The sequence below is a fragment of the Pseudonocardia hydrocarbonoxydans genome (assembly GCF_006539565.1).
Taxonomy (GTDB): Bacteria; Actinomycetota; Actinomycetes; order Mycobacteriales; family Pseudonocardiaceae; genus Pseudonocardia; species Pseudonocardia hydrocarbonoxydans.
This window is the reverse complement of record NZ_BJNG01000014.1, coordinates 170,769-282,675: the sequence shown is the minus strand read 5'-3', so window position 1 is coordinate 282,675 and position 111,907 is coordinate 170,769. Positions and strand designations below refer to the sequence as shown.

Sequence of the window (111,907 nt, the reverse complement as noted above, 5' to 3'; positions counted from 1 at the left end):
TCACCTACTGCAGCCACTCCTTCACCTGCGACAACACCTTCTGCGGGTCGGAGCTGATCGGGTTGACGTGCAGGTGCGTCACACCCGCCTCACGCAACGCAGCGATCCGCTCCTTGACGAACGACGGCGGCCCGATCAGCGAGGTGTGGGCGAGGAAGTCCTCGGGCAGTGCCGCCGCGGCCTCCTCCTTCTTCCCGTCGAGGTAGAGGTCCTGCACGGTCTTCGCGTCGTCGGCGTAGCCCTGGCGCTGGAAGACGGTGTTGTAGAAGTTCTTGCCGCGGGCGCCCATGCCGCCGATGTAGAGCGCGCTCATGTGCCGGTGCATCTGGCGGGCGCCGTCCATCATGTCGTCCTCGATGGCCAGGACGCCGCCGCCGGTGACCTGCAACGGGCCCAGCTCGGGGGCGCGCTTGGCGGTGCCGGCGTCCAGGGCGGCGCCGAACGTCTCGCGCATCCGCTCCGGCATCACGACGTGCGGCAGCCAGCCCTGCGCGATCTCCGCGGTCAGCTCGACGTTCTTGTCCCCGAGCGCGGCGATCCAGATCGGGATGTCGGCGCGCTTCGGGTGGTTGATCAGCTTGAGCGGCTTGCCCAGCCCGGTGCCCTGCCCCTCGGGCAGCGGGATGGTGTAGATCCCCTCGTGCTGGATCCTCTCCCGGCGCCACACCTGGCGGCAGATCTCGACGACCTCGCGCGTGCGGGCCAGCGGCTTGTCGTAGGGCACGCCGTGGAAGCCCTCGATGACCTGCGGGCCGGAGGCGCCGAGCCCGAGGATCATGCGGCCGCCGGACAGCGCGTCGATGCCGGCCGCGCTCATGGCCGTCAGCGTGGGCGTGCGGCTGTAGATCGGCAGGATCCCGGCCCCGATCTGGACGCGCTCGGTGCGCGCGGCGAGATAGCCCATCAGGGAGACGGCGTCGAAGCTGTAGGCCTCGGCGACCCAGACGACGTCGAGCCCCGCCTTCTCCAGGCCGACCACCGCCTCGGCGTTGTTGATGGGGTCGTCGCCGTACTGGAGTTGAGTCGACAGCAGCATGCGACGATGTTACCGACGGGTCACGTCACGTCCAGGGGGAGATCGGGCGCGTCACGTCGACACCGTCGAGGGTGACGTCGACGTGCTCGGTGAAGAACGAGACGAGTCCGGCCAGCGCCTCCATCCCCGGCAGCGGGTCCGGGTAGTACCAGGCGACGTCGCGCCCGCCCACCGCGAGATAGCGGGCGACGCCCTTGTAGGCGCACTCGGTGACGGTGTCACTGCCGGTGAGCCCGGTGACGTCGTCCTGCGGCAGGTACCAGCGCACCGGCAGCCAGGTCTCGGTGACCAGCAGCGGGCGGCGGCTCTCGGCGAGGGTCCGCCCGTCGAGGGAGATCCGGACGTGCCGGTGCGAGGGCCGGGCGTCGACGCGGTGGAAGGGGTCGCGCGGGTGCCCGACGACCGGCGCGTCCTCCTCGGTCCACTCCAGCGCCGGGAAGTCGACGACGACGTAGCCCGCCAGGTCCGGGTCGGCGGGCCGGAACGCGGCACCCGCGCGCTCGCGCCCGTCGAGGCGGATCGTCAGCGGCTCGCCGTCGGTGGTGTGCACGCCGAAGCCGGTGTCGGGCGTCAGCACGGTGCGCCCGCCCGGGCCGAGCGGCTGGGCGCCGGGGCCGTGGCGGTCCCCGTCGCCACCGGGGACCAGCTCGGCCCGCACGTCGGCGACGGGGACGGCGTATTGGGGGACCACCCGGCCCGGCTCCCAGACGAGCAGCGCCTCCCGCGTGTCGAGGGCCGGGGTGCCGTCCAGGGTGGCGCGCAGGTGCACCGGGGTGGGCTCCACGCGCAGGGCGTCGAAGGAGGTCGCGACGTGCTCCGCCATCCGTAGTGCCATGCCTGTGACTGTCCTCCGGGACGCAAGTGTCCCGACGCGGCCGCCCGGTCGTCATGATCGCCAGGAGTGGGACATCCGCGCCACCGGTGACGCCCATGTCCCACTCCTGGTGATCATGGCGCGGGTAGGGTCGCCCGACGTGGGGTTTCGTGTGGTGCCTGCCGCCTACGTGCTGCTGATCGACGACGGGCGCGTGCTGTTGCAGCTGCGGGCGGGCACCGGGTACCGCGACGGGTTCTGGGCCGCGGCGGCCGCCGGACACGTCGAGGCGGGGGAGTCGGTGCACGCCGCCGCCGTCCGCGAGGCCGCGGAGGAGCTGGGGATCGTCGTGGACGCCGCCGACCTCGTCCCGCTCACCACGATGCACCGCACCAACCGGACGGGCCTGGAGATCGACGAGCGCGTCGACTTCTTCTTCACCTGCCGCCGCTGGACGGGCGAGCCGCGGACCATGGAGCCCGAGCGCAGCGCGGGGCTGGGCTGGTTCGCCCTCGACGACCTGCCCGACCCGGTCGTGCCGCACGAGCGCCACGTCCTGGACGGCGTGGCGGGCGGTGGCCTGCCGGCGATCACCGCGTTCGGGTTCCGGTAGGCCGGGTGCGGTTGCGGGAGGAGCCGGGGTTCCGCCGGTTCTGGCTCGCCTCCACCGTCTCCTACCTCGGCACCGCGGTCGGGTCGGTCGCCCTGGTCGTGCTCGTCGAGCGCGACCTGGACGGGTCGGCGGCCGACCTCGGCGCGGTCAGCGCCGCCCGTTGGGCCCCGTACCTGCTCGTGGGGTTGTTCGCGGGGGTGCTGGCCGACCGGGTGCGCCGCCGCCCGCTGCTCGTCGCCACCGACGCCGGGCGGGCGCTCGTGCTGGCCGTGGTGGTCGCGACGGCGCTGGCCGGGGTGCTGACGATCCCCGTGCTGGCCGGGCTGATGCTGGTGTTCGGGACGCTCTCGATCGGCAACGACGCCGCCCACCAGTCGTTCCTGCCCCGGCTGCTCCCGCGCGCGGCGCTGCCCCGGGCCAACGCCCGGATCGAGCAGAGCGAGGCCGTCGCGCAGACCGGCGGGCAGGCGGTCGGGGGCGGTCTCGTCGGGTGGCTGGGCGCGCCGCTGGGCACCGGCGTCGACGCGCTGAGCCACGCCGTCTCCGCGGTCCTGCTCGCGCGCACCGCCCCGGAGGACCCGGTGCCGCGTGAGCCCCCGGGACTGCGCCGGGTCCTCGCCCAGGCCGGGGAGGGGCTCGCCTGGGTCTACCGGCACCCGACGTTGCGCCCGCTCGCGCTGGGCACGCACTGGTGGTTCGTCTGCCACTCCCTGCTCACCACGGTCTACGCCTTCTTCGCCCTGCGCGAGCTCGGGATCGGGGCGGTCGGGCTCGGCGTCACCTACGCGGTGGCCGGGGTCGGTGCCCTGGCCGGGACGACGCAGGCGCAGGCGCTGGCCGACCGCGTCGGCATCGGGACGGCGATCGCCGGATCGCGCGTGCTGGAGGCGGGCGGCTTCGCCGTCGTCATCACGGCCTCGGTGGCCCCGTCCCCGGTCGCGGCGACGGCGGTGGCGGCCGCCGGGCAGTTCGTCGTGGGGCTGGGGATGGGGCTGGAGGGCCCGACCGAGATGTCCTACCGCCAGGGTGTCACCGCCGACGGGCTGCAGGGCCGGACCGGCGCGACGATGCGCTCGTTCAACCGGGCCGCGATCACGATCGGCGCGCCGACGGGCGGGGTGTTGGCCGACGTCGTCGGGTTCCGCCCCGCCCTGTGGGTCGGCGTGGTGGGCATGGCCGCGGGTGGCGTCGCGCTGGCCCGCTCCGGGCTGCGCCACGCCGTCCGCGGCTGAGGCGGCTCAGACGACCTGGCGGTCCTTGCCCTCCCAGTACGGCTTGCGCAGGTCCTTCTTCAGGACCTTGCCGGTGGGGTTGCGCGGCAGCTCGTCGAGCACGTCGACGGACTTGGGGCACTTGAACGACGCCAGCTGCTCGCGGCACCACGCCAGCAGCGCGGCCTCGTCGATCTCGGCCCCGGGTGCGGGGACGACGACGGCCTTGGGCACCTCGCCCCAGCGCTCGTCCGGGACGCCGATCACCGCGACGTCACCGACGCTGGGGTGCTCGGCGAGCACCCGCTCGATCTCGGCGGAGTAGATGTTCTCCCCGCCCGAGATGATCATGTCCTTGATCCGGTCGGTGACGTAGACGTAGCCCTCGGCGTCGATGTGCCCGCCGTCGCCGGAGCGCAGCCAGCCGTCGGAGGTGATGGCGGCGGCGGTGGCCTCGGGCTTGCCCCAGTAGCCGCCCATCACCTGCGCCGAGCGCACCCAGATCTCGCCGGGCTCACCGGTCGGGACCGGCTCGCCGGTGGCCGGGTCGCGCACCTCGATCTCGACGCCGTGGATCGCCGTGCCCGCGGAGACCATCAGGTGCTCGCGGGCCGGGTCGGCGTGGTCCTCGGGGCCCAGCGAGCTGACGACCCCGCACTGCTCGGTCATGCCGTACACCTGGTGCATGACGCCGGGGAACAGCTTCAGGCAGCCGCGCATCACCGGCAGCGGCATGGGCGAGGCGCCGTAGGACAGCGCCTTCACCGAGGAGAAGTCGCGCTCGGCCACGCCCGGGACCTGCAGCATCGCGGCCATCAACGCGGGCACGTAGAAGGTGTGGGTGATCCGCTCGCGCTCCACCATCTCCAGCGCCGCGGCCGGGTCGGGCAGGCGCATGAGGTGGATCTGGGCGCCCGCGGTGATGGCGAGCAGCGAGTAGCTGGTGCCGCCGACGTGGAACAGCGGCATCGCCACCTGGACGCGCGAGTCGGCGTCGACCGCGAAGTCGGCCATCACGTTCGTCGAGTGCGCGAGCATCCCGCTGTGGGTGAGCATCGCGCCCTTGGGGAAGCCGGTGGTGCCCGAGGTGTAGAGCTGCACGAAGCAGTCGCCGGGCACCGAGGGGTGGACCTCGTGGTCGGGCTCCTGCGCGGCCAGCCAGGCCTCGTACTCGTCGCCGTCGCCGCCGACGTGGATCACCTGCTCGACGGCGGGCAGCTTGTCGCGCACCTGCTCCACCGCCCCGGCGAACTCCGGGCCCACGAACAGGATCCGGGCCTTCGAGTCGTTGACGACGTACACGATCTCCGGCGGCGCCAGCCGGAAGTTGACCACCGCGTTGGCCGTGCCGACCTGCGCGCAGGCCAGCGTCAGCTCCAGGCAGGACGGGTGGTTGAGGTCGAGCACGGCGACGCGGTCGCCCGGGCGCAGGCCCGCGGCGCGCTGCGCGGCCGCGTTCTGCCGGATGCGGCGGGCGAACTCGGCCCAGGTGCGCGTGGTCCCCGCGAAGGTGACGGCGGGTGCGTCGGGACGCACGGTCTCCCAGTGGCCCACGATGGCGGTGAAGTCGGCGGCCTCGGCGGGGAGATCGAGCGTCGTCATGCGGTCCTCCTGTGTCCCGCGGCACACCCGCGGCGGCGCGATGGTAGCCAATTCCGGCAGGATCGGGACCGTGACTTCGCCACGGGGGGACGACGGGAGCGGCCGGATCACGGTGCACGGGCTGACGAAGCGCTTCGGCCCGGTGTCCGCCGTCGAGGATCTGACGTTCGCGGTGGAGCGCGGCACCGTCACCGGGTTCCTGGGGCCCAACGGGTCCGGCAAGACCACGACGCTGCGGATGCTGCTCGGGCTCGTGGCGCCCACCGCGGGGGAGGCCCGGATCAACGGGCTGCGGTTCGGCGAGCTGCCGCACCCGGCCCGGGTCGTGGGCGCGGTGCTGGAGGCCCAGGGCTTCCACCCGGCGCGCAGCGCGCGGGCGCACCTCGCGGCGTGCGCGGCGGCGATCCGGGTGCCCGACGCCGCGGTCGGGCACGTGCTCACCGCCGTCGGGCTCGACACGGCGGCCGGCCGTCCCGTCGGCGGCTTCTCCCTGGGCATGGCGCAGCGCCTCGCACTGGCCACCGCGCTGCTCGGGGACCCGCAGGTCCTCGTGCTCGACGAGCCGGCCAACGGGCTCGACCCCGAGGGCATCGCCTGGCTGCGGGCGTTCGTGCGCGGGTTCGCCGCGCAGGGGCGCACGGTGCTGGTGTCGAGCCACGCTCTCGCCGAGGTGGAGCAGACCGTCGACCACGTCGTCGTCATCAACCGGGGGCGCTGCGTCCACCAGGGCCCGCTGGCCCGGCTGCGCGGGCGGCCGCGGGTGCTCGTCGCCTGCCCCGACCCCGCCCGCCTGGCCGAGGCGCTGACGAAGGCCGGCCTGGGGGAGATCGAGTCCCGACGCGACGGCCGGCTCGCCGTCACCGGGGCCGACCCGGCCCGCGTCGGTGACGTCGCGCTGGCCGCGGGCGTGGCGGTGCACGGCCTGGAGGCCGAGCGCGTCGATCTCGAACAGCTCTACTTCGGCCTGACGGCGGGTGCCCGGTGATCGCCGCGCTGCTGCGCTCGGAGCTGCGCAAGACCCGCTCGACGAAGCTGTGGTGGGGGCTGCTGGTCCCCGTCGCGCTGCTGACGCTGCTGGTCAACCTGTTCGGCGGGGTGTTCACGCTCGCCCTCGGTGCGGGCCCCGACGCCGAGGACCGGCTCCCGCTGCTGCTGGCCTCGCTGGCCTACTCCCTGGCGCTGGCGGCCACCTTCTCCGGGGTGTACGGCGCGATCTCCGCCGCGGGGGAGTTCCGGCACCGGACGATCACCACCACCTACCTCACCGCGCCCGGCCGGGGACCGGTGCTCGTCGCGAAGCTGCTGGTGGCAGCCGGGGTCGGGGCGGTGTACGCGCTGGTGACGGCCGTGGTCGGCGCTTTCGGCGGCCTGGTCGGGCAGGAGAGCACGCAGTTCCCCGAGACCGGCGCGCTGCTCGGCGTCGTCGCGATCGGGGCGGGGGTGTGCGCGCTGTGGGGCGCGCTCGGCGCGGCACTGGGCACGGCGCTGGGCAACCAGGTCACCGTGCTGGTGCTGCTGCTGGTCTACGTGCTGCTCGGCGAGCCGCTCCTGTCGCTGCTGCTCACCGCGAACGACTCGCCCGCCGTCGCCGGGATCAGCGCGTACCTGCCCGTCAACGCGGGGGAGGTGGCGCTCTACGACGTGCCGGCCCGGGTGCTGGTCGGCCCGGCCGACGGGGCGGAGCTGCTGGGCCTGGCCGCGGGGGTGTCCGGGCCGCCGTCGTGGTGGGGCGGGCTGCTGGTGCTGGCCGGCTGGGCGGCGGTGACGGGGGCGCTGGCCGGTGTGGTCGGTGGGCGGCGCGACATCACCTGAGCGCTCAGGTCGACGTAGCGTGGGTGGGTGCCCGACTCCCCTGCACCCGGCTGGATCCGCCGGCTCACCGGCGCCTGCCTGCGCCACCGTCGCGTGGCGATCGGGGCGCTGGTCGCGTCCGCGCTCGGAGTCAGCCTGGAGGCGGTCGGGCCGCTGCTGACGCGCGTCGCCGTCGACGACGCCGTGGCCGGCTCGACGGCCGTGCTCGGCACCGTGGTCGCGGCGATCGCGGGCCTGGCGGTCGTGCGGTTCGCGGCGTCGTTCCTGCGGCGCTTCCTCGCCGGGCGCCTGGCCCTCGACGTCCAGCACGACCTGCGCCGCCAGGTGTTCGCCGCCGTCCAGCGCCTCGACGGGCAGCGCCAGGACGCCCTGCGCACCGGGCAGGTCGTCTCGCGCTCGATCACCGACCTGCAGCTGGTGCAGTCGCTGCTGTCGATGGTGCCGCTCGCGCTCGGATCGGTGGTGCTCGTCGTCGCGTCGGTGGCGGCGATGCTGTGGCTGTCCCCGCTGCTCACGCTCGTTGCGCTGGTGCTGCTGCCGCTCGCCGGGTTCGTCACGGCCAAGGCGCGGGCCACCCTGTTCCCGGCCACCTGGTCGGCGCAGCAGCGCGCGGCCGACGTCGCGCAGCAGGTGGAGGAGACCGTCACCGGCGTCCGCGTCGTCAAGGGCTTCGGGCAGGAGGCCCGGGAGGTCGGCGCCCTGGAGGCCCGCGCCCGCACCCTCTACGCCGAGCGGCTGCGCGCCGCCCGCCTCACCGCGCGGCTCAACCCGACGCTGCTCGCCCTGCCCACGCTCGGGCAGGTCGGTGTCATCGGGCTGGGCGGGTACCTGGCGCTGACCGGGTCGATCACCCTCGGCACGTTCCTGGCCTTCACCACCTACGTCGCCGGGCTGGTCGGCCCGGCCCGGCTGCTCGGGTCGCTCGTCGTGAGTGCGCAGCTGGCGCGGGCGGGCGTCGAGCGGGTGTACGACCTGGTCGACTCCCAGCCCGACGTCACCGACCCCGCGTCCCCCGCGCACCTCCCGGACGGGCCGCTGTCGGTCGAGCTCGACGGCGTGCGGTTCGGCTACTCCCGCCGGGAACCCGTGCTCGACGGCGTGACGCTGACCGTCGCGCCGGGCGAGACGCTCGCGCTCGTGGGCACCGCCGGGTCCGGCAAGTCGACGGTGGCGCTGCTGCTGCCGCGCTTCTACGACCCGCAGGAGGGGGAGCTGCGCCTGGGCGGGGTGCCGCTGCCCGACCTGCGCCTGGCCGACCTGCGGCGCGAGCTGGGCGTGGTGTTCGAGGAGGCGTTCCTGTTCTCCGACACCGTGCGCGCCAACATCGCCTACGGCTGCCCCGACGCCTCCGACGACGAGGTCCGCGCGGCGGCACGGGCGGCGCAGGTGCACGAGTTCGTCGACCGCCTGCCCGACGGCTACGACACGATGGTCGGCGAGCGCGGCCTGACGCTGTCGGGCGGGCAGCGCCAGCGGATCGCGCTGGCCCGCGCCGTGCTCACCGACCCCCGCGTGCTGCTGCTCGACGACGCCACCTCGGCCGTCGACAGCGCCACCGAGGCCGCCATCCACGACACCCTGCGCACGCTCACCGCCGGTCGCACGACGCTGCTCGTCGCGCACCGCCGCTCCACCCTCGCCCTCGCCGACCGCATCGCCGTGCTCGACGCCGGGCGGGTCGTCGACGTCGGCACCGAGGCCGAGCTGACGGCCCGCTGCGCGCTGTTCCGCGAGCTGCTCGCCGTCGACGACGCCCCGCCGGCCGCGCCGGCGCCCGCCGCGGGCGGGGTCACCCCCGAGCTGTGGCCCGTCGCCACCGCCGCCCCCGCCGCGGAGATGCGGACCGCGGCGCCCGCCGTCCCCCGGATGGGCGGGGGCCCGGGGATCGGCGGGCCGTCGGCCCTGGCCGGGGCGATGCCCGTCACCCCGGCGCTGGCCGCCGCCGTCGACGCCCTGCCGCCCGCCACCGAGTCCCCGCGCCTGGGCGACGAGGAACCCACCGCGCCCGACCCCGGGTTCCGGCTCGCGAAGCTGCTGCGCCCGGTGCGCGGGCTGCTCGCGCTGACGATCGGGCTGGTCTCGCTCGATGCCCTCACCACGCTCGCGTTCCCCACCGTCGCCCGCCTGGCCGTCGACGGGGGGATCACGGCGGGTTCCACGGCGACCCTGCTGACCGCGACGCTGCTCGGCGTCGGCGTGGTCGCGCTGGGCTGGCTGGTGGTCGCGGCCCAGACGGTGACGACCGCGCGGGCCGGGGAGAGCCTGCTCTACCTGCTGCGCGTGCGCAGCTACGCCCACCTGCAGCGGCTGGGCCTCGACTTCTACGAGCGCGAGGTCTCCGGCCGGATCATGACCCGGATGACCACCGACGTCGACGCGCTGTCGGTGTTCCTGCAGACGGGGCTGGCCCAGGCGGTGGTCAGCCTGCTCACCGTCGTCGGGGTGGCGGTGGCGCTGCTGGTCACCGACGCCGCGCTCGCCGTCGTCGCGCTGGCCGTGCTGCCGGTGCTGGTCCTCGCGACGGTGGTCTTCCGGCGGCTGTCCTCCCGGGCGTACGCGGAGGCGCGGGAACGGGTCGGCGCGGTGAACGCCGACATGCAGGAGAACGTCTCCGGCGTGCGGGTCGCGCAGGCCTACGTCCGGGAGGAGCGCAGCGCCGCCACCTTCGCCGACCGCAGCGACGCCTACCGCCGCTCCCGGATGCGGGCCCAGCGCTACATCGCGACCTACTTCCCGTTCGTCGCGCTGCTGTCGGACGTCTCGCAGGTGGCGGTGCTCGGCGTCGGGGCCGCGCGGGTGGCCGCGGGCGACCTCACCCCGGGCGTGCTCACCGCGTTCCTGCTCTACCTCGGGCTGTTCTTCGCCCCGGTGCAGCAGCTCTCGCAGGTCTTCGACGCCTACCAGCAGGCACGCGTCGGCCTCACCCGGATCGCGGGCCTGCTGCGCACCCCCACGTCGGCGGTGACCGCCGCCGACCCGGTGCCGGTGCCCGACCGGCTGCGCGGCGAGGTCGAGCTGCGCGACCTGTGCTTCGCCTACCCCGGTGCGCCCTCCCCGGCCCTGGACCACGTGTCGCTGCGCGTCGCGCCGGGGGAGACGGTGGCGCTGGTCGGGGCCACGGGGGCGGGCAAGTCGACGCTGGTCAAGCTGCTCGCGCGGTTCTACGAGGCGGGGTCGGGCGCGGTGCTGGTCGACGGCGTCGACGTGCGCCGGTTCGCCCTCGCCGACTACCGGCACCGGCTGGGGATCGTGCCGCAGGAGCCGCACCTGTTCACCGGGGACGTCGCCGCCAACATCGCCTACGGCCGCCCGTCCGCGACCCCGGCGGAGATCGAGGCGGCGGCCCGCGCGGTGGGCGCGCTGGACCTGGTGCGGGCGCTGCCCGGCGGGTTTCGGCACCCGGTCGGGGAGCGCGGCCAGGGCCTGTCCGCGGGCCAGCGACAGCTCATCGCGCTCGCCCGCGCCGAGCTCGTCGACCCCGACCTGCTGCTGTTCGACGAGGCCACCGCCGCCCTGGATCCCGCCACCGAGGCCGCCGTCCTCGCCGCCGGGGACCGGGTGGTGTCGCGGCGCACCGCGTTCGTCGTCGCCCACCGCCTGGCCACCGCCGCCCGCGCCGACCGCGTCGTGGTGCTCGACGGCGGCCGCATCGTCGAGGAGGGCACCCACGCCGAGCTGGTGACGGCGGGCGGCCCGTACGCCCGGTTGTGGCGGGCGGGAGAACTGGAACCCGCCGCCTGACCGCCCCGCCCCGGGCCGTGATCGGCGTGGGTTCTCCGGCTGCAGGGCCGCGATCGGACGAATCGCTGGGAGCCTGCCCGATTTCGGGCACGGGTTTGGCGTTCACTCTCCGATCCGGCACCATCTGACGGGTGCCCGGCCCGTACGACGACCTCGTCGACCATCTCGTGCGCAGCTCCCCGCTGAGCGCGAACGAGGCGACCCGGGTCGTGGACGAGGTCGTGGCCTACTTCGCCGAGCCGGTGCCGGACTACGTCCGCCGCCGGCACACCGAGCTGCGCCACCGCGGCTGGCACAACGACCGGATCTTCACGGCGATCGCGGCCGAGCTGCCGACGCGGCGGGTGTCCCCGCCCGCGCTGTCGGCCCGGCAGCTGCGCCGGATCGTCTACGGCTGAACCCGCCCACCCAGGGAGAAGAACATGTGCGGCATCGTCGGCTACGTCGGCCCGCAGGACGCGGCCCCGATCCTCATCGAGGGTCTGGGACGCCTGGAGTACCGCGGCTACGACTCCGCGGGGCTCGCGGTGATGACGAAGGCCGGGCTGAAGGTACGCAAGGTCAGCGGCCGGGTGTCGGCGCTGGCGGCGGACCTGCCCGCCCGCTTCAAGGGCGCCCCCGGCATCGGCCACACCCGCTGGGCCACCCACGGCGGCCCCACCCCGGAGAACGCGCACCCGCACACCGACGGCAGCGGCCGGATCGCGGTGGTGCACAACGGCATCATCGAGAACGCCGAGGAGCTGCGCGCGAAGCTGACCGCCGACGGCGTGGAGTTCGTCAGCCAGACCGACACCGAGTGCGTCGCGCACCTCGTCGCCGCCGCCTTCACCGCGGGCGCCACCGACCTCGAGCACGCCGTGCGCTGGGCGCTGCGCCAGGTCGTCGGGGCCTACGGCCTCGCGGTCGTCGACGCCGAGCACCCCGACCGCGTGGTCGTGGCCCGCAACGGCAGCCCGGTGCTGCTCGGCGTCGGGGAGAAGGAGATGTTCGTCGCCTCCGACGTCGCCGCGCTCGTCGGCTACACCCGCCAGGTCGTCTACCTCGACGACGGCGAGCTGGCCACGCTGACCGCGGGCGGATACCGCACCTTCACCCTCGACGACACCTCCACGGCCAAGAGCCCGTCCACGATCGACTGGGACGTCGTCGGCGCCGAGATCGGCGACCACGCGCACTTCCTGATCAAGGAGATCGAGGAGCAGCCGACGACGATCACGCGCGCGCTGGCCGGGCGCCTGGACGAGCGCTTCTCCACCGCGCACCTGGGCGGGCTCAACCTGAGCGTCCGCGAGGCCCGCGAGTTCCGCCGCGTCAAGATCCTCGGCTGCGGCAGCGCCTGCTACGCGGGCGACCTGGGCGCGCAGCTCATCGAGGACCTCGCCCGGCTGCCCGCGACGTCCGAGGCGGCCAGCGAGTTCCGCTACCGCAACCCGGTCGTCGAGCCCGACACGCTCTACGTCGCGGTCAGCCAGTCCGGCGAGACCGTCGACACCCTCGCCGCGGTGCAGGAGCTGCAGCGCAAGGGCGGGCGCGTCATCGGGATCATCAACGTCGTCGGCTCGACGATCGCGCGCCAGGTCGACGGCGGCATCTACCTGCACGCGGGTGCGGAGATGTCGGTGGCGGCGACGAAGTCGTTCACCTCGACGGTGACCGCGTTCGCGCTGCTCGCCCTGCACCTGGGCCGCATCCGCGACCTCTCGCCCACCGACGGCACCCGCATCATCGCCGGCCTCGCCGCCCTGCCCGAGCAGGTCCGCGAGATCCTGAAGCTGTCCGAGGAGATCGCCGAGGTGGCGCGGGAGATCGCGCCCAGCCCGAGCATGATGTTCGTCGGGCGCCGCCGCGGCTGGCCGGTCGCGCGCGAGGGGGCGCAGAAGCTCAAGGAGATCTCCTACATCCACGCCGAGGCGTACCCCTCGGCGGAGCTCAAGCACGGCCCGCTGGCGCTGATCAGCCCGGAGCTGCCGACGGTCGCGATCGTCCCCGACGACGACCTGCTCGACAAGAACACCTCGACGCTCTCGGAGATCAAGGCCCGCAGCGGCCCGGTCATCGCGCTCGCGCACCGGCAGCTGTCGACGGAGCTGGCCGACCGCACCATCGTCATCCCGCGCAACGAGCCCGAGCTCGACCCGATCCTGCTCTCGATCCCGTTGCAGCTGCTGGCCTACCACGCCGCGGTGGCGCTGGAGCGCGACGTCGACAAGCCGCGCAACCTGGCCAAGAGCGTGACGGTGGAGTAGTCCAGGATCGGGCCCGTGCTCGACTCCACCGCCGCCGTCCTGCTCGCCCGCACCGCCCGCGCCCAGCGCGACGGCCGGGTCCCCTCGCTGGTCGCCGGGGTGGTGCGCGACGGCGGGCTGGCCTGGTCGACCGGTCGCGGTGCGGTGCCCGAGCCGCACCGCGACGTCCAGTACCGGCTGGGGTCGATCAGCAAGACCGTCACCGCGATCACGGTCCTGCGCCTGCGCGACGAGGGGCTGCTCGGCCTCGACGACCCGCTGGACAGGCACCTGCCCGGCACCCCGCTGGGCGACCGGACGCTCGGGCAGCTGCTCGGCCACCTCGCCGGGGCCGGGTCGGAGAGCCCGGGACAGTGGTGGGAGCGCACACCGGGCACGACGCTGGACGGGCTCGCCCTCTCCGCCGCCGACGTGGTGCTGCCCGCCGCGCGCCGCTTCCACTACTCCAACCTGGGGTTCGGACTGCTCGGCGAGGTGGTGGCGCGGACCAGGGGCCGCCGCTGGTCCGACGTCGCGCGGGAGGAGGTGCTGCTCCCGCTGGGGATGACCCGCACCACCGACCGTCCCGACGGCCGCGCCGCGCAGGGCTACGCGGTGCACCCGTGGGCCGAGGTCACCCAGCGCGAGCCCGAGCACCACGCGGAGGTCATGGCGCCCGCCGGGCAGCTCTGGTCCACGGCCGGGGACCTCGCGCGCCTCGGGGTGTTCCTGCTCGGCGACACCGGCGACGTGCTGGCGCCCGGCACCGTCGAGGAGATGACGCTCCCGGCCGGGGTGGACGCCTCGGCGGCGGGCTGGTCGGCCTACGGCATGGGCGTGTACGTGCTCCGCGGCGCGGACGGGACCGTGCTCGTCGGACACGGCGGCTCGATGCCCGGCTTCCTCGCCGGGCTGTGGGTCGACCGGGAGGAGCGCACGGGTGCGCTGGTGCTGGCCAACACCACCTCCGGCCTCGACGGCGGGCTGCCCGCCGCCCTGCTCGCCGACGTCCGCGCGGCCGAGCCCCGGGTCGTCGACGCCTGGGTGCCCGAGCCGTCGCCGGTGCCGCTGGAGCTGCTCGGCCCCTGGTACTGGGGCCCGTCGCCGTACGTGCTGCGCGCGGTGCCGGGCGGGCTGCTGCACCTGGGCGGGCTGGGCGGGCCGGGCGGCACCAGCCGCTTCCGCCCCGGCCCGGACGGCACGTGGATCGGGCTCGACGGCTACTTCGCGGGCGAGACGCTGCGCCTGGACCGCCACGCGCTCACCCTCGCGACGTTCGTGTTCACCCGCACCCCCTACGACCCCGCGGCCCCGGTGCCGGGCGGCACGGAAGGCTGGACGTGATCACGGGCTCCGGGGTCGTCAGAGGGCCCGGCAGCCGGGACCGGCGAGCCGGGGCAGCGCGGCGGCCGTGCGGCCGGTGAGCAGGAGCAGCAGCGCCCCGGTGGTGCCGTGCACCTCGGGCCCGTCCCCGGCCGTCCAGTCGGAGTCGGTGGCGACCAGCCGCATCCCGCCGAGGCGGCGCCGGGCGTGGAAGGGCCAGCCCATCGACCACACCCGCTGCACCCCCTCCCGCGCGGCCGCCACCGGCATCGGCTGCTCCACGCCGAGCGGGATCGCGACGTCCTGGACGTGCACCAGGACGTCGAACAGCAGGTTGCGGTAGGTGGTGACGACCGGCAGCCGGCGGTTCGCGGCGTGCGCGCGCAGCTCGGCGACGAGCCGGTCCGGGCCGCGTTCGGCGTGGGCGAGCGCGAGGTCGCGGTTGAGCCGGTCGAAGTCGCCGCGGGCCCGCACCGCGCCGACGAGCATCGCGCCGGGCCCGGGATGCTGCGGGGTCAGCGCGACGTGCGCCGCGACGTCGCGGACCCGCCAGCCCTCGCACAGCGACGGCGCCTCCCACTGCTCCGGCGCCAGCCCGTCGAGCAGGTCGGCCAGTGCCGTGCGCTGGCCCGCGATCACCTCCCAGCTCGCGTCCCGGTCCACGGCTCCTCCTAGTAGTCAGATATCCTGACCAATATGACAGAGGAGCCCGCCGTGCACCAGGACGGGCCGAACACCGGCCTGCTGCTCTTCCTGCCCTACCGGGCGATGGAACGCCGCGTGCTGGACGCCGTGCACGCGGCCGGGTTCGCCGACGTCACCCCGGCCCAGGCCCGGGTGTTCCAGCGGATCGGGCCCGGCGGCACGCGCCTGACCGACCTGGCCGAGCAGGCGCTGATCACCAAGCAGTCGGCGGGCTCCCTGGTCGACCAGCTGGAGCGGGCGGGCTACGTCGAGCGGGTGCCCGACCCCACCGACGCCCGGGCGCGCCTGGTGCGGCTGGCCCCGCGCGGCGAGCGCGTCCTGCCGGTGGCGACGGCCGCGGTGGCGGAGGTGGAGCGGGAGTGGGTCGCCCACCTGGGGGCGCGCCGCACCGGCGCGCTGCGCGAAGCCCTGCTCCGGCTCCGCGAGATCACCGACCCCTGGGCGTAGCTCAGTCGTCGGCGAGCAGCCGCGCGCGCCGGGCCAGCACGCCGGGCAGGCGCCGGTCGCCCGGGGGCAGCCGGTCGGCCAGCAGGTCGTGCACCTCGAGGTCGTCGCGCCCCAGCGGGTGCGCGGCCAGTTCGGCGAGCAGCTCGACGTCGTCGGCGGCGACGACCGCGCGGTGCAGCCCGACCTCCAGCTGGTCGCGCAGCTCCCGGATCTCCGGGGCGTCCGAGCGGGGCAGCAGCGGGCCGGCGCAGGCCCGCAGCGCGTCGGCGGCCAGGCCCTTGTGCAGCGCCGTGCGGACGGCGTCGAAGTCGGTGTCGACGACCGCGTCGAGCCGGTAGGGGCGGGTGCGCAGCACGTCGGCCCCGATCAGCCCGCGCAGCCGCAGGATCTCCCCGCGCACCGTGGTGGGGTTGCCGTCGTCGCCGTAGAGCAGCAGGGCGAGGCGCTCGGCGGTGAGGCCCTCGGGGTGCAGGGCGAGCGCGGTGAGGATCTCCGCGGGCCGCAGCGTGACCGGCACCGTCCGGCCGTTGAGCACCACCCGCGGGCCGGCCTCGCCCATGAAGCGCAGCGACAGCGCGCTGCGCCGGGCCGCCCGGGCGGCGCGCGGGGTGCGCAGCAGGAAGCCCTCGGCCAGCGGCTCGACGACCATCTCCCGGCCGTCCTCGAGCCGTACGCGGTCGGCTCCCTCGCGCAGCGCGACCCGCTCGGGCCACGTGCCGTACGGCTCGCCCGCGATGATCCGGCCCGTCGGGGTGACCAGTGCGCCCTGCCCGCGCAGGCTCGTCAGGTGCGGCATGTTGCGCACGCGCAGCCGCTCGTCGGCGATGGCCAGGCGTACGCGCAGCTGGTTCTCCGCCAGCTGCGCGGTGGCCGAGACCAGCTGCACCATCGCCGGGTGCACGGTGTGCAGCGGGCCGGAGATGTCGATGGCGCCGAGGATCGCGCCGGTGTCGGGGTCGTGCACCGGTGCCGCCGCGCAGGTCCAGGCGTGGAACGCGCGGACGAGGTGCTCGGCGGAGTGGATCTGCACCGGCGCGTCGATGGCCAGCGTGGTGCCCATCGCGTTGGTGCCGATCGCGTCCTCGGACATGCGGTACCCCGGGGACAGGCCCGTGTCGTCGGCGACGTGCAGCAGCCGCGCGGCGCCCTCCCGCCACAGGATGGTGCCGTCGGCGTCGGTGACCAGCATGACGTGCATGGCCTCGTCGGCGATGCTGACCAGCGTGCCGCGCAGCAGCGGGAGCACCTCGTTGAGCGGGTGGGTCTCGCGCAGGTCGGGCAGGTCGGTCTCGGCGAGGACCGCGGGCGGGGTGTGCCGCTCGGGGTCGATGTGTGCGGCGAGGCTGCGCTGCCAGCTCGCGGACACCAGCGACCGGGGCGCCCGGCCGCCGGTCTCGCCGGACAGGGCGTCGTCGTAGACCCCGTGCAGCACGCGGGCGTGCTCGACGGGATCGTGCACGGGTGCCCCGTGCTCTCCGCGCGTCGTCATCTGTGTGCTCCGAGCGTCATCGCCCCAGGACATTGCCCTGCGCCATCATCACCCCAGGCCCCCGGACGGGGCAACCCGACCCTGCTTGCGCGTGCAACGTCGAGGCAACGGGCGGCTGCCTAACGTTCCGCCACAGTGACGCGTGGCAGTGATGCGTGACACGCCCGACGGCCCCAAGGAGGTTGGCCCGTGACGATCGACGCCGTGCTCGAACCGGCAGTGACCGTGCTCGACCGTCCCGCCCCCGATCGCCCGGCGGCGACGCCCGGGCGGCCCGTGGCGCGGCGCACCGCCCGCCTCCTCATCGTCGACGGCGAGGCCATCGTCCGCTTCGGGCTGCGCCAGCTGGTGGCCCCGGACCCCGAGCTGGCCGTGGTCGGGGAGGCCGCCTCCCCGCGCGACGCGCTCGTCGTCGCCGACCGGTGCCCACCGGACCTGGTGATCCTCGACGTCGACCTGGGCCGCGGCGACTCGGCCGGGGTCGAGCTGGCCCGGATGCTGCTCGAGCGCCACCGCGGGGTCCGCGTGCTGGTGCTCACCGGCTGCCGCGACCGCGAGGTCATGCGCCGCACCGTGCGCCTGGGCGTGCACGGCTACCTGCGCAAGGGCGCCGAGACCGCGGAGATCCTGCGCGCGATCCACGCGCTGCTGCGCGGCGAGAGCGTGTTCGACTCCCGCGGTCCCGGCATGGTCCCCGACGTCGTGCGCGAGGAGGACCGTCCCGCGGTCCGCCAGCTCGGCGCGGCGATGCTCACCGACCGGGAGAACCAGGTCCTGCGGCTGCTCGCCGTCGGCATGTCCAACCGCGAGATCGGCGTGCGGCTGCTGATCAGCGAGGCCACCGTCAAGTTCCACGTGCGCAACCTGCGCGACAAGCTCGAGGTCCGCCGCCGCACCGAGATCGTCTACACGGCCACGCGGCAGGGGATCGTCTGATCCTGCTCTAGCCTGCTCCGATGGAGCTGGTGCCGGCGGTGCTGGCGAGCGGGTGGGCGAGCGGCGTCAACGCCTACCTCTGTGTCGTGGTGCTCGGCGTGCTGGGGCGCTTCGGCGGGGTCGAGGCGGTGCCGGAGGCGCTGACCCGCACCGACGTGCTCGTCGTCGCCGCCGTGCTCTACCTGCTGGAGTTCGTCACCGACAAGATCCCCTACGTCGACTCGCTGTGGGACGCGGTGTCCACCGCGATCCGGCCCACGGCGGGCGCGGTGATCGCCCTGCTCCTCGCGGGTGACGCGACCTCGCTGGAGCAGGCCGTGCTGGCCGCGAGCGGCGGGGCGGCGGCGCTGGTCAGCCACCTGGTCAAGGGCGGGCTGCGGCTGGTCGTCAACACCTCGCCCGAGCCCGCGTCGAACATCGGGGTCAGCCTCGGCGAGGACGTCGCGGTGGCCGGGGTGGCCACGCTCGTCGTCGTCGCGCCGTGGGTGGCGTTCGGGATCGCCGCGGTGCTGCTGGTCCTGGGGGTCGTGCTGCTGGTGCTGCTCTGGTCGCGGGTGCGGCGCGGGTACCGCCGCTACCGCGCGTGGCGGCAGCGGCGGCTCGCGGGTCAGCCGAAGAACACCTCGGCCTCGGCGTAGAGCGCCGGGTCCACCACCTTGAGCTCCTTGGTCGCCTCGCTCAGCGGGATCATGGTGATGTCGGTGCCGCGCAGCGCCGTCATCTGGCCCCAGTCCCCGCGGTGCACCGCGTCGATCGCGTGCAGGCCGAAGCGGGTGGCGAGCCAGCGGTCGCGGGCGGTGGGGGTGCCGCCGCGCTGCACGTGCCCGAGCACCGTGGTGCGGGCCTCCTTGCCGGTGCGGGCCTCGATCTCCTTGGCCAGCCAGTCGCCGATGCCGCCCAGGCGGACGTGGCCGAACGCGTCCTTCTCCGCGCCCCGCAGCACCTCGTCGCGGTCGCGCGGCTTCGCGCCCTCGGAGACGACGATGATCGGCGCGTAGTCGAGCCGGAAGCGCGACTCGACGTAGTCGCAGACCTGCTCGATGTCGAAGGGCACCTCGGGGATCAAGATGATGTTGGCGCCCCCGGCCATGCCGGCGTGCAGCGCGATCCAGCCCGCGTGCCGCCCCATCACCTCGACGATGAGCGCGCGGTGGTGCGACTCGGCGGTGGTGTGCAGCCGGTCGATGGCCTCCATCGCGATGTTCACCGCGGTGTCGAAGCCGAAGGTGTAGTCGGTGCCCGACAGGTCGTTGTCGATGGTCTTCGGCACCCCGACGACGTGCACGCCGATCTCGTGCAGCTTCGTCGCGACGCCCAGGGTGTCCTCCCCGCCGATCGCGATCAGCGCGTCGACGCCGAGGTTCTGCAGGTTGGTGCGGATCTTCTCGACGCCGTTCTCGACCGCGAACGGGTTGGTCCGCGACGAACCGAGGATGGTGCCCCCGCGCGGGAGCAGCCCGCGGACCGCGGGGATGTCGAGGGTCTTGGTCCGGGCCTCCAGCGGCCCGCGCCACCCGTCGCGGAATCCGACGAACGAGTAGCCGTACTCCGGGACGCCCTTGCGGACGATCGCCCGGATGACCGCGTTCAGTCCGGGGCAGTCGCCGCCACCGGTGAGCACGCCGACGCGCATGTGAGGGGCCTCTCCATCGATGCAGAAGTGGGCACACGCTAGCGTCGCCGGTCCGGGCGCGTGCGAGGAGGTCGACGGTGCGGGAGCTGACGGCGGACTGCACCCGCTGCACGGCGCTGTGCTGCGTCGTCCCCGCGTTCGCCGCCTCGGCCGACTTCGCGCTCGACAAGCCCGCCGCCACCCCGTGCCCGAACCTGCGGCCCGACCACCGCTGCGGCATCCACTCCACGCTGCGCGAGCGGGGCTTCCCCGGATGCACCGTCTACGACTGCTTCGGCGCCGGTCAGCAGGTCGTCCAGGTGACGTTCGGCGGGCGGCCCGACTCCCGCGTCGCGGCGGTGTTCCCGACGATGCGCGTGCTGCACGAGCTGCTGGCGTACGAGACCGCCGCTCTGGCGCTGGGCACGGCGCTCGACGACGACCTGCGCGCCGCCCGCGACGAGACGCTGCGCCTGTCCGACGGCACCCCGGACGAGCTCGCCGCGCTCGACCCGTCGCCGCACCGGGCGGCGGTGGCCGGGCTGCTGCGCGCGGTCAGCGCGCTGGTCCGCGACCCGGCGGGCCCCGACCACGCCGGGGCCGACCTGGTGGGCGCCCGGCTGCGCGACCTGCGCCGCGGGTGCCTGCGCGGCGCCGTCCTGCTGGGCGCGGACCTGCGCGGGGCCGACCTGCGCGGCGCGGACCTGCTGGGTGCCGACCTGCGCGGCGCCGACCTGTCCGGCGCCGACCTCACCGGCGTCCTGTTCTGCGTGCAGTCCCAGCTCGACGCGGCCCGCGGCGACACCGCGACCGTGCTCCCGCTCGGCCTGCGGCACCCGGGGCACTGGCCGCCCGGAGCCCGCCGACACTGAGCCGGTCGGTGGGCGCGGACCGGGGCCACGCGCACCGACCGGCCGCTCGCGCACCTTCGAGGGTGCGCGAACGACGGATCGGTGCGCGGGACCGGGTCGCGGGCTCAGCCGACGGCGTCCACCAGCCCGTACCGCACGGCCTGCGCGGCGCCGAACCACCGCTCGGCGGCGGTGTCGGCGGCCACCTCGGCGACGTCGCGCCCGCTGTGGGCCGCGATCACGGCGAGCACGTCCTGCCTCTGCTCGCGGGACAGGGTCGCCCCCACGGCCCCCGCCGACGGGGTGCGCAGGCCCAGCCGGGCGTGCGGGGTGGCGCTGCGCCGCCCGGCCGCACCCGCGGCGACGACGAGCACGCCCGTCCCCGCCACGACGCCGACCGCGCAGGTGGCGACCTCCGGGGCGACCAGATCCATCGTGTCGACGACGGCGAGCCCGGCCGCGGCGGACCCGGCGGTGCAGGACACGGTCAGCGTGATCCCGGCGCGTGGGTCGCGGGCGGCGAGCAGCCGCAGCCGCGCGCACACCCGGTCGGCGGCGTCGGCGTCCAGGACACCGCCGAGGTGCACGACCCGGACGTCGAGCAGGTGCTCGGCCACCGGGTCGGCGCCGGCGACCAGGACCGTCGAGGTCATCGACGGGGCGGGCGGCTGCGGCTGGGGGAGGGACGGGCGGTGGGGCTCGTGCACGGGTGCTCCTCGAGGTGGTGGCACCCGACGCTAGGGCCGCCCGCGGCGTCGCGGGCCCGCGTTCACCGTGGGCCCGCGTTTGCGCCGTGGGCGAACGGGCTACCTCGCCCCCGTGGAAGCCCTCGACGACGCCCACGCCCGCCCCGCGGGCGCCTCCGACGACCTCGTGGCCGCCGCCGGGAAGCTGTCCGAGGCGATGGAACGCATCGAGCGCGCCCGCGGCGCCCTCTACGAGTTCCACCAGCTCACCGGCGGCGCCGACGCCATGCTCGACGAGGTCGTCGACGGGCTGCGGGCCGAGGGCCACGCCGACCTGGCCGACCGGATCGCCGACGAGCTGATCGGCCTCAACGCCGTCGCCGGGCGGTGGACGTTCCAGATCGTCGAGGAGTTCGACGACGGCTACTACGCGACGTGGCGCGAGCTGGAGCGCGCCGTGCGCGAGCAGACGATGGGCGGACGGCGGCACGTGCTGGAGGCCGAGCTGAAGGCGCGCCGGCGCACGGCGGGCCGTCCGGGGCACGAGGCCACCCCGGAGGCCTGAACGGGGGATTCACCCTACGGCCATCCGGTGGCCACCGGCTCCTCGAACGAGGTACCTAGTGTCGGAGCGTTCCCGAACTCCCACCAGGAGGATGACCGTGGCCCAGCCCTGCCCGGACGCCGAACCCACCGCCCGGCCCGGCGTCGTCGCGCTGCCGCTGCTCACCGACCGGCCCCACCCGGACGGACACCGCGCCGACCGGCACCGCCCCGGCCGCCTCTACACCTGCCGCTACCGCTGCGGCGACGCCTGCGCGGCGCCGGTGCCCAACCGGTCGGACAACGAGTACTTCGGTGCGGTCCTGCAGCGCGCGATCTCCCGCCGCGGGGCCCTGCGGGCCGGGGCCGTGCTCACCCTGGCGGTCGGGGCGTCCGGCGCCCTGGCCGCCTGCAGCCCGGCCGCGCCGGCCGGATCGACCGGCCCGGCCGGATCGGGCCTGCCCGCCGGGCTCGACTACGAGACCGTGCCCGTCGGCAACGCCGACGCGGTCACGCTGCCCCCGGGCTACCGCAGCAACGTCGTGATCCGGTGGGGCGACCCCGTCGTGGCGGGGGCGCCGGAGTTCGACTTCGCGAACCAGACGCCCGAGGCGCAGGCGCAGCAGTTCGGCTACAACACCGACTTCTGCGGCGTGCTGCCCCTCGACGGCGACCGCCTCGTCATGTTCAACAACCACGAGTACACGATCGAGCCGCTGATGTTCGCGGGCTACGACGAGGAGAATCCCACCGAGACGCAGGTGCGCATCGGCATGGCCGCGCACGGGCTGTCGGTGCACGTCGTGCGCCGCGACCCGGCCACCGGCGAGATGACGGCGGAGGCCGACCCCCTCAACCGCCGCTACACCGCCACCTCGGAGTTCCTGCTCACCGGGCCCGCCGCGGGGTCGGCGCTGCTGCGGACCTCGGCCGACCCGACCGGTACCCGCGTGCTCGGCACGCTGAACAACTGCGCGGGCGGCGTCACCCCGTGGGGCACGTTCCTGTCCGGCGAGGAGAACTTCAACCAGTACTTCGCGAACGCCGCGGCCGTCACCGACCCCGCGGCGCTGGCCCGCGCCGAGCGCTACGGACTCACCGAGGAGGCCTCGGAGCGCAAGTGGGAGCGCGTCGACCCGCGCTTCGACGTCGTCACCGAGCCGAACGAGTCGCACCGCTTCGGCTGGATCGTCGAGGTCGACCCGCTGGACCCGGCCGCCACGCCCGTCAAGCGCACCGCGCTGGGCCGGTTCAAGCACGAGGGCGCCACGATCCACCTCGCCGCCGACGGCCGCGCGGTGGCCTACATGGGCGACGACGAGCGCTTCGACTACGTCTACAAGTTCGTCTCCGACGCCGCGATACAGGAGGGCAACACCCGCGCCGCCCGCGAGGCCAACGCCCGGCTGCTCGACGAGGGCACCCTCTACGTCGCCCGCTTCACCGGCAACAGCCCCGCCGCCGAGATCACCGGTGACGGGACGCTGCCCGCCGACGGCGCGTTCGACGGGGCGGGTGAGTGGATCCGGCTCGCGGCGGGCACCGAGTCGTTCGTGCCGGGGATGTCTGCCGAAGAGGTCTACGTCTTCACCCGGCAGGCCGCCGACCTGGTGGGCGCGACGAAGATGGACCGCCCCGAGGACGTCGAGGCGAACCCGGTCAGCGGCCGCGTCTACATCGCGCTGACCAACAACACCGACCGCGGCACCGCGGGCGAGGACGGCCCGGACGAGGCGAACCCGCGGGCCGAGAACGCCCACGGGCACGTCATCGAGCTCGAGGAGGACGGCGGCGACGCCGCCGCGGAGGGTTTCGCCTGGCGGATCCTGCTGGTCTGCGGCGACCCGGCCGACCCGGGCACCTACTTCGCCGGGTTCGACAAGGCGCAGGTCAGCCCGATCACCTCGCCCGACAACCTCGCCTTCGACGGCCACGGCAACCTGTGGATCTCCACCGACTCCGGGCGCGCGCTGGAGCTGCCGGGCACCCCCGCGGGCATCAACGACGGCCTCTACGGCGTGTCGCTGGAGGGGGAGACGCGCGGGCGCACGGCGCTGTTCGCGAGCATGCCGAACGGGGCGGAGGCGTGCGGGCCGGTCGTCACCGACGAGTTCGTCCTGATCTCCCCGCAGCACCCCGGCGACCTCGACGGTGCGAGCACCGAAAACCCGCAGTCGACGTGGCCGGACGGGCCGGGCAGCCAGCCGCGGCCGTCGGTGGTCAACATCTGGCGGGTGGGCGAGGGCGGGCGCCCCGGGCGGATCGGGATGTAGCTACGGGCAGGCCGTCACGAGCAGGCGGCGGCCAGCGGGCCGCCCGCGCCGCCGCCGCGCTCGAACGACACGTGCACGTGGTCGAAGTGGTTCTCGGTGACGCCGCCGCGGTCGGCCATCGGCTCCCAGCCGCCGCCGTAGTTGACGCGCTGGCGCCAGATCACGTAGCTCACGCCGAGCGCGTCCTGGTTGGCCAGGGCGCAGTCGGCGATGAGGTCGCCGCGCTCGCGCTCGGTCATGAAGTCGATGGCCAGGCCGCGGGGGTGGTCGGAGACCCGCGCGCGCCCCGCCACGCCGATCAGCGTGGGCGAGTCGTAGAGACAGGAGATGAAGCGGGCGGCGTCGCGCACGAAGCCCTTGACCGCGCCCAGGCCGCGCAGGGGGACGTCGCAGTTCGCCGCGGCCTCGCGGGCCAGCCGCGCCTCCTCGGCCGCGCGCGCCTCGTCGGCGAGCCCCGCGGCCTTGAGCAGCGACTCCGCGTCGGCGGCGGGCGGGAGCACGTCGGCCCGGTCGACGACGGGCAGGATGCTCGCCGCGAGCAGCCGCCCGTCGACCAGCGCTGCGTCGACCAGCGCGGCCGTGACGGCCCCGGCGGGCGGCGCGGACTCGACGAGCGGCGCGGCCTGCGGGGCGGCGGGCGCCGGGTCGGACCCCGCCGCCCCGCCCGCCGCCTCGGCGGCCAGCGAGAGCGCGGTGGCGGCGTCCGGGGCGGGCGGGAGCACCGGGGCCAGCGGCGCGGCGACCGACAGCAGCCCGGCGGTGGCGGCGGCGGCCATCAGGCCGTTGCGGACGGCCGGGGCGGCGTGGCGCGGGCCCGCGGAGGGGCGTCGGCCCCCCGTGGGCGGCCCGGCGTGCGGGCCGACGACCGCGCGCGGGAGCGCCGCGACCGGGGCAGGGCCCCCGTCGTCGTGCGCGCCGTCGTCGTGCGCACCGCGGCCGTACGGGCCGACGTCCCCGAGGGCGGGGTCGACCTCGCCCTCGGGGCGTTCGAGCAGCGCGACCCCGCCGCCGCCCGCGAACGGGTCGGTCGGTGCGTCGGCCCGGCGCGGCCACGCACCGGGGAGCGCGTCCGCCGGGGAAGCGGACCACGGGTGCGTGCGCCGGCCGGCGGGGGAGCGGTGCCGGGACACGTCTACCTCTTCGTCGGGCCGCCCGGTGTCCGGTTCGGGGACCGGCCGGGGCGGGGACCCCGGTGCCGTGCGGACTGTTGCGCCGCGAACAATAGCGAATCGGTCACGGATCGGAGTCGATCGTCACTCCAGGTGAGATGGGCGCGCCGTTGTGCGCGACGAACGGTGGATCAGCACCCCGAGAGGTCTCCGCTGCCCGCCGAGTCGAAGGAGATGTGGACGTGGTCCATGTGGTTGGCCGTGATGCCGCCGCGGTCCTCCATCGGCTCCCAGCCGCTGCCGGTGTTGATCCGCTGTCGCCAGATGACGTAGCTGATGCCCAGTGCGTCCATGTTGCGCACGGCACAGTCGGCCAGCCCGTCGCCGGCGGTGCGGCCGATCATGAAGTCGATGGCCTTGCCCGCCGGGTGGTCGGACGCTCCCGCGCGGCCGGCGACGCCGTACATGGTCGACACGCCGTAGCGGCAGCCGAGGACCTCGCCCGCCTCACGTACGAAGTCCCGCACCGCCCCGAGCTGGCCGGTGTCGAGGCCGCAGTCGGCGCTGACCGACACCCGGCGCTCGGCCTCGGCCGCATCCGCGGCGGCCTGCTCGGCCTCCTGGGCGGCGCGAGCCTCGGCGGCGGCCCGCTCCTCCTCGGCCCGGGCGATCTGCTCCTCGGCCAGCTGCACGGCCTTGACGAGCGGCGCGGGGTCGTCCAGCACGTCGGCGTCGGGGACGACCGGCTGCACGGCGGGGAGCATCAGCACCGCGGGCGCCTGCGTCGGGAGCGCGGAGCGGGCCGCCACGTCGGTGACGTCGGGTGCCGCCTGCGGGCTCGCGGCCGGCGCGGCCGAGCCCATCAGGGACAGGGCACCACCGGCGACGGCGACGACCGCGGCACCCCGGCGCACCGAGGTGGAGCCCAGCGCGGACGCCGGGGCGGAGGACACGAGCCGGCGCGTCGAGTGCGATCCGGCCGTCCGGCGGGATGCCGGAGGCGGAGCGCCCTCGTGCGCGCGGCCTCTGGGGGAGCGATGCCGAGCCACGTGTGAACCTCCGGGCCGACGGCGCGGCTGGACGTCCGGTTCGGGGGAGCCGGTCGGATGGGGAGTCCCGTGTCCAGTTCGTGACCGTGCCGTCACTGACCCGGGACCGAAACTAGGCAACCTCCCCGCGTTCCGCCGTCCCGGACGCGCTCCGCTACGACGACCGTCACGCAGCGTGCGACGAACGGCGCCCGGTTGGGCCACTCGGCGCACCGCGTCCGGTCACTGCACGCGCAGGCGGACCACGCGGCCGTCGAGCGGCTGGAGGTCGTGGGCGTCGCCGTCGGGGAACAGGGCGCGGAACCCGTCGACGGTGTGGTCGGCCAGCCTGCGGTGGCGGCGCAGCACCAGCCAGGACACGCCCTCGGTGTTCGGGCTGGTCGTGAGCGATCCGGGGTAGCGGAACGTCGACAGGTCCCGGGGCAGCGCGCGGGCCAGGTCCGCTCCCCGGACCGCGACCTCCTCCCCGCACTCCTGCGGCAGGTCGGCGAGGACCCGGTCCGCCACGCCGTGCCCGCGTCCGCCCCCGGTCAGGAACAGCCCGACGACGAGCGTGGCGCCGTCCGGCCCGGCGTGCACGAAGTGCTGCTCGACCGGGAAGCGGCGCCCGTCGAGGGTGTGCTCCGACGGCGTGTGGAAGTGGAACTGCCGCAGCTCGTAGCGGGTGCCGCCGAGCGAGATCGCCGCCGCCCCGGCCGGGACCTCGGCCTCGATCGTCTCCTCGCGCCCGCGGGTGGTGCAGCCCGTCGGGTCGTCGGGGTCGCGGCTGACGTAGCGGACGGACAGGTCGACCGACCGCGGGTAGTCGACGACGAGCTCGGGCAGGCCCCGGTCGCGGACGGCGTCGCGCGTGCGCAGCGCGATCGGGCTCTGCTGTCGGGGCGGGGGCTGTCGGGGCGGGGGCTGTCGGGGCGGGGGCTGCCGGGGAGGCGTCGTCGCCGACGCGGCGCCGGGTGCGGGTGCCAGGGTGCCGGGCGCGAGCAGCAGGGCGGCGGGGACGGCGGCGAGCAGCGAGCGGCGGGTGAGCACGGCGACGGACTCCAGTTCGGGAGGGGACCCACGCTTCCGGGTGATCGGAAACTACGCCCGTGCGGCAATCGTTGCCAGTGCTATGTAGTTTCTCCGATTCGCCCGTATCGCCCGGGTCCCCGCTGATGACCAGCCCGAATTCGGGGTCCCGCGGGCGCGTGTAGGGTTCGTGGTGTTCGTCCGTCGGTTTCGGTGTTCGTGTGATGCACGCCCGCAGGAACAAGTTGGCGCACGACCGTCCGGTCCACAGAGGTCCGGCGTGGTCGGCGCCAGGGACGGTCGGTCGGGTGGCCGCGCAGTGCGACCCCCACCACCATCTGCTAGGAGCTCATCGCATGGCGCAGGGAACTGTGAAGTGGTTCAACGGGGAGAAGGGCTTCGGCTTCATCTCCGTCGACGGGGGCGGCGCTGACGTCTTCGTGCACTACTCCGAGATCGACGCGGGCGGCTTCCGCACGCTCGACGAGGGGCAGCGCGTGGAGTTCGAGGTCGGCCAGGGCGCCAAGGGGCCGCAGGCCACCGGCGTGCGCGTCGTCTGACCCACCGCACTTCGCGGAAGCCCGCCACCCCCTCGGGGGTGGCGGGCTTCCGTCGTTCCGGGGCGTCACTCGTCGAGCAGGTACCAGGGCACCATGTTGATCGCGCCGTTGAGCCCGGGCATGGGCACGCCCTGGGCGGTCAGGTCGCGCTGCTCGTCGCGTGCCACCACCATCCAGCGGCCGGCGAGGTCGCGGCTGAGCTCCAGCTCGACGGTCTGGTCCTCCTCGTCGGAGCGGGAGCGGTAGACGCGGCACCGGGAGGCGATCTCCCAGAGCTGGGCGTCGACGAGGAAGGGCACCTTCTCGAGGATGGGGAGCACGTCGTCCATGTGCGGAATCTAGCGGGGCGCCGCGGCGGCGGGTGTCTCATCTCGACTGCGGGCCGTCGGTGCCCGGACGTAGGGTCGGGTCACGGCGGTCCGACCGGCCGCCGGAACCGGGGGGAAGTGCCATGACCGATGTCGCTCTCGACCGGCCGGGCGCCCCGGCCACGAGGGTGGGCCTGGCCATCGGGCTGCTCGTGGGCTCGGCGTTCGTCATGATCCTCAACGAGACGATCATGAGCGTCGCGCTGCCGGTGCTGATCGTCGACCTGGGGATCACCCCGAGCACCGCCCAGTGGCTCACCAGCGGGTTCCTGCTCACGATGGCCGTGGTCATCCCGGTCACCGGCTACCTGCTCCAGCGCTACTCGCCGCGGCAGGTGTTCGTCGCGTCGATGACGATCTTCAGCACCGGCACGCTGGTGGCCGGGCTCGCCCCCGGCTTCGAGGTCCTGCTGGCCGGGCGGGTGGTGCAGGCCGTCGGCACCGCGGTGATGGTGCCGTTGCTGTTCACCACGGTCATGACGCTCATCCCGATCGAGCGCCGCGGCTCCACGATGGGCACGATCTCGATCGTCATCGCCGTGGCGCCCGCCGTCGGCCCGACGATCTCCGGGCTGATCCTCTCCGCGCTCGACTGGCGCTGGATGTTCTGGATCGTGCTGCCGATCGCGCTGGTCGCGCTCGCGGCGGGGGCCACGCTGCTGCGGGTCCCCGCGCAGACGCGCCGGGTCCCGCTCGACGTGCCGTCGGTGCTGATCTCCGCCGTCGCGTTCAGCGGCCTGGTCTACGGCCTGAGCGCGATCGGGGAGGCCGCGCGCGGCGGGGCCGCCGTGCCGCCGTGGATCCCGCTCGTCGTCGGGGCGGCGGCGATGGTGGTCTTCGTGCGGCGCCAGCTGCGGCTGCAGCGCGCCGACCGCGCCCTGCTCGACCTGCGCCCGTTCGCGCACCGCTCGTTCGTGGTGTCGGTGCTGCTCGTGGTGATGAGCATGATGGCGCTGTTCGGCGCGCTCATCCTGCTGCCGCTCTACCTGCAGGAGGTGGTGGGCACCGACCCGTTCGTCACCGGGCTGGTGGTGCTGCCGGGCGGGCTGGTGATGGGCCTGCTCGGTCCGGTGGTGGGGCGCGCGTTCGACCGCGCCGGAGCCCGCCCGCTGGTGATCCCCGGCGCGGTGGTGCTCAGCGCGGCGCTGTGGATGCTGACGGCGCTGGTCGGCGGCCCGCTGTGGACGGTCGTCGCCGCGCACGTCGTCATCAGTGCCGGGATCGCGGTGATGCTCACCCCGCTGATGACCGACGCCCTGAGCTCCCTGCCCACGTCGCTGTACTCGCACGGCAGCGCGATCATCACCACGCTGCAGCAGGTGGCCGGGGCCGCGGGCACCGCCCTGTTCGTCACCGTGATGACGATCGCCTCGGCCTCCGACGGCGCGATCGACGCCGCGGGCGTCCGCGTCGCGTTCGGCACGGCCGCGGTGATCTCGCTCGGCGCGATCGGGGTGTCGCTGCTGGTGGCGCCGAAGAGGAAGGCCGTCGCCGCCGCATGAGCCGCACGGTCGTCCTCGACGTCGGCGACGTCCTCGTGCCCACCGGCGCCCTGCACGAGTCCGTGGGCGCCGGTCTGGGCCTCGGCGAGGACGCGTTCCGCGCCGGGTTCGGCACCGGCCGGGCCGCCTACGACCTCGGCGGGCCCGCCGCGCACTACTGGGCAGGCGTGGTGCGCGCCTGGGGCCGCGAGCCCGAGGCGGCGCTGTTCGCCGAGCTGGAGCGCCGCGACGCCGGGCGCTGGTCGGCGCTGCCTGCCGACCGCGCCGCGCTGGTGGCGGAGCTGGCCGCTGCGGGCGACCGGCTGGCGATCCTGTCCAACGCCCCCGCCCCGCTGGCCGCCGTCGCGCGGGCCGCGGCGTGGACCGACCCGTTCGACGTCGTCGTGTTCTCCGCCGAGGTCGGGCTGGTGAGGCCCGACCCGGCCGTCTACGCCCGCACCGACGCCCTGCTCGGCCCGGCCGCGGGCGAGGTGGTGTTCCTCGACGACAAGGCCGTCAACGTCGAGGCCGCGCGGGCCCACGGCTGGACCGCCCACGTCTTCGTCGACGTGGCCACGGCCCGGCGTGACCTCAGCCGTGGAGATGGAACGCGGTGAGCCGCTCCGCCTCCGCGTCGACCTCGTCGCGCACGCGCGCGGGCAGCGGCTCGAACGGCGTGGTCTCCACCCGCTCCCCGGTGAACCGCCAGGTGCCCGCCACCCGCCCGTCGACGAGGAACGTCGGCGCCGACTGCGGCTTGCGGACGTGGAACACCTCGTGCCGGTGCTCGGGCGGCACCAGGCGCGCCCGTGTGGCGTGGCCGAGCAGCAGCGCGCCGTCGAAGTTCGACAAGAACCGCACCGGCGCGGGCACGTCGGCGTCGGGGAGCGGGGCGCGGGGCAGGTCGACGAGCGCGGCGCCGTGGCGTCGGGGAGCGGGGCGCGGGGCAGGTCGACGAGCGCGGCGCCGTCGGGGTCGCGGGCGGCGCGCAGGTCGAGACGGGCGAGCACCGCCCTGGTGTGTGTCACCGTCCAGCCGGCGTAGCGGGCCACGTCGGCGGGCGTGGCCGGGCCGTAGCCGCGCAGGTAGCGGCGCACGAGCAGCTCCTGGGCCGCCGCGAGGTCGACGGGCGTGCGGGGCGGCGCGGCGAGGCCGTAGACGTGGGCGCGGGGGCGCTCCCAGGTGCCCGCGGGCGGCACGCGCACCAGGTCGACCCACAGCTGCACCCCCGCGAACGCCTCGCGGGGGAACCCGGCGTCCACGAGACCGTCGACGATCCGGGCCTGGGTGAGCGGGCCGTCGGCGAGCAGCCCCCGGACGGTGTCGGCGGCCGCCTCCATGTCGATCCCGGTGCTGCGCGGGTCGCGGGCCCACCACGACCTGCGGGGCGCGCGCACGGCCTCGGTGAGCCGGGGGTGGTCGGCCGCGGAGACCATGTGGATCGTGCAGCGCATCACCCAGCCCTGCACGATCCGGCCGCGGGTCAGCGCGTCGGTCAGGTCGGCGCGGCGGAACCCGGCCAGCCGCGACCACAGCCCGACGTACGCCGACGGGCTGTACTGCGTCTGCAGCGCACCGACCCGCTCGACGGCCGCGACGGGCGTCAGCCCGGCCCGGTCCAGCAGCAGCTGCCGCGCCAGCAGCGCGCGGTTGAGCCGCGCCCAGGACAGCTCCCGTTCCACGTCCGCTACCCGGTGAACGCGGCCAGGAAGCGGTCGCGGAAGGCCTCCATCGGCCAGACCGGCGCGGCCGGGTCCGGGCGCAGGCCCGGCGTCCAGCCCCAGGAGGCGATCCGGCCGAGCACCGCGGCGTCGCGGGTCACCACCGAGATCGGGACGTCGGCCGTCTCGCCCACGCCGGTGACGGCCGCGGACGGCTGGTGGTCGCCGAGCAGGAGCAGCACGAGATCGTCGTCGCCGTAGGCCTGCACCCAGGACACGACGCTGTCGAGCGAGTAGGCGATCGACCCGGCGTACTCCGCGGGGCCCGGCGGCACGTCGTGGTAGACCGAGCCGTCGCCGAGGGTGGCCCAGTCGAGCACCGGGGGCACGTAGGCCCAGGGCGCGTGGCTGGACACGAGCGCGATCTCGGCCATCAGCGGCGCGTGCGGGCCCGCACGCTCGGCGCGCTGGAACGCGGCGAGGGTGTACTGATCGGGCACCGTGGCCCAGCCGTGATCGGGCCCGCGGTAGGCCAGGGCGGCGTGGTCCTGGACGGTGTCGTAGCCGTAGAACGCGGCCTCCGGCCACTCCCGGGTGGTGCCGGGCATGACGCCGACGGTCCGCCAGCCCGCGTCGCCGAACGCGCTGGTCAGCGTCATCCGGTCGCTGCCGACGAGCGCGGCGTAGCGGCGCTGGTCGTGGACGCGCACCCCGGAGAGGAACGTGGCGTGGGCGAGCCAGCTGTTGCCGCCGACCACCGGGGAGGTCAGGAAGCCGCTGCGCGAGGCGTACCCGGCGGCGTCGAGGCCCGCGGTGCCGGCGGCCAGGTGCGGCCCGACCGGCTCCAGGGCGTCGCGGCCGTAGCTCTCCACGAACGCGACGACGACGTCCTTGCCCGCCAGTGCGTCGAGCAGCCCGCCGGTGTCGCGGAAGGGGTCGGCGGCCAGCTCCGCGGCGAACGCCTCGGCGTCGGCCAGGCCGTCGCCCACCTGCACGGCGTGGTCGCGCACCAGCAGCGCCGCCCCGGCCGAGGCGACGGGGGCGCCCAGCAGCGCACAGGCCAGCCAGACCGGCGTCAGCACGGCGACCGCGCGCGCGGCCCCGCGCCGGTGCGCGACGGCGAGCCGGGCCAGGTGCCGCACCGACAGCGTCACGCCGACGACGAGCGCGAGCGCGGCGACGACGACCCCCGCCACGGCGGCGACCGCGGCCGCCGTCCCCGACGACCCGGCGACGAACTCGACGCCCGCGCCGACCGACGTGGCGTCGAGCAGCGGGTCGAAGGGGCGGGCCAGCACGGCGCGGAACCCGGCGTCCAGCGCGGCGACGACGGCGACGGCGCCCAGCGCGACCCCGGCCGCCGTCGCCGCGGGCCGCACCGCCCGCGCGGGCAGCAGCAGGAGCAGCGCGACGCCGAGCAGGCCCTCCACCGGCAGGCGCAGCACCCCGAGCGGCTCGCGGGGGACGACCAGCGCGGCCAGCACGACCAGCGCGGCGACCGCGGTCCTCACCGGGCGCGCCACAGGAACACCGCGCTCTGCCCGAACGACCACACCAGCAGCGCCAGCGACACCGCGACGACCCAGCCCGGCGCCCCGGCGACGGCCGCGACCAGCACGATCCCCTGCACCGCCGCCACGACCTTCGCCGAGCGGCGCACCGGCAGCTCCCCGCGCAGCCACGGCAGCACCCGGCCCGCGGCGACCCAGGCGTAGCGCAGCAGGCCGATCGCGAGCACCCACGGCCCCAGCCACCCGGCCACGTACGCGCTGAGCACCAGCAGCAGGACCGCGTCGACCTCCATGTCGAACCGCGCCCCCAGCGCCGACACCGTGCCGGTGCGCCGCGCCACCGGCCCGTCGACGGCGTCGAGCAGCAGCGCGACCGACGCGACGGCCGCCACGGGCGCGGCGCCCGCCCCGTCGACGACCAGGGTCAGCACGCCGCCGACCAGTGCCGCGCGCGCCAGGGTGACGAGGTCGGCCGGCCCGAGCGAGGCGGTGCCCGCCCGGCGCGCGGCGGTGTCGAGCAGGGCCCACAGCGCGGCGGCGTAGAGCAGCCCGGCGGCCCACGCCACGGGGCCGAGGCCGGCCGCCGCCGTCAGCAGGGCGAGCAGGACCACCTGGGCCGCGGCCGCACAGGCCTGCTGCGAGGCCCGCTGCCGGGATACGGTCGTGGTCACAGGACGTGTGTACACGCATCGGACACGGTCGCGGGGCCCGCCGAGTTCAGAGGAGTCGCCGGTGGAGCACCGCGCGCGGGCGTTCTGGGTGACCGGTCCGGGCCGCGGGGAGGTCCGCGACGTCGCGCTGGCCGCCCCGGGACCCGACGACGTGCTGGTCCGCACGCTCACCTCCGGCGTCAGCCGCGGCACCGAGACGCTGGTGTTCCGGGGCGGGGTGCCGAAGAGCCAGCGCGCGGTGATGCGGGCGCCGTTCCAGGACGGGGAGTTCCCGTGGCCGGTCAAGTACGGCTACCTCGCCGTCGGCGTGGTCGAGCACGGCCCCCGCGAGCTGCTCGGGCGCACCGTGTTCGGCCTGCACCCGCACCAGACCCGCTGGGTCGTCCCCGCGTCCGCGGTCGTCGCGGTACCCGACGGCGTGCCGCCCGCGCGGGCGGTACTGGCCGGGGCCGTCGAGACCGCCGTCAACGCGCTGTGGGACGCGGCCCCGCTGGTCGGCGACCGGGTCGCCGTCGTCGGGGCCGGGATGGTCGGGTCCTGCGTCGCCGCGCTGCTCGCCCGGTTCCCGGGCGTGCGCGTCGAGCTGGTCGACCTCGACCCGGCCCGCGCCGCCGTCGCCGACGCGCTGGGCGTGCCCTTCGCCGCTCCCGCCGATGCGGCGGGGGAGTGCGACCTCGTGGTGCACGCCAGCGCGTCGGACGCCGGGCTCGCCCGCAGCCTGGAGCTGCTCGCCGCCGAGGGCGAGGTGATCGAGCTGAGCTGGTACGGCGACCGCGCCGTCACGGTGCCGCTGGGTGCGGGGTTCCACTCGCGGCGGCTGAGCATCCGCAGCAGCCAGGTCGGGGCGGTCGCCCCCGCCCGGCGCGGGCGCCGCAGCCACGCCGACCGCCTCGCCCTCGCCCTGCGCCTGCTGGCCGACGACCGGTTCGACGCGCTTCTCGGCGCCGCCGTGCCGTTCGAGGAGCTGCCCGATCTGATGACCCGGTTGGCCGCCGGTGAACCGTTCGCGCCCTGTGTCCGTGTCAGCTACGGCTGATCTCAGCCGTACGGAAGGGGCAACCGTTGTTCAGCATCACCGTCCGCGACCACGTGATGGTCGCGCACAGCTTCCGCGGCGAGGTCTTCGGGCCCGCGCAGCGGCTGCACGGCGCCACGTTCGTCGTCGACGCCACGTTCCGCAGGCCCGAGCTCGACGCCGACAACATCGTCGTCGACATCGGGCTCGCCACCACCGAGCTCAAGGCGGTCCTCGCCGACCTGAACTACCGCAACCTCGACGACGAACCCGCCTTCGCGGGCGTCAACACCTCCACGGAGTTCCTGGCCAAGGTGGTCGCCGACCGGCTCGCGGCACGGGTGCACGCCGGGGCCCTGGGCGACGGGGCGCGCGGCCTGGCCGGGATCACCGTGTCGCTGCACGAGTCCCACGTGGCCTGGGCGAGCTACGAGCGCGCCCTGTGAACGGCACCGTCCACGTCGTCGTCCCCGGCGACGTCGACGACACCGGCCGCCCCAGCGGCGGCAACTCCTACGACCGCCGCGTGATCGCCGGGATGCGCGCGGCCGGGGTGCGGGTCGAGCAGGTCGCCGTCGACGGGCGGTGGCCCCGGCCCTCGGTCCCCGAGCGCGGCGCGCTGCAGCGCACGCTGGCCGCCCTGCCCACCGGTTCGACGGTGCTGATCGACGGGCTGGTGGCCTGCGGGGTGCCCGACGTCGTCGTCCCGCAGGCGCGGCGCCTGGACGTCGTCGTACTGGTGCACCTGCCGCTGGGCGACGAGGTGGGCACCGCCGACCTCGCGCACCGCGAGCGCGAGGCCCTGCACGCCGCGGCGACCGTCGTCGCCACCAGCTCGTGGACGGCGCGGCGGCTGCGCGAGCAGCACGACCTCGGCCACGTCGAGGTGGTCACCCCGGGCGTCGACCCCGCGCCGGTCGCGTCCGGCACCGACGGGGCTGGCCGGCTGCTCTGCGTCGGGTCGGTGACGCCGACGAAGGGCCAGGACCTGCTCGTCGAGGCCCTCGCCGACGTCACCGAGCACCCGTGGACCTGCGACCTGGTCGGCCCGCTCGGGCGGGCGCCCGCGCACGTCGCCGACGTCCGTGCGGCGATCGCCCGCCACGGGCTCGACGGCCGCATCCGGCTGCCCGGACCGCTGGTCGGCGCCCCGCTCGCCGCCGCGTTCGGCGCCGCCGACCTGCTCGTGCTGCCCTCCCGCGTCGAGGCCTACGGGATGGTCGTCACCGAGGCGCTGGCCCGCGGGATCCCGGTGCTCGCCGCCGACGTCGGCGGCGTCCGGTCCGCGCTCGGCGGCACCGGCCTGCTCGTGCCGCCCGCCGACGCCGTCGCCCTCGCCGCGGGGCTGCGGCGCTGGCTGGGCCGGGCCGACCTGCGGGCGGAGCTGCGCGCCGGTGCGCTGGCCCGGCGCGGCGAGCTGACCGGATGGGAGGTGACGTCCCGATGCCTGGTCACGATCCTGCACCGCGTGCGGAGTGGGACGCCCGCCTGAGCGACGCGGGCTCGCCGGTGTGCACGCCGGGCTGGCTGGCCCTGCGCGAGCCCGCCGACGCCGCCGCGCGGTCGGCCGAGCTGGCCGAGCAGGTGCGCAGGCTGGCCCCCACCGTCGTCCGCGACGTCGGGTGCGGCACCGGCTCGATGGGCCGCTGGCTCGCGCCGCGGCTGCCCGGCCCGCAGCAGTGGATCCTGCACGAGCGCGACCCCGGGCTGCTGGAGCGCGCCGTCGCCGGGATGCCGGCCACGATCGTCGCGCAGGGGCGCCCGGGCGACATCACGGACCTGCGCGCCGCCGACCTCGCCGGCACGTCCCTGGTCACGGCGTCGGCGCTGCTGGACCTGCTCACCGCCGACGAGGTCGACGCCCTGGCCGCCGCGTGCGCCGCCGCCGGGTGCGCCGTGCTGCTGACGCTGTCGGTCACCGGGCACGTCGAGATCGCCCCGCCCGACCCGCTCGACGCCGTGCTGGCCGCGGCGTTCGACGACCACCAGCGCCGCACCGTCGACGGCAGGCGGCTGCTCGGCCCGGACGCCGGCCCCGTCGCCGAGCAGGCCCTCACCCGGCACGGCATGACCGTGCTGACCCGTCCCAGCCCGTGGCGGCTCGGCCCGGACAGCGCCGAGCTGGCGGAGGAGTGGCTGCGCGGCTGGATCTCCGCGGCCGTCGCGCAGCAGCCCGGGCTGTCCGCGGAGGCGGGCCGCTACCTGCGGCGACGCCTCGTCGCGAGCGCAGCCGGGGTCCTGCGCGTCACCGTCGGGCATGTCGACCTGCTGGCGGTTCCGTCGTGAGGGCGCTGCTGGGTGCCGTCGCGCTGGTCGCGGTCGCGCTGTGGGTCGGCACCGACGCGGTGCTGGCCGGGCTGGCCGCGATCGACGCCGTCGCGGTGCTCGCCGCGCTCGCAGTCGGGCTGCTCACCACGCTGTGCGCCGCCGCCCGCTGGTGCCTGGTCGCGCGCGGGCTGGGCGTGGCGCTGCCGTTCGGCACCGCCGTCGCCGACACCTACCGGGCCGTCGCGCTCAACTCGCTGCTGCCCGCGGGCGTCCTCGGTGACGTGCACCGCGCCGTCGCCCACCGCCGCGCCGACGGCCGCGGGCTGCGCGCGGTCGTGCTGGAACGCACGGCGGGGCAGACGGTCGTGGTCGTCGCCGGGCTCGGGGTGTTGCTCGTGCAGCCCGCGCTGCTCGGTGGCCTGCTGCCCGCGCTCGGCGTCGCGGCCGGGGTGCTCGTGCTGGTGGCGCTGCCGGCATGGCGGGTGCCGCGGGTGCGCTCGGCGCTGCGCACCTTCCGGTCCGACGCCGCGGTGCTGGCCCGCGGCACCGGGCTCGCGGTCGTCGCCCTGTCGCTGACGGCGCTGGCCGGGTACCTGGCGCTGTTCGTCGTCGCGGCGCGCGCGGCCGGGGTGACGGCCCCGGTCGGGGTGCTGCTGCCGCTGCTGGTGCTGGCGCTGCTGGCGATGGTGCTGCCGCTGGGCGTCGGCGGGTTCGGGCCGCGCGAGGCCGTCGGGACGGTCGCGTTCTCCGCGGCCGGGCTGGGCGCCGCGCAGGGGCTCACCGCGGCCGTCGTCTACGGGGTGCTGGGCACGATCGCCTGCCTGCCCGGGCTGGCGGTGCTGCTGCGGCCCGCGCCGCGGGCGGAGGCGGCGCCGTGCTGATCCTCGTCCGGCACGGGCAGACCGGCGCCAACGCGCGCGGCCTGCTGTGCGGCCGCGCCGACCTGCCGCTGACCGATCTGGGGCGGCACCAGGCCCGGGAGCTGGCCGCGGCGCTGCCGCGGCCGTCGCGGGTGGTGTCGAGCCCGCTGCGCCGCGCCCGGGAGACCGCCGCGGCGCTCGCCCCGGACGCGGTCGAGGTCGACGAGCGGTGGATCGAGATGGACTACGGCGACCTCGACGGCGCCGTCCCCGCCGACGTCGACGCGGGGACCTGGCGGCGCTGGCGGACCGACCCCGACTTCGTGCCCGCGGGCGGCGAGTCGCTCGCCGCGGTCGGGGTCCGGGTGCGCGAGGCCTGCCACGAGCTGGCCGACGACGCCGCGCGCGGCGACGTCGTCGTCGTCAGCCACGTCTCCCCGATCAAGGCGGCGGTGGCGTGGGCGCTGGGCGTCGACGACACGACGGCGTGGCGGATGTTCCTCGCCGACGCCGGGGTGTGCCGGATCGACACCGGCGGCCCGGTGCCGCGGCTGCTGACCTTCAGCGTGGCGGGCTGAGCTCGGCGTACACGTCCCCGGAGCGGCCCAGCGGGCGGAACCGGTCGAGCAACGCGCGCAGGCCGTCGGCGTCGAGCCAGTCGTCGGACGCCCACGTCATCGTCTCGACGGGGGAGTAGTTGTAGCGGTAGGGGCCCAGCGCGTCGACGTGGTCGAGCGCGGCCAGCGCGGCGTCGTGGGCGGGCGGCAGGTACTCGAAGCTCAGCGCGCGCACCGGCCGGCCCAGCCCGCGCAGCACGTCGAGCTCGAAGCCCTCCACGTCGATCTTGACGAACGCGGGCTCGCCGTGCTCGGCGATCAGGGCGTCCAGCGTGGTGACGGCGACCTCGACGGAGCGGTCCCAGCGCACGCGGGCGAAGCCGCGGTCGGCGCCGACCGTGCGGGTCCACTCCGGCGACATCGACGACACCGTCGGCGTGGCGCTGGACAGCCCCAGCCGCGCGGTGCCCGCCGCCGCCCCGGCTGCCACCGGCGCGATCACGACGCCGTCGTCGCGGCCGAACAGCAGGCGCAGCACGGTGAGGCAGTCGGGCTGGGGTTCGAGCGCGACGACCCGCGCCCCGAGCTTCCGCCAGGCGCGCACGCGGCTGCCGACGTGCGCGCCGACGTCGAACGCGACGTCGCCGGGGCCCAGGAACCGCCCGTAGAACGCCACCAGCCGCCGGTGCCGGCCGGGGATGCCGTGGTACATCGCCAGCGAGCGGGCGACCCCGCGCACCCGGCGCAGCCGCTCAGCCAACGACGTCGCCCCAGACCGCGGCCGCGCCGCTGTGCCCGGCCAGGACGGTGGCGACCACCGCCACGACCCCGGCGACGGCGGTGAGCACCCACAGCGCGCGCCCGCGGTCGCGCCGGGCCAGGACGTAGGCGGCGACGGCGAGCAGCGCGAACGGCCACGCCGCGATCGCGGTGAAGGTGCCGAACCGCTCGTGCTGGTCGATCACCGCCTCGAAGCCGGGGGAGATCTCGATGGCGTCCTCCAGCTGCTCGCCCGCGATCCGGGCCAGCACCGCCGTGCCGGCCCCGGCCGGTGCCAGCGCCGCGACCAGCGGGCCGTAGGGCCGCGCCCACGACGGCCGGGCCGCGACGGCGACCGCCCCGAGCGCTGCCAGCGGCAGCAGGACGACGACGGCGTGCACCAGCAGGGGATGGGCCGGGACCCCCGCGACGGAGAGCATCGCGGCATTATGCCGCGGAACACCACCCGCCCCTGCGGCGTTCCCGGTACAGGTTCTCTGACACTGGAGGTTCGCACCATGACCGACACGGCCATCCTCGCGGGCGGATGCTTCTGGGGCGCCCAGGAACTGCTCCGCCACCGGCCCGGCGTCGTCTCCACCCGCGTCGGCTACTCCGGCGGCGACACCCCGAACGCCACCTACCGCAACCACGGCGACCACGCCGAGGCCGTCGAGGTGGTGTTCGACCCCGACGTCATCTCCTACCGGGAGATCCTGGAGTTCTTCTTCCAGATCCACGACCCGTCGACGAAGGACCGGCAGGGCAACGACGTCGGCCGCAGCTACCGCTCCGCGATCTACTACATCGGCGACGAGCAGAAGCGGGTCGCGCTCGACACGATCGCCGACGTCGACGCCTCCGGCATCTGGCCCGGGCGCGTCGCCAGCGACGTCGAGCCCGCCGGCCCGTTCTGGGAGGCCGAGCCCGAGCACCAGGACTACCTGCAGCGCTCGCCCTACGGCTACACCTGCCACTACGTCCGGCCCGACTGGGTGCTGCCGCGGCGCGGGGCCACGACCCGCTGACCGGCCGTCAGGCCTGGACCACCTCGACGAGGTCGTCCAGGCCGACGAGGTCCGCGGGATTGCGGGTGTACAGGCGCGCGGAGTGGGCGTGGGCCGTCGCGGCGATCAGCAGGTCCATGGTCCGCGCCCGGGGCTGCCGTCCGGCCTCCACCACCGCCGCGGCCAGCTCGCCGTAGCTGGCCGCCACCGACTCGTCGACCGGCAGGGCGTCGAACCGGCGTTGCAGCAGCGACAGCCGGCGCAACCGTTCGGCCCGGGTCGCCCGTCCCCGCGCCACCAGTACGCCGAAGTGCAGTTCGGCGAGTGTGGCGGCGCTGATCGCCAGCTCGCCGTCGAGAGGCCCGACGTCGGTGGCGATCACGACGCTCGTGTCGAGGATGCCTCTCACGTCGCCGCCCAGGGGTCACGCATCTCCTGCTCGACCAGGTCGCGGTCGTGCGTCCACTCCTCGTCGGCCGGCCCGTCGAACAGCCCCGCCAGGTCGTTCCAGCTGCGCCAGGTGCGGGGCGCCACCGCCACGAGGCGTGCGCTCGGCCGTCCGGCCACCGTGATCGTGATCTCCTCGCCCGCCTCCACCCGACGCACCAGCTCGGACGCCTGCTGCCGGAGTTCGCGAAGTCCCACGACCGTCATGCCGCCAAAGTAGTACAAGTGCTACTCCGGATCCTGCTGACGGCCCGCCCACCACGACGAACGAACGGCACCTTCCTCCAGCAGGGCTGGAGGAAGTGCCGTTCGTGTGATTCGGGTGAGTGCCCCCGGCAGGATTCGAACCTGCGCTTTCGCCTCCGGAGGGCGACGCTCTATCCCCTGAGCTACGGGGGCTCGGGTGCGTCGAGCCTAGCGCACGCGTCGGGTCACAGCGGCAGGGGCGTCCCACCGCGGGCGAGCAGGAGCTGCCGCAGGTAGTCCATCTCCGACGCCTGCGAGCTCAGCATCTGGGTGGCCAGGCTGCGGACCTGGGGAACGGAGGCATTGGCGGCGGCGTCGCGGAGCATCTCGGCGCCGCCCTCGTGGTGGCGCAGGATCAACTGGAGGAACAGGATGTCGAGCGCGGGGCCGGTGGCGGCGCGCAATGCGGCGAGGTCGGCCGAGGACGCCATCCCCGGCATCGTGGCGACGACACCGGTGCCGGGGTCGGCGTGCCCGTGTCCGCCGGGGGTCCCGGCCATCCACCCCATGTACCCGCCGATGGGCAGGGCCGGGGCGTCCCACAGGGCAAGCCAGCCCTGCATCTGCCCGACCTGGTTGTTCTGCGTCTTCTCGATGTCGGTGGCGATCTGGGCGAGCACCGGGTCGGTGGTGTGGTCGCGTTCCCACGCCGCCATCTCCACGGCCTGCAGGTGGTGCACCGACATGTCCTGCGAGAACCCGATGTCGACGGGCCCGGGCTCCGGGGTCGACGAGCCGGGCAGGCCCAGCAGCAGGCCGCCGGCCGCGCCGAGCAGCAGCAGCCCGACCACCGCGGCGACCGCGACGAAGGGCCGCACCCACCGCGCCACGCCGTCGTTGGTCGGCAGCGGGGTGGTGGAGGGGGGCGCGATGATGCTCATGACCCGGTGTCGGGGGCGACGGTGCCGGTGGCGACGGCGGTCTCGGGCCTCGACCCGGGGGCACCCGGGGCGGGGGCAGGGGCGAAGGGGGGCGGGTCGGCGCGGACGAAGCCGCCGGGCCCGACCTCGGCGCAGCTGGCTCCGGGCTCGGGGTGGGTGTTGCGGTTGGCCCGCAGCGCCGCGACGAACTGGTCGACCCGCGGGTCGGCGGCGTCGGCGAGCTTGAGCTGGTGGCCCCAGGACTGCAGCGACAGCGCCGTGTCGAGTCCGGGGTAGGGCGACATGACCATGTACTGCTGGCCGTCGACCTTGGCGCGCAATGCGTCGAGCGCGGCGCCCGACACCTGGTCGGGGTTGTAACTGATCCACAGCGCGCCGTGCTCCAGGGAGTGCACCAGGTTCTCGCTGCGCACCGGCCGGTCGTAGACGACGCCGTTGCACGCGGCCCAGACGCCGTCGTGGGCGCCGCCGAACGGCGGGCTCTGGGTGTAGGCGACCTGCTCGGAAGGCGCGACGTGTTGCCCGCCGGAGTATTCGACGACCTGCACGCCCGCGATCTGCGTGGACGGGTCGGGGTTCTCCGCGGTGGGTGTGAACGGCGCCAGCGCGGCGAGGCGGCCGGCGTTCTCCTGCCCCTGCACGTAGGCGTAGCCGAAGACGGCCCCCGCGAACACCACGACCGCGACCACCGCCGCGATGAGGCCCCACGGCGTCGACCGCTGGGCCACGACCGCGGCCCGCGCGTTGCGGACCGCCTTGCTGTTCTTGCCGCTGACCATGAACCGTCCCACCATCGCGTCCGGGCGCCGTCACCCGGACGGCCCTTGCGGCCCCCGAGTCTAGGAGCGGTGCCTGAGATTCCCGTGAGCAGCACCTCCCGGGGGCCGGAGGGGACGACGGAGGAGGCCCCGGGGCGGGTAGATCTAGACTCGTGCGGTGACCCCCGCCCAGCTCGCCGACCTGGTCCGCGCAGTAGCGACCGAGGTCCTCACGGCGCGCGGCCTGGACGTCTCGGCACTGCCCGGCGACGTCGGCGTCGAGCGCCCCCGCAACCCCGACCACGGCGACTATTCCACCAACGTCGCCATGCGCACCGCGAAGAAGGCGGGCGTCGCGCCGCGCGAGCTGGCGACCTGGCTGGTCGACGCCCTCGGCGGCCGCGACGGCATCGCCTCGGCCGAGATCGCCGGCCCCGGCTTCATCAACCTGCGCCTCGCGGCCGACGCCCAGGGCGCGGTCGTCGGCGAGGTGCTGGCCGCGGGGGAGTCCTACGGCACCGGCGACGAGCTCGGTGCGCGGTCCATCAACCTGGAGTTCGTCTCGGCCAACCCGACGGGCCCGCTGCATCTGGGCCACACCCGCTGGGCGGCCGTGGGCGACGCGCTGGGCCGGGTGCTGGCCGCGCGGGGCGCGAAGGTCACCCGCGAGTACTACTTCAACGACGCGGGCGGCCAGATCGACCGGTTCGTCGCCTCGCTGGTGGCCGCGGCCGAGGGGAAGCCGACGCCCGAGGGCGGCTACGGCGGCGCCTACATCGCCGAGATCGCCGAGCAGGTGCTGGCCGCGGAGCCGGGCGCGCTCACCGACCCCGACCGCGACGAGGTGTTCCGGCGGATCGGCGTCGAGCTGATGTTCGACGAGATCAAGCGCGCCCTGCACGCCTTCGGCACCGACTTCGACGTCTGGTTCCACGAGAGGTCGCTGCACGACTCCGGGGCCGTCGACGCCGCGGTGGCGCGGCTCAAGGACACCGGCAACCTCTACTTCTCCGACGGCGCGTGGTGGCTGCGCTCCACCGACGAGGGCGACGACAAGGACCGCCCCGTCATCAAGAGCGACGGCAAGCCCGCCTACATCGCCGGCGACCTCGCCTACTACCTCGACAAGCGCGCCCGGGGCTTCGACCTGTGCATCTACATGCTCGGCGCCGACCACCACGGCTACATCGCCCGGCTGCGCGCCGCCGCGGCCGCGTTCGGCGACGACCCGGACACCGTCGAGGTGCTGATCGGGCAGCTGGTGCGGCTGTTCAAGGACGGCCAGATGCTCAAGATGAGCAAGCGGGCGGGCACGGCGGTGAGCATGGACGACCTGGTGGGGTTCGTCGGCGTCGACGCGGCCCGCTACTCGCTGATCCGCAGCTCGATCGACTCGGTGCTCGATCTCGACCTCGACGTCCTGTCCAGGCGCAGCAACGACAACCCCGTGTTCTACGTCCAGTACGCCCACGCGCGGCTGGCCTCGCTCGCGCGCAACGCCGCCGACGTCGGGCTGGCGCCGGGCACCGCGTTCGGCCTGCTGGAGCACCCGCGCGAGGGCGACCTGATCCGCACGATCGGCGAGTTCCCCGCGGTGGTCCGCACGGCCGCGGAGCTGCGCGAACCGCACCGCGTCGCGCGCTACCTGGAGACGCTCGCGGCGGCGTACCACAAGTTCTACGACGGCTGCCGCGTCCTGCCGATGGGCGACGAGGAGATCTCCGACCTGCACCGCGCCCGCCTCGCGCTGTGCGTCGCCGCCCGGCAGGTGCTCGCCAACGGGCTCGGCCTGCTCGGTGTGAGCGCCCCGGAGCGGATGTGAGGGCCCATCCGGCCGGGCCGCTGCACGCCGGGATCTCCGCCCCGCCCGAGACGGCCGGACCCCGGCCCGTCGACGCCGCCGCGTTCGACGCGCTCGCCCCGTCGGTGTGGCCGCGCCACGCCGCCCGCGGGCCGGCCGGGGCACTGGAGATCGCCGGGCTGGACGTCCGCGACCTCGCCGCCGAGTACGGCACCCCGCTGTTCGTCATCGACGAGGACGACTTCCGCTCCCGCGCCGCGGAGTTCGCCGCCGCGTTCGGGGCCGAGTCGGTGCACTACGCCGCGAAGGCGTTCCTGTCCGTGGAGGTCGCGCGCTGGGTGGCCCAGGAGGGCCTCTCGCTCGACGTCGCCAGCGGCGGCGAGCTGGCCGTCGCGCTGCGCGCCGGGTTCCCGGCCGGGCGGATCGCGGTGCACGGCAACAACAAGTCCACCGAGGAGCTGACGGCCGCGGTCGACGCGGGCGTCGGGCGGGTCGTGATCGACTCGTTCCACGAGATCGCCCGGCTGGACGCGATCGCCACGGCCCGCGGGGTCGTCACGCCGGTGATGATCCGGCTGACGGTCGGGGTCGAGGCGCACACCCACGAGTTCATCGCCACCGCCCACGAGGACCAGAAGTTCGGGTTCTCCATCGCGGGTGGGGAGGCCTCCGCGGCGGCCGAGGCGGCGCGGCGGGTGCTGCGCTCACCGGGCCTGTCGCTGGTGGGCCTGCACTCCCACATCGGCAGCCAGATCTTCGACACCGAGGGCTTCGAGGTGGCCGCGCACCGCGTCGTCCGCTTCCTGGCCGCGCTGCACGCCGAGCACGGCGCCGACGCGCTCACCGCGCTGACCACCCTCGACCTCGGCGGCGGCTTCGGGATCGCCTACCGCGCGGAGGAGACCCCGCTCGACGTCGCCGAGCTGGCCGACGAGCTGCGCGCGATCGTCAAGAAGGAGTGTCACGCCGAGGAGCTCGACGTGCCGGAGATCGCCGTCGAGCCCGGGCGGGCCATCGCCGGGCCGGGCACCGTCACGCTCTACGAGGTGGGCACCCTCAAGGACGTCCCGCTGGGCGGCGGCCACGCCCGCCGCTACGTCGGCGTCGACGGCGGGATGAGCGACAACATCCGCACCGCCCTCTACGACGCGGTGTACGACTGCCGGCTGGTGTCGCGGTCGGCCGAACGCGACGGCGACGGCGAGGCGGTGCTGTCGCGGGTCGTCGGCAAGCACTGCGAGAGCGGCGACATCGTGGTGCGCGACTGCTGGCTGCCCGCCGACCTCGCCCCCGGCGACCTGCTCGGCGTCGCGGCGACCGGCGCCTACTGCTACTCGATGGCCAGCTCCTACAACCGCCTGCCGCGGCCCGCCGTGGTCGCGGTGCGCGCGGGGGCGGCCCGGGTGATCCTGCGGCGCGAGACGGCGGAGGACCAGTTCCGCCTGGAGGTCGCTCCGTGAGTCGTGTCACGCGCGCGGGCGGCACCGCCGCCGGGCACCGGAGCATGACCCCCACCCCTACAGTCAGCGCCCCCACCTTCTGCGAGGAGTCCGAGTGAACGGGAACGCGGTGCGCGTCGCGCTGCTGGGCTGCGGCACCGTCGGCACCGAGATCGTGCGGCTGCTGCGCGAGCAGGCCGGGGACCTGGCGGCGCGCGCCGGTGCGCCGGTCGAGCTGGTGGGCGTGGCGGTCCGCCGCCCGCACAAGCACCCCGAGCTGGGCGACCTGCTCACCACCGACGCCACCGCCCTCGTCACCCGCGACGACGTCGACGTGGTCGTCGAGGTGATCGGCGGCATCGAACCCGCCCGCTCGCTGCTGCTGGAGGCGCTCAAGGCCGGCAAGTCCGTGGTCACCGCGAACAAGGCGCTGCTCGCCGAGGAGGGCGCCGCGCTCGCCGAGGCCGCCGACGCCTCGGGCGTCGACCTGTTCTACGAGGCGTCCGTCGCGGGGGCGATCCCGCTGCTGCGCCCGCTGCGCGAGAGCCTGGCCGGCGACCGGATCACCCGCGTCGCGGGCATCGTCAACGGCACGACGAACTTCATCCTCTCCGCGATGACGGAGTCCGGCGCGGGCTACGCCGACGCGCTGGAGGAGGCCACCCGGCTCGGGTACGCCGAGGCCGACCCGAGCGCCGACGTCGACGGCTACGACGCCGCGTCGAAGGCCGCCATCCTCGCCACGCTCGCCTTCCACACCCGGGTCACCGCGGCCGACGTGCACTGCGAGGGCATTCGGCACGTCACGGCGTCCGACATCGCCGCCGCCCGGGGCATCGGCTGCGTGATCAAGCTGCTGGCGATCTGCGAGCGCAGCCCGGCCACCGCCGACTCCCCCGAGGCGGTCTCCGCCCGCGTCTACCCGGCGATGATCCCCGCCGCGCACCCGCTGGCCACCGTCGACGGCGCGTTCAACGCGGTGTTCGTCGAGGCCGAGGCCGCGGGCCAGCTGATGTTCTACGGCCAGGGCGCCGGCGGGGCGCCCACCGCGAGCGCCGTGCTCGGCGACCTCGTCGCGGTGGCCCGCAACCGCGTCCACGGCGGGCGCGGGGCCCGCGAGTCGGCCTACGCGAGCCTGCCGGTGCTGCCGCTGGGCGCGGTGCCGACCCGCTACCACGTCAGCCTCGAGGTGGCCGACCGCGCCGGCGTGCTGGCCACCATCGCCGGGGAGTTCTCCACCCACGGGGTGAGCATCGCCGCGGTCCGGCAGACCGGTGGCGCGGCCGACGACGGTGGCGCCGCCCGGCTCGTCGTCGTCACCCACGCCGCGCCGGAGGCCGCGCTGGCCGCCACGGTCCAGGTGCTGGCCGGGCTCGACGTGGTGCTCGCCGTCGACAGCGTGTTGCGCGTCGAGGACCTCGGACGAAAGGGAGTGGCCCCGTGACGTCGTTGACGGCGCAGCGCTGGCCGGGAGTGATCGAGGCCTACCGCGACCGGATGCCGGTCGAGCCGGGCTGGACGGTGGTCACCCTCGGCGAGGGCGGCACGCCGCTGCTCCCGGCGCCGCACCTGTCGGAGCTCACCGACTGCGAGGTGTTCCTCAAGGTCGACGGCATGAACCCGACGGGGTCGTTCAAGGACCGCGGGATGACGATGGCGGTCACCGCCGCGCTCGCGCAGGGCCAGCAGGGCGTCATCTGCGCCTCCACCGGCAACACCTCGGCCTCGGCGGCCGCCTACGCCACCCGCGCCGGCATGACCTGCGCGGTGCTCGTGCCCCAGGGCAAGATCGCGCTCGGCAAGCTGGCCCAGGCCGTCGCGCACGGGGCCCGGATCCTGCAGATCGACGGCAACTTCGACGACTGCCTGGAGCTGGCCCGCAAGACCGCGGCCGACTACCCGGTGGCCGCGCTGGTCAACTCGGTCAACCCGACCCGCATCGCGGGCCAGGCCAGCGCCGCGTACGAGATCTGCGACGTGCTCGGCCGGGCCCCCGACGTGCACTGCCTGCCGGTCGGGAACGCCGGCAACATCACCGCCTACTGGGCCGGGTACCGCGCCTACCTGCACGACGGGCTGATCGCCGCGCCGCCGCGGATGTTCGGCTACCAGGCCGCCGGCGCCGCCCCGCTGGTGCACGGCGCGCCGGTGAAGAACCCCGAGACGATCGCCACGGCCATCCGGATCGGCTCCCCGGCGTCGTGGGCGGCCGCGACCACCGCCCGCGACGACTCGGACGGCAGGTTCGCCGCCGTCACCGACGACGAGATCCTCGCCGCCTACAGGCTGCTCTCCGCCCGGGAGGGGGTGTTCGTCGAGCCCGCGTCGGCCGCGAGCGTCGCCGGGCTGCTGCAGTCCACCGCCGACGGCACCCTGCCCCGCGGCTCGCTGGTCGTGTGCACCGTGACCGGGCACGGCCTGAAGGACCCCGACACCGTGCTGCTCACGGCGCCGTCGCCGACCGTCGTACCGATCGACCCGAGTGCGGTCGCGGCCGCGCTGGAGCTGGCCTGATGGGCCGGCCGAGCGAGGTGCGCGTGCGGGTGCCCGCCTCGTCGGCCAACCTGGGGCCCGGGTTCGACTCCCTGGGCCTCGCGCTGGGCCTGCACGACGAGATCGAGGTCTGCGTCGCCGACGACGGGATCACGGTCGAGGTCGTCGGCGAGGGCGCGGGGCAGGTGCCCTGTGACGATTCCCACCTCGTCGTCCGGGCCATGCGCACCGCCTGGAACATCACCGGCGACGCACCGGCGGGCCTGCGTATGCGGTGCCGCAACGCGATCCCGCACTCGCGCGGTCTGGGCAGCTCCGCAGCCGCCGCGGTCGCCGGCGCGGTCGCCGCCGTGGCGCTCACCGGACGTGACCTGGAGCTGGAACAGGACACGTTGCTGCAGGTCGCGGCCGGTATGGAGGGACACGCCGACAACGCCGCGGCCTCGCTGCTCGGCGGCTTCGTCATCGCCTGGGAGACGCCGGGGAATACCGCGGGCCGCTTCCACGCTGTGCGTCTCGACGTGCACGACGGGATCCGTCCCGTGGCGCTCGTCGCGGACACGGAGTCGTTGACCTCGACGACCCGGGGCCTGCTGCCCGACCGGGTCCCGCTCGTCGACGCCGCCTTCACCGGCAGCCGCACCGCGCTCGCGGTGCTGGCGTTCACCCGGCGCCCCGACCTGCTGCTCCCCGCCACCGAGGACCGCCTGCACCAGGGCTACCGGCGGCCGGCCTATCCGGCCTCCGCCGACCTGGTCGACGCGCTGCGGGCCCACGGTGTCCCGGCCGCCGTCTCCGGCGCCGGGCCCACGGTGCTCGCCCTCACCACCGACGGCACGCTGCCGCCGGGGCTGGACCTGCACGGCTTCTCCACCCTCCCGCTCCCCGTCGACACGACGGGGGCGCAGGTGGAGATCACCTGACACGCGGGGGTAGTAGTTGCCGTGACCAGCGCGGGAGTCTAGTGTCGGCCCCGCAACGGCGATCCACGCGTCATCCGCGTGGCCTCTCGGGCCATCTGCGCACCCCGGCACCCTGGTTCGTCCCGGACCAGCGCTGGAGCCAGACCCGCGCCCGGCCCGAGCGGCCGCCCCCGCGAACAGTCGCACCGATCGTCGCCCCTGCCCGTCGGGGCGGCCGCGAGCCGGTCAGTGCCCGCGCCCGTACACCGACATGTCGTCCGGCACACCGTCCGGACGAGTGCATCCGCTGACCAGGGCAAGAGACCCGGTCGGTCAGGAAGGACATCAGTGAGCGAGACCGATCTCGTCAGCACCTCACCCGCCCGCAAGCGGGGCGGCCTCACCGGCATGGTGCTGGCGGAGCTCCGCCAGCTGGCCGAGGAGCTGAACATCTCCGGCACCACCGGAATGCGCAAGGGCGATCTCATCGCCGCCATCAAGGAACGCCAGGGTGCGGCCCCGCAGGCCGCGGCGCCGGCCGCCGCGCCGGCCACCCCGGCGCCCGCGGCCGAGGTGCCGCCCGCCGCGGCGCCCGCCGCCAACGGCGCGGCCCCCACCACCCGGCGGCGCCGCACGGCGTCGCGCCCGGCCGGAGCGCCGGACCCGTCGGCGCCCGCCGCCAGCACCCCGCCGCCCGCCGTGGAGACCCCGGCCCCGGCCGTCGCGGAGACCCCGGCCCCGGCCGTCGCGGAGACCCCGGCCCCGACAGTCGCGGAGACGCCGGCCCCGGCCCCGGCCGCCGAGGCCGCGCCCGTCGCCGAGACGTCCGCCCCGGCCGTCGAGACCCCGGCCGAGGCGCCGTCCGCCAACGGGTCGACCCCCGCCGCCGACACCGACACCCCGCCCGAGGGTTGCGGCCGCCGCGGCCGCAACCGCCGCAGTCGCGGTGGCGAGCAGCAGCCCACCGAGTCCGCCGCCCCCGCCGCCGAGGCGGGCGAGTCCGGTGACGACCGCGGCGGGCGCACCCGCACGCGCGGCCAGAACGCCGACCAGAACGGCGGCGCGGCCAACGGGACGGCGCAGGCCGAGAGCCGCGCCGACAACCGGGGCGACCGGGACCGCACGGACAACCGGGGCGACCGGGACCGCACCGACAGCCGGGGTGACCGGGACCGGAACGACCGGGACCGCTCCGACCGCGACCGGAACGACCGCGACCGGGGCGGCAACGACAACCGCGGCCCGCGCGACAACCGCCCCGACGACGACTCCGACGACGACGGTGACGGCCGCGGTCGCCGCGGCCGCCGCTTCCGCGACCGCCGCCGGGGCCGCGACCGCGACCGTGGAGGCGCGGGCGGGGGCACGAGCGGCGGCGGCAACGTCGACACCGAGGTGCGCGAGGGCGACGTCCTGCTGCCGGTCGCCGGCATCGTCGACATCCTCGACAACTACGCCTTCGTCCGGACCACGGGCTACCTGTCCGGGCCGACCGACTGCTACGTCTCCCTCTCGCTCGTGCGCAAGCACGGCCTGCGCCGCGGTGACGCGATCACCGGGGCGGTGCGCGAGGGCCGCGAGGGCGAGCAGTCGCGGCAGAAGTTCAACCCGCTCGTCCGCGTCGACACGATCAACGGGCAGGACCCGGAGGCCGCGCGCAACCGGGCCGAGTTCACCAAGCTCACCCCGCTCTACCCGAACGAGCGGCTGCGCCTGGAGACCGAGTCGCACGTCCTGACCACCCGGATCATCGATCTGGTCATGCCGATCGGCAAGGGTCAGCGCGCGCTCATCGTCAGCCCGCCCAAGGCCGGCAAGACGATGGTGCTCCAGGCGATCGCCAACGCGATCACCACGAACAACCCGGAGTGCCACCTCATGGTCGTCCTCGTGGACGAGCGGCCCGAGGAGGTCACCGACATGACCCGGTCGGTGAAGGGTGAGGTCATCGCCTCCACCTTCGACCGCCCGGCGTCCGACCACACCACCGTGGCCGAGCTGGCCATCGAGCGGGCCAAGCGCCTGGTCGAGATGGGCCACGACGTCGTCGTGCTGCTCGACTCGATCACCCGCCTGGGCCGGGCCTACAACCTGGCCGCGCCCGCGTCGGGCCGGATCCTCTCCGGTGGCGTCGACTCCACGGCGCTCTACCCGCCCAAGCGTTTCCTCGGCGCCGCGCGCAACATCGAGAACGGTGGCTCGCTCACCATCCTCGCGACCGCGCTGGTGGAGACCGGTTCCACGATGGACACGGTGATCTTCGAGGAGTTCAAGGGCACCGGCAACGCCGAGCTCAAGCTCGACCGCCGCATCGCCGACAAGCGGGTCTTCCCCGCCGTCGACGTCGGCGACTCGGGCACCCGCAAGGAGGAGCTGCTGCTCTCGCCCGACGAGCTGGCCGTGATGGTCAAGCTGCGCCGGGTGCTCTCCGCGCTCGACGACCAGCAGGCCATCGACCTGCTGCTCACCCAGCTCAAGAAGACCCGCACCAACATCGAGTTCCTGATGCAGGTCGCCAAGGGCCTCCCCGTCGGCGAGAACGACTGACCCACGCGGAACAACGGGGCGTGGCGGGTGGTTGAATGACCCGTCACGCTCCGGCCCCGGTTCACCTCCACGGAGGACCCGGTGCCACTTCGAGAGGAACCACCGTGCGATCCGGAATCCACCCCGAGTACGTCACCACCCAGGTGCACTGCAGCTGCGGCAACTCGTTCACCACGCGCAGCACCAAGACCACCGGCTCGATCACCGCCGAGACCTGCTCCGCCTGCCACCCCTTCTACACCGGCAAGCAGCGCATCCTCGACTCCGGTGGCCGCGTGGCGCGCTTCGAGGCGCGCTACGGCAAGCGGGCCGGAAAGTAGCTCCGCCGACGGCGCCCACCCGGTCCGGGTGGGCGCCGTTCGCGTGTCACGACTCGAAGGGACGACGAGATGCCGGCACCGGCCGTCGACGCGCTGCTCGCCGAGCACGCGGAGCTGGAGCTGCGCCTCGCCGACCCGGCCGTGCACACCGACGCGGCGCTGGCCCGCAAGCTGGGCCGCCGCTACGCCGAGCTGGGCCCGATCGTCGCCGCGTCCCGCGAGCTGTCCGCCGCCCGCGAGGACCTGGCCGCCGCCCGTGAGCTGGCGGGGGAGGACCCCTCGTTCGCGGCCGAGGCCGACGAGCTCGGCGCGCGCCTGCCCGCGCTGGAGACCCGCCTCGCCGAGCTGCTCGTGCCGCGCGACCCGCACGACGGCGACGACCTGGTGATGGAGGTCAAGTCGGGGGAGGGCGGCGAGGAGTCGGCGCTGTTCGCCGGCGACCTGGTGCGGATGTACACCCGCTACGCCGAGCGGCGCGGCTGGAGCACCGAGGTCCTCGACGCCACCGTGTCCGACCTCGGCGGCTACAAGGACATCACCCTGATCGTGCGTGCCCGTACCCCCGAGCCCGACGGGGTGTGGAGCGCGCTGAAGTTCGAGGGCGGCGTGCACCGCGTGCAGCGGGTGCCCGTCACCGAGTCGCAGGGCCGTATCCACACCTCCGCCGCGGGCGTGCTCGTCTACCCCGACACCGGTGCGGACGACACCACCGCCGACCTGATCGACGAGAAGGACCTGCGCGTTGACGTGTTCCGCTCGTCGGGGCACGGCGGCCAGAGCGTCAACACCACCGACTCGGCCGTGCGGATCACCCACCTGCCCAGCGGCATCGTCGTGAGCTGCCAGAACGAGCGCTCGCAGCTGCAGAACCGCGCGCGGGCCATGGAGGTGCTGCGGTCGCGGCTGCAGGCGGTGCGCGAGGCGGAGCAGGCCGCCGAGGCGATGGCCGAGCGGAAGTCCCAGGTCCGCACCGTCGACCGCTCGGAGCGGATCCGCACCTACAACTACCCCGAGAACCGCATCGCCGACCACCGCGTCGGCTACAAGGCGCACAACCTCTCCGCGGTCCTCGACGGGGACCTCGACGACCTGCTGGGCGCCCTCACCGCGGCCGACCGGGCTGAGCAACTCCGCTCATGACGCGGCCTCCGGTGGCAGCACAGCCACTGTGCCGCCATCTCGTGGCGGCACAGTGGCTTTACTGCCAAGATCGGCGGCCGGGAAGCGGTGCGGGCCGGAGGTCGGAGATGAGCGGGAGGCCGGGGTGAGCCGCCAGCCGCTGCGCCTGGCCATCGCCGAGGCCGAGCGGATGCTCGCCGCCGCCGGGGTCGCGTCGCCGCGGGTCGACGCCGAGATCCTCGCCGCACACGTCGTCGGCGTGGAGCGTGGGAAGCTGATGATGCACCCGCTCGTCGACCCGCCCGTGGTCGAGGCGCTGCGGCAGCTGGTCGTGCGCCGGGCCGCCCGCGAGCCCCTGCAGCACCTGCTCGGCACCGCGGTGCTCGGGCCGGTCACCGTCGCCGTCGGGCCGGGGGTGTTCACCCCCCGCCCGGAGACCGAGCTGCTGCTGGAGTGGGGCCTGCGGGCGGTCGCCGACGTGGCGTCGCCGCTGGTCGTCGACCTGTGCACCGGCACCGGCGCGCTCGCGCTGGCCGTCGCCGCGAGCCGCCCCGATGCGCAGGTGCACGCCGTCGAGGCCGATCCGGGCGCGCTGAGCTGGGCGCGGCGCAACGTCGCGGCCCACGGGGGCACCGTCGTCCTGCACGCCGCCGACGTCCGCTGGCCCGACCTGCTCCTCGAGCTCGAGTCCCACGTCGACCTGGTGCTGTGCAACCCGCCCTACGTCCCCGACGCCACGGAGCTGCCGCCCGAGGTCACCGAGTGGGACCCGCCCGGCGCCGTGTTCGGCGGCCCGGACGGCCTGGAGGTCATCCGCGCGGTGATCGCCACCTCCGCCGGGCTGCTCCGCTACGGCGGCCACCTCGCCATCGAGCACGACGACTCCCACGGCGAGGCCGTCCCGGCGATGCTGCGCCGCCGCCGGGTGCTCACCGACGTCGAGGAGCACCGCGACCTGTCCGGGCGGCCCCGGTTCGCGACGGCCCGCCGCGTCGGGCCCGCGCCGCCCTCGTAGGCTCTCCGCCGTGCCTCACACCTACGACTGCGCCGACGCCGACGCCCGACGGAAAGGCCTCGCCGCCGCGGCCCGGGCGGTCCGCGGCGGGCGTCTGGTCGTGCTCCCCACCGACACCGTCTACGGCCTGGGCTGCGACGCCTTCTCCGCCGCCTCCGTCCGCGCGCTGCTCAAGGCGAAGAACCGGGGCCCGGACATGCCGGTCCCGGTGCTCGTCGGCTCCTGGTCCACGATCGACGGCCTCGTGCTCGGGGTGCCGCGGTCCGCGCGTCAGCTGATCGAGGCGTTCTGGCCCGGCGGGTTGTCGCTGGTGCTGCCGCACGCCCCGTCGCTGTCCTGGGACCTCGGCTCGACCAAGGGCACCGTGATGCTGCGGATGCCGCTGCACCCGGTGGCCCTGGAGCTGCTGCGCGACGTCGGCCCGATGGCGGTGTCGAGCGCCAACATCTCCGGATCCCCGGCTCCCGCCACGGCCGCCGGCGCGCGTCAGCAGCTGGGCGACAGCGTCGCGGTCTACCTCGACGGGGGCGACACCGGCGAGCCCGTCGCGAGCACCGTCGTCGACCTCACCGGCGACGACCCGCTGATCCTGCGGGAGGGCGCGGTCACGACGGAGGACGTGGCCGAGGTGCTGGGCCGCGAGGTCCTCACGGCCTAGCCGCCGCCGGCGGCAGGCCCAGCTGGTCGGCCAGGCGGTCGACGGCCGTGGTGAAGAACCGCTCGTGGTCGTCCACCACGTTGTGGGTGTGCCCGAACAGCTCGAAGCCGAGCATCCCGAACAGCGCCGTCCAGGCGAAGATCGCCCGGGCGGCCAGCGCGGATCCGGGCGGCAGCCCCATCCGTTCCGCGATGCCCGGGTGCAGGACCGCGGTGTCCTCGGCCAGCGCCGGGTCGACCGCGCCGGTGGCCACGCCCCGCGCCACGATCGCGCACAGCACCTCGCCCACCCGCGACGCGGGCCTGATCGTGGTCTCCGGGGCGGCGTACCCGGGCACCGGCGAGCCGTAGACCAGCGCGTACTCGTGCGGACGGGCGAGTGCCCAGCCCCGGACCGCGCCGCACGTCGCGTGCCAGCGGCCGCGCAGGTCGTCGGGGTCGCGGCCCGCGTCGGCGCGCTCGGCGGCGTCGCCGAGTGCGTCGTAGGCGTCGACGATCAGGGCGGTCAGCAGGTCGTCGCGGCTGGGGAAGTAGCGGTAGACCGCCGACGAGGCCATCCCCAGCTCGCGCGCGACGGCCCGCAGCGACAGCGCAGCCGCCCCGTCGGAGGCGAGGTGGCGGCGCGCCACGTCGGCGATCTCGCGGGTCAGCTCGGCGCGGACGCGGGCACGGGCTCCGGTCATGCGAGCACCGTAACAGAATGAGAGCACTGCTCTTGACGGCGAGTGCCGACGCATGTTCACTGTTCCGAAACGAGAGCAGTGCTCACACAAGGAGCGGGACATGGCCGAACACGTGATCGTCGGAGCCGGGACCATCGGCAGCAGGCTGGCGCTGCGCCTGGCCGGACAGGGCCACGACGTGCGGATGGTGACCCGCAGCGGGTCCGGTCCGGTGCACCCGGCGATCGAGCGGGTGGCGGCCGACGCGGCCGACGGCGCCCGGCTCGCCGACCTGACCCGCGGTGCGACGGCCCTGTACAACTGCGCCAACCCGCCGTACCACCGCTGGGCCACCGACTGGCCGCCGCTGTCGGACGCCCTGCTGCGCGCGGCCGAGCGGTCCGGCGCGGTGCTGGTGACCACGGCCAACCTCTACGGCTACGGCCCCGTCGACGGCCCGATGACCGAGGACACCCCGCTCGCCGCCGCCGAGGGGACCAAGGGCGCGGTGCGCAACCGCATGTGGCGCGACGCGCTCGCCGCCCACGCGGCCGGCCGGGTCCGGGCCACCGAGGCACGGGCGTCGGACTTCTACGGGCCGGGCGTGCGCGACACCGGCCACCTCGGCACCTACGTCGTGCCGCGGCTGCCCGCCGGGAAGCGCGGGCTGGTGATGCAGGGCGACCTCGACGTGCCGCACTCCGTCACACACGTCGACGACGTCACCGCGACGCTGGCCACCCTGGCCGCCGACGAGCGGGCGTGGGGCCGGGCGTGGCACGTGCCGACCGCCCCCGCGGTGTCGCTGCGCGAGATCGCCCGGCGGATCGCGGTGGCGGCGGGTGTGCCGGACCGCGGGCTGCGGGTGCTGCCGCGGGCGGCGGTGTCGGTCGGCGGGCTGGTCGTGCCGTTCCTGCGCGAGCTGGCCGAGGTGCGGTACCAGTTCGCGGCGCCGTTCGTCCTCGACTCGACCGCGGCGCAGCGCACCTTCGGCCTGGAGCCCGTCGACCTGGACACCGGGCTGGCGCAGACGGTGGCCTGGTGGCGCAGCCGGGCGCAGGTCGCGGCCTGACGGCGCCCCGCCGTCCGGGGCGCGTACGGTGGTGCACCGTGACGACACCGTTCTGGGGCCCCGACTTCGACGCACTGCAGCAGCAGGACCCCGAGATCGCGGGAGTGGTGCTCGACGAGCTGGAGCGGCTGCGCGGCGGCCTCCAGCTCATCGCGAGCGAGAACCTCACCAGCCCCGCGGTGCTCGCGGCCCTGGGATCCACGCTGTCGAACAAGTACGCCGAGGGCTACCCCGGCAAGCGATACTACGGCGGCTGCGAGGTCGTCGACCGGGCCGAGGAGATCGGTAACGCGCGCACCCAGGAGCTGTTCGGCGCCGAGCACGCCAACCTGCAGCCGCACTCCGGCGCGTCGGCCAACTTCGCCGTGTACGGCGCCTTCACCCAGCCCGGCGACACGGTGCTCGCGATGGACCTCAAGCAGGGCGGGCACCTCACCCACGGGTCGAAGGTCAGCTTCTCCGGCAAGTGGTTCCACAACGTCAGCTACTCGGTCCGCCAGGACACCGAGCTCATCGACTACGACCAGGTGCGCGACCTGGCCCGCGAGCACCGCCCCAAGATGATCATCGCCGGGGCCACGGCGTACCCGCGGCTGATCGACTTCGCGGCCTTCCGCGAGATCTGCGACGAGGTCGGCGCGATCCTCTGGGTCGACGCGGCGCACTTCATCGGGCTGGTCGCGGGGCAGGCGATCCCGTCGCCGGTCCCGTACGCCGACGTCGTGTCCGCCACCACGCACAAGGTCCTGCGCGGCCCGCGCGGCGGCATGATCCTGTCGAAGGCGGAGCACGCGAAGGCCCTCGACAAGGCCGTCTTCCCGTTCTCCCAGGGCGGGCCGCTGATGCACGCCGTCGCGGCCAAGGCCGTCGCGATGCGGGAGGCGGCGCAGCCCGCGTACCAGACCTACGCGCGCCAGGTCGTCGCCAACGCCCAGGCGCTGGCCAAGAGCCTGGAGGCGGAGGGGATGCGCGCCACGTCCGGCGGCACCGACACCCACCTCGCCCTGATCGACCTGCGGCCGATCGGAGTCACCGGCGCCGACGCCGAGACCCGTTGCGACGCGGCGCGCATCACGCTGAACAAGAACGCCATCCCCTACGACCCGGCGCCGCCGCTGAAGCCCTCGGGCGTGCGGGTCGGCTCGCCGAGCCTCACCACGCAGGGCATGGACGAGGCCGACATGGCGGTCGTCGGGTCGCTGCTGGCCCGGGCGGTCAAGGCCGAGCACGGCACGGCCGCGGGCGACGCCGAGCTCGCCGCGGTCGCCGAGGGCGTGGGCGCCCTCGTCGCGCGGGCCCCCGCCTACCCGCGCCCCTGACACCCGACCCACACGCCGTGCTCCTGGCCCAGGCGCTGCCGGCGCAGATCCTCCCGATCAAGGAGTACCTGCTCGCCGGCATGACGGCCGCGGTCGTCACGTTCCTGCTGGTCGGGCCGGTGCGGGTGCTGGCACTGCAGGTGGGTGCCGTCGCATGGCCGCGCGGGCGCGACGTGCACGTCACGCCGACCGCGCGCTGGGGCGGCATCGCGATGCTCGCCGGGGTGCTGTGCGGGATCGCGATGGCCAACCAGCTGCCGGCGATGCGGCTGGCGTTCGCGTACTCCGAGGAGATGGTCGGGGTCGTGCTCGCCTCGCTCATCCTGGTCACCGTCGGCGCCCTGGACGACCGCTACGAGCTCGACGCGCTCACCAAACTGGCCGGGCAGACCACCGCCGCCGGCGTCATGACGCTGTTCGGCGTGCAGTGGACGGTGCTGCCGGACGTGTTCTTCGGCGGGCAGGTCGGGCTGGGCCGCGAGCAGGGCGTCCTGCTGACCGTGCTGCTCACCGTGGCGCTGGTGAACGCCATGAACTTCGTCGACGGGCTCGACGGGCTCGCCGCCGGCATCGGCCTGATCGCCGCGGGCGCCACCGCGCTGTTCACGATGGGCCTGGTGCTGCGCAACGGCAACGACCCCTTCGTCTTCACCCCGGCGCTGATCGCGTTCGTGCTGGCGGGGGCGTGCCTGGGGTTCCTGCCGCACAACTTCAACCCCGCCCGGATCTTCATGGGCGACTCCGGGTCGATGCTGATCGGGCTGCTGCTGGCCGCGGCCACGACGATGGCCTCGGGCCGGCTCACCGACGTCACGACGGGGGGCGACCTGCTGGCGCTGTTCGCGCCGCTGATCGTGCTCGCCGCGGTGGTGTTCATCCCGGTGCTCGACCTGCTGATGGCCGTCGTGCGGCGGACCCGGGCGGGGCGCAGCCCGTTCGCACCCGACAAGATGCACCTGCACCACCGCCTGCTGGAGATCGGGCACAGCCAGCGCCGTGCGGTGCTGCTGATCTACCTGTGGGCGGGCGTGCTGGCGTTCGGCGCGGTCGCGCTGGCGCTGATCGACGACCCGTTCGTGGTGTTGTGGGCGGTGGGCGTCGGCCTGGTCGTGGCCGTGCTGGCCTCGTCCGTACCGAGAGCGAGGATGCGATGACGCGCAGGCTGCCGCAGGGGCAGGAGGAGACGGTCCTCGTGCTGGCGCGCGACATGTGGCGCAACGTCGTGGTCGTGTCCCTCGTCACGACCGTGGTCGTGGTGGCCGGGGCCGGGCTGGCCGTCGGCCTCGCCGGAGCGGTGAGTGCCCTGGTGGGAGCCGTGCTGGGGGTGCTCTCGTCGCTGTTCACGCTGGTGCTGATGCGCCGCACCGCCGACCGTCTGCCCCAGGCTGTGATGGTTGCCTCATTCGGCGGCCTGCTCACCAAGATGATCTTCCTGCTGGCCGTGCTGTTCCTTCTCGGGACGGTCGACGGCGTTCACCGGCTGTCGCTGGCGGCGGGCCTGCTCGCGGTGCTCATCACCGCGACGGCGGCCGAGGGGTGGGCCGGCTACCGGCTCCGCACGATGTACGTGGTGCCCGACGACCCCGCGACCAGCGGTTCGGTGACCGGTTTGTCGGGCTCGCCGACCGGTGCGTCCGCCGACGAGGAGGCCCCGGCCGTCGCGGCCCCGCCCCGGCCCGACCGCGAACAGTGATCGTCCGCTGAGCTGAAACGGGCTGGTGGAGCGCGGGGTGGGCCCGTCGGACCCCCCGGTACCGGCTGATAATGTGCGCAACGTAAGCGAAACCTGGCGCAGGCGGCCGAACGCCGGAAAGTGCGCGCCGGGCGCACGCGACAGCACTCAGCAGGTTTTGGCGATCTCCCGGGCCACGTGACGCGGCCCGGGAGCACCGGAGGGATCCCCCATTGGGCGAGTTCGTACTGGCGGCCGAGGAGTTCACGCCACCCGGCGTCGGCACCTTCATCTACCCGCCGATCTTCGGTGAGGTCACGAAGCCGATCGTGCAGGCGATCTTCGCCGCGATCCTCGTGGGCGCCTACTTCCTCGTGGTCACCCGGCGGATGACGATGGTGCCGAGCAAGGGGCAGTTCGTCGCCGAGTCCTTCTACGGCCTGGCCCGCAACACCATGGCCCGTGACCAGATCGGCGGGAAGGAGTTCAAGCCCTTCGTCCCGCTCATCCTGGGGCTGTTCAGCTTCGTGCTGGTGAACAACCTGTTCGGGATCATCCCGTTCTTCCAGTTCCCCACGATGTCGCGCATCGGCTTCCCGATCGCGCTGGCGCTGTTCGTGTACGTGGCCTACCACTACGCCGGCTTCAAGAAGCACGGCTTCGTCGGCTACATCAAGCATGCGGCCCTGCCGCCGGGCGTCCCGGCGTTCGTGGCGCCGCTGATCATCGTGATCGAGCTCTTCACGAAGTTCGCCTTCCAGCCGTTCTCGCTGGCCCTTCGTGTGTTCGCCGCCATGTTCGCGGGCCACCTGATCCTGGTGCTGGCGGTCGTGGGCGGGGAGTTCCTGCTCTTCTCCGGTAGCGCGCTCGTCGTCGCCGCACCCTTCGCGTTCATCGCGGCGATCGCCTTCACCTTCCTCGAGGTGCTGGTGATGAGCATCCAGGCCTACGTCTTCGCCCTGCTCGCCGGTGTGTACATCGGCGCAGCGGTCTCCACGGAACACTGATCCCCGGCCGAGCCGGCCGACTCCGCTTCGCCGATCGATCCGCTCCCCGGCGGACCCACCGAAAGGAACCAGCACGTGAACTCGACCATCGTCCTCGCCCAGGCCGCGGAGGCCGTCAACATCAACCCGGGCCTCGCGGCCATCGGGTACGGCACCAGCGCCATCGGCGCGGCCATCGGCGTGGGCATGATCTGGTCCGCCGTGATCAGCGGCACCGCCCGCCAGCCGGAGGCCCGCGGCACCCTGATGGGCATCGCCTGGACCACCTTCGTCCTCGTCGAGCTGCTCGCCCTGATCGGGCTGGTCGTCTTCTTCATCGCGTCCGCGGGCTGACCGACCTACCCACAGCGGCTCCGTGCTGCACGGAGCACCACTCCTGATGGAAGGAATGACGGTGGACATCTCGATCCTCGCCGCCGAGGAGCCGCTCCCGGTTCTCCCCCTGCCCGGTGAGCTGATCGTCGGCATCATCGCGTTCGCGATCCTGCTCTTCGTGCTGAACAAGTACGCGGTGCCGCGGTTCGAGGCCCTCTACGAGGAGCGGACCGACGCGATCGAGGGCGGCCTCAAGCGCGCCCAGGAGACGCAGGAGCAGGCCGATCGGCTCAAGGCCGAGTACGAGGAGCAGATCGCCGGGCTCCGGGCGGAGGCCGCGCGCATCCGTGACGACGCCCGCGCCGAGGGCACGCAGATCAAGGCCGAGCTGCGGGCCCAGGCCGAGGAGGAGGCCGCGCGGATCAAGCAGCGCGGCGAGGAGCAGATCGCGGCCGCCCGCGAGCAGGCCGTGCGCCAGCTCCGCGGCGAGATCGGCGGGCTGTCGATCCAGCTGGCCGGCCGGCTGATCGGCCGCGAGCTCTCCGACACCGAGGCCCGCCGCGGCACCGTCGACTCCTTCCTGGCCGAGCTCGACGGCATGGAGCCGCGTCAGGCGGCTCCGGCCCGGTCCACCGGAGCGAGCTGATGGCCGTCCTCCTGCAGGCGGCGAGCCGGGAGTCCCTGGCCGCCGCCGCCGAGCGGCTCGACGCGATCGTCGACTCCTCGTCGGCGGCGGACCTCGAGACGCTGGGCGACGAGCTGTTCGCCGTCACCCGGCTGGTGGTGACGCAGAAGCCGCTGCGCACCCACCTGTCCGACCCGTCGGTGCCGCAGGACGCCCGCATCGGGCTGATCCGGCAGGTGCTCGGCGGCCAGGTGGGGGAGAAGACCCTCGACGTGGTCTCCGGCGTCGTCGGGTCGCGCTGGTCGCGTTCCCTGGACCTGGTCGAGGCGCTGGAGACCGTGGCCCGCCGGGCCACGCTCGCGGTGGCGGAGAAGGACGGCACCCTCGACGAGGTCGAGGACCAGCTGTTCCGGTTCGGCCGCATCCTCGACCGGGAGCCCGAGCTGACGGCGCTGCTCGCCGACACCACGCAGCCCGAGGAGCGGCGCACCGCGCTGCTCGACGGCGTGCTCGGCGGCCGGGTCTCCCCGGTCACCGCCGCGCTGCTGCGCCAGACCGTCCGCATCCCCCGCGGCCGGCACCTCGACGTCGCGGCCGAGGAGCTCTCCGAGCTGGCCGCCGCCCGTCGCGACCGGTACGTCGCGCGGGTCTCCACCGCCGTCGCGCTGAGCGACGAGCAGGAGCGCAGGCTCGCCGACACGCTCACCCGGATCTACGGGCGTCCGATGTCCCTGCAGATCGAGCTGGACGAATCCCTGCTCGGCGGCCTGGTGGTCGAGGTCGGTGGCGAGGTCATCGACGGCAGCGTCGCGGGCCGGCTCGCCGCCGCCGGGCGCCACCTCCCGAGCTGACATTTCCTTCTTAGAGATAGGACAGACGACAGCCATGACAGAGCTGACGATCTCCCCGGAGGAGATCCGGAGCGCGATCTCCAGCTACGTCTCGTCGCTGGAGACCGGTACGTCCCGCGACGAGGTGGGCCACGTATCCGACACCGGTGACGGCATCGCCCACGTCGAGGGCCTGCCCTCGGCGATGACCAACGAGCTCCTCGAGTTCTCCGGCGGCGTGCTGGGTGTCGCACTGAACCTCGACCAGCGCGAGATCGGCGCGGTCATCCTCGGTGACTACAACGGGATCGAGGAGGGGCAGGCGGTCAAGCGCACCGGCAACATCCTCTCCGTGCCGGTCGGCGACAACTTCCTCGGCCGGGTCGTCGACCCGCTGGGCAACCCGATCGACGGCCTCGGCGACATCGAGGCGGAGACCCAGCGCGTGCTGGAGCTGCAGGCCGCGGGCGTGATGGACCGCCAGGGCGTCAGCGAGCCGCTGCAGACCGGGATCAAGGCGATCGACGCCATGACCCCGATCGGCCGCGGCCAGCGCCAGCTGATCATCGGCGACCGCAAGACCGGCAAGACCGCGGTCTGCGTCGACACGATCATCAACCAGAAGCAGAACTGGGCCACCGGCGACCCGAAGCAGCAGGTGCGCTGCATCTACGTCGCGATCGGGCAGAAGGGCTCCACGATCGCCGGCATCCGGACGTCGCTGGAGGAGGCGGGCGCGCTCGAGTACACGACCATCGTCGCCTCGCCCGCCAACGACCCGGCCGGCTTCAAGTGGCTCGCCCCCTACACCGGCTCGGCCATCGGCCAGCACTGGATGTACCAGGGCAAGCACGTCCTGATCATCTTCGACGACCTGTCCAAGCAGGCCGAGGCCTACCGCGCGATCTCGCTGCTGCTGCGCCGCCCGCCGGGCCGCGAGGCCTACCCCGGCGACGTCTTCTACCTGCACTCCCGCCTGCTGGAGCGCTGCGCCAAGCTGTCCGACGAGAAGGGCGCCGGCTCGATGACCGGCCTCCCGATCATCGAGACCAAGGCGGGTGACGTCTCGGCCTACATCCCGACCAACGTCATCTCGATCACCGACGGCCAGGTCTTCCTCGAGTCCGACCTGTTCAACCAGGGTGTCCGGCCCGCCATCAACGTCGGCATCTCGGTCTCCCGGGTCGGTGGCGACGCGCAGATCAAGGCGATGAAGTCGGTCGCCGGCTCGCTGCGCCTGGACCTGTCGCAGTACCGCGAGCTGGAGGCGTTCGCCGCCTTCGGTTCCGACCTCGACGCCGCCTCGGCCGCCACGCTGGGCCGCGGCAGCCGCCTGGTCGAGCTGCTCAAGCAGGGCCAGTACGCCCCGCAGCCCGTCGAGGAGCAGGTCGTCTCGATCTTCCTGGGCACCAAGGGCCACCTCGACTCGGTGCCGGTCGTCGACATCCAGCGCTTCGAGTCGGAGTTCCTCGACCACGTGCGGCGCAACGAGGAGGGCATCCTCGCCGAGATCCGCGACGAGAAGAAGGTCTCCGACGAGCTCGCCGAGCGCATCGTCAAGGTGGTGAAGAGCTTCAAGGAGAACTTCACCGCCTCCGACGGCTCCTCGGTGGTGCCGAAGGAGAAGGAGGCCGAGGCGCTCGACGAGGACGAGGTCGACCGCGAGTCGGTCAAGGTCAACAAGCCGGCTCCGGCCAAGAGCTGATCGGGTAACGCATGGCAGCGCAGATTCGCGTCCTGCGGCGGCGGATCAAGTCGACGCAGTCCATCAAGAAGATCACCCGCGCGATGGAGCTGATCGCCACCTCCCGGATCGTCAAGGCCCGGGCGCGGGTCGAGGAGTCCAAGCCCTACGCCGAGCAGATGACGGCCGTGCTCACCGAGCTGGCCAACAACTCCGCGCTCGACCACCCGCTGCTCGTCGAGCGGGAGGAGCCGAAGCGGGCCGCGGTGCTGGTCGTCACCAGCGACCGCGGCCAGTGCGGCGGCTACAACGCCGGCGTGCTCAAGGAGGCCGAGCAGCTCCAGTCGCTCCTGCGCGAGCAGGGCAAGGAGCCGGTGCTCTACGTCATCGGCCGCAAGGGCGTGAACTACTACCGGTTCCGCAGGCGCAAGGTCGAGCAGTCCTGGACCGGGTTCTCGGAGCAGCCGAACTACGAGAACGCGGCCGTGGCCGCGCGCACCCTCGTGGCGGCGTTCATGGCGGGGTCCGACGACACCGCGGAGGGCCCGGGCGAGGACGGCGTGCAGGGCGTCGACGAGCTGCACCTGGTGTACACGCAGTTCAAGAACATGGTCACCCAGACGCCGCAGGCGCGGCGGATGGCGCCCATGGAGGTCGAGTACGCGGTCGACACCGTCGCCCAGCCGGGTGGGGAGATCGAGGAGCGCCGCGAGGAGGCCGTCGCCGCCAAGGGCGAGCTCCAGTCGCTCTACGAGTTCGAGCCCGACGCCGAGACGCTGTTCGACGCGCTGCTGCCCAAGTACATCGGCGCGCGCCTGTTCGCCGCGCTGCTGGAGTCGGCGGCGTCCGAGTCGGCCAACCGGCAGCGGGCCATGAAGGCCGCGACCGACAACGCGAACGACCTGATCCGTACCCTGACGCTGGAGTCCAACCAGGCCCGTCAGGCACAGATCACCCAGGAGATCAGTGAGATCGTCGGTGGCGCCGACGCTCTCGTGAGCACAGGAAGTGAGAGCTGAGATGACCGCCACCGCTGATCACGGCACCACGACCAGGACCGGCCGGGTCGTCCGCGTCACCGGCCCGGTCGTCGACGTCGAGTTCCCCCGCAACGAGGTGCCCGAGCTCTACAGCGCCCTCACCGTCGAGGTGGCCTTCGGCGACCTCGCCAAGACGCTGACCCTGGAGATCGCCCAGCACCTGGGCGACAACCTGGTCCGCACCATCTCCATGCAGCCCACCGACGGCGTGGTCCGCGGCCAGACGGTCACCGACCTCGGCCGTCCGATCTCGGTGCCGGTCGGCGACCAGGTCAAGGGGCACGTGTTCAACGCGCTCGGCGAGTGCCTGGACAAGCCCGACCTGGAGATCACCGGCGACCTGTGGGGCATCCACCGTAAGGCGCCGAACTTCGACCAGCTCGAGGGCAAGACCGAGATGCTGGAGACCGGCATCAAGGTCCTCGACCTGATGACCCCGTACGTGGTCGGCGGCAAGATCGGCCTGTTCGGCGGCGCGGGTGTCGGCAAGACGGTGCTGATCCAGGAGATGATCCAGCGCGTCGCGCTGAACTTCGGTGGCACCTCGGTGTTCGCCGGCGTCGGCGAGCGCACCCGTGAGGGCAACGACCTCATCACGGAGATGACCGAGTCCGGCGTCATCCAGAACACCGCGCTGGTGTTCGGTCAGATGGACGAGCCGCCCGGCACGCGTATGCGCGTCGCGCTGTCCGCGCTGACGATGGCGGAGTACTTCCGCGACGAGCTCAGCCAGGACGTGCTGCTGTTCATCGACAACATCTTCCGGTTCACCCAGGCCGGGTCCGAGGTCTCCACGCTGCTCGGCCGCATGCCGTCCGCGGTGGGCTACCAGCCCACCCTGGCCGACGAGATGGGCGAGCTGCAGGAGCGCATCACCTCCACGCGCGGTCGCTCGATCACCTCGATGCAGGCGATCTACGTCCCCGCCGACGACTACACCGACCCGGCGCCGGCCACGACCTTCGCCCACCTGGACGCGACGACGGAGCTCTCCCGCCCCATCTCGCAGAAGGGCATCTACCCGGCGGTCGACCCGCTGACGTCCACCTCGCGGATCCTGGACCCGCAGTACGTCGGCAACGAGCACTTCCGGGTCGCCAACGAGGTCAAGCGGATCCTGCAGAAGTACCAGGACCTGCAGGACATCATCGCCATCCTCGGTATCGACGAGCTCTCCGAGGAGGACCGGCAGCTCGTGGGCCGGGCGCGCCGCATCGAGCGCTTCCTCTCGCAGAACCTGCTGGTCGCCGAGCAGTTCACCGGGCAGAAGGGCTCGACGGTCCCGCTCAAGGAGACCATCGAGGCCTTCGACAAGATCGCCAAGGGGGAGTTCGACGACTACCCCGAGCAGGCGTTCTTCCTCTGCGGTGGCATCGAGGACCTGGAGAAGAACAAGAAGAAGCTCGAGGGCTGATCGGCATGGCAGCGGAGATGACGGTCGACCTGGTCGCTGTCGAGCGGAAGATCTGGTCGGGACAGGCCGGTTTCCTCAAGGCGCGCACCACCGTCGGCGACATCGGCGTCCTGCCGGGCCACCAGCCCACGCTGGCGCAGCTGGAGGACGCGGGGGTCGTGCGCGTCGACGGCACCGACGGCACGACCACCACGCTGGCCGTGCGCGGCGGGTTCCTGTCGATCACCGGTGACACCGTCACGGTGCTGGCGGAGTTCGCCGAGCTCGCCGACGAGATCGACGTGGCCGGAGCACGGGCCGCCCGCGATCGGGCCGACACCTCGGATCCCGACGGTGCCGCCGAGGCGGCCTGGGCGAACGCGCGGCTCCAGGCCGCGGGCGCGGCCGAGTAGCCGGAGCGCGCTGGTGGCCACGGCGCTCGGCATCGTGCTGCTCGTCGTGTGCCTGTGTCTGGGCTACCTCGCCTTTCGGCGAGTACGTCTCATGCGGGGCGGTGGTGTGGACCTGAGTCTGCGCCGCCGCCCCGCGGCCGTTTCCCGGTTCGCCTCCCGGGACGCCTCCGCGGGGTGGCACGCCGGGGTCGCCCGCTACCGGGGCGACGAGCTGGCCTGGTTCCGGCTCACCTCGTTCCGCCCCGGCTCCTCGCTGCGGCTGGACCGCAACGAGCTGGAGATCGTCGGCCGGCGGGACCCCGCCGACGCCGAGGCCTACGTGATGCCGTCGAGGTCCTCGGTGCTGCGCTGCCGCAGCCGCGGCGTCGACGTGGAGCTGGCGATGGCCCCGGGCGTCCTCACCGGCTTCCTGGCCTGGCTGGAGGCCGCCCCGCCCGGCCGCAGCACCGGGTACCGGCAGGCCTCCTAGCTCCCCTGACCCGACGCCCGGTCCGCCGCCTGCGGGCCGCCGGGCTGCCACAGGACATCGCCGTCGGGGTTGGCGGCGCGGCCGAGGATGAACAGCAGGTCGGACAGCCGGTTGAGGTAGCGGGCGGTCAGCGGGTTGGTGCGCTCGGCGTCGGCCTCCAGCAGGGCCCACACGCTGCGCTCGGCGCGCCGGGTGACGGTGCGCGCGACGTGCAGGTACGCCGCGCCCGGGGTGCCGCCGGGGAGGATGAACGAGGCCAGCTTGGGCAGGTCGGCGTTGAACTCGTCGCACCAGCCCTCCAGGCGCGTCACGTACTCCTCGGTGACGCGCAGCGGCGGGTACCCGGGGTCGGAGACGATCGGGGCGCACAGGTCGGCGCCGACGTCGAACAGGTCGTTCTGCACCTGGGCCAACGGCACCAGCAGCGCGTCGGACAGACCCCCGACCGTGACGGCGACGCCGACGGCGGCGTTGGCCTCGTCGGTGTCGGCGTACGCGGCGAGCCGCACATGGGTCTTGGGCACGCGGCTGAAGTCGCCGAGTGCGGTGGTGCCGTCGTCGCCGGTCTTGGTGTAGATCCTCGTCAGGTGCACTGCCATGGGTCGAATCTAGCCGGGATGCCGGGGGAGATAGCGTCGTCGCCCGTGGCTGAGCATTTCGCGGTGGACGGCGGCGCGCGCCTGCAGGGCACCGTCGACGTGGTGGGCGCCAAGAACAGCGTGCTGAAACTCATGGCGGCGGCGCTGCTGGCGGAGGGCACCACCACGCTCACCAACTGTCCGGAGATCCTCGACGTCCCGCTGATGGCCGACGTCCTGCGCAGCCTGGGCTGCACGGTGACCGTCGAGCACGACACGGTGACGATCGACGTGCCGGCCGACCCGAGCGCGGAGGCCGACTACCGGTCGGTGTCGAAGCTGCGCGCCTCGGTGTGCGTGCTGGGCCCGCTGGTGGCGCGGTGCCGCCGGGCGGTGGTCCCGCTGCCCGGTGGCGACGCGATCGGCTCCCGGCCCCTGGACATGCACCAGGCGGGCCTGCGCAAGCTCGGGGCGACCACCGAGATCGCGCACGGCCGCGTCGTCGCCACCGCGGAGACGCTGCGCGGTGCCCAGATCTGGCTCGACTTCCCCAGCGTCGGCGCCACCGAGAACATCCTCATGGCGGCGGTGCTGGCCGAGGGCACCACGGTGATCGACAACGCGGCCCGCGAGCCGGAGATGGTCGACCTGTGCCTGATGCTGCAGCAGATGGGCGCGAAGATCGACGGCGTCGGCAGCTCCACGCTGACCGTGCACGGCGTCAGCGGGCTGTCCCCGACGCAGCACCGCGTCATCGGCGACCGGATCGTCGGCGCCACGTGGGCGTTCGCCGCGGTGATGACGCGCGGCGAGGTCACCGTCCGCGGGGTCGACCCGCACCACATCGACCTCGTGCTCGACAAGCTCCGCAGCGCCGGGGCCAGCACCGACGTCTCCGGCGACGGCTTCACCGTCGCGATGGACGGGCGGCGGCCGAAGGCCGTCGACTTCGTGACGCTGCCCTACCCGGGTTTCGCCACCGACCTGCAGCCGATGGCGATCGCGCTGTCCGCCGTCGCCGACGGCACGTCGATGATCACCGAGAACGTGTTCGAGGCGCGGTTCCGGTTCGTCGACGAGATGGTGCGCCTGGGCGCCGACGCGCGGACCGACGGTCACCACGCCGTCGTGCGCGGGGTCGAGCAGCTCTCCAGCGCGCCGGTGTGGGCCAGCGACATCCGGGCCGGTGCCGGGCTCGTGCTGGCCGGGCTGTGCGCGGAGGGCCGCACCGCGGTGTGGGACGTCGAGCACATCGACCGTGGCTACCCCCGGTTCGTGGAGAACCTGAGCAGCCTGGGGGCGGGTATCGCCCGGGTGGTCGGCGAACCCGACCGGTGAACCGCGTGTGAGGCGTCACCCGATCGGGTACACCGCCCGATGACCAGCGCAGCCCCCCGCAACGCCCGGCAGGCCGCCCGCAGCCGCCCGGTGAAGATCGCCGCCCGGGTCGGGATCCTCGCCTACGGCATCACGCACCTGCTGATCGGGGCGCTGGCGCTGCAGGTGGCGTTCGGACAGGGCGGGGAGCAGGCCGACCAGACCGGGGCCTTCCAGGCGCTGGCCCAGCAGCCCTACGGGCCGCCGCTGCTGTGGGTCCTCACCGTCGGGTTCGTCGCGGCCGCCCTGTGGCGTGCGGAGCTGGCGATCTGGGGCTACGGCTACGTGTCGGACCGGACGACGCAGGTGCGCAAGAAGGCCGTCAACGCCGTCAAGGCCGTGGTCTTCGTCGTGCTCGCCGTGCTGGCCGGCACGACGGCGTCGGGCGGCGGGGGCGGTGGCGGCGGGCAGCAGCAGGCCACCGCCGGGGTCTTCGGGCTGCCCGGCGGGCAGATCCTGGTGGGGCTGGCCGGGATCGTGGTGCTGGTGGTCGGCGTCGTGAAGGTCGTGGAGGGGTACCGCAAGAAGTTCCTCGACGACATGGACGTGCCCTCGGACCGCCACGCCCGCACGGTGCTGGAGCGGGTCGGGCAGGTCGGGAACGTGGCGAAGGGCGTGTCGATCGGGCTGATCGGCATCCTGCTCGGGGTGGCCGCGATCCGGCACGACCCGGCGGAGGCGACCGGTCTGGACGCCGCGCTCAAGGGTCTGGCGGCGCAGCCCTACGGGCCGTACCTGCTGGTGGCCGTCGCGGTCGGGCTCGTCGCGTACGGCGTGTTCTGCTTCTTCGACGCCCGGTACCACCGGGTGTGAGCTACTCCGCGGCCAGCACGAGCCTGGCGTTCACCAGGTCCTGCGGGAAGACCAGCAGGCGGTAGCCGCCGTCGGCACGTCCGATCGTCGCCCGGATGCCGGAGCGCGCCAGCCGCGCGCGCAGGACCTGGGCGGCGGACTCGGTGGGCACGCGCGAGACCTCCTCCAGCAGCCCGTCGCCGGTGGGGTCGTCGGGGTCGGGGATGCGCGGTCCCGGTTGGTCGCGACCGGTGCCGAAGGTCCAGCGCAGGGCCAGCCCCAGCGCGCCCATCATGATCAGCCCGCCGAAGAGGACGAGGAACCGCGTCGCCTGGTCGGCCATCGGCCCATCATCGCCTCCTGGATCGATCCGTGCATGTGACGGGTGTCCTCCGGACCGGGCCGTGGCGCTACGCGCCAGTACGATCACGCGAGTCCACGAAGGCGGAGGTGTCCGGTGCCGTACCCGACCGACCGTGAGCGTGACCGGCCGTGGGTGATCCGCACCTACGCCGGCCACTCCTCGGCGCGCAAGTCCAACGAGCTCTACCGGCGCAACCTCGCCAAGGGCCAGACCGGGCTGTCGGTGGCCTTCGACCTGCCGACGCAGACCGGTTACGACCCCGACGACGAGCTGGCCAAGGGCGAGGTCGGCAAGGTCGGCGTGCCGGTCAGCCACATCGGCGACATGCGCACGCTGTTCGAGGGCATCCCGATGGCCGAGGCCAACACCTCGATGACGATCAACGCGCCCGCGATGTACCTGCTGGCGCTCTACGTCGCCGTGGCCGACGAGCACGACGCGCCGCGCGCGACGCTGGCCGGCACCACGCAGAACGACATCGTCAAGGAGTACCTCTCGCGGGGCACCTACGTGTTCCCGCCCGCGCCGAGCATGCGCCTGATCACCGACATGGTGGCCTGGTCGGTGGCCGAGATCCCGAAGTGGAACCCGATCAACATCTGCAGCTACCACCTGCAGGAGGCCGGGGCCACGCCCGCGCAGGAGCTGGCCTACGCGCTGTCCACCGCGATCGCGGTGCTCGACTCCGTCCGCGACTCCGGGCAGGTCCCCGAGGACAAGTTCGGCGACGTCGTCGCGCGCATCTCCTTCTTCGTCAACGCCGGGCTGCGGTTCGTCGAGGAGATGTGCAAGATGCGCGCCTTCGGCCAGCTCTGGGACGAGATCACGAAGGAGCGCTACGGGATCGAGAACCCCAAGCAGCGGCGCCTGCGCTACGGCGTGCAGGTCAACTCGCTGGGGCTCACCGAGGCGCAGCCGGAGAACAACGTCCAGCGGATCGTGCTGGAGATGCTCGCCGTCACGCTCTCCAAGGACGCGCGCGCCCGGGCCGTCCAGCTCCCGGCCTGGAACGAGGCGCTGGGCCTGCCCCGGCCCTGGGACCAGCAGTGGGCGCTGCGGATGCAGCAGGTGCTGGCCTACGAGACCGACCTGCTGGAGTACGAGGACCTGTTCACCGGCTCGGTCGTCGTCGAGGCGAAGGTCAAGGAGCTGGTCGAGGGTGCGCGGGCCGAGATCGACCGCGTGCAGGAGATGGGCGGGGCCGTCGCGGCCGTCGAGTCCGGGTACATGAAGGGGCAGCTGGTCTCGTCGCTGTCGGAGCGCCGGCGGCTCATGGAGTCCGGTGAGCACGTCGTGGTGGGGGTCAACAAGTTCGACACCACCGAGCCCTCGCCGCTGCAGGCCGAGGGCGCCGCGGCGATCGAGACGGTCGACCCGGCCACCGAGGCCGCCGCGGTCGAGGCGATCCGGGAGTGGCGCGCACAGCGCGACGCCGGCGCCGTCGAGTCGGCGCTCAACGCCCTGCGCGACGCCGCGAAGACCGACGCCAACCTGATGGACGCCTCGATCACCTGCGCGAAGGCCGGTGTCACCACGGGGGAGTGGGCCGGGGTGCTGCGCGAGGTGTTCGGGGAGTACCGGGCGCCGACCGGGGTGTCGGCCGCCGTCTCCGGGGGCGAGGCCGCCGTCGAGATCGCCGAGGTGCGGGAGCGGGTCAAGCAGGCGGGTGCCGACATCGGCTCGCGGCTGCGCATGCTCGTCGGCAAGCCCGGGCTCGACGGGCACTCCAACGGCGCGGAGCAGGTGGCCGTGCGCGCCCGCGACGTCGGCTTCGAGGTGATCTACCAGGGCATCCGGCTCACCCCCGCCCAGATCGTCTCGGCCGCGGTGCAGGAGGGCGTGCACGTCGTGGGCCTGTCGGTCCTGTCGGGATCGCACCTGGAGGTCGTGCCCGCGGTCGTCGAGGGGCTGCGCGCGGCCGGCGCCGACGACGTGCCGGTGATCGTCGGCGGGATCATCCCGCCCGAGGACGCCCGCGAGCTGCGGGAGCGGGGTGTGGCGGCGGTCTTCACGCCCAAGGACTACAAGCTCACCGAGATGATGGACGAGATCGTGACCCTGGTGCGCCAGGCCCACGGGGTCTGACGGGCGAGATCGACACCATCGGGGTTCCCGGCTCCTCCGACCCCGATGGCGTCGATCTCACGCGTCGAGGGCGCGCGAGATCTGGGCGAGGATCAGGTCGCGTTCGCCCAGGATCTCGTACTTCGTGTAGCGGTAGATGCGCCAGCCCCTGTCGACGAGCCCCGTGTAGCGGCCCGCGTCGCGCAGGACGGTCTCGGGGCGCGTGTGGTGCCCGCCCTCGTACTCGATGCCGATGCGCCGGTCCGGGTAGGCGAGGTCGAGCCAGACGGCGGTGCGGGTGAGCGGGTCCTGCACCGGGTGCTGGGCCACCGGGCGGGGGAGCCCGGCCAGTACGAGCAGCAGGCGCAGGCGCGTCTCCATCGGTGACATGGCCCGTCGGTCGGCGTGGGCGAGCACCTCGCACAGCCTCCGGACGCCGCGGGCCCGTGGGTAGCGCACCGCGAAGTTCAGCAGCAGGTCCGGGTTGAACACGAACCGATGGGCGAGCGCGTCGACGGCCACGACCGCCTCGACGAGATCGCCGCTGCGGCCGAGGTCGAACGCCGTACGCAGCGGCGTCGTGGTTCGCAGGTCGTCGACGCCGATGATCTCGCCCGGGTGGAGTGCGTCGCGGCGTACCCGCAGGCCGGGGTGTGTGCGCCGGTCGCGGCCCGGGACCGTCACCTCGGCCGGGGCGTCCCGCGGGCCGCACGAGGCTCCGAGGATCTCCGCGGCCGACCAGCCCGACAGCACACCGCAGCCCTCGACCAGCCGGTAGGCGGCCCGCGACCGCAACGCCAGGTCGGGGGCCTGCGGGACGGCGGGAACGTAGACGTCGGGGAACAGCCTGCGGTACCGCGGGCCGCGCAGGCGGTCCCACGTGACGAGCCCGGCCGCGACCGCGAGCGAGCCGCGGAACGCGACGGGCCACCCCGGGACGGACATGTCGGAATGATGGCGGCCTGCCCGCCGTCCCGTGGGGTTTCCGCACAACACGTGAGATCGACACCATCGGGGTTCTGGCGCCGCGGAACCCCGATGGCGTCGATCTCACCCGGCGTCTGCCGACCTGGCACGATCCGCCCATGTTCCGCATCGCCGTCCCCGTCGACGAGCCGCGCCCCCCGCGGCGGGTGGCGACCGTCGACGTGGTGATGCTGCTGCTCGCGGTCGTGTCGGTCGGGCTGCTGGGCTACGTGGCGTTGTTCCCGCACTCCGAGCAGACCGCGCACCTGGTGTTCGTGATCGACACCGTCATCTGCGGGATCTTCCTGGTGGAGTTCCTGTTCCGGTGGCGCGACGCGGGGTGGGAGCGCTGGTTCCCGGTACGGCGCTGGTACGAGGTGCTCGGCATGATCCCGGTGGCGCACCCGGCGCTGCGCAGCCTGCGGCTCATCCGCGTCGTCGTCATCGTCATGCGGCTGGCCCGCACGGCCGACCGGGTGTTCGGCGAGCAGTTCACCCAGCGGCTGGTGGAGCGGCTGTCGCGGCCGATCGTCCTGGCGATCAAGAAGCCGATCACGGTGGCGGTGCTCGACGAGGTCGTCAAGGTCATCGGCACGGGGCACTTCCCGCGCAACATCGCGCGTTCGGTGGGGGAGAACCAGGTGCTGCTGCGCAGCATCGTCACCGAGAAGATGCGCGAGGACCAGCTCGCGGGACGGCTGTCGCGGATGCCGTTCCACGACGAGATCGTGCAGACCGTGGTGGACACGACCATGCGCGTTGTCGTCGACGTGCTGACCGACCCGCGGATGGACGAGTTCGTCGCCGAGGTGGTGCGGGACAACGCCGCGCAGATCCGGGCGGCGGTCGACGCCGGGCAGCACGAGGCCGGGGGCGCGCTGCCCGCGCGGGCCTGAGCCGGCCCCGCGCGCTCAGGCGTCGGCCCCGTCGCGCTCCTTCTCCTCGCCCCGCCGGCGCAGCAGCCGGAAGCCGGGCACGCCCTGGATGGCCAGCCGGACGTCCTGCAGGACCTCCAGCAGCTCGTGCACGTCGGGGCCGACGCGGTCCAGGGTGGCCAGGATCGGCATGATGTCGGTCTCGAGGTGGTGGGTGAGCTGGGGCAGCTGGTCGACCATCCGGATCGCCGCCTGGAGCTCCGCCTCGGTGAAGTCCTCGACGAAGCGCTGGGCCAGCGGGGCGGCGCCCCGGGCGATGGCCGGTAGAGGTCGAGGATCTCCGACGCACCCCGGCTGGTGGTCGAGGCCTCGCCGAGCAGCGTCCGTGCCTCGTCGGCCACGCCGGTGGCCTTCTCGATCACCCCGCCCGCGTCGCCTGCGACCCCGCCCGCGGTGGTGACGAGCGCCGCCGCGTCGACGGCGACGGTGTCGGCGCGGCCGATGAGTGCGGCGGCGCCTTCGGCGACGGTGTCGGCGCGGCCGATGAGTGCGGCGGCGCCTTCGGCGACGGTGTCGGCGCGGCCGATCAGCCCGGCCGCCCCGTCGGCGACGGTGCCCGCGCGGTCGATCAGCGCACCCGCGTCGCCCGCGACCCCGTCGGCACGTCCGATGAGCCCGGCGGCGTCGTCGGCCACCGTGCCCGCGCGCGAGACCAGCCGTGCGGCGTCCCCCGCGACCCCGTCGGCCCGGGTGATCAGCAGCGCGGCACCGGTGGCGACGTCGCCGGCGTCGGTGATCAGCCCGTCCGCGCGGGCGGCGACGGTGTGCACCTCGCCGAGCAGCGGGTCGACCCGACGGACCATGGTCTCCGCGTCGGCCAGCACCGTGTCGACGCGGGCCACCGCGCCGCGGGCCTGCGCGAGCACGCCCTCGACCCCGTCGACGACGCCGTCGGCGCGACGCACCATCCCGTCGACGTCGTCGGCGATGGCGGCGACCCGCCCGACCAGGGTCTCCACGTCCTCGAGGAGGTCGGCGACCCGGCCGGGGAGGGTGGCGACGACACCCACCACGTCGTCGGTCCAGCCCAGGACGGCCCGGGCAGCCGTGATCATGTCGGAGGGGCCCCAGACGGGTAGCCCGGCGATGCGCATCCCCCGATCCTGTCCTATCCCGGCGCGCACGGCGCGGCCGGTGAGGGTGGGCCGAAGGCCCGATAGTCCCTCCGCCCGACGAGGAGACCCGCCGATCGGGTGAACAGCGGACAAGCATTCGGGTACCGATTGCGGTCGGGTAACAGATGCCCCCGATCGGCCGCCACCGGTGGCGCGTCCTGCCGATTCACCTACGTTCGGACGGATCCACGACTGCCGACCGGAAGGATTTCCGGACATGTCCGAGCACACCTGGAGCCGTCGCGAGTTCTTTCGCCGCACCGCCGTCGCCGGGGCGGTCGCCCTCGGTGGGCCGGCCCTGCTGTCCGCCTGCACCGCGGTGCCGCAGGGCGGTGAGGCGGGTGCGGGCGGCACCCTGGAACGGGTGCGCCAGGCCGGCACGATCACGGTCGGCATCGCCAACGAGGCGCCCTACGGCTTCACCGACGCGGACGGCACGGTGACCGGGGAGTCGGTCGAGGTCGCCCGGGCCGTGCTGTCGAGGCTGGGCATCGGCGAGATCAACGCGGTGACCGTCGACTTCGGGGCGTTGATCAGCGGCCTGACGCTGTCACGCCAGTTCGACATGGTCACCGCCGGGATGTTCATCACGCCCGAGCGGTGCGGGCAGGCGGCGTTCTCCATCCCGGACTACACCGCGCCGACGGCGTTCCTGGTCCCGGCGGGCAATCCGAACGGCATCGCGACGTTCGACGACGTCGCATCGGGCGGCCGGACCCTCGCGGTGCTCAGCGGCGCGGTGGAGCAGGGCTACGCGACCGACAGCGGCGTGCCGGAGGGCCAGCTCACGGTGCTGGCCGACCAGAACGCGCTGCTGCAGGCGGTGACCACCGGCCGGGTCGACGCGGCCGCACTGACCAACATCTCGCTCAACGACCTGGTCTCCCGCAACCCGGACGCGGGCGTCGAGGTGACCTCCGGGTTCTTCCCGACCATCGACGGCGAGGAGATCGTCTCCGCGGGCGGGTTCGTCTTCCGGCCGGGTGAGGACGACATCCTCGACGCGTTCAACACCGAGCTGGCCGCGATCCAGCAGTCCGGCGAGTGGCTCGACATCGTCACGCCGTTCGGGTTCACCGAGGACAACCTGCCCGGCCCCGACGTCACCACGGAGAGCCTCTGCTCCGCCTGAGGGCGGGGGTGACGCGGTGTTCGACAACCTCGGCCTGATCGTCTCGCGCCTGTCGGAGGGCCTGTCGACGACGGTGATCGCCGCCGTCGGCGGGATCGCGCTGACCGTGGTCCTGTCGCTGGTCGCGGGGCTGGGCATGCTCTCCCCGGTCGCGGTGCTGCGGGGGATCAGCCGCACCTACGTGGAGTTCTTCCGGGGCACCTCCGAGATCGTCCAGCTGTTCTGGATCTTCTTCGCGTTGCCCGCGCTGACCGGGTTCCAGATCGTGCCGCTGGCCGCCGCGATCCTCGTACTGGCGCTCAACCACGGCGCCTACGGCGGGGAGATCGTGCGCGGCGCGGTGCAGTCGGTGCCCCGGGCGCAGTACGAGGGCGCGCTGGCGCTGAGCCTGTCGTCGCGCGACCGGATGCTGCGCGTCATCCTCCCGCAGGCGCTGGTCGAGATGCTGCCGCCGTTCAACAACCTGTTCATCCAGCTGCTGAAGAGCACCTCGCTGCTGTCGCTGGTCGTCGTCACCGAGATCACCTTCATCGCGAACAGCCTGCGCGCGGCCCTCCCGGTGTCCGAGCAGTTGACGGTCTACGCGGTGCTGCTGCTGATGTACCTGGTCCTGTCGTTGCTGATCACCGCGGGGATGCGGTGGCTGGAGCGGCGGGCCGCGGCCCGGCTCGGCCGGACCCGGGCCACCCCGCGGATCAACTCCCGGCTGCACAAGGAGCAGGCCGCGTGATCTGGGACTGGGATTACGCGATCGAGAGCCTGCCGGCGCTGCTGCGCGGGCTGCAGGTGACGCTGCTGGCCACCCTGCTGGGCTCGCTGCTGGCCTTCGCGCTCGGGCTGGTGTTCGCGCTCGTCCGGCGCAGCCGGGTCCCCGTGCTCTCCCAGCTCGTCTGGGCGTTCGTCGAGTTCTGGCGGAGCACGCCGCTGCTGGTACAGGCGATCCTGATCTTCTTCGTGCTGCCCGGGTTCGGGATCACGCTCAGCCCGCTCACCGCGGGCGTCGTCGCGCTGGGCCTGCACTACGCCTGCTACACCTCCGAGGTCTACCGGGCCGGCATCGACGCCGTGCCCCGCGGCCAGTGGGAGGCCGCCGCCGCGCTGCACCTGCCGCGGTCGCGCGTGTGGCTGGGGGTCGTGCTCCCACAGGCGGTCCCGCGGGTGGTCCCGGCGCTGGGCAACTACGTCATCTCCATGTTCAAGGAGGTGCCGCTGCTGCTCGCGATCGGCGTGGTGGAGGTCGTCACGGTGGCCAACCAGCTCGGTGCGCAGACCTTCCGCCTCGTCGAGCCCCTCACCCTCGCCGGGGTCCTGTTCCTGCTGATCAGCTACCCGGCGTCCCTGCTCGTCCGACGATTGGAGCGCCGTGTCGGCGTCCTCTGAGACACCTCCTGGGCCCATGATCGTCTTCGACGGCGTCGAGAAGCGGTTCGGCGACACCGTCGTGCTCTCGGACCTGAGCTTCACCGTCGCCCCCGCGGAACACGTCACGCTGATCGGGCCGTCCGGGTCGGGCAAGACCACGATCCTGCGGCTGCTGATGTGCCTGGACTCGGTGACCCGCGGCACGATCCGGGTGGCGGGCCAGGAGCTGACCGGCGACGAGAAGCGTTCCCGCCAGGTGCGCAGGCGGATCGGGATGGTGTTCCAGCAGTTCAACCTGTTCCCGAACATGACCGTGCGCGGCAACCTGATCGAGGCGCCGACCCGGGTGCTGGGGCTGAGCAAGGACGAGGCGAACGCGCGCGCCGTCGAGCTGCTGGACCTCGTCGGGCTGCGGGAGAAGATCGACGAGCACCCATCGCGCCTGTCCGGCGGGCAGCAGCAGCGGGTGGCGATCGCCCGGGCCCTGGCGATGCGGCCCGACGTGCTGCTGCTCGACGAGGTGACCTCCGCGCTGGACCCCGAGCTGGTGGCCGGGGTGCTGGCGCTGCTGCGCGACATCGGGGAGACCACGGACATCACCATCCTGTGCGTGACGCACGAGATGGGCTTCGCCCGGGACTTCTCGCACCGCGTGATGATGTTCGACGGGGGGCGGGTGATCGAGGACGCCCCGCCGGAGCGGCTGTTCACCGCACCGGAGCAGCCCCGCACGCAGGAGTTCCTCAAGGCCGTGCTCGGGCGCTGATCCGGTGCGTCACCCCGGGGAGCAGAGCGTCCCGGTCGTGAGGTCGGGGTCGGGGAGGTTGTCGGCCCCGAGGCCGAAGGGTTCGGTGATCCGGGCCCACTCGCCGGACTCCTGCAGGGCCGCCAGCTCGGCGTCGAACGCCGCGCGCAGGTCGTCGTCGCCGGTGCGCATCGCGAAGCCGGCGGCCGGGACGACCGTGCGGCCCCCCAGCGTCGGCTCGAACGGCCGGGTGATCTCGACGCCGGTCCCGGGGTTGCGGCGCAGCTCGTCACGCAGGGAGATCGCGGTGAGCGCGCCGGCCTGCGCCCGGCCGTCGACCACGGCGCGGAACAGCCCGCTCTGGGTGTCGACGACCAGCAGCCGGTCGTCGCCGATCCCGGCGGCACGGGCGTAGGCCAGCTCGGCGGAGCCGTCGAGCACCGCGAGGACGACCCCGGACCGCGCGACCCCCTGGAACGTGCCGATGCCGCGCGGGTTGCCCTCGGGGAGCAGGAACGCGGGTGGGGCGACGAAGTCCGGGCGGCTGAACGCCACCAGACCGCAGCGCTCCGGGGTGATCGTCATCCCGGCCGCGACGAGGTCGAACTGGCCGTCCCGCAGCCCGGGGACCAGGTCGGCGGACCTGCACCGCCGACAGCCCGCCCACACCCAGGCGGGCGAGCACCGCCCTGGCCACCTCCGGCTGGGCGCCGGTGATGCGGCCGGAGCCGTCGACATAGCCGTAGGGGCGCTCACCGGACAGGCCGACGCGCAGCACACCCGAGCGGCGGGCGCGTTCGAGCGTGGTGCCGGTGGGCTGCGCGCACGCGGCCCCGAGCACGGTCAGGGGCGCGAGGGTCAGGAGCCGCCTGCGGGAGAGCATCGGATGCAGGTTATGCGCGCTGGTCAGCCCCCGCCGGGTCGGGCGGAGCGACCCGACTCGTAGGCCAGGATCGCCAGCTGGGTGCGGTTGGTCAGATCCAGCTTCGTCATGGCCGACGAGAGGTGCGCCTTGACGCTGGACACCGACAGGTGCAGCCGGTCCGCGATCTCGCCGTTGCTCAACCCGTCGGCCACGGCGGCGGCGACGTCCCGCTCGCGGTCGCTGAGCAGCGCGATCCGGGCGCGGGCGGCCGGGTCCGGACCGGCGGGCGCCCGGTCGGCGGCCATCTCCATGACGCTGCGGGTCACCGACGGCGACAGGACAGGCTCGCCCGCGGCGGCGCGCCGCACGGCGTCGACGATCTCGGCGGGCGGGGTGTGCTTGAGCAGGTAGCCCGCCGCGCCGGCGCGCAGTGCGGCGAGCACGCTGTCGTCGCCGTCGAAGGTGGTGAGCACGACGACGGCCGGCCGGTCGCCGGTGCGGGCGCCCAGCGCACGGGTGGCCGCGACCCCGTCGACGCGGGGCATCCGCAGGTCCATCAGCACGACGTCCGGGGCGAGGGCGTCGACGGCCGTGGGCACGGCGCTGCCGTCGGCGGCCTCCCCGACCACCTCGACGTCGGCCGCGCCGCCCAGCATCAGCGTCAGGCCGGAGCGCACCAGCGGGTCGTCGTCGACGACCAGGACCCGGATCACGGGCCCCACGGTAGCCGCGCGACCAGCCGGAACCGCCCCTCGGTGACATCGTGGCCGAGCTCGCCGCCGTGCAGGCCGACGCGCTCCGCCAGACCCACGAGCCCGGTCCGGGCCCCCGGGATCTCGTCGGAGGTGACGCCCACCGCGACCGGGTTGACCACCCGCACCTCGACCTCGCGGCCCGGCTCGGCCGTCACGCGCACCTCGACGGCCGCGCCGGGTGCGTGCTTGCGGGCGTTGGTCAGACCCTCCTGGACCAGCCGGTAGACGGTGTGCTGCAGGCGGGGTCGCAACCCGTCGAGGTCACCGCGCAGGGTGGCGTCCACCTGCTGGCCGCTGCGCCGGGCGTCGGCCAGCAGACCGGGGAGCAGGTCGGCTGTGGGCTGTGGCGGGTCGGCGTCCGGGCCGCCGGCGCCCGGCGGTCGCAGCACGTGCAGCACCTCGCGCAGCTCCTCCAGCGCGCGGGTGGCGTTGCCGCGCATCACGCCGACCGCGTCGTGCACCTCGGCCGCCGTCAGCGGCGGGGCCGTGCCCGCCTCGGCCTGCTCGGTGCGGTACTCCAGCGCCCCGGCGTGCACCGAGAGCAGCGAGATCCGGTGGGCGAGCGTGTCGTGCATCTCGCGGGCGATGCGCGCCCGTTCGTCGCGGCGGCTGTCCTGCAACCGGTTCTCGTACTCCCTGCGGGTCTCGTCGGCCCGCGCCCGCAGCACCAGGACGAGCCGGCGCCGGGCCCGCACCGCGAGGCCCGCCGTCATCACCAGCAGGAAGAGCAGGGTGATCACGACGTAGGGCGAGTACGGGTCGGTGTCGTGGTCGACGACGTAGAGGGCGAGATAGGGGACGCCCAGCAGCGTCGCGAGGGCGGCGACCAGCGGCAGTGCGGGGGTCCAGCCGCGGTGCAGGGCGAGGGAGAACAGCAGGACGAGCACGGCGCCGGTGGCGCTGTTGGACACGGCCGCCGCGGCCGCCGCGAGCAGGCCGAGCGCCACGGGGAAGCGGCGGCGCCACCACAGCGCCAGGCACGCCACCGCCCCGGCGACCGGATCGACGACGCGCAGCCACATCGGCAGGCCGTAGACGTCGTCGAGCACGGTGGTCCGGAACATCACGATCCCGACCAGCACCGCGACGGCGAAGAACACGACGTCGACGGCCCAGTCCCGCGGCGTGCGCCCGTCCGGGACGCCGGTGCCGGCCGCGCGCACGAGTTCGCCGGGCAGCATCCAGTGGTCCACCGGGGGCCGGGCGGCCGGTGCCGCGTCCATGACCTCACGGTAGGGGACGGCCGGGTGGCCGTGGGGGCACCATGAGGTGGCCGATCGGCCCTGCGCTCTGTCCGTTCGGTCGAGGCGCGCCGGGGGCGGGTCCCGCAACGTGGGTGCCATGACCACCGCGCTGCGCCTGGACGGGCTGACGAAGGACTTCTCCGGCACCCTCGCCGCCGACCATGTCGACCTGACGGTGCCGGTCGGGTCGCTGACCGGGCTCGTCGGGCCGAACGGGGCCGGCAAGACCACCTCGATCGCGATGGCCGTCGGGTTGCTGCGACCCGACTCCGGGACCGCGGCCGTCCACGGCGTCGACGTCTGGGCCGAACCGGTACGCGCCAAGGCGATGCTCGGGGTGCTGCCCGACGGGCTGGCGCTGCCCGAGCGGCTCACCGGCGCCGAGCTGCTCACCTACTGGGGTCTGCTGCGCGGTATGGCCGCCGACGTCGTGCGCTCGCGCAGCGTCGAGCTCATGCGGATCCTGGAGCTCGACGCCGCCGAGGAGCGCGGCCTGCTGGTCCTCGAGTACTCGACCGGGATGCGCAAGAAGATCGGGCTGGCCACGGCGCTGCTGCACGCGCCACGGGTGCTGGTGCTCGACGAGCCCTTCGAGGCCGTCGACCCGGTGTCGGCCCGGGTACTGCGCGGCATCCTGCGCCGGTTCGTCGCCGCCGGGGGGTCGTTGGTGATCTCGTCGCACGTGATGAGCCTGGTGGAGGACCTGTGCGACCGGGTCGCGGTGATCGCGGGCGGGCGGGTGCTGGCCGACGGCACGCTGGCCGAGGTCCGCGGCGCGACGTCGCTGGAGGACACGTTCGTCCGGCTGGTCGGCGAGCGGGAGATCGGGACGGGGGAGCTCGCGTGGTTGGCACACTGATCCGGCTGCGGTTCGCGATCCAGCGCCACACGCCGGGCTGGAAACGCCTGCTGGGGCTGGTGCTCGGGATCGGCGCGGCCCTGCTGACCTGGGCCGCGACGCTGATCGCCCCGGCCGGTGGTGACGTCCTGCTGCTCGTGCTGGCCGGCTGGCTCGCGGGCTGGCTGGTCGGTCCGGTCCTGTCGTCGGGGGCCGCGGTGCTGCGCCCGGAGTACTTCGCGCTGCTGCCGCTGGAGCGGCGCCGGCTCGGGGCCGGTCTGCTCGCCTCGGTGTTCGTCGGGGTCGGTGCCGCGGTGACGGCGGGGGGCCTGCTCGCGCTCGTCGGCCACGCGATCGTGGTGGCCGACGGCCCGGCCGTGGTCGCGGCCGTCGCGGCGGCGCTGCTCGGGGCGACCCTGCTGCTGGTGCTGGTGGTGTCCCTGTCCCGGGCGGTCTACGCCGTGCTGGGCGCGGCGATGCGGACCCGGCTCGGGGTCGAGGTCGCGGCCGTCCAGTACGGGTTGCTGATCGCGACGCTCTTCGCGGGCTGGCTCGTCGTCTCGCCGGTCGTCGGGGCGACGCCGGTGTTCCTGCGCGACGGGTTCGCCGCCGTCCCCGTCGCGGCGTCGGTGCTGGGGTGGGCGCCCTCGGGATGGCCGGTGCGGGCGGTGGAGGCGGCCGCCGACGGGCGGTGGCCCGCCGCGCTGGGCTGGCTGGGCATGCTCGCCGCGGCCGCGGCCGCGGCGCTGTGCGTCGCCGCGGCGGTCGCCCTGCTCACCCCGCACGTCGGCGACCGCACGGCCCGGCGCGCGCGGCGGCCGCTGGGCAGCCGCGTGCTCACCGGCTCCCGGGTGCTGCCCGCGACGCCGCTGGGCGCGGTCGCGGGCAAGGAGCTGCGGGCCTGGTGGCGCGATCCCTGGCGCAGCCTGGAGGTGCGCAGCGCGATCTGGTTCGGGGTGTTCCTGGCGGTGTTCGGCGTGCTCGCGGGGATGCCCCGGGTCACCGCGCTGTCCGGGGTGGCGGTGGCGCTGATGGTGGCGCTGAGCGGGGCCAACCTGTTCGGGCAGGACGGCACCGCGCTCTGGCAGCTCGTGGTGGGCCAGAGCCCGGCCGCGGTGCGCGCCGACATCCGGGGGCGGCAGGTCGGGCTGGTCGTCTCGATGGGTGTGCCCGCGGTGCTGCTCGCGCTGGTGATGGCGCTGCTCACCGGCACCTGGGCGCTGCTCCCTGCGGCCCTGAGCGCGATCGTGGTGGTCGTGCTCGTGGGCAGCGGGGTGGCCGTGGTGATGTCGGTCGTCGGCGTCACCCCGGGCGTCGATCCGCACCGGCGCGTCAACGCCACCGACGCCGGGGAGAACAACCTGTCCATCCAGGTGGCCCTGTGGGCGACGCTGCTGCTGGTCTCGCCGACGGTGGTCCCCGCGGTGCTGCTCGTGTCGGACCCGGGTGTGGGGCTCGCCGTGCTGACGGCGACGACCGCGGTCGTCAACGGGGTGGCGGTGGCCTGGCTCGGCGGGGCCGTGGCGATCCACCGGCTGACCCACCACCTGCCCGAGACCTTCGCCCGGCTGCGCTACCCCGGCACCGGTGCGGGCACCACCGGCGGATCCGGGGTGCTCGACCGGCTGTCCGGGCACGCCGAGAAGGAGGCGCTGACGGCCGCGGCGGGCCGGCGGTGACTCAGTCGGTCCAGACCGGGCGGCGCTTCTCCAGGAACGACGCCATGCCCTCGCGCGCACCGGGGCTCTGCGACATCGACGCCATCACCTCGACGGCGATCGTGTAGGCGTCGGCCTCGGGGCGGTCGAGCTGGGCGTAGAGCGTCTGCTTGCCGACGCCCTTGCCGAAGCGGGTGCCCCGGGTGGCGCGGGCCAGCAGCTCGTCGGTGCGGGCGTCGAGCTCGTCGTCGGGCACGGCGTAGTTGACCAGGCCCCACTCGACGGCCGTCCGGGCGTCGATCGGGTCGCCCGTCAGCGTCATCTCCATGAGGCGCTTGCGGCCGATGTTGCGGGCCACCGGGACTGCCGGGGTGTGGCAGAACCAGCCCCCCTTGCCGCCGGGCAGCGCGAACGAGGCCGACTCGGCGGCGACGGCGAGGTCGCAGGTGGCCACCAGCTGGCAGCCGGCCGCCGTGGCGATCGTGGCCACCTTGGCGATCACGACCTGCGGCACCTGCTGCACGGTCTGCATCACCCGGGTGCACAGGCGCAGCAGGTCGCGCACGCCCGCCAGGTCGCGCGAGGACACGTCGGCGAAGTCGTGACCGGCCGAGAACGCCTTGCCCTCGCCGGAGAGCACGATGCCGGTGGCGTCGGAGTCGCCGGCGGCGGTGAACGCGTGCAGCAGCTCGCGCAGGTGGGGCTCGGAGAGGGCGTTGCGGCGCTCGGGACGGTTCATCGTGATCCGCACCGTGTCGCCGTCGTGCTTGACGAGGAGGTGGTCGTAGTCGGCCATGGACCCGACGGTAACCGTCCGGCGTCGGAACCGGGAGGTCCGCCGATCTTCTGGCCTACTACACCCGGACACGACGACACGGGGGATCGAGCGGATGGACGAGGACCGGCCCGGGGCACCGCGATCGGCGATCGCGGCGGCGCTGCTCAACCTCACCGGGCTCGGGCTCGGCTACGCCTACCTGGGCCGGTGGCGGCGTCAGGCGCTGCACCTCGTCGGCACCGCGGTGCTGGTGGCGCTGGCGTTCGCCACCGGTGCGGCGGCGCTGCCCTGGCTGTGGGTCGCGGTCACGGCCGGGTGGCTGGGCTGGATGGCCGTCGACGCCGCCCGGCTGGCGCGCCGGCGGCACACCCCCGCCCGGCACCTGTCCGCGGTGGCGGGGACACTCGTGCTGGTCGGGGCGCTGGTCACCGGGTTCGTGCTGTACAGCGCGGCGGGCGCGCGGGCCTACGCCGACGCCGCGGCGGCGCGGGACCGGGGCGACTGCGCGGCCGCGGTCGACGGGTTCGGGCAGGTCACCGGCCGCTACGAGCTGACGCTCTCGCCCGACGTCGCCCGCGCCGACGCCGGCCGCGCCGAGTGCACGGCGTTCCTGGCCGCAGGCGACGCGGCGGGCCGCGGGGGCTACGTCGAGGCGGTGCGCCTCTACGGCGACCTGCGGCGCGCGTACCCGGACAGCCCGCTCGCCCCGTTCGTCGACGCCGACCTGAGCCGCACCCTGCAGGAGTGGGCCACGGCGCTGCGCGGTGCGGGGGAGTACGACGAGGCCGTGCGGGTCTACCGCGACCTGCTCGTCGAGGTCGGCGACGGACCGGAGGCGGCGGGGGTGCGCGCGTCGCTGGCGGAGGCCTCCGTCGAGGGCGTCGACGCGCTGCGCGCGCAGCTGGCGACGCTGACCGGGCAGCCGCGCGTCGACGCGGTGCGTTCGGGCATCGACGCCCTCGTGGCGGTGCAGCGCGAGCTCGCCGACACACCGTCCGCGGCGGGTGCCGCCCAGGGCCTCGCCGACCTCTACGCGGCGGCGAACACCCAGGCCGCCACCGGGCTGTGGTGCGAGGCGCTGCCCGTGCTCGACCACGTCGTGACCCGCACCGACCCGGAGGCGGCCGGGATCGTCGCGGCCGCGGTGGTCGACCGGCCGGCGGCGCTGTTCGGGTGCGGGTTGCAGGAGTACGCCGCCGGGGCGTGGACGGAGGCGGCCGCCGCGTTCGACCAGCTCGTCGCCGGGTACCCCGACCACCCGCAGCGCGCCCAGGCCCAGGCCGACGCGATCGCGGCGCGGGCGGCGGCGGTGCAGGGCGCGGCGCTGCCCGCACTGCCCGGGCCGTTCGCCGGTGACACCCCCGGCTCCATCCCGGTGACGCTGCACAACGACAACCCCGCCGAGGTGCGCGTGTTCGTCGTGGGGCCGACGGCGCACGAGTTCGTGCTGCCCGGCTGCCCCACCTGCCCGGCCTCCTACGCCACCGACGCCGAGGCCTGCCCGTCCCTGGAGGGCCGCCCGTCGCAGCGCCTGACGCTGCCCCCGGGCGACTACACGATCATCAGCCGGTACCCGACGACGAACCCGGCGGTGCAGACCAGCAACGTGCAGAGCGGGTTCGAGTACTCCAACTGCCTCTACGTCGGGCCGTGACGACCGGGCGCCCGGGTGACACCTAGTCGCCCAGCAGCTCCAGGTCCGGCGGCACGAGGGTGGTGGAGAGCACCAGCTCGCGGATGAGGTTGTCGTTGAGCGCGTTGCCGACCGGCTCGCCGACCTCCTCGCGCGTCAGCCCGGGGACCCCGCCCTTCGACATCCGCGTCCGGATCGCGGTGACGGCGTGCTCGACGCGCTTGGGCGTCCAGCCCGCGTCGGGCTGCAGCTCGGCGAGCTGGTCGGCGGCCTGACGCCAGGACAGCGGCTGCGGGCGGTGCTCGTGGAGCAGGTAGCGCTGGCCCAGGACGACCAGCACCAGCCGCTCCTCGTCGTCGAGACGCCACAGGACCGGCTGCTGCGTGGCGTCGCGGTGCCGGGCGACGGGGCGCTCCCCGTCGGCCCCGGTGACGAACAGCTCCAGCAGGTGTTCGCGGTGGCTCGACCCCCGCACGAACACCGGTGTGTAGCCCTCGTCGAGCGGGACGGGCTCCTCCTCGGCGAACAGCAGCCGCGCGCCGGGCAGCCGGATCGGCAGGCGCCCGGTGTTGCGGATCCACCAGCGCCCGCCGCGGTGCTCCAGCACGCCGTGCTCGCGGCTGACGCGCGGGTCGTCCTCGCCGACGCAGACGTGCACCTCGGGCCGGTTGCGGCCGAACACCAGCGTGCGGCCCTCCTTCGGGCCGACCGAGATGCCGCCCGCGACCGACAGCACGAAGATCGTCGCGCGGGCGGCGGGCGGGACGCCGTGCGCGAGGCTCGCGTGGGTCGTCGGGAGGACGCGGTCGGGCACGCCCGCCATCTTCTCAGTAGCTCTTGGGGAGGCCCAGGGTGTGCTGCGCGACGAAGTTGAGGATCATCTCCCGGCTGACGGGGGCGATCCGCGCGGTCCGCACGGCCCCGATCAGCGTGCCCACCCCGTACTCGACGGCCATCCCGTTGCCGCCGTGCGCCTGCACCGCGGCGTCGACGGCGTTGATCGCGGCCTCCGCGGCGGAGTACTTGGCGATGTTGGCGGCCTCCGCGGCGGCGGCCATGTCGCCCGCGTCGTAGAACCAGGCCGCGCGCGTGGTCGCCATCCGGGCCAGCTCGACCTCCATGTGCGCCTTCGCGAGCGGGTGCGCGATGGCCTGGTGGGCGCCGATCGGGGTCTTCCAGACGGTGCGGTCCTTCGCGTAGTCGACGCCCTTGCGCAGCGCGTAGCGGGCGAGGCCGTTGGAGTAGGCGGCGACGGTGATCCGCTCCGGGTTGAGCCCGGCGAACAGCGCGGCGAGCCCGGCCTCCTCGCCGCCGACCAGCGCGTCGTCGGGGAGCAGGGCGTCGTCGAAGAAGACGGTGAACTGCTTCTCCGGGCTCTGGATCGCCATCTCGATCGGCTGGTAGGTCATGCCGGGCGTGTCGGTGGGGACGATGAACATCGCCGGGCGCAGCGTGCCCTCGGCCCCCTCCAGCCGGGTGACGACGAGCGTCGCCTCGGTCTCGTCGACGCCGGAGATGTAGTACTTGGTGCCGCTGATCCGCCAGCCCTTGCCGTCCGGGTCGCGGCGGGCCGTGGTGGTGATGCGGTGCGAGTTGGACCCGGCGTCGGGCTCGGTGATCGCGAACGACATCTTGGCGCTGCCGTCGGCGAAGCGGGGGAGCCAGCGCTCCTTCTGGTCGGTCGTGCCGTTGGTGGCGATCACGGTGGCCGCGATGGCCGGGGAGACGACGATGAGCAGCAGCGGGCAGCCGGCCGCCGCGATCTCCTCCGCGACGATCGACAGCTCCACCATCCCGGCCCCGCCGCCGCCGTACTCGGCGGGCACGGCGACGCCCAGGTAGCCGTTGTCGCCCGCCTCCTTCCACAGCTCGGTGGTCTTGCCGCCGCTGCGGGCCTTCCCGATCAGGTAGTCGTGGCCGTACTTGCCGGCCATCGCGGCCACGGACTTCCGCAGCAGCTGCTGCTCGTCGGTCTCACGCAGGTCCATCACGCCTCCAGGCGGGTGTCGAGGTGCTCCGCCCAGTCCGCCAGCACGTGCCGGCGGCGGACGCTGTCGTCGGAGAGCAGCCCGGAGACACCCAGGCCGCGCACCAGGTCGAGGGTCTGCTGGATCGCCGCCCGCACACCGGGCCGCGACTCGTCGGCCCCCAGCAGCTCGACGGTGAGCCGGTGGGTCTCGCGGCCCACCTCCGCCTCCAGGGGCACGACGGCGGCGCGCAGGGCGTCGTCGGTGCGGGCGGCGACCCACAGCTCCAGCATCGCGCGGAACAGCGGGCCGGTGTGCAGGTCGGCGAGCATGTCCAGGACGGCCGCGGTGCGCCCCGGGCCGAGCGCGGCGGCGCGCTGCCGGGCGTCGGCGAACCGGGCCGCACCCAGGTGCGCGACGGCGGCCAGCACCAGCTCCTCGCGCGTGGGGTAGTGGTGCAGCTGCGCCCCGCGCGACACCCCGGCCCGCTGCGCGACCACCGTCGTCGTCGTGCCGGACCAGCCCCGCTCCACCAGGCAGTCGACGGTGGCCGCCATCAGCCGCGCGCGGGTGGCGTCGCTGCGCTCCTGCTGGCGGGTGGCGGTCACGGGGGCAGCCTGCCCGGCCGGCAAACAAACAGTCAAGCCTGCTTTTCGACCCCCGTCAGAATGGCAGCACAGCCACGATGCCGCCGGGAGATGGCGGCATCGTGGCTTTACTGCCGGTCGGACGGGGCGGTCCGCAGCCGCAGCAGCAGGTAGGCCGCGAGCGTCTGGGCGTCGACGATCCGGCCGTCGCGGATCATCGTCTCGAACTCCGCGGTGCTGAACCACGCCGCGCGCATGTCCTGCTCCTGGTGCTCGCGCCGCGGCGGACCGGCGGTCAGCTCCGTCGCCAGGAACACGTGCTCGCGCTGGCTCGACATGCCCGGGGCGATGTCCAGGCGCCCCAACAGCTCCATCCGCCCGGCGACGAGCCCGGTCTCCTCGGCCAGCTCGCGGGCGGCGAGCTCGGCGGGATCGAGCTCGGCGCGGTCGGGGGCGGTCCCCATCGGGAACTCCCAGCGCCGCCGCCCGACCGGGTAGCGGAACTGCTCGACCAGATGCAGGCGGTCGCCGTCGAGGGGGACGACCACGGCCGCGGTCGGCTTGTCGACCACCCCGAAGATCCCCTCGGAGCCGTCGGGTCGCCGGATCGCGTCCTCGCGGACGGTCATCCAGCTGTTGGCGTAGACCTGACGGCTGCCGATCGTCTCCACCGGGGCAGTATCGCGGGGTGCGCGCCTCCCGCCTCGTCACCCTGCTGTTCACGCTGCAGCGCCGACGCAGCGCCACGGCGGCGGAGCTGGCGCGCGAGCTGGGGGTCTCCGAGCGCACGATCTACCGCGACGTCGCGGCGCTCGGCGAGGCGGGCGTCCCGCTGTTCACCGAGTCCGGGCCGGGCGGCGGCATCCGGCTCGTCGAGGGCTGGCGCACCCGGCTCGACGGCCTCACCGCGCACGAGGCCGCGGCGCTGTTCGCCGTCGGCGCGCCGCAGGTACTCGCCGAGCTGGGGATGGGGGCCGCGCTGGCCGGGGCGCAGGCCAAGCTCCTGGCGACGTTGCCCGCGACGCTGCGCGAGCACGCCCGGACCGTGGCCGAGCGGTTCCACCTCGACGCACCGGGGTGGTTCCACCGTCCGCACGAGGTGCCGCACCTGGACATCGTCGCCGCGGCGGTCTGGGACCAGCAGCGCCTGGCGGTGGGTTACCGCCGCCGCGACGAGGTGGTGCAGCGCGAGCTCGACCCGCTGGGCCTGGTGATGAAGGCCGGCACCTGGTACCTCGCCGCGGCCACCGGCGACCGGGTGCTGATGTTCCGCGTCGACCGGATCGTCGAGGCCGCACCGACGGGGCAGGGCTTCGAGCGACCGCCCGACTTCGACCTCCCGACCTGGTGGGCCGGGGCGTCGGCGGGGTTCGAGTCGACGATGCTGCGCGCCACCGTCCGGCTGCGCCTGGGCCCGCGCGGTCTCGCGCGGCTCCCGCACGTCACCGACGCCGACGCGGCGGCGAAGGCCCTCGCCGACGCCGGCGACCCGGACGACCGCGGGTGGCGCGAGGTCACGCTCGCCGTCGAGGACGTGCGGGTCGCGGCCGCTCAGCTCGTCGGCCTCGCCGGCGAGGTGGAGGCGATCGACCCGGCGGGGCTGCGCTCGGCGCTGCGGGACGCGGGGCTCGCGCTCGTCGCCCACAACGGGGGCACCGGGTAGCCGGCCCACAGGTGGGCCAGTGCCCAGCCGTTGTCGGTGGCCAGGCTGCGTAGCAGCGCCTCCCACGCCTTCACGACGCCACCGCCGCGGGCCGCCGCACGAACCGCCCGGCCACCAGCACCGCGACCGGTGCGAGCAGCGCACCGATGTCGACGGTCGGGTCGCCCGCCACGGCGAGCAGGTCGGCGTCGTAGCCGGGCGCGACCCGGCCCTTGCGGTCACCGACCCCGCACACCTGCGCGGCGGTGGCGGTGCCCGCCCGCAGCGCCTCGGGCGGCGTCATCCCCAGGTCGACGAGCTGGGCGAGGCCGTACGGGAGCACCCCGTGCGGCTTGGGCGGGGCGATCCCCGCGTCGGTCCCGGCGACGACCAGCGCCCCCGCCCGGATCAGCGTGGCGTGCGCGGCGAGCAGGTCGGGCAGCAGCCTCGCCAGCAGCGGCGGCGGCGCCATGCCGCCCGGGACGGGTGCGAGCCCGACCGTCGAGCCGATGGCGATCCGGCGGGTGACGAGCGCGTCGGCGAGCTCCGGCGGCAGCACGATCCGCTCGCCGTCGAAGCAAGTGCAGTGCTCGATCCCGTCGACGCGCGCGTCGACCGCGTCGCGCACGGCGGTCAGCGCGTGGGCGTGCGCGGTGACCGGGAGCCCGTGCCGGTGGGCCTCCTCCACGACGACCCGCAGCTCGCCCGCCGAGAACTGGCCGCCCGCGATGTCGGAGCCCTCCGTCAGCATCCCGCCGCTGGCCATCACCTTGATGACGTCCACGCCGCGCTCGGCGTGCGCCCGCACCGCCGCCCGCACCCCGGCGACGCCCTGCGCGGCCCCGCCCAGGAAGTGGCAGTGCCCGCCGGGTGAGGTGATCGGCGGCCCGGCCGCGACGATCGTCGGCAGCGACCCGCCGCGCTCGCGCAGCCGCAGTGCCGAGAAGTCGCGGTCGCCGAGGTCGCGGACCGTGGTCACCCCGGCCGCCAGCTGCGCCGCGGCCGCCGCGCCCATCGCCGCGAGCAGGGCGTCCTCGTCCCGGTCGGCGAGTGCGGTGACCGGGTCGGGCCCGCCGTCGAAGGCGAGGTGGACGTGGGTGTCGACGAGGCCGGGCAGCAGCGTCGCCCCGGGCAGCTCCACCAGCTCGGCGTCGTCGGGCACCGGGGCGTCGCGGCCGGGCCGGACCTCGGTGACGCGGCCGTCGGCCAGCAGCACGAGCGGGTCGTCGACGCAGGCCGTGCCGTCGAAGAGGCGGGCGGCGCGCAGGGCGGTTCTGGTCATGGGAGATGTCTACGACCGCCCGGCGCGCGGGCCATCGTGGAAACCACGTATCCGCGGTACGGGTACGCCGTGCGCCCGGGCGGGCCCGGATCGCGGCGTGGGTGGCGCACCGCGACCGGTAGGGTCGCTCGTCGTGCGCCTCGTCATCGCCCGCTGTCAGGTCGACTACGTCGGGCGCCTCACCGCCCACCTGCCGATGGCGCCCCGGTTGCTGCTGGTCAAGGCGGACGGGTCGGTGAGCATCCACGCCGACGACCGGGCCTACAAGCCGCTCAACTGGATGAGCCCGCCCTGCTGGCTGTCCGAGGAACCCGGCGTCTGGACCGTGCGCAACAAGGCCGACGAGTCGCTGGTCATCACCATCGACGAGGTGCTGCACGACTCCAGCCACGAGCTCGGCGTCGACCCGGGGCTGGTCAAGGACGGCGTCGAGGCGCACCTGCAGGAGCTGCTCGCCGCCCACCCGACGGTGCTGGGCGCGGACTACACGCTGGTCCGCCGCGAGTACATGACGGCGATCGGCCCCGTCGACCTGCTGTGCCGCGACCCGGCCGGGCGCCACGTCGCCGTCGAGGTGAAGCGCCGCGGCGAGATCGACGGCGTCGAGCAGCTCACCCGCTACCTCGAGCTCATGAACCGCGACCCGCTGCTCGCCCCCGTCGCCGGGGTGTACGCCGCGCAGCAGATCAAGCCGCAGGCCCGCACGCTCGCCGAGGACCGCGGGATCCGCTGCGTGGTGGTCGACTACGACACGCTGCGCGGCACAGAGTCGAAGGACCTGCGCCTGTTCTGACTGCGAGTCCCCCGTTTCCCGCGCGCGAGTCCCCCGTTCCCGTCGGCGGGTCGGGCGGGTCAGTCGCGGCCCTGCCAGGTGGTGACGCAGGCCTTGTTGCCCTGGGCGTCGGCGAGCACGACGAAGGCGGGGGCGGCGGAGTCGTCGACGAGCGTGCCGCCCGCGTCGAGGGCGGCCCGGATCCGGGCGTCGACGACCTCCGGGGGCACGCGGACGTCGAGGTGCCAGCGCTGCGGGGCGTCCCCGCCCGCAGACTGCTGGAACCAGATCGTCGGGCGGGTGCCGGCCGGGTCGGTGATCTCGTCGGGACGGGGGCCGGGGTCGTAGCCCAGCACCGCGGCCCAGAACGGCCGGATGGCCTCGACGTCGGGGGTGTCCAGCGCGAGCTCCAGCGTCGTCAGCGCGTCGGTGACGGCCGTGGCGCCCAGCTCGGCGGCGATCGCGGAGATCGCGCGGGCGAGCCGCACGTCGCGCTGCGTCAGCCCGCCGACGTCGTGCGAGGACAGCCGCACGTCGACCCGCCCCCAGTGCAGACCCAGGTCGGGATGGTGGTTCGCGTCCTCGGCGGCGGCGCCGATCCGGTTGACCAGATCCAGGGCCGAGACGAAGTCGGCGGTGCGGAAGCGGGCGTGCAGCTCGTCGAACATCGGGCGCCAGTCGGCGAGGCCCTCGCCGTCGACGTCCCGGCCGGAGAGGCGATCGGTGTCCGTCATGGCGCGGACCGTACCGGCCCGCGCGGGCCGGGGACGGCCCGAACGGCCCGGCCGGGAGGCCCTACCCTTCGGTAATGACCGTCACCGATGCCCCCGCGCAGGCCACGTTCACCTCCACCGACCCGCGCACGGGGGAGGTGGTCGGCACCCACCCCGTGCACACGGCCGCCGACGTCGACGCCGCCGTCGCCCGCGCGGCCGAGGCCGCGGCCTGGTGGGCCGGGCTGGGCTTCGACGGGCGCCGCACGCTGCTGGCCCAGTGGCGCCGGGCGCTGGTCCGTGGGCTCGACGCGCTCGCGCGCATCGTCGTCGCCGAGACCGGCAAGCCCTTCGACGACGCCCGCCTGGAGCTGGTGCTCGCGATCGACCACCTGGACTGGGCCGCGAAGCACGCGGAGAAGACGCTCGGGCGGCGCAGCGTGTCGTCGGGCCTGCTGATGGCCAACCAGGCCGCCACCCTGGAGTACGCGCCGCTGGGCGTCGTCGGCGTCATCGGGCCGTGGAACTACCCGGTGTTCACCCCGATGGGGTCGATCGCCTACGCGCTCGCCGCGGGCAACGCGGTGGTGTTCAAGCCCAGCGAGCTGACGCCCGGCGTCGGCGTCGCGCTGGCCGACTCGCTCGCCGAGATCGCCGGCGGGCGGCCGTTGTTCCAGGTCGTCACCGGCTTCGGGGACACGGGCGCGGCGCTGTGCCGCTCGGGCGTCGCCAAGATCGCCTTCACCGGCTCGACGGCCACCGCGAAGCGCGTCATGGCCGCGTGCGCCGAGACGCTGACCCCGGTGCTGATGGAGTGCGGTGGCAAGGACGCCCTGATCGTCGACGGCGACGCCGACCTCGACGCCGCCGCCGACGCCGCCGTGTGGGGCGGGATGTCCAACGCCGGGCAGACCTGCGTCGGGGTGGAGCGGGTGTACGTCGTCGACACCGTGGCGCAGGAGTTCACCGACCGGGTCGTGGCGAAGACCCGCGCGTTGCAGGCGGGCCGGGAGTTCGGGCCGATGACCATGGAGTCGCAGTCCGCGGTCGTCAAGGGCCAGATCGACGACGCGCTGGCGAAGGGGGCCACCGCGCTGGTCGGCGGTGCGGGCAGCGCCGACGCCCGGCTCGTCGAGCCCGTCGTGCTCGCCGAGGTGCCCGAGGACTCGACGGCCGTCACCGAGGAGACGTTCGGGCCGCTGCTGGTCGTCAACCGCGTGCCCGACGTCGACGAGGCCGTGCGCCGCGCCAACGCCACCGGCTACGGCCTGGGCGCCACCGTGTTCTCGAAGGAGCGCGGCGCCGAGATCGCGGCGCGGCTGCGCTGCGGGATGGTGTCGGTCAACAGCGTCATCTCCTTCGCCGGCATCCCCGCCCTGCCCTTCGGGGGAGTGGGGGACTCGGGCTTCGGACGGATCCACGGCGAGGACGGGCTGCGCGAGTTCACCCGGTCGCAGGCCGTCGCCCGGCAGCGGTTCGCCCTGCCCATCGCCGTCACCAGCTTCCGGCGGACCTCGGCGGGGATGGGCGCGCTGCTCGGGCTGGTCCGCGTGCTGCGCGGGAGGTAGCTCACACGGGTACGGGCTCCCGGGATGGGAGACTGCACCCCAGTCATCCCCCAACGGCGGAGGTATCCAGAGTGGCACGCGAGTTCCGGACGGTCGGAGTGGTCGGCCTCGGCACCATGGGTGCGGGCATCGTCGAGGTGTTCGCCCGCAAGGGGCTGCAGGTGATCGCGGTCGAGACCGACGCCGAGGCCGTCGAGCGCGGCCGCAGCCACCTGACGACCTCCACCTCCCGGGCCGTCGGGCGCGGCAAGCTGTCGCAGGAGGACGCCGACGCGCTGCTGGCCCGCATCACCACCACCACCTCGCTGGCCGACCTGGCCGACGCCGACCTCGTCATCGAGGCGGTGCCGGAGAGCCTCGACCTCAAGGCCGAGGTCTTCGCCGAGCTCGACCGGGTGTGCCGGCCCGAGGTGATCCTCGCGTCCAACACCTCGTCGCTGTCGGTCACCGAGCTGGCCGTGCGCACCGGGCGCCCGGGCAAGGTCGTCGGCCTGCACTTCTTCAACCCGGCGCCGGTGCAGAAGCTGGTCGAGATCGTCCGCACCGTCGTCACCGAGCAGGACGTGGCCGACGACGTCAAGGCGTTCGCGGCCACGCTGGACAAGGTGCCCGTCGTCATCGGCGACCGCGCCGGCTTCATCGCCAACGCGCTGCTGTTCGGCTACCTCAACCACGCCGCGAAGATGTACGAGCAGCGCTACGCCAGCCGCGAGGACCTCGACGCGGCCATGCGCTACGGCTGCGGCTACCCGATGGGCCCGCTCGCGCTGCTCGACCTGATCGGTCTCGACACGAGCTACGAGATCCTCGACACGATGTACAAGCAGTCGCGCAACCAGACCCACGCCCCCGCCCCGGTACTCAAGCAGATGATCACCGCCGGGCTGCTGGGCCGGAAGTCCGGGCGCGGCTTCTACACCTACGCGGGCCCGCACAGCTCCGAGGTCGTCGCCGACGCGCTCACGCCGTCGGGCACCGTCCCCGACGACGTGACGATCCGCGACATCTCGCGGGTCGGGGTCGTTGGCACCGGGACGATGGCCTCGGGCATCGTGCAGGTGCTCGCCACCGCCGGGCTCGACGTCGTGGTGCGCGGGCGCAGCGACTCGAAGGTCGCGGCGTCGATCGCCGGGGTGAAGAAGTCGCTGGAGAAGGCCGTCGTGCGCGGCAAGGTCACCGAGGAGGACAAGGACGCCACGCTGGCCCGGATCACCGGCACCACGCGGCTGGAGGACTTCGCCGACGTCGACCTGGTCGTGGAGGCCATCGCCGAGGAGCTCGACGTCAAGCGCGCGGTGTTCGCCGCGCTCGACGAGATCTGCAAGCCCGGCGCCATCCTCGCCACGACCACGTCGTCGCTGCCCGTCGTGGAGTGCGCGGCGGCCACGTCGCGTCCCCAGGACGTCGTCGGGATGCACTTCTTCAACCCGGCGCCGGCGATGAAGCTCGTCGAGGTCGTCTCCACGATCACCACCGCGCCCGACGTCTCGGCGTCGATCCTGGCGCTGTGCGAGCGCATCCGGAAGGTGCCGGTGAGCTGCGGCGACCGCGCCGGCTTCATCGTCAACGCGCTGCTGTTCCCCTACCTCAACGACGCGGTGAAGATGCTGGAGGCGCACTACGCCACCGCCGACGACATCGACTCCGCGATGAAGACCGGCTGCGCGCTGCCGATGGGTCCCTTCGAGCTGCTCGACGTCGTCGGGCTCGACGTCTCGCTGGCCATCGAGCGCTCGCTCTACCTGGAGTTCCGTGAGGCCGGATTCGCCCCCGCGCCGCTCCTGGAGCACCTGGTCACGGCCGGGCGGCTGGGCCGCAAGACCGGGCACGGGTTCCGGGACTACGCGGCCCGCTGATCGGCGATGGGTCGAGCGCGCCGGCCGCGGCCGCCACACGTGCCGCTGCGGTCGGCGTCGCTCACCCGCACCGAGGGCGAGTGGGTGGTGCGCACCGTGCCCGGTTCGGCCGCGTCGGACCGCTCCTACCGCTGCCCGGGCTGTGACCAGCTGATCCCGGGCACGGCGCCGCACGTGGTCGTGTGGCCGGCGGGGGAGTACGGGTCCGTCGACGACCGGCGGCACTGGCACGCCACCTGCTGGGCCGCGCGCGACCGGCGGGGGCCGGGGCGCCGACGCCACTGAGCCGGGCCCGGCGGGTGCCGGCCCCGGTCAGCGGCGGCCGGAGGCGGTGGCGCGGGGGCGGTTGCGCCGGCGTGGGGTCGGGGTGGGGGCGGTCTTCGGGGCCGGTGCGCCGTTCGGCTGCTGCTCACCGGTCGCGGGCTCCGGGGCGGGGCCCGTCGCCCGGTCCTCCCCGTCGACGGGCTCGACGTCGGTGAGCGTCTCGGCGTGCAGCTGCACGGTCGGCGGCTCGACGGCCGGGGCTGCGGACGGGGTCTCGTCGTCGAGGGGGGCGAGGGACCCGAGTACGCGGCCGAGCACCGCCTGCGTGCCGGTCAGCTGCTCGGCCACCCGCCCGCGCAGCCCGACGAGCTCGGCGACGCGGCGCTCGGCGTCGGCGACGATCCGGCGGGCGTGTGCCGCCGCCTGTTCGGTCTCCGCGCGTACCCGCTCGGTGTGGGCCCGGTACAGGCCGTCGATCTCCCGGCGGGTGGCGGCGCGCTCGGCGTGCAGCGCGGCGAGGGCCTCGGTGCGGCGCTGGTCCATCGCGATCGTGAAGTCCTGCTCGACCTCGGCGCGGTGCGACTCGCTCTCGGCCCACAGCCGGTTGCGCTCCTCCTCGGAGCGGCGCGACAGCTCGACGACCTCGCGCTCCACGTCGGCGCGCTGCGCGGCCAGCACCTGCTCGACGGTGGCCCGCTCCTCGGCGAGGGCCGCCTCGGTGGCGGCCCGCAGCTCGGCGATCTCCTGCTCCATGGCGGCGCGGTCGGCGGCGACCGCGCGCTCCATCGCCAGGCGGTCGGTGGCGAGCTGGGCCCGTTCGCGGACGGTCCGCTCCGCCAGCTCGGTGGCCTCCTCCTGCGCCGGGCCGAGGAAGGACGCGGCCTCCGCCCGGGCGGAGGCCAGGGTCTGCGCGGCCTCCAGCTCGGCCTCCTGGCGCCGTTTCGCCGCGTCGGTCTCGGCGCGGCCCAGCATGTCGGCGACCTCGTCCTCGGCCAGCCGGAGCATGGAGCGCATCCGCTCGCTCATGCCCTGCACGCTCTGCGGCGGCCCGGCGAGCGTGCGGACCTGGGCCCGCAGCTTCTCCGCGCGCGCCCGGGCGTCGTCGAGCTCCCGTGCGAGCTGCGCCGCCTGGTCGACGGCGGCGTTGCGGTCGGCGGCCAGGATGCTGATCTCCGCGTCGATCCGGCGGAGATGCATGTCGACCTGACCCTGGTCGTAGCCCCTGCGCACGACGTCGAATCCGGCGTCGTGTGCAGGGTCAGCGGGGTCGACAGCCATGGAGGTCACCGTACCGGCTCGTCTCCGGCCGGCCCGGTGCACACTCCCCGTGGTGGGATTCGTCACCCTGACGTGGTCAGATCCCCCGGAAGCGGTTGATCGCCTCGAGGTGCTGGGCGCGCTTCTCCGGGTCGGTGACGCCCAGGCCCTCCTCGGGCGCGAGGGCGAGGACGCCGACCTTGCCCTGGTGGCTGTTGGTGTGGACGTCCATCGCGGCCTGACCGGTCTCGGCGAGGGGGTAGACCTTGGACAGGGTGGGGTGGATGAGGCCCTTGTCGATCAGGCGGTTGGCCTCGAAGGACTCGCGGTAGTTCGCGAAGTGCGAGCCGATGATCCGCTTGAGGTTCATCCACAGGTAGCGGTTGTCGAAGCTGTGCATGTAGCCGGAGGTGGAGGCGCAGGTGACGATGGTGCCGCCCTTGCGGGTGACGTAGACCGAGGCGCCGAAGGTCTCGCGGCCCGGGTGCTCGAAGACGATGTCGGGGTCCTCACCGCCGGTGAGCTCGCGGATCTTCGCGCCGAGGCGCTTCCACTCCTTGGGGTCCTGGTTGTGCTCGTCGCGCCAGAAGCGGTAGTCCTCGGCGGACCGGTCGATGATCAGCTCGGCACCCATCTTGCGGCAGACCTCGGCCTTGGCCGCGGACGACACCACGCAGATCGGGGTGGCGCCGCCGTTGAGGGCGAACTGCGTGGCGTAGGAGCCCAGGCCGCCCGAGGCGCCCCAGATGAGCACGTTGTCGCCCTGCTTCATGCCGGCGCCGTTGCGGGAGACGAGCTGGCGGTAGGCGGTGGAGTTCACCAGCCCGGGCGCGGCCGCCTCCTCCCAGCTGAGGTGGGCGGGCTTGGGCATCAGCTGGTTGGACTTGACCAGCGCGAGCTCGGCGAGACCGCCGAAGTTGGTCTCGAAGCCCCAGATGCGCTGCTCGGGGTCCATCATCGAGTCGCCGTGGCCGTCGGGGCTCTCCATCTCCACCGACAGGCAGTGCGCGACCACCTGGTCGCCGGGCTTCCAGGCGTTCACCCCGGGCCCGGTGCGCAGCACCACGCCGGCCAGGTCGGAGCCGACCACGTGGTAGGGCAGGTCGTGGCGGGCGGTGAGCGGGGAGATCCGGCCGTAGCGCTTGAGGAAGCCGAAGGTCGACACCGGCTCGAAGATCGAGGTCCACACGGTGTTGTAGTTGATCGCGCTCGCCATGACCGCGACGATCGCCTCGCCCGGGCCGAGCTCCGGCGTGGCGACGTCCTCGACGTGCAGGCTCTTGCGCGGGTCCTTCTCGCGGGACGGGATCCCGGCGAACATCTCGGCCTCGTCGGCGTGCACGGTGACGCCGCGGTAGTGCTCGGGTACGTCGAGCGCGCCCACGGTGTCGAACTGTCCGGCGAGGATGGCGTCGCGGATCTCCAGCACGGCTGGCCTCCGATGGCTGAGTCGTGGGTCGGATGCTTGGCATCCCAAAGGTTACTGCGCGGTATGGTACCCGCCCGTGGCGCGCAGCGCCCCGTCCAGGTGGTCAGGACCACCCGGTCCGGGTAACGGGGCCGGGTCGGGTCAGTGCCCCCCGGCCGCCGGCTCGACCAGCTCGACCAGCACGCCCCCCGCGTCCTTCGGGTGCAGGAAGTTGATGCGGGACTCGGCCGTGCCCCGCTTCGGCTCGGGGTAGAGCAGTCGCACGCCCTTCTCCCGCAGCGCCGCGCAGGTGGCGTCGATGTCGACCACCCGGTAGGCCATCTGCTGGATGCCGGGGCCGTTGCGGTCGAGGAACTTCCCGATCGGCGAGTCGGGACGCAGCGGGGCGAGCAGCTGGATGGCCGCGCCCCCGTCGTCGCCGGGGGCCGACAGCATCGCCTCCCGCACGCCCTGCTCCTCGTTGGTCTCCACGTGCGTGGCCACCAGGCCGAGCGTGTCGCCGTACCAGGCGATCGCCTCGTCCAGGTCGGCGACGGCGATGCCGACGTGGTCCACCCCGATGATCGTGTGCTCTCCCATGGGCGGAATGTAACCGCATCCACTCGGTGACGTGCGCATGTGCTCCGCGTCACGAGGTCGACCAGGTCACGACCCCGGCCGCGGTGCGACTCGCCGGGTAGGGTCACGGCCACTCTGACCACACCACCGCAGCTGCTGGAGGTCCTCCGTGTCCGGTTCCGTCATCGTCGCAGGCGCTCGCACCCCGATGGGACGGTTGCTGGGCCAGCTCAAGGACTTCACCGGCGCCCAGCTCGGCGGGGTCGCGATCAAGGCCGCACTGGAGCGGGCCGGTGTCGGCCCCGAGCAGGTGCAGTACGTGATCATGGGGCAGGTGCTGACGGCGGGCGCCGGGCAGATCCCCGCCCGCCAGGCCGCCGTGGCCGCGGGCATCGGCATGGACGTGCCCGCCCTGACCATCAACAAGGTGTGCCTGTCGGGGCTCAACGCCATCGCGCTGGCCGACCAGCTCATCCGGGCCGGCGAGTACGACATCATCGTGGCCGGCGGCCAGGAGTCGATGACCCAGGCGCCCCACCTGCTGTCGAAGTCGCGTGCCGGGTTCAAGTACGGCGACGTCACGATGCTCGACCACATGGCCTTCGACGGCCTGCACGACTCGTTCGACCAGGTCTCCATGGGCGCCTCGACCGAGAAGCACAACGCGCGGTACGAGATCACCCGGGCCGACCAGGACGAGTTCGCCGCGCAGTCGCACCAGCGCGCGGGCCGCGCCGTCGAGAACGGGCTGTTCGGCGAGGAGATCACCGCGGTGCACGTGCCGCAGCGCAAGGGCGACCCGCTCGTGGTGGACGCCGACGAGGGCATCCGTCCGGACACCACCGCCGAGGGCCTGGGCAAGCTGCGCCCGGCCTTCTCGGCCGACGGCACGATCACCGCCGGCACGTCGTCGCCGATCTCGGACGGCGCGACCGCCGTGGTCGTGATGAGCAGGGCCAAGGCCGAGGAGCTCGGCCTCACCTGGCTCGCCGAGATCGGTGCGCAGGGCATGGTGGCCGGGCCCGACGACTCCAGCCTGCACGAGCAGCCGGCCAACGCCATCGCGGCGGCGTGCCGCAAGGAGGGCATCGAGCCCGCCGACCTGGACGTCATCGAGATCAACGAGGCCTTCGCGGCGGTCGGGGTGGTGTCGACCCGCAAGCTCGGGGTGGACCCGGAGAAGGTGAACCCCAACGGCGGGGCCATCGCGCTCGGCCACCCGATCGGGGCCTCCGGGGCCCGGCTCGCGCTGCACCTCGCCCTGGAGCTCAAGCGCCGCGGCGGCGGCGTGGGTGCGGCCGCACTGTGCGGTGGCGGCGGACAGGGCGACGCCCTGATCCTCCGCGTGCCCGCCTCGAGCTGATCCCCGGCCCGCATGCCCCGCCCCGACGTCCCCGATCTCGTCGAGCGGGCCCGGCGCGGTGAGGCGCGCGCCGTCGCCCGGCTGATCTCGCTGGTGGAGAGCGGGGCGGACAGCGACGCCGGCGCGGCGGACCTGCGCGCCGTCGCGGCCGCGCTGGCCCCCCACGCGGGACGGGCGCACGTGGTGGGGCTGACCGGGCCTCCGGGCGTCGGCAAGTCGACCTCGACGTCGGTGCTGGTCGGCGCCCTGCGCGCCCGGGGCCGACGGGTCGGTGTGCTCGCCGTCGATCCGTCCTCCCCGTTCTCCGGCGGGGCGCTGCTCGGCGACCGGGTGCGGATGGGGGAGCACGCCACCGACGACGGCGTGTTCATCCGGTCGATGGCCACCCGCGGGCACCTGGGAGGGCTCGCCTGGGCCACCCCGCAGGCACTGCGGGTGCTCGACGCGGCCGGCTGCGACGTCGTGCTCGTGGAGACCGTCGGTGTGGGTCAGAGCGAGATCGAGGTGGTGGCGCTCGCCGACACCACCGTCGTCCTGCTCGCCCCGGGGATGGGGGACGGGGTGCAGGCCGCGAAGGCGGGGATCCTGGAGATCGCCGACGTCTTCGTGGTGAACAAGGCCGACCGCGACGGCGCCGCCCAGACCGTGCGGGACCTGCGGCACATGATGTCGCTCGACGGCGGGGACGGGGGCTGCGGCTGGCAGCGGCCCGTGGTGCCGACGGTGGCCGCCCGGGGTGAGGGCGTGGACGAGCTCGTCGCCGCCCTCGACGCCCATCGGGAGTGGATGGACGCGGGCGGTGAACGGACGCGGCGCCGCCTCGCCCGCGCCGAGGCGGAGATCCAGGCGATCACCCTGGAGCGGGTGCGGGCCCGGATCGGCGACCGCTCCGGGCTGCCCCGCCTGGCCGAGCGCGTGGTGGCCGGGGAGCTCGATCCCTACGCCGCCGCCGACGAGCTCGCCCACAGCGTCACCGGGCGGTAGCCCGCGGCCGTTCACCGGGGCCGCCCCGGCGGGTGCCCGTCGAGCCGGGCGATTGTGCTCCGGAAGCCGATGCGTTCCGCGAGCGCCCTGGCCTGCCGGGCGTGCCCGGCCGCTGCGGTGTCGTCGGCACCGGCGAGCGCCCGGGAGAGGTCGGTGTGGATCTCGGCGCGGGCCCGGGCCGAGGTGGGCCCCGCGGCCAGTGCGGACCTCAGTGGCCCGGCCGCCGCCGGATCGCCCAGCTCGAGCAGCGCGCGACCGTGCCACCGATGGAGGTCGGCGAGCTCGACGGCCGGCCCACCCGGACGGACCGCGTCGATCGCCGGGAACGACCGGGCCGCCTCCTCGAGCGCCCGCCGGGTGGCCGGCGCGTCGCCCGCGGCGGCGTGGGCCACCGCGCGGGCCGCCGCCAGGCGGGTACGGGCCGCGGCGTCCGGTGGCGGACCGGCCGGGCCCGTCTCCCGGTCGGGGACGTCCAGCACGGCGACGGCCCGGTGGGCCATGCCGATCTCGCACAGGACCTCGGCCCGGCCGACGGCCGCCGCCACCGTCAGCGCCGGGGAGGCGGACTCCCGCGCCGCCGCCCCGGCGACGTCGAGCTGTCGCCACGCCCCGTCCGGGTCGTCGGCGTCGAGGCGCTGGCGCCCGGCCAGCAGGGCCGCACCGGCGAGCACCCCGGCGACCGCCGCCCGGCGCCCGGGCTCCAGGGTGTGCCGCAGGGTGCGGGTGAGCTGCTCGACCAGGGCCGTCGTGACGCCCGCCGCCCCGGCCGCACCGAGCTCGTCGTCGATGCGGTGTGCGGCGGCGAGCTGCACCGCCCACTGCTGCACGACGGTCCCGTCGGCCGCGGCGGCGCCGGCCAGCTCCGCGCGCAGGCGCGCCCGCCCGTCCGGCTCGGAGACGGGCGCCAGCCCCAGCTCGCCCGCGGTGCGGTCGTAGAGCTCGGCGAGCAGGGACCGGTACTCGGGCTCGGGCCGGGCGTGACCGTTCTCCCACCGGGACAGCTGCGTCTTGAGGCTGGCCGCGGAGGCCTCGGGCCCGCCCCGGCGCCCGGCGAGCTCGCGCAGCGCGCGCGCCGCGTCGGTCTGCGACCAGCCCCGTGCGGCCCGGGCGCCGCGCAGGGCCGACCGGGCCGGGGTGTCGGCACCGGCCCGGGACGTGCCGTCCGGCTCGGTCATGGACCCAGACTGTCGGCCCCCGCGCCTACTGTCAACGCCGTTGACGCAACAGGCCGTCAACGACCGGGACGGGGGACGGACGTGGACCTGGCGACGTGCTCGGCGTGCGTGGTGGCCGGATCGGCCGGAGGTGCGGTGGTGGGGTTCGGCTGGGGCCGGCGCAGGCGGGGCAGGCGGGCGGCACCGCCGGGCGGGTCGTCGCGGACCGGGCGCACCATGCGGGTGTGGCCGGGCCGCCGGCCCGATCGGCGGGGGACGGGCGGGGCTCCGTGACGGCGGGTGGGATGCCCCGGGGTCAGCCGAAGTCGCCCGCGGCCCGGCGGACCTCGCCCAGGAGCGCGGTGAGCTGGGCCCGCTGCTCGTCGTCGAGCCCGCCGAGCCCGAAGTCGACGGCCGTCACCGACTCGGTGGCGCGGGCGCGCAGCTCCGCTCCGCTGTCGGTGATCTCCACGAGGGTGGCGCGGCGGTCGGTGGGGTGCGGGACGCGCCGCACCAGCCCGTCGGCCTGCAGGCGGTCGACGATGTTGGTCACGCTGGTGGGGTGCAGTTGCAGCCGCTCGCCCATCACCCGCATCGGCAACCGGCCGCTGCGGGCGAAGGTGAGCAGCACCAGCGCCTCGTACCGGGCGAAGGTGAGGCCGTGCGGGCGCAGGGCGCCGTCCACCGCGGAGAGCAGGATCTGCTGCACGCGCATCACGCTGGTGACCGCGGCCATCGCCCCGGACGGCCCGATCCGCTCGGCCCACAGGTCCGCGGCCCGCATGATGGGGTCGAAGGGCAGTGGGTCGCGGGGGGCCATGACCCACGACGCTAGCAGTGCGGGTGGGTGGGCCCTCGCGCTCGGCCGGGCCGCTGGGGCACGCTGTCGACCATGCTCTTCGCCTTCAGCATCGCGCCCGCGGGTGGCGGCTCCGACAGTGTCGGCGACGTGGTCGCCGAGGCCGTCCGCGTCGTCCGCGCCTCCGGCCTGCCCCACGAGACCACCTCCATGTTCACCACGATCGAGTCCGAGACCTGGGACGAGGGCATGGCGGTGGTCAAGGCCGCGGTGGAGGCCGTGCAGGCCAGGGCGCCGCGGGTCAGCCTGGTGCTCAAGGCCGACATCCGGCCCGGGTTCGACAGCGGGCAGCTGCGCGCGAAGGTGGAGCGCGTCGAGGCGGCCCTCGACGACGTGGACCGGCCGGGGCCGGCGTGAGCACGCGCGCCGTGCTGGTGCACGGGGCGTGGCACGACGGGAGGTGCTGGGCACCGGTGCTGGCGGAGCTGGCCGCCGCGGGCCACGACGCCGTGGCGGTCGACCTGCCGAGCCACCGGCCCGGTGCCGGGACGGACGACTACGTCGACGCGGTGGTCGCCGCGGCCGGTCCCGCGGGCCGGGTCGTGCTGGTCGGGCACTCGCTGGGCGGGCTCACGGTGCCGGTCGTGGCCCAGCGGCTGGGCACGGAACGGGTCGCCGCGCTGGTGCTGGTGGCCGCCCTGGTCCCGCTCCCCGGGACGTCCTGGCACGCCCGCACCCGGGCCGAGCCGGGGATCATGGCCGAGGGGTTCGGCCGCGGGCAGCTCCGCCACGACGACGGCACCACGTCCTGGCCGGTGGAGGCGGCCGTCGAGAACCTCTACGCCGGTGTGGCCGAGGAGGCCTCGCCCGCGGTGGTCAGGGAGGCGGTCGGCACGCTGCGGCCCCAGGACTGGACGGTGACCAGGGAGGTCGGCCCCCTCAGCGCATGGCCGGCGGTCCGCACGGTGCAGGTCGTCTGCGCCGCCGACCGCGTCGTCGACCCGCGATGGGGGCGGACGGGCGCGGTCGTCCCGGGCGCCGAGGTGGTCGAGATGGCGGGCGGGCACTTCCCGATGCTCACCCGGCCCGCCGAGCTCGCCCGACTGATCGGCGAGGAGCTCCGGCGCGACGGGTGAGCGGCGGTGGGCCCGGTGCGGATCAGCTCTGGGCCACGTTCAGGGTGAAGAAGAAGACGCCGACGAGGATCGCGGCGGAGCCCAGCACCATGGCGATCTTGGCCTGCTTGGCCGACGCCGGGCGGCGCACGGCGGCCACACCGAGACCGAGGGCGGCGGCGCCGAACACCCAGCCCAGGATCGAGATCGGGCTGGCGAGCAGCGCCACGACGCCGACGATCAGGGCGATCTTGCCCAGGGTCGCGCTCTCCTCGCGCGCGGTCTTGGCGCGGGCGTCGTCGAGCAGGCGGTCGGCGACGGTCTTGTCCGTGCTCATGGGAGCTCCTCCGGGTGGGGTGGCCGCGGGCGGCCGGCGAGTGTCTACGGAGAGCGACAGCGGTGTCACTCACACATCCTCAACGACTCCCTCGGGGTCGTGGTGCTCCGCCGGTCCGGTGATCAACGGAGCCGTTCCGGCGCGCGGGGAGGTGACGGAGAGTCATCGACGCTGCCGGATCGGGTGATGCCGTCCGGGTGCCCCGACGGGCACGGCGACGTGATCAGCGCAGACGCCCGGTTCGCCCGGTGTGCCCGCGCGGGGGGCGTCCGTCGCCGCGCGGAGGGGCGGCGGGGTGCGACCCGGGCGTCGCGACCGGTCTCCGCGTGCCAGGATGGGACCCGTGTCACGACCTGATCCCCGTCGGGCGGCCCAGACGGCTGCGCTGTCCTCCGCGATGTCCGGTGCGGTCGATCTGTCCGCGCTGAAGGCCCGATCCGACGCCGCCAACCGTCCCGCACCCGCTTCGCAGCCCGGTGGTCCCGCCGGCGCCCGCGGAGGCCCGCCCGGTGGGTTCGTCATCGACGTCACCGAGGCCGGGTTCCAGGCCGACGTGCTGGAGCGGTCGCTCCAGGTGCCCGTCGTCGTCGACCTGTGGGCCGAGTGGTGCGGGCCGTGCAAGCAGCTGTCACCGGTGCTGGAGCGGCTCGCCGCGGCCGGCAACGGGTCGTGGATCCTGGCGAAGGTCGACGTCGACGCCAACCCGCGGATCGCGCAGGCGTTCGGCGCCCAGTCGATCCCGATGGTCGTGGCCGTGGTCGGCGGCCAGCCGGTCGACGCCTTCAACGGGGCGCTGCCCGAGTCGCAGGTCCGGGAGTGGATCTCCTCGCTGCTCGATGCGCTGCGCGAGCGGATGCCGGCGATCGCCGAGGCCGAGGCCGCCGCGCGCGGCGGGGCCCCGGAGCCCGAGGAGCCGGATGACCCGCGCTTCACCGCGGCCGAGGACGCCCTCGAACAGGGTGACTACGCGGCGGCCGAGGCCGCCTACCGGGACATCCTCAACGTCGAGCCGGCCAACGAGCAGGCCGCGGCGGCGCTCGCGCAGGTGCGCTTCCTGGCCCGCTCGGAGGCGGTGGACCCGGATGCCGTGGCCCGGGCCGACAGCGCGCCCGACGACGTCGACGCCCAGCTGGCCGCGGCCGACGCGGAGGTCGCCACCGACGCCGTCGAGGCGGCGTTCGCGCGCCTGGTCGCCACCGCGGGCCGCGTGTCCGGCGACGAGCGCGACCGGGTGCGCGAGCACCTCGTGGGGCTCTTCGAGCTGTTCGCGGCCGACGACGCCCGGGTCACCGCGGCCCGGCGGGCACTGGCCCGCGTCCTGTTCTGATCCCGGCGCCGTCTCAGCAGGCGGCCGGACCGCCGCGCAGGCCGTCCTCGTAGCGGGCCACCCGCTCGTAGCCGTGCTCGGCGGGATCGGCGCGGCCGGCCGCGTCCCGGGCGGCCCAGTCGTCGGTGAGCAGCACCTGCACGGCCTCGTCGAGGTCGCCGGGGGAGAGCCGGAAGCCGACCGGCTCGACCAGCAGCCTGCCGGCGTAGGCACCCGCGAGGCAGACCGCGGTGTGGCCCGCGCCGGGGCCGTCCACGGCGGCGCCGCCCGCCCGGAGCGCGGCGAGGCCGTACCGGCTGCTGACCAGGGTGGCCCCCGCGAAGTCCCCCAGCTCGCCGTGCAGCGGCGTCAGTGCGGCGAGGTCGACGTCGACCGCGCTCGCGGCGAGCGGGTCGGCGGCCGGGCACAGTCGCGCGGGGCCCTGCCCGGCGGCGTCCGGGCAGGCGCCGGTGGTGAGCGGCGGCGCCGTCCAGCCCGCGACGCCGGACAGCCCGGTGGCCCACTCCCGGGCGTCCCGCCCAACCGCGACGAGCAGGTCGCGCAACGGCAGGTCGCCCGCCCGGGCCCGGTCGGCCGCGGAGCCGAAGCGCACCTGGGTGAACCCGCGTTCGGGCACGGTCATCCCCGCGCAGCGTGCGGCGCCGTCGTCGTAGCCGGCCCGGAAGGCGGAGACGCGGTCGAAGGCGTTGCCGTGCGCGCCCTCGTCACCGGCGGCCACGCCGAGGGGGTCGCGGAACCCGACCAGCGTGCGCAGCGCCGCGTCGCGCTCGGCGGGCCCGACGGACAGGCCGGGCGCCGGATCGTCGACCAGGTGGCGCACGGCGACGCCGGTGTAGCAGTCGGCCATGGCCTCGAGCAGGATCGTCGGGTACGCGGCCGGGTCGCGCGCCGCGGCCTCGTCGACCCCGAGCCGGCTCTGCACCGCGTGCCCGATCTCGTGGGCGAGCACGACCACGACCCCGACGGGGCCGTGCTCGGCGAACAGGTCCGGGAGGAGCCGGGCGGCGTCCCACACGACGGCGTCGGCGAGCGGGCAGTAGTAGGCCTGGCCCTCGACCTCGGCGCGGTCGGCCACGCACGGCGGGGCGGGATCGCCGTCCTCGACGGGCAGCAGCGTGGCGATGTCGGTCCACTCCCGGCCGAAGGAGCGGGGGAACTCCGCACGCCAGAAGCCCTCGACGGCGGTCGCCGCCGCCGCGGCGGCACCGTCCGCGTCGGTGACGGGGGCCGCGACCGCCGCGGGCGGGCCCGCGGCGGTCCCCCGTCCGGGCACCTGTTGCGTGCAGCCGGTGAGCAGCAGCGCCAGCACGACGACGAGGGCGGCACGCACACCGTCATCATCGCCCGGGCCGGCCCGCGGCGGGAGCGGTTCCACCCCGTCGGATAGCGTCGATCCTCGTGTCCGACCTGCGCACCGCCCGTCCCGCGCCCACCACCGTGGCCGCGGCGCTGGTGGTGCTCGCGTCGCTGGTGACCACGGTCGTGCTGCACGTGCGCCATCCGGACGCGCTGGTGACGCTCCTGCCGCTCACCGACATGCGCGACCTGCACGTCGACTTCGACACCTTCTGGCACTCGGCCGTGGCGCTCACCCAGGGCGCGGACATCTACGAGACGCCCGCCAAGCTGACGAACCTCAACCCCCCGCTGCTCACCGTCCTGCTCGTGCCTTTCGCCGGTCTCGACGCCCTCACCGCGTACCGGATCTTCGCGGCCCTGACCGCGGTGCTGGTGCTGGCCTCGGTCGTCGCGGTGGCGCGCGAGCTGCGGCTCGGGACGGGGGTCACCGTCGCCGCGACGCTCGTCGTCCTGGCCTCGTCCCCGCTGCACGGGACCCTCGTGCTCGGCCAGATCTACCCGTTGCTGCTGGTCGCGCTCGTCGCGGGGTGGATCGCCGAGCGGCGCGGGCGGCCGGTGCTCGCCGCGGTCTGCTTCGGGGTGGCGGTGGCGCTCAAACCGTCGCTGGCACCGTTGCTGCTGCTGCCCGCGGTGCAGCGACGCTGGGTGCCGCTGCGCGCCGGGATCGCCTCGGCCGCCGTCGCGACGCTGGTCGGCGTGCTGGTGGCGGGGCCGTCGAGCGCGATCGCCTGGCTGACGATCGCGCTCACCGAGGGCGTCCCGGACACCGTCGACAACGCGTCGCTGCCGGGGCTCGCGGTGCGGTTCGGGGCACCGTCGGTGCTCGGTCTCGTCGCCGGGCTGGCGGTGCTGGTGGGCACGCTGGTGTGGATCGGACGCCACCGCGACCGCATCGACCCGGCCGGGACGGCACCGTGGGCGGTGATCGCGGCCGGGTTGCTGCTCTCCCCGATCGCCTGGCACAACTACCTGTTGCTGCTCCTGCCCGGCGTCCTGGTGCTGATCACCCTGGGCCGGGCCGCGCTCGCCGCGGCGCTGCTCGCGGTGACGCTGGTGCCGGTGTCGTGGAACGCGATCTGGCCGACCGACCCGGGCCCGATCGCGGAGATCGGATCGGACCTGGGCCGGTCGCTGTACTGGGCGGTCCTCGTCGCCTACTGGCTGGCGCTGCTGTCGGCCGCGTCGCCGGGTCGACCGGCGCCGGTCACGGGGGAGACCCCCGAGTCCGCCGACGCCGGGGCCTCCACCGGCTGAACGAGCGCGTGCCGCCCGGCGCCGGGGAGGTCGTCCGGTGCGGGGACGTCGAGTGCCGGTGCCGGGTCGGCAGGCGTCGGCACGGCGGGCGTCGAACCGGCCGGGACCGGGACCGCCGGAGGATCGGCCGGTGCCTGCTCCACCGCGTCGGGGGCCTGCTCGACGACCCCGGGAGACGCGTCCGACACGGGTGCGACCGGGTCGGCCGCACCCGTGTCGGACGCACCCGCGACGTCACCGGCCGTCGCCGGCTCCGCCGACGCGACCGGGGACGGGTCCGCGGCCGCGATCCGGGGCCGGCGGACGGCCCCCTCGAACGGCTCGGGAGCCAGCCACAGCACCCCGGACGGGGGCAGCCGCAGCAGCGCGGACGCCGGACGCCCGTGCCACACCATCTCGTCGGCCTCGACGGCCCCGAGGTTGCCCACCCCGGAGCCGCCGTAGTGCCCGGCGTCGGTGTTGAGCACCTCGCGCCACCGGCCCGCGAACGGCAGGCCGACGCGGTAGCCCTCCCGCGGGCTTCCGGAGAAGTTCGCGATGCAGGCCAGGACGGTCGGCCGCCCGTCGGCGTCGACGCCGTGGCGCAGGAAGCTGAACACGTTGCCCGCGGTGTCGTTGGCGTCGATCCAGGAGAAGCCCTCGGGCGAGACGTCCTTCGTCCACAGGGCGGAGTGCGCCCGGTAGGCGCGGTTGAGGTCGCCGACCATGGTCTTGATGCCGCTGTGCAGCGGGTCCTCGAGCAGGTGCCAGTCCAGCGACCGCGACTCCGACCACTCCCGTTCCTGGCCGAACTCCAGCCCCTGGAACAGCAGCTGCTTGCCCGGGTGCGCCCACATGAACGCCAGCAGCGCCCGGATGTTGGCGGCCTTGTTCCACGCGTCGCCGGGCATCCGCTCCCACAGCGAGCCCTTGCCGTGCACGACCTCGTCGTGGCTGATCGGCAGCACGTAGTTCTCGCTGAAGGCGTACATCAGGGAGAACGTCATCTGGTTGTGGTGGTAGCCGCGGTACACCGGGTCGTGGGCGGTGTAGTCGAGCGTGTCGTGCATCCAGCCCATGTTCCACTTGAACCCGAAGCCGAGGCCGCCGAGGTGGGTGGGGCGGGTGACGCCGGGCCACGCCGTCGACTCCTCGGCGATCATCACCGTGCCGGGGTGCTCGCGGTAGACCGTGGCGTTGACCTCCTGCAGGAACGCCACCGCGTCGAGGTTCTCGCGGCCGCCGTGGATGTTGGGCAGCCACTGCCCGTCCTTGCGGGAGTAGTCCAGGTAGAGCATCGAGGCGACGGCGTCGACGCGCAGCCCGTCGACGTGGAAGGACTCCAGCCAGTACAGGGCGTTGGCGACGAGGAAGTTGCGCACCTCCTTGCGGCCGAAGTCGAACACGAGCGTGCCCCAGTCGGGCTGCTCGCCGCGGCGCGGGTCGGCGTGCTCGTAGAGCGCGGAGCCGTCGAACTTCGCCAGCGCCCACTCGTCGCGCGGGAAGTGGGCGGGCACCCAGTCGACGATGACGCCGTACCCGTGCTGGTGGAGGTGGTCGACGAACCAGCGGAAGTCGTCCGGGGTGCCGAACCGGGCGGTCGGGGCGTAGTAGCTGGTGACCTGGTAGCCCCACGACCCGCCGAACGGGTGCTCGGCCACGGGCAGCAGCTCGACGTGGGTGAAGCCCGTCTCGTCGAGGTAGGCGACGAGCTGCTCGGCGGCCTCGCGGTAGGACAGTCCCTGCCGCCACGAGCCCAGGTGCAGCTCGTAGACGCTCATCGGTTCCGCGTGCGCCTGGCGGTCCGTGCGGGCGGTCATCCACTCGCCGTCGCCCCACTCGTGGCCGTCGACGTCGATCACCGACGCGGTGGCGGGCGGGATCTCGGTGCGGAACGCCATCGGGTCGGCCTTGTCGCGCCACCGGCCGTCGCGGCCCAGCACGCGGAACTTGTAGCGCGTGCCCGGCTCGATGTCGGGGACGAACAGCTCCCACACGCCGCTGCTGCCGAGCACCCGCATGGGGTGTGCCCAGCCGCTCCAGCCGTCGAAGTCGCCGGTGACACGGACGCCCTGCGCGGACGGCGCCCACACGGCGAAACTGGTGCCGGTGACGGTGCCGGCGGGGGTGTCGTAGGAGCGGACGTGCGCGCCGAGCACGTCCCAGAGCCGTTCGTGACGCCCCTCGCCGATGAGGTGCAGGTCCATC

At 74.5% G+C, this 111,907-nt stretch carries 111 protein-coding genes, 1 tRNA gene and 2 pseudogenes (1 of these 114 running past the window's edge); 70 read left to right on the top strand and 44 right to left on the bottom strand.

Features of this window, described 5'->3' with window-relative positions:
* Positions 1–4: 4 nt before the first annotated feature.
* Both PHY01_RS08240 and PHY01_RS08235 read right to left on the bottom strand, forming a co-directional pair.
* On the bottom strand, positions 5–1,036 hold the full coding sequence (locus PHY01_RS08240; protein WP_141277927.1) for an LLM class F420-dependent oxidoreductase: 1,032 nt from the start codon (positions 1,034–1,036) through the stop codon (positions 5–7).
* 25 nt (positions 1,037–1,061) lie between these two features.
* Positions 1,062–1,871, bottom strand: coding sequence for a DUF427 domain-containing protein (locus PHY01_RS08235; protein ID WP_141277926.1), 810 nt, complete (start codon positions 1,869–1,871; stop codon positions 1,062–1,064).
* Positions 1,872–2,010: 139 nt separating this feature from the next.
* Here PHY01_RS08235 and PHY01_RS08230 point away from each other — a divergent pair, with 139 nt between their 5' ends.
* Both PHY01_RS08230 and PHY01_RS08225 read left to right on the top strand, forming a co-directional pair.
* Positions 2,011–2,463: an NUDIX domain-containing protein gene (locus PHY01_RS08230; protein ID WP_246085771.1), complete on the top strand. Its 453-nt coding sequence runs from the start codon at positions 2,011–2,013 to the stop codon at positions 2,461–2,463.
* A gap of 5 nt (positions 2,464–2,468) precedes the next feature.
* The gene (locus PHY01_RS08225) at positions 2,469–3,695 is read left to right on the top strand and encodes an MFS transporter (protein ID WP_141277924.1); all 1,227 of its coding nucleotides are present in this window, start codon (positions 2,469–2,471) and stop codon (positions 3,693–3,695) included.
* Between the two features lie 6 nt (positions 3,696–3,701).
* On the opposite strand, the gene PHY01_RS08220 is transcribed toward PHY01_RS08225, so the two are convergent.
* Entirely contained in the window at positions 3,702–5,276 is a 1,575-nt protein-coding gene (locus PHY01_RS08220) for a long-chain-fatty-acid--CoA ligase (protein ID WP_141277923.1), read from the bottom strand.
* Positions 5,277–5,346: 70 nt separating this feature from the next.
* Here PHY01_RS08220 and PHY01_RS08215 point away from each other — a divergent pair, with 70 nt between their 5' ends.
* The 6 genes from PHY01_RS08215 (at position 5,347) to PHY01_RS08190 (ending at position 14,401) form a co-directional block, all read left to right on the top strand.
* Positions 5,347–6,261, top strand: coding sequence for an ATP-binding cassette domain-containing protein (locus PHY01_RS08215; RefSeq protein WP_246085770.1), 915 nt, complete (start codon positions 5,347–5,349; stop codon positions 6,259–6,261).
* The gene (locus PHY01_RS08210) at positions 6,258–7,088 is read left to right on the top strand and encodes an ABC transporter permease (protein WP_141277921.1); all 831 of its coding nucleotides are present in this window, start codon (positions 6,258–6,260) and stop codon (positions 7,086–7,088) included. The genes PHY01_RS08215 and PHY01_RS08210 overlap by 4 nt, the downstream gene beginning before the upstream one ends.
* A gap of 27 nt (positions 7,089–7,115) precedes the next feature.
* Positions 7,116–10,829 (top strand): ABC transporter ATP-binding protein, encoded by a 3,714-nt coding sequence (locus tag PHY01_RS08205; protein WP_141277920.1) that lies wholly within the window; start codon positions 7,116–7,118, stop codon positions 10,827–10,829.
* Between the two features lie 131 nt (positions 10,830–10,960).
* Positions 10,961–11,227, top strand: coding sequence for a hypothetical protein (locus tag PHY01_RS08200; protein WP_141277919.1), 267 nt, complete (start codon positions 10,961–10,963; stop codon positions 11,225–11,227).
* Positions 11,228–11,251: 24 nt separating this feature from the next.
* Entirely contained in the window at positions 11,252–13,078 is a 1,827-nt protein-coding gene (glmS, locus tag PHY01_RS08195; protein WP_141277918.1) for a glutamine--fructose-6-phosphate transaminase (isomerizing), read from the top strand.
* Between the two features lie 15 nt (positions 13,079–13,093).
* On the top strand, positions 13,094–14,401 hold the full coding sequence (locus PHY01_RS08190; RefSeq protein WP_246085769.1) for a serine hydrolase domain-containing protein: 1,308 nt from the start codon (positions 13,094–13,096) through the stop codon (positions 14,399–14,401).
* A gap of 18 nt (positions 14,402–14,419) precedes the next feature.
* Here the strand turns inward: PHY01_RS08190 and PHY01_RS08185 are convergent, their stop codons facing one another.
* Positions 14,420–15,043 carry a maleylpyruvate isomerase family mycothiol-dependent enzyme gene (locus PHY01_RS08185; RefSeq protein ID WP_141277916.1) on the bottom strand — a complete coding sequence of 208 codons (624 nt, stop codon included), beginning with the start codon at positions 15,041–15,043 and terminating at the stop codon, positions 14,420–14,422.
* Positions 15,044–15,076: 33 nt separating this feature from the next.
* Here PHY01_RS08185 and PHY01_RS08180 point away from each other — a divergent pair, with 33 nt between their 5' ends.
* Positions 15,077–15,532: a MarR family winged helix-turn-helix transcriptional regulator gene (locus PHY01_RS08180; RefSeq protein ID WP_141277915.1), complete on the top strand. Its 456-nt coding sequence runs from the start codon at positions 15,077–15,079 to the stop codon at positions 15,530–15,532.
* Position 15,533: 1 nt separating this feature from the next.
* On the opposite strand, the gene PHY01_RS08175 is transcribed toward PHY01_RS08180, so the two are convergent.
* Positions 15,534–17,021, bottom strand: coding sequence for a GAF domain-containing protein (locus PHY01_RS08175; RefSeq protein WP_141277914.1), 1,488 nt, complete (start codon positions 17,019–17,021; stop codon positions 15,534–15,536).
* 189 nt (positions 17,022–17,210) lie between these two features.
* On the opposite strand from PHY01_RS08175, the gene PHY01_RS08170 reads away from it, so the two are divergent.
* Together PHY01_RS08170 and PHY01_RS08165 are read left to right on the top strand one after the other, a co-directional pair.
* Positions 17,211–17,957 carry a LuxR C-terminal-related transcriptional regulator gene (locus tag PHY01_RS08170; RefSeq protein ID WP_246085768.1) on the top strand — a complete coding sequence of 249 codons (747 nt, stop codon included), beginning with the start codon at positions 17,211–17,213 and terminating at the stop codon, positions 17,955–17,957.
* A 20-nt stretch (positions 17,958–17,977) separates the two neighbouring features.
* Positions 17,978–18,595 carry a DUF4126 domain-containing protein gene (locus tag PHY01_RS08165; RefSeq protein WP_141277913.1) on the top strand — a complete coding sequence of 206 codons (618 nt, stop codon included), beginning with the start codon at positions 17,978–17,980 and terminating at the stop codon, positions 18,593–18,595.
* Here PHY01_RS08165 and PHY01_RS08160 read toward each other — a convergent pair.
* Positions 18,565–19,590: a 6-phosphofructokinase gene (locus tag PHY01_RS08160; RefSeq protein WP_141277912.1), complete on the bottom strand. Its 1,026-nt coding sequence runs from the start codon at positions 19,588–19,590 to the stop codon at positions 18,565–18,567. The genes PHY01_RS08165 and PHY01_RS08160 overlap by 31 nt on opposite strands.
* 77 nt (positions 19,591–19,667) lie before the next feature.
* Here PHY01_RS08160 and PHY01_RS08155 point away from each other — a divergent pair, with 77 nt between their 5' ends.
* Positions 19,668–20,441, top strand: coding sequence for a pentapeptide repeat-containing protein (locus tag PHY01_RS08155; protein WP_141277911.1), 774 nt, complete (start codon positions 19,668–19,670; stop codon positions 20,439–20,441).
* Positions 20,442–20,545: 104 nt separating this feature from the next.
* On the opposite strand, the gene PHY01_RS08150 is transcribed toward PHY01_RS08155, so the two are convergent.
* The gene (locus PHY01_RS08150; protein WP_141277910.1) at positions 20,546–21,127 is read right to left on the bottom strand and encodes an ATP-dependent Clp protease proteolytic subunit; all 582 of its coding nucleotides are present in this window, start codon (positions 21,125–21,127) and stop codon (positions 20,546–20,548) included.
* A gap of 112 nt (positions 21,128–21,239) precedes the next feature.
* On the opposite strand from PHY01_RS08150, the gene PHY01_RS08145 reads away from it, so the two are divergent.
* Together PHY01_RS08145 and PHY01_RS08140 are read left to right on the top strand one after the other, a co-directional pair.
* Complete coding sequence (locus tag PHY01_RS08145) at positions 21,240–21,671, top strand: hypothetical protein (RefSeq protein WP_141277909.1); 432 nt, start codon at positions 21,240–21,242, stop codon at positions 21,669–21,671.
* A gap of 151 nt (positions 21,672–21,822) precedes the next feature.
* Entirely contained in the window at positions 21,823–23,922 is a 2,100-nt protein-coding gene (locus PHY01_RS08140; RefSeq protein ID WP_370467383.1) for a PhoX family protein, read from the top strand.
* 14 nt (positions 23,923–23,936) lie between these two features.
* Here PHY01_RS08140 and PHY01_RS08135 read toward each other — a convergent pair whose 3' ends face one another.
* The 3 genes from PHY01_RS08135 to PHY01_RS08125 form a co-directional block, all read right to left on the bottom strand.
* Complete coding sequence (locus tag PHY01_RS08135; RefSeq protein WP_141277907.1) at positions 23,937–25,052, bottom strand: VldE C-terminal domain-containing protein; 1,116 nt, start codon at positions 25,050–25,052, stop codon at positions 23,937–23,939.
* Positions 25,053–25,222: 170 nt separating this feature from the next.
* Positions 25,223–25,984: a VldE C-terminal domain-containing protein gene (locus PHY01_RS27465; RefSeq protein ID WP_246085767.1), complete on the bottom strand. Its 762-nt coding sequence runs from the start codon at positions 25,982–25,984 to the stop codon at positions 25,223–25,225.
* Positions 25,985–26,302: 318 nt separating this feature from the next.
* Positions 26,303–27,109 carry a carbonic anhydrase family protein gene (locus tag PHY01_RS08125; protein WP_170183705.1) on the bottom strand — a complete coding sequence of 269 codons (807 nt, stop codon included), beginning with the start codon at positions 27,107–27,109 and terminating at the stop codon, positions 26,303–26,305.
* Positions 27,110–27,444: 335 nt separating this feature from the next.
* On the opposite strand from PHY01_RS08125, the gene PHY01_RS08120 reads away from it, so the two are divergent.
* The gene (locus PHY01_RS08120; RefSeq protein ID WP_141277905.1) at positions 27,445–27,648 is read left to right on the top strand and encodes a cold-shock protein; all 204 of its coding nucleotides are present in this window, start codon (positions 27,445–27,447) and stop codon (positions 27,646–27,648) included.
* A 65-nt stretch (positions 27,649–27,713) separates the two neighbouring features.
* On the opposite strand, the gene PHY01_RS08115 is transcribed toward PHY01_RS08120, so the two are convergent.
* Complete coding sequence (locus PHY01_RS08115; protein ID WP_141277904.1) at positions 27,714–27,977, bottom strand: hypothetical protein; 264 nt, start codon at positions 27,975–27,977, stop codon at positions 27,714–27,716.
* Between the two features lie 122 nt (positions 27,978–28,099).
* On the opposite strand from PHY01_RS08115, the gene PHY01_RS08110 reads away from it, so the two are divergent.
* Together PHY01_RS08110 and PHY01_RS08105 are read left to right on the top strand one after the other, a co-directional pair.
* Complete coding sequence (locus PHY01_RS08110) at positions 28,100–29,518, top strand: DHA2 family efflux MFS transporter permease subunit (RefSeq protein WP_141277903.1); 1,419 nt, start codon at positions 28,100–28,102, stop codon at positions 29,516–29,518.
* On the top strand, positions 29,515–30,114 hold the full coding sequence (locus PHY01_RS08105; RefSeq protein WP_141277902.1) for an HAD-IA family hydrolase: 600 nt from the start codon (positions 29,515–29,517) through the stop codon (positions 30,112–30,114). The genes PHY01_RS08110 and PHY01_RS08105 overlap by 4 nt, the downstream gene beginning before the upstream one ends.
* Here PHY01_RS08105 and PHY01_RS28410 read toward each other — a convergent pair.
* The 3 genes and pseudogenes from PHY01_RS28410 to PHY01_RS08085 form a co-directional block, all read right to left on the bottom strand.
* Positions 30,089–31,179: pseudogene (locus PHY01_RS28410) on the bottom strand (DNA glycosylase AlkZ-like family protein). The gene PHY01_RS08105 and the pseudogene PHY01_RS28410 overlap by 26 nt on opposite strands.
* Positions 31,180–31,184: 5 nt before the next feature.
* On the bottom strand, positions 31,185–32,669 hold the full coding sequence (locus tag PHY01_RS08090) for a sulfatase (RefSeq protein ID WP_141277900.1): 1,485 nt from the start codon (positions 32,667–32,669) through the stop codon (positions 31,185–31,187).
* Complete coding sequence (locus PHY01_RS08085; protein ID WP_218030060.1) at positions 32,666–33,340, bottom strand: CDP-alcohol phosphatidyltransferase family protein; 675 nt, start codon at positions 33,338–33,340, stop codon at positions 32,666–32,668. Before PHY01_RS08085 ends, PHY01_RS08090 begins: the two co-directional genes overlap by 4 nt.
* Before the next feature lie 61 nt (positions 33,341–33,401).
* Here PHY01_RS08085 and PHY01_RS08080 point away from each other — a divergent pair, with 61 nt between their 5' ends.
* Genes PHY01_RS08080 through PHY01_RS26315 form a run of 6 tightly spaced genes read left to right on the top strand, consistent with a single transcriptional unit; the run spans position 33,402 to position 38,061 of the window.
* On the top strand, positions 33,402–34,376 hold the full coding sequence (locus PHY01_RS08080; protein WP_141277898.1) for a zinc-dependent alcohol dehydrogenase: 975 nt from the start codon (positions 33,402–33,404) through the stop codon (positions 34,374–34,376).
* A gap of 26 nt (positions 34,377–34,402) precedes the next feature.
* Entirely contained in the window at positions 34,403–34,801 is a 399-nt protein-coding gene (locus PHY01_RS08075; RefSeq protein ID WP_141277897.1) for a 6-pyruvoyl trahydropterin synthase family protein, read from the top strand.
* A complete protein-coding gene (locus PHY01_RS08070) occupies positions 34,798–35,847 on the top strand; it encodes a glycosyltransferase family 4 protein (protein WP_218030059.1) in 1,050 nt (349 codons plus the stop codon). Before PHY01_RS08075 ends, PHY01_RS08070 begins: the two co-directional genes overlap by 4 nt.
* Positions 35,799–36,641, top strand: a complete 843-nt coding sequence (locus PHY01_RS08065; RefSeq protein WP_246085766.1) for a class I SAM-dependent methyltransferase — start codon at positions 35,799–35,801, stop codon at positions 36,639–36,641. The genes PHY01_RS08070 and PHY01_RS08065 overlap by 49 nt, the downstream gene beginning before the upstream one ends.
* Positions 36,638–37,504: a lysylphosphatidylglycerol synthase domain-containing protein gene (locus PHY01_RS08060; RefSeq protein WP_141277970.1), complete on the top strand. Its 867-nt coding sequence runs from the start codon at positions 36,638–36,640 to the stop codon at positions 37,502–37,504. The genes PHY01_RS08065 and PHY01_RS08060 overlap by 4 nt, the downstream gene beginning before the upstream one ends.
* Positions 37,498–38,061 carry a histidine phosphatase family protein gene (locus PHY01_RS26315; protein ID WP_170183703.1) on the top strand — a complete coding sequence of 188 codons (564 nt, stop codon included), beginning with the start codon at positions 37,498–37,500 and terminating at the stop codon, positions 38,059–38,061. Before PHY01_RS08060 ends, PHY01_RS26315 begins: the two co-directional genes overlap by 7 nt.
* Here PHY01_RS26315 and PHY01_RS08050 read toward each other — a convergent pair.
* Positions 38,045–38,800, bottom strand: a complete 756-nt coding sequence (locus PHY01_RS08050) for an FkbM family methyltransferase (protein ID WP_246085765.1) — start codon at positions 38,798–38,800, stop codon at positions 38,045–38,047. The genes PHY01_RS26315 and PHY01_RS08050 overlap by 17 nt on opposite strands.
* On the bottom strand, positions 38,793–39,239 hold the full coding sequence (locus PHY01_RS08045; protein WP_141277895.1) for a DUF2231 domain-containing protein: 447 nt from the start codon (positions 39,237–39,239) through the stop codon (positions 38,793–38,795). The genes PHY01_RS08050 and PHY01_RS08045 overlap by 8 nt, the downstream gene beginning before the upstream one ends.
* A gap of 78 nt (positions 39,240–39,317) precedes the next feature.
* On the opposite strand from PHY01_RS08045, the gene msrA reads away from it, so the two are divergent.
* Positions 39,318–39,827: a peptide-methionine (S)-S-oxide reductase MsrA gene (gene msrA, locus PHY01_RS08040; protein WP_141277894.1), complete on the top strand. Its 510-nt coding sequence runs from the start codon at positions 39,318–39,320 to the stop codon at positions 39,825–39,827.
* A gap of 7 nt (positions 39,828–39,834) precedes the next feature.
* On the opposite strand, the gene PHY01_RS08035 is transcribed toward msrA, so the two are convergent.
* From PHY01_RS08035 to PHY01_RS08015, 5 genes are all read right to left on the bottom strand, one after another.
* On the bottom strand, positions 39,835–40,215 hold the full coding sequence (locus PHY01_RS08035) for a type II toxin-antitoxin system VapC family toxin (protein ID WP_141277893.1): 381 nt from the start codon (positions 40,213–40,215) through the stop codon (positions 39,835–39,837).
* Positions 40,212–40,460 (bottom strand): type II toxin-antitoxin system Phd/YefM family antitoxin, encoded by a 249-nt coding sequence (locus PHY01_RS08030; RefSeq protein ID WP_141277892.1) that lies wholly within the window; start codon positions 40,458–40,460, stop codon positions 40,212–40,214. Before PHY01_RS08030 ends, PHY01_RS08035 begins: the two co-directional genes overlap by 4 nt.
* Before the next feature lie 120 nt (positions 40,461–40,580).
* A tRNA-Arg gene (locus tag PHY01_RS08025) sits at positions 40,581–40,652 on the bottom strand.
* Between the two features lie 32 nt (positions 40,653–40,684).
* Positions 40,685–41,380, bottom strand: coding sequence for a DUF305 domain-containing protein (locus tag PHY01_RS08020; RefSeq protein WP_141277891.1), 696 nt, complete (start codon positions 41,378–41,380; stop codon positions 40,685–40,687).
* A complete protein-coding gene (locus PHY01_RS08015) occupies positions 41,377–42,159 on the bottom strand; it encodes a thioredoxin-like domain-containing protein (protein WP_141277890.1) in 783 nt (260 codons plus the stop codon). The genes PHY01_RS08020 and PHY01_RS08015 overlap by 4 nt, the downstream gene beginning before the upstream one ends.
* Before the next feature lie 157 nt (positions 42,160–42,316).
* Here PHY01_RS08015 and argS point away from each other — a divergent pair, with 157 nt between their 5' ends.
* The 10 genes from argS (at position 42,317) to PHY01_RS07965 (ending at position 54,432) form a co-directional block, all read left to right on the top strand.
* Positions 42,317–43,960, top strand: coding sequence for an arginine--tRNA ligase (argS, locus tag PHY01_RS08010; protein ID WP_141277889.1), 1,644 nt, complete (start codon positions 42,317–42,319; stop codon positions 43,958–43,960).
* Positions 43,957–45,399: a diaminopimelate decarboxylase gene (lysA, locus tag PHY01_RS08005; protein ID WP_141277888.1), complete on the top strand. Its 1,443-nt coding sequence runs from the start codon at positions 43,957–43,959 to the stop codon at positions 45,397–45,399. The genes argS and lysA overlap by 4 nt, the downstream gene beginning before the upstream one ends.
* 94 nt (positions 45,400–45,493) lie before the next feature.
* Complete coding sequence (locus PHY01_RS08000) at positions 45,494–46,822, top strand: homoserine dehydrogenase (RefSeq protein WP_170183702.1); 1,329 nt, start codon at positions 45,494–45,496, stop codon at positions 46,820–46,822.
* A gap of 5 nt (positions 46,823–46,827) precedes the next feature.
* Complete coding sequence (gene thrC / locus PHY01_RS07995; RefSeq protein WP_141277968.1) at positions 46,828–47,892, top strand: threonine synthase; 1,065 nt, start codon at positions 46,828–46,830, stop codon at positions 47,890–47,892.
* On the top strand, positions 47,892–48,794 hold the full coding sequence (gene thrB / locus PHY01_RS07990; RefSeq protein ID WP_141277886.1) for a homoserine kinase: 903 nt from the start codon (positions 47,892–47,894) through the stop codon (positions 48,792–48,794). The genes thrC and thrB overlap by 1 nt, the downstream gene beginning before the upstream one ends.
* Positions 48,795–49,121: 327 nt before the next feature.
* Positions 49,122–51,320 (top strand): transcription termination factor Rho, encoded by a 2,199-nt coding sequence (rho, locus tag PHY01_RS07985; RefSeq protein ID WP_141277885.1) that lies wholly within the window; start codon positions 49,122–49,124, stop codon positions 51,318–51,320.
* Positions 51,321–51,424: 104 nt separating this feature from the next.
* On the top strand, positions 51,425–51,640 hold the full coding sequence (rpmE, locus tag PHY01_RS07980) for a 50S ribosomal protein L31 (RefSeq protein WP_141277884.1): 216 nt from the start codon (positions 51,425–51,427) through the stop codon (positions 51,638–51,640).
* A 69-nt stretch (positions 51,641–51,709) separates the two neighbouring features.
* Positions 51,710–52,780 carry a peptide chain release factor 1 gene (prfA, locus tag PHY01_RS07975; RefSeq protein WP_141277883.1) on the top strand — a complete coding sequence of 357 codons (1,071 nt, stop codon included), beginning with the start codon at positions 51,710–51,712 and terminating at the stop codon, positions 52,778–52,780.
* Between the two features lie 124 nt (positions 52,781–52,904).
* A complete protein-coding gene (gene prmC, locus PHY01_RS07970; protein ID WP_141277882.1) occupies positions 52,905–53,774 on the top strand; it encodes a peptide chain release factor N(5)-glutamine methyltransferase in 870 nt (289 codons plus the stop codon).
* 10 nt (positions 53,775–53,784) lie between these two features.
* The gene (locus PHY01_RS07965) at positions 53,785–54,432 is read left to right on the top strand and encodes an L-threonylcarbamoyladenylate synthase (RefSeq protein WP_141277881.1); all 648 of its coding nucleotides are present in this window, start codon (positions 53,785–53,787) and stop codon (positions 54,430–54,432) included.
* On the opposite strand, the gene PHY01_RS07960 is transcribed toward PHY01_RS07965, so the two are convergent.
* A complete protein-coding gene (locus PHY01_RS07960) occupies positions 54,422–55,114 on the bottom strand; it encodes a TetR/AcrR family transcriptional regulator (RefSeq protein WP_141277880.1) in 693 nt (230 codons plus the stop codon). The two genes, PHY01_RS07965 and PHY01_RS07960, sit on opposite strands and share 11 nt — an antisense overlap.
* Before the next feature lie 100 nt (positions 55,115–55,214).
* On the opposite strand from PHY01_RS07960, the gene PHY01_RS07955 reads away from it, so the two are divergent.
* The 13 genes from PHY01_RS07955 to PHY01_RS07895 all read left to right on the top strand — a co-directional run bounded on the left by PHY01_RS07955 (position 55,215) and on the right by PHY01_RS07895 (position 66,932).
* Entirely contained in the window at positions 55,215–56,165 is a 951-nt protein-coding gene (locus PHY01_RS07955) for an NAD-dependent epimerase/dehydratase family protein (protein ID WP_141277879.1), read from the top strand.
* Positions 56,166–56,203: 38 nt separating this feature from the next.
* A complete protein-coding gene (gene glyA, locus PHY01_RS07950; protein WP_141277878.1) occupies positions 56,204–57,484 on the top strand; it encodes a serine hydroxymethyltransferase in 1,281 nt (426 codons plus the stop codon).
* An 80-nt stretch (positions 57,485–57,564) separates the two neighbouring features.
* A complete protein-coding gene (locus PHY01_RS07945; RefSeq protein ID WP_141277967.1) occupies positions 57,565–58,638 on the top strand; it encodes an MraY family glycosyltransferase in 1,074 nt (357 codons plus the stop codon).
* Entirely contained in the window at positions 58,635–59,177 is a 543-nt protein-coding gene (locus PHY01_RS07940; RefSeq protein WP_141277877.1) for a Cg1360 family ATP-synthase-associated protein, read from the top strand. Before PHY01_RS07945 ends, PHY01_RS07940 begins: the two co-directional genes overlap by 4 nt.
* Positions 59,178–59,389: 212 nt before the next feature.
* Positions 59,390–60,163, top strand: a complete 774-nt coding sequence (atpB, locus tag PHY01_RS07935; RefSeq protein ID WP_141277876.1) for a F0F1 ATP synthase subunit A — start codon at positions 59,390–59,392, stop codon at positions 60,161–60,163.
* Between the two features lie 75 nt (positions 60,164–60,238).
* A complete protein-coding gene (locus PHY01_RS07930) occupies positions 60,239–60,496 on the top strand; it encodes an ATP synthase subunit C-like protein (protein ID WP_141277875.1) in 258 nt (85 codons plus the stop codon).
* 55 nt (positions 60,497–60,551) lie between these two features.
* The gene (locus tag PHY01_RS07925; protein ID WP_141277874.1) at positions 60,552–61,124 is read left to right on the top strand and encodes a F0F1 ATP synthase subunit B; all 573 of its coding nucleotides are present in this window, start codon (positions 60,552–60,554) and stop codon (positions 61,122–61,124) included.
* Positions 61,124–61,954, top strand: a complete 831-nt coding sequence (locus PHY01_RS07920) for a F0F1 ATP synthase subunit delta (RefSeq protein WP_218030058.1) — start codon at positions 61,124–61,126, stop codon at positions 61,952–61,954. The genes PHY01_RS07925 and PHY01_RS07920 overlap by 1 nt, the downstream gene beginning before the upstream one ends.
* A 34-nt stretch (positions 61,955–61,988) precedes the next feature.
* The gene (atpA, locus tag PHY01_RS07915) at positions 61,989–63,638 is read left to right on the top strand and encodes a F0F1 ATP synthase subunit alpha (protein WP_141277873.1); all 1,650 of its coding nucleotides are present in this window, start codon (positions 61,989–61,991) and stop codon (positions 63,636–63,638) included.
* Positions 63,639–63,649: 11 nt separating this feature from the next.
* On the top strand, positions 63,650–64,636 hold the full coding sequence (locus tag PHY01_RS07910) for a F0F1 ATP synthase subunit gamma (protein ID WP_141277872.1): 987 nt from the start codon (positions 63,650–63,652) through the stop codon (positions 64,634–64,636).
* A gap of 1 nt (position 64,637) precedes the next feature.
* Positions 64,638–66,071, top strand: a complete 1,434-nt coding sequence (gene atpD, locus PHY01_RS07905) for a F0F1 ATP synthase subunit beta (RefSeq protein ID WP_141277871.1) — start codon at positions 64,638–64,640, stop codon at positions 66,069–66,071.
* A gap of 5 nt (positions 66,072–66,076) precedes the next feature.
* Positions 66,077–66,463 (top strand): F0F1 ATP synthase subunit epsilon, encoded by a 387-nt coding sequence (locus PHY01_RS07900; RefSeq protein ID WP_246085763.1) that lies wholly within the window; start codon positions 66,077–66,079, stop codon positions 66,461–66,463.
* Between the two features lie 13 nt (positions 66,464–66,476).
* A complete protein-coding gene (locus PHY01_RS07895; protein WP_246085762.1) occupies positions 66,477–66,932 on the top strand; it encodes a DUF2550 domain-containing protein in 456 nt (151 codons plus the stop codon).
* Here PHY01_RS07895 and PHY01_RS07890 read toward each other — a convergent pair.
* Positions 66,929–67,531 carry a cob(I)yrinic acid a,c-diamide adenosyltransferase gene (locus PHY01_RS07890; protein WP_141277869.1) on the bottom strand — a complete coding sequence of 201 codons (603 nt, stop codon included), beginning with the start codon at positions 67,529–67,531 and terminating at the stop codon, positions 66,929–66,931. The two genes, PHY01_RS07895 and PHY01_RS07890, sit on opposite strands and share 4 nt — an antisense overlap.
* 45 nt (positions 67,532–67,576) lie before the next feature.
* Here PHY01_RS07890 and murA point away from each other — a divergent pair, with 45 nt between their 5' ends.
* Positions 67,577–68,848: a UDP-N-acetylglucosamine 1-carboxyvinyltransferase gene (gene murA / locus PHY01_RS07885; protein ID WP_141277868.1), complete on the top strand. Its 1,272-nt coding sequence runs from the start codon at positions 67,577–67,579 to the stop codon at positions 68,846–68,848.
* 39 nt (positions 68,849–68,887) lie between these two features.
* Positions 68,888–69,700: a DUF1206 domain-containing protein gene (locus PHY01_RS07880; protein WP_141277867.1), complete on the top strand. Its 813-nt coding sequence runs from the start codon at positions 68,888–68,890 to the stop codon at positions 69,698–69,700.
* 1 nt (position 69,701) lies between these two features.
* Here PHY01_RS07880 and PHY01_RS07875 read toward each other — a convergent pair whose 3' ends face one another.
* Complete coding sequence (locus PHY01_RS07875) at positions 69,702–70,022, bottom strand: hypothetical protein (protein WP_141277866.1); 321 nt, start codon at positions 70,020–70,022, stop codon at positions 69,702–69,704.
* A gap of 114 nt (positions 70,023–70,136) precedes the next feature.
* On the opposite strand from PHY01_RS07875, the gene PHY01_RS07870 reads away from it, so the two are divergent.
* A complete protein-coding gene (locus PHY01_RS07870) occupies positions 70,137–72,128 on the top strand; it encodes an ethylmalonyl-CoA mutase (protein WP_141277865.1) in 1,992 nt (663 codons plus the stop codon).
* 57 nt (positions 72,129–72,185) lie between these two features.
* Here PHY01_RS07870 and PHY01_RS07865 read toward each other — a convergent pair whose 3' ends face one another.
* A complete protein-coding gene (locus PHY01_RS07865) occupies positions 72,186–73,052 on the bottom strand; it encodes a hypothetical protein (RefSeq protein WP_141277864.1) in 867 nt (288 codons plus the stop codon).
* Positions 73,053–73,192: 140 nt separating this feature from the next.
* On the opposite strand from PHY01_RS07865, the gene PHY01_RS07860 reads away from it, so the two are divergent.
* Positions 73,193–73,969, top strand: a complete 777-nt coding sequence (locus PHY01_RS07860; RefSeq protein ID WP_141277863.1) for an ion transporter — start codon at positions 73,193–73,195, stop codon at positions 73,967–73,969.
* Between the two features lie 15 nt (positions 73,970–73,984).
* Here PHY01_RS07860 and PHY01_RS07855 read toward each other — a convergent pair whose 3' ends face one another.
* Positions 73,985–74,188 (bottom strand): hypothetical protein, encoded by a 204-nt coding sequence (locus tag PHY01_RS07855; RefSeq protein WP_141277862.1) that lies wholly within the window; start codon positions 74,186–74,188, stop codon positions 73,985–73,987.
* Positions 74,189–74,772: 584 nt separating this feature from the next.
* Here PHY01_RS07855 and PHY01_RS07850 point away from each other — a divergent pair.
* The 5 genes from PHY01_RS07850 (at position 74,773) to PHY01_RS07830 (ending at position 78,383) form a co-directional block, all read left to right on the top strand.
* A complete protein-coding gene (locus tag PHY01_RS07850; RefSeq protein WP_141277861.1) occupies positions 74,773–75,087 on the top strand; it encodes a hypothetical protein in 315 nt (104 codons plus the stop codon).
* Between the two features lie 253 nt (positions 75,088–75,340).
* Complete coding sequence (ehuB, locus tag PHY01_RS07845) at positions 75,341–76,255, top strand: ectoine/hydroxyectoine ABC transporter substrate-binding protein EhuB (protein WP_141277860.1); 915 nt, start codon at positions 75,341–75,343, stop codon at positions 76,253–76,255.
* Between the two features lie 16 nt (positions 76,256–76,271).
* Positions 76,272–76,985, top strand: coding sequence for an ectoine/hydroxyectoine ABC transporter permease subunit EhuC (ehuC, locus tag PHY01_RS07840; RefSeq protein WP_141277859.1), 714 nt, complete (start codon positions 76,272–76,274; stop codon positions 76,983–76,985).
* Positions 76,982–77,635, top strand: a complete 654-nt coding sequence (gene ehuD, locus PHY01_RS07835) for an ectoine/hydroxyectoine ABC transporter permease subunit EhuD (RefSeq protein ID WP_141277858.1) — start codon at positions 76,982–76,984, stop codon at positions 77,633–77,635. The genes ehuC and ehuD overlap by 4 nt, the downstream gene beginning before the upstream one ends.
* A 16-nt stretch (positions 77,636–77,651) precedes the next feature.
* Positions 77,652–78,383 carry an amino acid ABC transporter ATP-binding protein gene (locus tag PHY01_RS07830; RefSeq protein ID WP_141277857.1) on the top strand — a complete coding sequence of 244 codons (732 nt, stop codon included), beginning with the start codon at positions 77,652–77,654 and terminating at the stop codon, positions 78,381–78,383.
* Between the two features lie 9 nt (positions 78,384–78,392).
* Here PHY01_RS07830 and PHY01_RS07825 read toward each other — a convergent pair whose 3' ends face one another.
* The 3 genes from PHY01_RS07825 to PHY01_RS07815 all read right to left on the bottom strand — a co-directional run bounded on the left by PHY01_RS07825 (position 78,393) and on the right by PHY01_RS07815 (position 81,205).
* Positions 78,393–78,947 carry a transporter substrate-binding domain-containing protein gene (locus PHY01_RS07825; RefSeq protein ID WP_246085761.1) on the bottom strand — a complete coding sequence of 185 codons (555 nt, stop codon included), beginning with the start codon at positions 78,945–78,947 and terminating at the stop codon, positions 78,393–78,395.
* 321 nt (positions 78,948–79,268) lie between these two features.
* Positions 79,269–79,940, bottom strand: a complete 672-nt coding sequence (locus tag PHY01_RS07820) for a response regulator transcription factor (protein WP_141277855.1) — start codon at positions 79,938–79,940, stop codon at positions 79,269–79,271.
* Positions 79,937–81,205 (bottom strand): sensor histidine kinase, encoded by a 1,269-nt coding sequence (locus tag PHY01_RS07815; protein ID WP_218030056.1) that lies wholly within the window; start codon positions 81,203–81,205, stop codon positions 79,937–79,939. The genes PHY01_RS07820 and PHY01_RS07815 overlap by 4 nt, the downstream gene beginning before the upstream one ends.
* Positions 81,206–81,323: 118 nt before the next feature.
* On the opposite strand from PHY01_RS07815, the gene PHY01_RS07810 reads away from it, so the two are divergent.
* Both PHY01_RS07810 and PHY01_RS07805 read left to right on the top strand, forming a co-directional pair.
* Positions 81,324–82,085 (top strand): ABC transporter ATP-binding protein, encoded by a 762-nt coding sequence (locus tag PHY01_RS07810; RefSeq protein WP_141277854.1) that lies wholly within the window; start codon positions 81,324–81,326, stop codon positions 82,083–82,085.
* A complete protein-coding gene (locus PHY01_RS07805) occupies positions 82,070–83,743 on the top strand; it encodes a hypothetical protein (protein ID WP_141277853.1) in 1,674 nt (557 codons plus the stop codon). The genes PHY01_RS07810 and PHY01_RS07805 overlap by 16 nt, the downstream gene beginning before the upstream one ends.
* A 1-nt stretch (position 83,744) precedes the next feature.
* Here the strand turns inward: PHY01_RS07805 and PHY01_RS07800 are convergent, their stop codons facing one another.
* On the bottom strand, positions 83,745–84,518 hold the full coding sequence (locus PHY01_RS07800) for an enoyl-CoA hydratase-related protein (protein ID WP_141277852.1): 774 nt from the start codon (positions 84,516–84,518) through the stop codon (positions 83,745–83,747).
* A gap of 94 nt (positions 84,519–84,612) precedes the next feature.
* Here PHY01_RS07800 and PHY01_RS07795 point away from each other — a divergent pair, with 94 nt between their 5' ends.
* Positions 84,613–86,154 carry a tetratricopeptide repeat protein gene (locus tag PHY01_RS07795; protein WP_141277851.1) on the top strand — a complete coding sequence of 514 codons (1,542 nt, stop codon included), beginning with the start codon at positions 84,613–84,615 and terminating at the stop codon, positions 86,152–86,154.
* 22 nt (positions 86,155–86,176) lie between these two features.
* On the opposite strand, the gene PHY01_RS07790 is transcribed toward PHY01_RS07795, so the two are convergent.
* The 4 genes from PHY01_RS07790 to PHY01_RS07775 form a co-directional block, all read right to left on the bottom strand.
* On the bottom strand, positions 86,177–86,947 hold the full coding sequence (locus PHY01_RS07790; protein WP_246085760.1) for an FHA domain-containing protein: 771 nt from the start codon (positions 86,945–86,947) through the stop codon (positions 86,177–86,179).
* 13 nt (positions 86,948–86,960) lie between these two features.
* A complete protein-coding gene (locus PHY01_RS07785) occupies positions 86,961–88,121 on the bottom strand; it encodes an acyl-CoA dehydrogenase family protein (RefSeq protein WP_141277849.1) in 1,161 nt (386 codons plus the stop codon).
* Complete coding sequence (locus tag PHY01_RS07780) at positions 88,121–88,708, bottom strand: TetR/AcrR family transcriptional regulator (protein ID WP_370467373.1); 588 nt, start codon at positions 88,706–88,708, stop codon at positions 88,121–88,123. Before PHY01_RS07780 ends, PHY01_RS07785 begins: the two co-directional genes overlap by 1 nt.
* Before the next feature lie 107 nt (positions 88,709–88,815).
* On the bottom strand, positions 88,816–89,358 hold the full coding sequence (locus PHY01_RS07775) for an NUDIX domain-containing protein (RefSeq protein WP_246085759.1): 543 nt from the start codon (positions 89,356–89,358) through the stop codon (positions 88,816–88,818).
* A 17-nt stretch (positions 89,359–89,375) separates the two neighbouring features.
* Here PHY01_RS07775 and PHY01_RS07770 point away from each other — a divergent pair, with 17 nt between their 5' ends.
* Positions 89,376–90,350, top strand: coding sequence for a helix-turn-helix transcriptional regulator (locus PHY01_RS07770; RefSeq protein ID WP_141277848.1), 975 nt, complete (start codon positions 89,376–89,378; stop codon positions 90,348–90,350).
* A gap of 70 nt (positions 90,351–90,420) precedes the next feature.
* Here the strand turns inward: PHY01_RS07770 and PHY01_RS07765 are convergent, their stop codons facing one another.
* Positions 90,421–91,611 carry an amidohydrolase family protein gene (locus PHY01_RS07765; protein ID WP_141277847.1) on the bottom strand — a complete coding sequence of 397 codons (1,191 nt, stop codon included), beginning with the start codon at positions 91,609–91,611 and terminating at the stop codon, positions 90,421–90,423.
* Between the two features lie 133 nt (positions 91,612–91,744).
* On the opposite strand from PHY01_RS07765, the gene nucS reads away from it, so the two are divergent.
* A complete protein-coding gene (nucS, locus tag PHY01_RS07760; protein WP_141277846.1) occupies positions 91,745–92,404 on the top strand; it encodes an endonuclease NucS in 660 nt (219 codons plus the stop codon).
* Between the two features lie 59 nt (positions 92,405–92,463).
* On the opposite strand, the gene PHY01_RS07755 is transcribed toward nucS, so the two are convergent.
* Positions 92,464–93,117: a 4a-hydroxytetrahydrobiopterin dehydratase gene (locus tag PHY01_RS07755; RefSeq protein ID WP_141277845.1), complete on the bottom strand. Its 654-nt coding sequence runs from the start codon at positions 93,115–93,117 to the stop codon at positions 92,464–92,466.
* 74 nt (positions 93,118–93,191) lie between these two features.
* Between PHY01_RS07755 and PHY01_RS07750 the strand changes: the two genes are divergently transcribed.
* The 3 genes from PHY01_RS07750 (at position 93,192) to PHY01_RS07740 (ending at position 96,805) form a co-directional block, all read left to right on the top strand.
* Positions 93,192–94,664 carry an aldehyde dehydrogenase family protein gene (locus tag PHY01_RS07750; protein WP_141277844.1) on the top strand — a complete coding sequence of 491 codons (1,473 nt, stop codon included), beginning with the start codon at positions 93,192–93,194 and terminating at the stop codon, positions 94,662–94,664.
* Between the two features lie 71 nt (positions 94,665–94,735).
* Positions 94,736–96,520, top strand: a complete 1,785-nt coding sequence (locus tag PHY01_RS07745; protein ID WP_141277843.1) for a 3-hydroxyacyl-CoA dehydrogenase family protein — start codon at positions 94,736–94,738, stop codon at positions 96,518–96,520.
* 6 nt (positions 96,521–96,526) lie between these two features.
* Positions 96,527–96,805 (top strand): Rv1322 family protein, encoded by a 279-nt coding sequence (locus PHY01_RS07740; RefSeq protein ID WP_218030055.1) that lies wholly within the window; start codon positions 96,527–96,529, stop codon positions 96,803–96,805.
* A gap of 27 nt (positions 96,806–96,832) precedes the next feature.
* On the opposite strand, the gene PHY01_RS07735 is transcribed toward PHY01_RS07740, so the two are convergent.
* From PHY01_RS07735 to mce, 3 genes are all read right to left on the bottom strand, one after another.
* Positions 96,833–98,062 (bottom strand): coiled-coil domain-containing protein, encoded by a 1,230-nt coding sequence (locus PHY01_RS07735; protein WP_141277841.1) that lies wholly within the window; start codon positions 98,060–98,062, stop codon positions 96,833–96,835.
* A gap of 76 nt (positions 98,063–98,138) precedes the next feature.
* Positions 98,139–99,470, bottom strand: coding sequence for a crotonyl-CoA carboxylase/reductase (ccrA, locus tag PHY01_RS07730; RefSeq protein WP_141277840.1), 1,332 nt, complete (start codon positions 99,468–99,470; stop codon positions 98,139–98,141).
* Positions 99,471–99,611: 141 nt separating this feature from the next.
* Positions 99,612–100,049, bottom strand: coding sequence for a methylmalonyl-CoA epimerase (gene mce, locus PHY01_RS07725; protein ID WP_174824089.1), 438 nt, complete (start codon positions 100,047–100,049; stop codon positions 99,612–99,614).
* Positions 100,050–100,197: 148 nt separating this feature from the next.
* Here mce and PHY01_RS07720 point away from each other — a divergent pair, with 148 nt between their 5' ends.
* Complete coding sequence (locus PHY01_RS07720; protein ID WP_141277838.1) at positions 100,198–101,391, top strand: acetyl-CoA C-acetyltransferase; 1,194 nt, start codon at positions 100,198–100,200, stop codon at positions 101,389–101,391.
* Between the two features lie 12 nt (positions 101,392–101,403).
* A complete protein-coding gene (meaB, locus tag PHY01_RS07715) occupies positions 101,404–102,375 on the top strand; it encodes a methylmalonyl Co-A mutase-associated GTPase MeaB (RefSeq protein WP_141277837.1) in 972 nt (323 codons plus the stop codon).
* 11 nt (positions 102,376–102,386) lie between these two features.
* On the opposite strand, the gene PHY01_RS07710 is transcribed toward meaB, so the two are convergent.
* The gene (locus tag PHY01_RS07710; protein ID WP_141277836.1) at positions 102,387–103,550 is read right to left on the bottom strand and encodes a helix-turn-helix domain-containing protein; all 1,164 of its coding nucleotides are present in this window, start codon (positions 103,548–103,550) and stop codon (positions 102,387–102,389) included.
* A gap of 295 nt (positions 103,551–103,845) precedes the next feature.
* The gene (locus PHY01_RS07705) at positions 103,846–104,349 is read right to left on the bottom strand and encodes a MarR family winged helix-turn-helix transcriptional regulator (protein ID WP_141277835.1); all 504 of its coding nucleotides are present in this window, start codon (positions 104,347–104,349) and stop codon (positions 103,846–103,848) included.
* Between the two features lie 72 nt (positions 104,350–104,421).
* On the opposite strand from PHY01_RS07705, the gene PHY01_RS07700 reads away from it, so the two are divergent.
* Together PHY01_RS07700 and PHY01_RS07695 are read left to right on the top strand one after the other, a co-directional pair.
* Positions 104,422–104,745 (top strand): thiamine-binding protein, encoded by a 324-nt coding sequence (locus tag PHY01_RS07700; protein ID WP_141277834.1) that lies wholly within the window; start codon positions 104,422–104,424, stop codon positions 104,743–104,745.
* Entirely contained in the window at positions 104,742–105,464 is a 723-nt protein-coding gene (locus tag PHY01_RS07695) for an alpha/beta fold hydrolase (RefSeq protein WP_141277833.1), read from the top strand. Before PHY01_RS07700 ends, PHY01_RS07695 begins: the two co-directional genes overlap by 4 nt.
* Before the next feature lie 22 nt (positions 105,465–105,486).
* On the opposite strand, the gene PHY01_RS07690 is transcribed toward PHY01_RS07695, so the two are convergent.
* Positions 105,487–105,780, bottom strand: coding sequence for a hypothetical protein (locus PHY01_RS07690; RefSeq protein ID WP_141277832.1), 294 nt, complete (start codon positions 105,778–105,780; stop codon positions 105,487–105,489).
* Positions 105,781–106,177: 397 nt separating this feature from the next.
* Here PHY01_RS07690 and PHY01_RS07685 point away from each other — a divergent pair, with 397 nt between their 5' ends.
* Positions 106,178–107,107 carry a tetratricopeptide repeat protein gene (locus PHY01_RS07685; protein ID WP_141277961.1) on the top strand — a complete coding sequence of 310 codons (930 nt, stop codon included), beginning with the start codon at positions 106,178–106,180 and terminating at the stop codon, positions 107,105–107,107.
* A gap of 13 nt (positions 107,108–107,120) precedes the next feature.
* Here PHY01_RS07685 and PHY01_RS07680 read toward each other — a convergent pair whose 3' ends face one another.
* Positions 107,121–108,437, bottom strand: coding sequence for a neutral zinc metallopeptidase (locus PHY01_RS07680; RefSeq protein ID WP_170183700.1), 1,317 nt, complete (start codon positions 108,435–108,437; stop codon positions 107,121–107,123).
* 68 nt (positions 108,438–108,505) lie between these two features.
* On the opposite strand from PHY01_RS07680, the gene PHY01_RS07675 reads away from it, so the two are divergent.
* A complete protein-coding gene (locus PHY01_RS07675; protein ID WP_141277830.1) occupies positions 108,506–109,720 on the top strand; it encodes a glycosyltransferase family 87 protein in 1,215 nt (404 codons plus the stop codon).
* Positions 109,721–110,040: 320 nt separating this feature from the next.
* Here PHY01_RS07675 and glgB read toward each other — a convergent pair.
* Positions 110,041–111,907 (bottom strand): annotated as a pseudogene (glgB, locus tag PHY01_RS07670) (1,4-alpha-glucan branching protein GlgB); its annotated part runs 314 nt beyond the window's last position; the annotation flags it as partial.

Coding starts and splice junctions, on each gene's coding strand:
- PHY01_RS08240 (WP_141277927.1), bottom strand. CDS start 1,036: ATGCTGCTGTCGACTCAACTCCAGTACGGCGACGACCCCATCAACAAC.
- PHY01_RS08235 (WP_141277926.1), bottom strand. CDS start 1,871: ATGGCACTACGGATGGCGGAGCACGTCGCGACCTCCTTCGACGCCCTG.
- PHY01_RS08220 (WP_141277923.1), bottom strand. CDS start 5,276: ATGACGACGCTCGATCTCCCCGCCGAGGCCGCCGACTTCACCGCCATC.
- glmS (WP_141277918.1), top strand. CDS start 11,252: ATGTGCGGCATCGTCGGCTACGTCGGCCCGCAGGACGCGGCCCCGATC.
- PHY01_RS08180 (WP_141277915.1), top strand. CDS start 15,077: ATGACAGAGGAGCCCGCCGTGCACCAGGACGGGCCGAACACCGGCCTG.
- PHY01_RS08175 (WP_141277914.1), bottom strand. CDS start 17,021: ATGACGACGCGCGGAGAGCACGGGGCACCCGTGCACGATCCCGTCGAG.
- PHY01_RS08165 (WP_141277913.1), top strand. CDS start 17,978: ATGGAGCTGGTGCCGGCGGTGCTGGCGAGCGGGTGGGCGAGCGGCGTC.
- PHY01_RS08160 (WP_141277912.1), bottom strand. CDS start 19,590: ATGCGCGTCGGCGTGCTCACCGGTGGCGGCGACTGCCCCGGACTGAAC.
- PHY01_RS08120 (WP_141277905.1), top strand. CDS start 27,445: ATGGCGCAGGGAACTGTGAAGTGGTTCAACGGGGAGAAGGGCTTCGGC.
- PHY01_RS08115 (WP_141277904.1), bottom strand. CDS start 27,977: ATGGACGACGTGCTCCCCATCCTCGAGAAGGTGCCCTTCCTCGTCGAC.
- PHY01_RS08110 (WP_141277903.1), top strand. CDS start 28,100: ATGACCGATGTCGCTCTCGACCGGCCGGGCGCCCCGGCCACGAGGGTG.
- PHY01_RS08105 (WP_141277902.1), top strand. CDS start 29,515: ATGAGCCGCACGGTCGTCCTCGACGTCGGCGACGTCCTCGTGCCCACC.
- PHY01_RS08065 (WP_246085766.1), top strand. CDS start 35,799: ATGCCTGGTCACGATCCTGCACCGCGTGCGGAGTGGGACGCCCGCCTG.
- PHY01_RS08045 (WP_141277895.1), bottom strand. CDS start 39,239: ATGCTCTCCGTCGCGGGGGTCCCGGCCCATCCCCTGCTGGTGCACGCC.
- msrA (WP_141277894.1), top strand. CDS start 39,318: ATGACCGACACGGCCATCCTCGCGGGCGGATGCTTCTGGGGCGCCCAG.
- PHY01_RS08030 (WP_141277892.1), bottom strand. CDS start 40,460: ATGACGGTCGTGGGACTTCGCGAACTCCGGCAGCAGGCGTCCGAGCTG.
- PHY01_RS08020 (WP_141277891.1), bottom strand. CDS start 41,380: ATGAGCATCATCGCGCCCCCCTCCACCACCCCGCTGCCGACCAACGAC.
- PHY01_RS08015 (WP_141277890.1), bottom strand. CDS start 42,159: ATGGTCAGCGGCAAGAACAGCAAGGCGGTCCGCAACGCGCGGGCCGCG.
- thrB (WP_141277886.1), top strand. CDS start 47,892: ATGGGCCGGCCGAGCGAGGTGCGCGTGCGGGTGCCCGCCTCGTCGGCC.
- prfA (WP_141277883.1), top strand. CDS start 51,710: ATGCCGGCACCGGCCGTCGACGCGCTGCTCGCCGAGCACGCGGAGCTG.
- PHY01_RS07960 (WP_141277880.1), bottom strand. CDS start 55,114: ATGACCGGAGCCCGTGCCCGCGTCCGCGCCGAGCTGACCCGCGAGATC.
- PHY01_RS07955 (WP_141277879.1), top strand. CDS start 55,215: ATGGCCGAACACGTGATCGTCGGAGCCGGGACCATCGGCAGCAGGCTG.
- PHY01_RS07945 (WP_141277967.1), top strand. CDS start 57,565: ATGACGGCCGCGGTCGTCACGTTCCTGCTGGTCGGGCCGGTGCGGGTG.
- PHY01_RS07940 (WP_141277877.1), top strand. CDS start 58,635: ATGACGCGCAGGCTGCCGCAGGGGCAGGAGGAGACGGTCCTCGTGCTG.
- PHY01_RS07925 (WP_141277874.1), top strand. CDS start 60,552: ATGACGGTGGACATCTCGATCCTCGCCGCCGAGGAGCCGCTCCCGGTT.
- PHY01_RS07920 (WP_218030058.1), top strand. CDS start 61,124: ATGGCCGTCCTCCTGCAGGCGGCGAGCCGGGAGTCCCTGGCCGCCGCC.
- atpA (WP_141277873.1), top strand. CDS start 61,989: ATGACAGAGCTGACGATCTCCCCGGAGGAGATCCGGAGCGCGATCTCC.
- PHY01_RS07910 (WP_141277872.1), top strand. CDS start 63,650: ATGGCAGCGCAGATTCGCGTCCTGCGGCGGCGGATCAAGTCGACGCAG.
- atpD (WP_141277871.1), top strand. CDS start 64,638: ATGACCGCCACCGCTGATCACGGCACCACGACCAGGACCGGCCGGGTC.
- PHY01_RS07900 (WP_246085763.1), top strand. CDS start 66,077: ATGGCAGCGGAGATGACGGTCGACCTGGTCGCTGTCGAGCGGAAGATC.
- PHY01_RS07890 (WP_141277869.1), bottom strand. CDS start 67,531: ATGGCAGTGCACCTGACGAGGATCTACACCAAGACCGGCGACGACGGC.
- PHY01_RS07880 (WP_141277867.1), top strand. CDS start 68,888: ATGACCAGCGCAGCCCCCCGCAACGCCCGGCAGGCCGCCCGCAGCCGC.
- PHY01_RS07875 (WP_141277866.1), bottom strand. CDS start 70,022: ATGGCCGACCAGGCGACGCGGTTCCTCGTCCTCTTCGGCGGGCTGATC.
- PHY01_RS07865 (WP_141277864.1), bottom strand. CDS start 73,052: ATGTCCGTCCCGGGGTGGCCCGTCGCGTTCCGCGGCTCGCTCGCGGTC.
- PHY01_RS07860 (WP_141277863.1), top strand. CDS start 73,193: ATGTTCCGCATCGCCGTCCCCGTCGACGAGCCGCGCCCCCCGCGGCGG.
- PHY01_RS07855 (WP_141277862.1), bottom strand. CDS start 74,188: ATGGTCGACCAGCTGCCCCAGCTCACCCACCACCTCGAGACCGACATC.
- ehuB (WP_141277860.1), top strand. CDS start 75,341: ATGTCCGAGCACACCTGGAGCCGTCGCGAGTTCTTTCGCCGCACCGCC.
- PHY01_RS07830 (WP_141277857.1), top strand. CDS start 77,652: ATGATCGTCTTCGACGGCGTCGAGAAGCGGTTCGGCGACACCGTCGTG.
- PHY01_RS07825 (WP_246085761.1), bottom strand. CDS start 78,947: ATGACGATCACCCCGGAGCGCTGCGGTCTGGTGGCGTTCAGCCGCCCG.
- PHY01_RS07815 (WP_218030056.1), bottom strand. CDS start 81,205: ATGGACGCGGCACCGGCCGCCCGGCCCCCGGTGGACCACTGGATGCTG.
- PHY01_RS07810 (WP_141277854.1), top strand. CDS start 81,324: ATGACCACCGCGCTGCGCCTGGACGGGCTGACGAAGGACTTCTCCGGC.
- PHY01_RS07800 (WP_141277852.1), bottom strand. CDS start 84,518: ATGGCCGACTACGACCACCTCCTCGTCAAGCACGACGGCGACACGGTG.
- PHY01_RS07795 (WP_141277851.1), top strand. CDS start 84,613: ATGGACGAGGACCGGCCCGGGGCACCGCGATCGGCGATCGCGGCGGCG.
- PHY01_RS07785 (WP_141277849.1), bottom strand. CDS start 88,121: ATGGACCTGCGTGAGACCGACGAGCAGCAGCTGCTGCGGAAGTCCGTG.
- PHY01_RS07765 (WP_141277847.1), bottom strand. CDS start 91,611: ATGACCAGAACCGCCCTGCGCGCCGCCCGCCTCTTCGACGGCACGGCC.
- PHY01_RS07755 (WP_141277845.1), bottom strand. CDS start 93,117: ATGACGGACACCGATCGCCTCTCCGGCCGGGACGTCGACGGCGAGGGC.
- PHY01_RS07750 (WP_141277844.1), top strand. CDS start 93,192: ATGACCGTCACCGATGCCCCCGCGCAGGCCACGTTCACCTCCACCGAC.
- PHY01_RS07740 (WP_218030055.1), top strand. CDS start 96,527: ATGGGTCGAGCGCGCCGGCCGCGGCCGCCACACGTGCCGCTGCGGTCG.
- PHY01_RS07735 (WP_141277841.1), bottom strand. CDS start 98,062: ATGGCTGTCGACCCCGCTGACCCTGCACACGACGCCGGATTCGACGTC.
- mce (WP_174824089.1), bottom strand. CDS start 100,049: ATGGGAGAGCACACGATCATCGGGGTGGACCACGTCGGCATCGCCGTC.
- meaB (WP_141277837.1), top strand. CDS start 101,404: ATGCCCCGCCCCGACGTCCCCGATCTCGTCGAGCGGGCCCGGCGCGGT.
- PHY01_RS07710 (WP_141277836.1), bottom strand. CDS start 103,550: ATGACCGAGCCGGACGGCACGTCCCGGGCCGGTGCCGACACCCCGGCC.
- PHY01_RS07705 (WP_141277835.1), bottom strand. CDS start 104,349: ATGGCCCCCCGCGACCCACTGCCCTTCGACCCCATCATGCGGGCCGCG.
- PHY01_RS07700 (WP_141277834.1), top strand. CDS start 104,422: ATGCTCTTCGCCTTCAGCATCGCGCCCGCGGGTGGCGGCTCCGACAGT.
- PHY01_RS07690 (WP_141277832.1), bottom strand. CDS start 105,780: ATGAGCACGGACAAGACCGTCGCCGACCGCCTGCTCGACGACGCCCGC.
- PHY01_RS07685 (WP_141277961.1), top strand. CDS start 106,178: ATGTCCGGTGCGGTCGATCTGTCCGCGCTGAAGGCCCGATCCGACGCC.